The sequence below is a fragment of the Pseudomaricurvus alkylphenolicus genome (assembly GCF_011683955.1).
GTDB lineage: Bacteria > Pseudomonadota > Gammaproteobacteria > Pseudomonadales > Cellvibrionaceae > Pseudomaricurvus > Pseudomaricurvus alkylphenolicus.
Window position 1 is genome coordinate 1 of record NZ_JAAQPI010000005.1, and the last position, 115,343, is coordinate 115,343.

Sequence of the window (115,343 nt, forward strand, 5' to 3'; positions counted from 1 at the left end):
GCTTGCAATATGATGTCCTTCTTAAAGTGTCGTCCTGTAAACTTCATCCTGGTTCGCTCGGTATCTAATCAGCTTAGGCAATTGGGTAACGTATTCTGTCTGAATTCACCGGAATTGCAACAGAGCCGGTATCAGGCCGCCAAAGAAGCCTTAACATCAAAGCAGCGACCGGAAGTGCTTTTGTGCATGAGTGATCGCATCGCGTTGGCAGCGTTACAGGCGGCTCGGCATCTGAATCTCAGAGTTCCGGAAGATGTGAAGATTACCGGCTTTGATGATATTCCGGAATCCCATACCCAACATCCCACCCTGACAACAGTTCACCAGCAAAGCAAAGATAAAGGTACGGTGGCTGCCGAAATCTTTTTGGGCATGCGGGAGGAAAAAAGTATCGTGATTCCCACCGAATTAATGATTCGGGAAAGTTGCCCTTAATCGTAAAGCAATCAACTTATCGCGGTACCCGATAAAGCGGGGCAGGCCCTCAGAGCCCGCTGCTACAGATTGGAGCGGTTTTTGTAGCAGCCCGCTCCGAGGGCGACTGGTTCTGGTGCCTTTACTACAGTTTTCTCACCATGCTGAACAAAGCGAGGCAGCTCCAAAAAATTCTGTTACTGGAATTTTACTTAATATTTGGGTTTGTATTTCGTTGGGTTTTTTAGCGTGGTTGGTCTATTTCCATTCGGTTATTAAAACGAAATTAAGAAAAAATTAAGACCCTTCGACGCTTGAGATAGAACGCCAATTCGGCAAAGATTAACTCAGGGTTCTTAATCGGTTAAGAAGAAAGTCGGGATGAGCTCCCCGACGGCCTCTAGCAGTCATCTTGATCACAACAGTGCCCACCTTCAAGCGCTTGAAACCATCTCTGACAAACTGCCCGATTGCAGTTTTTGAAAACAACATAATTAGTGAGAGAAAAGCATGAACATAAGAGCGAACAAACTCTACGAGCACATCAGAATCGTGACCCTGGGCGGCGTTCTCTTGCCCTTGGGTGGTTACCTGATTCCGCTGAATGCCCAGGCCCAGGGTGAACTCGACGGCAAGTCCGAAGCGGAAATGATGGCGGAGCTTGAGGAGATTCAGGTGACCGGCATTCGCGGCAGCCTGCAGAACGCAGCCAGCATCAAAGAAGACGCCGCCGGCGTGATGGACGCCATTACTTCTGAGGATCTGGGTAAATTCCCGGATACCAACATTGCCGAATCACTGCAGCGTGTACCCGGTCTGGCAATTGCACGCAGCCGTGGCGGTGAAGGCCGCTTTGTGACCATTCGCGGTTTGGGTGAAGAGTTTAATGCAGTCACCTATAACGGACGCCTGCTGGCCACCGAGAACCCCGGCCGTGAATTCAGCTTCGATAATGTGGCCTCTGAGCTGGTTTCTCGCGCGGATGTTTATAAAACCTCTCAGGCCTCCTTGGGGGATGGCAGTATCGGCGGACTGGTTGACATTATTACGGCACGCCCGCTTGATAAACCGGAGTTTCATGGCGCCTGGTCTCTGGGCGGCAGCTATGATGACCTGATTGAAGATGAAGGTGAGCGCTTCTCCGGTGTTATCAGTAACTCGTTCCTGGATGATACTGTTGGTGTGATCGCATCGGTTGCCTTTCAGCGTCGAGATTTCCGTGTCGACAGCGTCGAGAGTATCGATACCTTTACCATGGATGTCGCCACAGACGGAACCCGCTTTGGTTCCCAGCCCGGGCAGACATTGGCCCACGAAAACGCCCGCTGGACCTCACTTGCCTTCAGTTCCACCGAGGAAGAGCGTGAGCGCATCAGCGGCACCCTGGCGCTTCAGTTCCAGCCCAACGACCAGATCGACATGGTTGTGGATATGCTCTACACCCAGCTGGAAAGTCCTGGCTTTGGAGTTGTGCAAACCAACTATACCTGTGATCCGGGTTGTGCCAGCCTCAGCAATATCGAGGTGGCGGAAAACGGTGTCATCACCGCATTCGATGCAGACTACACGGCGGAATTTCTGGCCCGCGAGCAGTCGGCGGACTCCGAAACCTTTCAGATCGGTTGGAACCTGGATTGGCAGGTCAATGACAGCCTCAATCTGCAGGCGGACTTGTCTTACTCCAAGGCCGAGGCAAAGCGTGACAACATTGGCTCCGACAGCGGCAGTGGATCTTTTTACGTGGTGGGTATTCCCGCTTCTCGCGCTGAATATCGCTATCGCGGTGGAGAAGTCCCCAACTGGAATGTCTTTGTTCCCAACTATGATCCTGTGATTGCTTCAGGTGTTGGTCCCGCTGTGGTGCCTATTGCCAATGCAGACCCCCGCTTGCTCGGTGCGCACTTTACCCGCGAGTCTAACAACACCGTGGAAGACGAAGTGCTGACGTTCCATTTTGATGGCGAATGGGTATTTGATAATGAGACCTCCATTCAGTTTGGTGGGGACTACACGGACCGTAACAAAAAGAACGAACTAAGGGATAACCGCGATAACTGGTGTAACTACTTCTGTGGTTACGGCTTCTCGGTTCGCGGCCTGAATCCACAATTGTTCGATAGCGCCTTTGTTCAATCCATTCCCGTCAGTAACCTTCTGGATGGCTCCAGTCAGCAGTTGCCCCGCGACTTCCTGGCCTTCTCAACCGATGCCTTGCGTGACATTTACGCCAGCGTTAACCAGGGTGACCCGGTACTGGATGCTGAAGGTAACCCCACCGGTGCGATTCATGACTTTACAGGAAATCCCGCCTTGAGCGATGGTAGCGAGATCCTGGCACCGGTACTTAACCTCACTGGCTCCACCGACATTACCGAAAAGGTTCTCGGCGTCTACGGCCAATTGAACCTGTCGGGTGATCTTGGCGATATGCACTGGACCGGTAACATAGGCCTGCGTATTGCTCACACCAAATTGGAATCCCGTGGTCACTCCAACGAGATCACATCGATTACCGATGCCGGTGCAGGTAACCAGGTTTTTACCTTCTCCAGTGATACGCCACGCAATATCGATAACAGCTATACCGATGTGCTGCCGTCCCTGAATCTCACCCTGGAGTTGGATGATGGACTGCTGCTGCGTACGGCCTTTTCCAAGACCATTACCCGGCCAACCCTGACGGACCTGTCCACCGCCCGCGACGTAACCGGCACCAACGTGGGTACCGAGGCAATTACTGCCGGTAACCCCGAGTTGGAGCCCACCCGTGCCAATAATGTGGATCTGTCTCTGGAGTGGTATGGCGAGAACAACAACGCTGCCGTAGCCTTGTTCTACAAGGATATCAAGGGCTTTGTCGCCAACCAGGTGGGTCCCGAGTTTGTGTTTGATCGCACATTCGAAGTCACCAAGCCGGTTAACGGTGAAAACGCCGAAGTCACGGGCGTTGAGCTGGCATATACCCATTACTTTGAAAACGGTTTTGGTTTCCAGGCTAACTACACCTTTGTCGACAGTGATGCAGAGCAGGAAGGCCAGACCTCCACGCTTGAAAATGTCTCCGAAAGTTCTTACAACCTGTCCGGGTTCTATGAGAACGACAACTTCAGCGCTCGTCTCTCCTTTAACAATCGGGGCGACTACATCCGAACCACCAACGGCAAGCAGGGGCTGGCCGAGCGGGTTGACGATTACAACCAACTCGACTTTACCACCAGCTATACTTTCAATGACTTCCTGACGGTGTACTTTGAAGGGGTAAACCTGCTGGACGAAACAGAGTTTGTGCACTTTGACGCAGCCTCAAATCTGATTCGTTACTACGAAGAGCGTGGCCGTCGTTTTAACCTGGGCCTTAGAGGATCGTTCTAAGTTGCAGGTGGCAGTGTCGAACGGCACTCCTCAACTTTAACGTCAATGATTGAACTCACTGCAGCGGCGGGCTCTGAGAGCCTGCCCCGCTTTAACGGGTACCGCGACAAATACAAAAGTCAGGGTCGCCCTCGGAGCGGACTGCTACAGAGAATTGGGCAAATTGGGTTAAACTATGGAAATGCAGACCATACAATTAACGGTCTTTGTCTTCATCTCAGTCGCTATCGGCGTGGCGACGTTTCTCAAATGTCACGCGGCCAAAAAGTCTGAAGATCATTCCGTCAGCGGTGAAAACAAAGAGGTCTTTCTGGCGGGCGGTGGCCTCTCCTGGATCTTCGTTGCCGGCTCCATCACCTTAACCAACCTCAGTGCCGACCAGCTGGTAGGCATGAACGGCAACCAGATGGCGCTGTTGGTCTGGTGGGAATTTGCCGCGGTTGCCGGGCTGATTGTTTTGGCTAAGGTATTCCTGCCGGTTTACTACCGTTACCGCTGTACCACCACCACGGAACTGCTGGAAAAACGCTACCATGACCACCGCATTCGCACATTGGTCAGCGTGTTATTTTTATTTACCTGCCGGTCATGCTCTATGGCGGTTCCCTGTTTATGAAAACCATGTTTAACGTGGAGCTGCCAATTATGGTGCTGGCCGCGGGATTCGCGCTGGTGGGTGCGGCCTATGCGGTATTGGGAGGTTTGCGAGCTGTCGCCATATCGGACACCTACAGTGGCGTATTGTTGCTGGGGTTAGGGCTTCTTGTTGTCTATCTTGCGCTGGACAGCATCAGTTTCGATTTTACGGGTATTCCCGCAGAGCGCCTGACGTTGATTGGGGGCAGTGATTCCCCCATACCCTGGACTACCCTGTTTACAGGTATGATTTTTATCCAAACCTACTATTGGAGCACCAACCAGACCATCACCCAAAGGGCCATGGCCTCGCCAACATTGGAAGAAGGGCAGAAGGGGGTTTATGTAGCCGCGATTATTCGTTTGATGATCGTGCCGCCGATGATTGTGATTCCGGGTATTGTCTCTTACAAACTCTATGGCGATATCGGCGATGCCGCCTATGGTCGAATAGTCGGTGATGTATTACCTTTCTGGTTATCGGGAGCCTTTGCAGCCGCCATAGCTGCAGCGGTGCTTACCAGCTTTAACAGTGTACTCAACTCCTCAACAGCATTGTATGTATGTGTGCGATATTCACGAAAAATACATTGGTAAGGCCCCCAATGTCGCTCGCCTGAACGGCATTATCACTCTGGTATTTGTGGTGTTGGCACTGTCTTTGGTTCCGATCTACAGCGGCGCTGTCAGCATTATCAATCTGTTGCAACAACTCAATGGGCTCCTGAGTATGCCAATCTTGTCAGCGTTTATCGTGGGCTTACTGTTCAGAAACGTGGACGCACGGGCGGCAATAGCGGCGGTGGTTATCGGCGTGTCTCTGTACGGGATATTTACCTTTGTCTGGACTCCTGCTCACTATATCCACTTGATGTTTGTGACTCTGGTCGTGTGCATAGCTTCAGCGTTGTTGATTAACCGCTGGGTTTATGGCGAGCGGGAGCAATGGGAGTGGGGCATGTTGTCGGCGAAACCCGCCAGTGGGGACTGTTAGTTTGCGGAGGATGTTCACTTTTTATGGGAAGCATAGGGGGTCATAAAACTGCTTGACCCCTTGTTTATGACCCCCTATGCTTCCCATATGAGGCACTTAACCCTTCAAACCTACCGCAACGGACAATGGACGGACGCGGCCCAAATTGGCTTCTCAAATGCAGAGGAAGGCCATCGTTCACCCTCCAGGCTTGATTATGATTACGCCTATGTTGTACAGGAGTTGGGCAGTGACTGCGTTGGGGGTGCCGTGGTCAGTTGTCGATATCCAGTTGATTTCAGTTCCCACAGCAGTGACCACTGGCCCGCATTCTTGTTGGATATTCTTCCTGGCGGAGAAGGTCGACGCCGGTGGGCCGAAAGACTCAACGTTGAAACCGGACTGTCCGGCGAATTTGCTTTGCTGCAACATGCCACGGCCAATCCACCGGGAAACCTGAGAATCAAGGAAGCCGTGGATTCTCCCTTTAGGGAGGCCGGCTCACTGCCGAATGCCGAAGGGCAATTGGTCCCTCGCGCGGATCACCCTGGGTTTTCTCAGCAAGATATTGTCAGCAAACAAGAAAACTTTATCGAATATGCCTACCAGCAGGGTGCGGCAGTTGCCGGTGCTACGGATGTGCAAGGCGAGGCCCCCAAATTCTTGCTGGTCCAAGACCTTGAGGGTCGATGGCATGCTGAAGGGGCATTGTCCGATGAGCAGGTCAGCAAGCATTGGATCGTAAAATTTCCGCGGGGATCGACTGCGGCGGATAGGGAGGTTTTGATTAACGAGGCCTCCTATCTAGAGGTGGCGCGTCGCTGTAACCTCTATGTTGGTGAACCTCTGTGTCGGAAAGGCAATGCCTTGTTTATTCCACGTTTTGATCGCCTGGTACAAGGAGGGACGGTAACCCGGCAGGGAATGGAATCTCTATATTCAATTGCCGGCGTGAGTGAATTTGGTGCAGCCAAAACACATGAGTTTCTCTGCACTGAGCTGCTGAATTATCTGCCCAGACGGACTTGCTTTAAAAATATTGTTGAGTACTTGAAGCGTGATGTATTGAACGTAGCCTTGGGGAATACCGATAATCACGGTCGCAACACTGCGGTTCTTCGTAACGAAACAGGCGAGATCGCGCTTAGCCCGCTATTCGATTTCGCGCCTATGTATCTCGACCCGGAGGGGATTGCCCGGGTTACTCGCTGGGAGCCATCGCGAGAACAAGCCGGTCGCCCGATCTGGGCAAAGGTTTGTGAATTTTTCGAACCTTGGTTAGAGGCAAAATCCTTGAAAGATGAGATGCGGGCGTTTGGTGAAGAGCTAAGCCAGCTGCCTGACTACATGTCGGCGGCGGGTGTCGATGCATCTATTATTGAACGGCGCCGGACGGCCATCGAAAATAACATCCTATCATTGAGCGAGTGTTGAGATGCCCAGAGTAAAAATAGAAAAGGTCGATCCAGCGACTTTTAACACCCGTAAACATGAACTGCTGGAAAAGATTCCAATCGGCGAACTCACCATCGGGCAGGCGACGCGGGCCATGCGGCTGTTGCTCGGGATGACGCAGGAGGAATACGGCGAGAAGATCGTTGGGCTCAGCCGAAAAGTCGTCAGTGCCATTGAAAATGATCAGCATAACCCGGAGCTGGAAACACTCAAAAAGATAGGCAAACCGTTCGGGTTTTCTATTGGGTTTGTGCAGCGTTAGTTTGCAGCGCCGCTCAAACCAAATGATGACAATACAGCAAATCCTGAATAAACGTCTCCACTGCAAACGGCTGTAACACGCCGCGCTTGGTAATGGTATGAAACGCCACGCTGCCACTGCTCTGTTCGGAGAGCAGTGCGCGCATTTCTCCCCGTTCCACCCAGGTTCTGGCGAAATGCTCCGGCAGATAACCCAGGTAATGCCCGGATAACAACAGCAACGCCATAGCGTCCATGTTTTCTGCCAGGGCGTGCGCCTGGGGATTAAAATCGCGGTCTTGTTGTACGGTTTTTTGCAGCAGCCCGGTGCTGGCGAATCGATGCTTGGTCAATTCCTCCAGAGTAATGTTGCGGTTATCGTCGGCAAATAGCGGATGACCCTTCGCGCAGTATAAAACCACTCGCTCATCGAACAGTTTGTGATAGGTCAGCCCCGGCAAACGTTGGTGGAAAATACCGATGGCCAAGTTGTAACGCCCCTCAAGGGTTCTCGACTCCTGCTCGCTGGAGGCGGCTTCTTCCAACCGGAACAACACGCTGTTGCTGCGCTGATGAAAGCGATCCAGTGTTTTCGCCAACTTGAAATCCGGATTGGTGGAAACGTTATCCTGCAGGCCAATACGAATCTCGCCGCTGAGCTCGCTGCGGATATTGGCGATCTCCAGATTAAAGTTGTCCATGGAGGCGAACAGGCCTCTGGTGGCCTCGTAGACTGCGAGGCCCCTTTCGGTCACCTTAAACCCCGTACGACCCCTCTCGCACAGAATCATCCCCAGCTGTTCCTCCAGCTCCTTCATCTGCACGCTGATGGAGGCAGCGCTGATGTTCAGCTCCGCCTGAGCCGACGAAAAGCCCTGGTTCTCGACCACAGACTTAAAAATCTTCAATTGCCGCAGGGAGGCATCTAACGGGCGTATGGGCACGGTGCTGTCTCAATACGTAATAAAAGCTAAAGTAGACTTTATAAACATTTGGTTTAATAAAGTAAAGCGCATCAGTAGTCTAACTCGTGGAGTCTCCGTGAACTTATCAGCCAACACAATAACCGGCCAGAACCCATGCGGCGACTGGCGAAGAGGAAGAGATAATGACACAGAAAACCGGCAGATCATTTACCGGCCATCCACTTGCGGTGGGCCTGATGATGGCGTCTCTGGCATGGAATGCCACGGCTTTTCAACTGGAAGAGGTAGTGGTTACTGCCCAAAAGCGTGCGCAAAACCTCAACGATGTGGGTATTGCGGTGACGGCATTTACCGGCTCGGATATTACCGCGTTCGGCATGGAGCAGCCTTCAGACCTGGCCGCACAGACCCCCAGCCTGACGGTCAAAAATGCCTCGGGCAATACCGCACCGGTATTTACCGTGCGTGGGGTGGGGCTTAATGCATTTGTCTCGAATGTGAATCCCTCTGTCGCGGTATACCTGGATGAGGTTTACCAGGTCAATACCTCGATGATGAGCTTCGGCCTGTTTGATCTGGAACGAGTGGAGGTGTTGAAAGGCCCTCAGGGTACCTTGTTTGGCCGCAATACCACCGGTGGGGCGGTCAGCTTTGTCACCAATAAGCCCAGTGACGAGTTCGAAGCCTATGTGGCAGCAGGTATTGGCGACTACCAGCTGACGACTCTGGAAGGGGCCGTGGGTGGTGCGATTACCGAAACCCTCAATGGTCGCCTGTCTGCTACCAGCACTCGTCAAAAGGAAGGGTTTTTTACCAATCGCACCACCGGCAAAGACCACGGTCAGGTTGAACGACAATCCTGGCGCGCGCAGCTGGCGTGGGAGCCCACGGATTCCTTCAGTGGTTTGCTGAATGTACACGGCGGCAAAGACCGCAGCGACCAGTGGATGCTGGTGCATCGAGGTCTGAGAGACGAACAAGGCAATCCCTGTCCAACGGTAGTGGGGCCGTCCTGTTACGATGCTCTGGGCTATCGCGACAATGACGGAGATTTTTATCGGGGTGACTACAATCGCGAACCCTCCATTGATAATCAAGGGCTGGGTGCCACTCTGACCATGGAGTGGGATCTGGGGGATCTGACCTTTACGGCGGTCACCAATCACGAAGACTTTGAATATTATCGGGAAGAAGAGTTCGATGCCTCACCCAATACTCTTGTGCATACCAGTTTTGACGGGGAGGTGGAACAGTTCTCACAGGAACTCCGCGTGAGCACCGACCGCTGGGATCACGTCACCCTGATTGCAGGGCTGTTTTACAGCCAGGACACTCTGCATGAGCACGACTTTTATAACCTTAACAACAATCCCCTGTTTGCCACTTCCTACGATGTGGACTTTGAGCAGGAGACCACCACCACTGCTGCGTTTATACACACCGAGTGGCAAATCAATGATGAATACAAGCTGACGCTGGGGGCTCGGGTAACCGATGAGGAAGTCACCTTTGACGGAGGCACGGTAGATCTGTTCCCGCAAACCAGTGGCTTGGGGCAATTCGGGTTGACCGGTGGGCAGCTGAATGACAAAACCATCAGCGTCACCGAACCCACCGGAAAAATCGCGCTGGACTGGACGCCCAACAATGATTGGCTTTTTTACGCCAGTTACAGTCGCGGATTTAAATCCGGCGGTTTTAACGGCTCTTTTACTTTAAGCGTGGAAGAGGCGGGCCCCTTCGACAAAGAAACCATTGATGCCTATGAACTCGGCTTCAAGGCAACCCTGGCTGATAACCGTTTGCAGTTCAATGGTGCCTTCTACCACTACGATTATCAGGATCTGCAGATCTTTGATACTGACGTAATCACCAGCGCCTTTCTGCTGGACAACGCCGGCAACGCGGAGGTCAGGGGATTTGAACTGGAAGTCCGCTGGCTGGCAACCGAAGCCCTGGACATTCGTTTGGGCCTGGGTTTTTCTGACACGGAAATCGTGGAATACAAAACCAATCTGGGCACCGACGCTGAAGGCAATCGACTGGCCAATACTCCTGAGCTGACGGTGAACAGTGTGATCAGCTACCGCTGGCAGTTGCCGCAAAATTACTTGCTTAAAGCGGCATTGGATATGTCCTGGCAGGACGATATCTACTTCAGCATTGCCAATGATCCCAGAGCCAGCGAAGACAGTTATCTGATTACCAATGCCAGTCTTACGCTCAGCCCGGAGGATGAGCAATGGCAGGCGCGGGCCTGGGTCAAAAACCTCAATGAAGAAGAGTACTTTACCGAGCAGTTTATCGGCGGCCCGGCGGGGCTGGCCTCCGGCACTATTGGGGCTCCAAGAACCTTCGGTGTTGAACTCACTTACCACTGGAACTAACGATGAATTCGCAACAGCTAGAACAACTGCGCAAACTTGCCGAACGCCTGGACTTTCGCGATCAGCGACTGAATGACTATTACGCTGCAAAGGAGCAGGACGGCTCCAGCGTTAAACCTTTTGTGGGGCATTCCAGCCTGTTGCGGGCGCCCATCGAATCCGCGTTTGATGACATCGACATAGGGCTCATTGGTGTGCCCTTCGATCTCGGTGTGACCAATCGCCCGGGGGCCCGTTTCGGGCCTCAGCAAATTCGCCAGCTTTCGGCGATGACGGATGGGCCGATGCACCATGAAAGCAGAATTATCCCGGCTCAACTGTGCCGCTATGCTGACCTGGGTGATATCGATTTGGAGCACTGCTATCACCTGGACCAGGGAATCGAGGAAATCGAAGCCTACTACCATCGCGTGGTGAACGCAGGGGTGGTGCCGATCACGGCCGGTGGCGATCACTCCATCAGCTATCCTATTCTTAAGGCGGTGGGTGCTGAGCAGCCGGTGGCATTGATACATATTGATGCCCACGCCGATACCGGTGGCCCCTTTAACGGTTCCAAGTTTCACCACGGCGGCCCGTTTCGCAATGCGGCACTGGCCGGTGTGATCGAGCCGGAAAAGACGATACAGATCGGTATACGGGGCCGCGCAGAGCCGCACTGGGATTTTTCCTATGACAGCGGTATGCGTGTGGTGCATATCGAGGAGTTTTATCGATTGGGTGTTGAGGCAGTGATTAACGAGGTCAGAAGGATTGTGGGGGACCATCCCGTCTATCTCTCCTTTGACGTGGACGCTATTGATCCCGCCTTTACGCCGGGTACCGGAACGCCGGAAGTCGGTGGACTTAACCCAAGGGAGGTACAACAATTGATTCGCGGATGTCGTGGACTCAATCTGGTGGGGGCGGACGTTGTGGAAGTTGCGCCTCCGTTTGATCCGAGCGGCAATACAGCCCTGGTGGCGGCCACCATGATGTGGGAGATGTTGTGCGTTGTGGCAGAAGCTGTTTACCGTCGTAAGGGTTAGGGAGCAAGCCTATGACTGCCTCCAGATCGCTTCAAGCGACAGTTAAAGCGAACCAGGGTCACAACCGACTCAACATTATCGCGTTGGTGTTATTGGGTGTATTGAGTGTTGCCGTGCTTTTTGTCTCGCCGGTGCTGGTGGGTGCCATGGTTACCCAACTGGGATTTACCGAGGCACAAGCCGGTGGGGTGATCTCAGCGGAACTGTTGGGCATGTCGGTGGCCACCTTCGCCGCGATCGTCCTGGCGGCAAGATGGCCCTGGCAGCGACTGGTGGCAACTTCCTTGATACTTATGCTGATGGGCAATCTGCTGAGCTCTCAAGTCAGCCATTATGGCACCTTGCTGGTATTGCGTTTTGCCATTGGTTTGGCCGCAGGTGTGTCCATGTCCACCTGCATCGCGATGATCGCAGGCAACGCCAATCCGGACCGGGTTTATGGGCTTTGGGTTAGCGGGCAATTGATATTTGGAGCCCTTGGCCTGTATCTGTTGCCCAAGCTCCTGATTCAATTTGGGTTCGGGTTTTTCTATTTGCTGGTGGCGATTTTTATCGGCCTGTTTCTCACCATGGTTCGCCATCTGCCCGAGGGCGCACAAACGGGTGTCGATCACAGGGTTGCAGCACTCTCCTGGCGGCAGCCCGGGCAACGATTGGCACTCTTGGGCATAGTGGCAATATTCGTTTTTTATATCGGGCAATACAGCGTCTGGGTGTACCTTGAGCGTATAGGCGTTGCGGCCGGACTGCCGTCGACCACAATCGCCGAAGGTCTGTCTGTGGCCGCCTTGATCGGTATAGCCGGCGCTTTGGGGGCAGCCGTTCTGCATATTCGCTACGGTCGCCTTGGGCCGGTACTGCTGGCGCTGATAGTATCGCTAATGGCAATGGGGTGGTTATCACAGACGGGCGCTGCCGGTGTTTACGTTTTGTCTGTGTCTGCTTTCAGTTTCAGTTTCAATTTTATTCTGCCTTACCTGATGGCGGGTGTCGCCCAGGCGGACTCTTCAGGGCGCCTGATTATGTTGACCAATCTGGCCAGTGGCGGCGGTCTGGCGGTGGGGCCTCTGATCGGAGGCAATTTGTTGCAGTCAAGCGGCGTATTGTCGTTAGTGACTCTGGCAGTGGTCTTAACCCTGATCAGTATTGTAATGGCCGCTCCGGTATTGAATGCCAAGACTGAGAGGCCTGCGCATTAATCCCTCTCTCCTGATGCCGGGGCACACTGGAAACTATTGGCCCCGGCTCTTTTTCCCATTGTTCATCTATTCTGAGGATGCTGGAGCGGAAATTCAGCTGATAAACTCAGTTGCAAATAACCAAGAGGAATATCCAGGATGCCAAAGCTCCTGCTGTCGTTATTGTTTGTGACCTTTTCCAATCTGGCCTTGGCCATGGCATCGACTTCAGCGGTCAAACCACCCAATATCCTGCTGGTGGTGCTCGACGACCTGGGCTATACCGACCTTGGCAGTTACGGCAGCGAGATCGCGACCCCCAATCTCGATAAGCTCGCCATGGGGGGCACCCGTTATACCAACTTCTATACCGCACCCACCTGCTCGCCAACCCGCGCCATGCTGCTGACCGGGGCCGATAGTCATCTGGTGGGCCTGGGCAATATGCACGAAGAATTGTCCCCTAACCAAAAGGGCAAACCCGGCTATGAAGGCCATCTCAACACCCGCGCCGCCAACCTTGCCGAGGTACTCAAGCGGTCCGGTTACAACACTTACATGACCGGCAAATGGCACCTGGGTTTAAAGGAAGAACACAGCCCCAAGGCCAGAGGCTTTGAAAAATCCTACGCCCTGCTGCAGGGGGGGGCAGGCCACTTTGACGACCTGGGGTTGTTTGGGGGGCCGGCCAAGTACCGCGAAGACGGCAAATCGGTCACACTGCCCGAGGATTTCTATTCCACCCGCTTCTTTACCGAAAAAATGATGAACTATATCGAAGCGGACCGCGCCCAAGACAAACCCTTTTTCGCCTACCTGGCCTATACCGCCGTGCACTGGCCCATTCAGGCACCAAAGGCTTCCATCGACAAATACCGGGGTCGCTATGATAAGGGCTATGACCAGCTTCTGACTGACCGTATCCATGGTGCGATTGCCAAGGGCGTTCTGCCCGAGGGCAGCGAACCTGTGCCGGGCGCACCGGAGAGCCGCCCCTGGTCACAACTGACCGCGCAGGAGCGTAAGGTCGAAGCCCGCAAGATGGAGATCTACTCGGCCATGATGGACGATGTCGATATCTACATGGGCAAGCTGGTGGACTACCTCAAATCCATCGGCGAATACGACAATACCATCATCTTTTTTATGAGTGATAACGGTGCGGAAGGCCATGATCTGGACCACGGTCTCACGGAAGTCAAACCCTGGGTCGAGGAGTGCTGTAATAACAGTTATGACAATATGGGCAAGGCGGACTCCTACCTGCTGGTAGGTGCCAACTGGGCCCGTGCCAGCGCCGGAGCGGTCAAACACTACAAGGGGTTTACCACCGAAGGCGGTATCAAGGCTCCAGCGTTTCTGGCTTATCCGGGCCTAAAGGCAAAGTCCAAGGTGGATTCACGCTTTATTCAAGCGATTGACGTGATGCCGACGTTGCTGGAGCTGGCCGGTATTCCCGTGCCGGGCCCCCGTTTTGCCGGCAGAGAGGTACTGCCGATGACGGGCCAATCGTTCCTGTCCGAATCATCGAGTCAGACCATAGACGCCGGCTGGGAGTTGATGGGGAAGCGTGGTTACCGCTACGGCGACTGGAAGCTTGTGCATCTGCCCAAACCTTACGGCAACGGCAAATGGCAGCTGTATAACCTCGCCCAGGACCCCGGTGAGCAAACCGATCTCGCCGCCTCCAACCCCAGTATTCTGAGCGACATGATTGGCCGTTGGCAGGCCTATGCCGATAAAAACGGTGTGATTTTGCCCGATTGGGTCAGTGGCTACTAGAATCTGTAACGCATTCTTGTCTGTTCTGGTGTTCTTCGTCGAGGTTTAACCGGGACTTCTCCTTTATCCCCGCTTATGAACAGTTCATAAGCGGGGATTTTTTTATGTGTTTCGGTGAAATTTCATCAATAAAAATAACATGTTAACTACTTTCATCAGTTTAGATGATACCCACTCAGGGGTAGTCAGGGTACCTTGAGTCAGGCTTGAGGAAACCAATAATTCCACAAGCTAGGGTAGGGCGGTTATTCCAGTGGCCGGACCTGCCAGACCGTTCATTTCAGGAGAGAGAAATGTCTAAAGAGAATAAGACTGTACTTAGCCGTGCCATTCGCGGCGTGATCGCTGCGTCACTGTTTACTCCCTTATTGCCATTGCAGGCAAACGTGCTCGAGGAGGTAGTGGTAACCGCTCAGAAGCGTGAGCAGAGCATGCAGGATGTGGGTATTTCCGTATCCGCATTTTCCGGCGATCAAATGAAAGCCTTAGGTGTGACCAATACTGTAGAAATTACTCAGCAAGTCCCCGGTTTGCAGGTGAATAGCTGGTCCCCGACCCTGACTACCTTCAATCTGCGGGGTATTTCCCAGAACAACTTCACCGATAATCTGGAAGCGCCGGTCGCAGTCTATAGTGACGACGTCTACGTTGCCAGTATGAACGCCATCAGCGGCCAGCTGTTTGACGTTGAGCGTGTGGAAGTCTTGCGTGGCCCCCAGGGCACCCTGTTTGGCCGTAACGCCACCGGTGGTCTGATTCACTATGTGAGCCGCGATGCTTCCGAAGAGGAGCTCAATGGTTATATCGAAGGTTCCTACTCTGACTTTAACAAGCGTACGGTGGAAGGTGCCGTGGGTGGTTCGCTGAGCGAAACCGCGCGTTTCCGTTTGTCCGCCCGTTGGGAAAAGGCGGACGGCTATATCGAGTCTCAGGATGGCCCCAGCCCTCTGTACGAATTGACTGAGGGCGCGATCGGTAACCCCGGCAAGGCAGCACGTGATCTGCAGGGGGCTGACGGCTACGCGCTGCGCGCAGCGTTCCAGTTTGACCTCAGTCCGGTGGCGCAATTGGATCTGACCTTCAAATATACTGAAGACACCGATGTGGCCACCGGTGGTTATATTTTCCTGGACACCGGCGGTGATCCGGATACTGGTTTGGGTACCGACATTATCGGTGGTTCGCCCCTGACCGGTGAATCCGACGAGCACTACAACAACACTGAGGGTTACTTTGACCGCGAGGTGTTCAGTGGTACCGCCAAACTCACCTGGGAGCTGGAGAACGGCATCGAGTTTGTCTCCATCACCAACTACACCAAGATGGAAAAGGATTACCTGGAAGACGGCGATGGCCTGGGTATTCCCGCCATTGATTTCCAGAATACCGTAGACCCTTTCACTCAGTGGTCTCAGGAGATCCGCTTCTCCGGCTCCGGTGACAATTCCCGTTGGCAGGTGGGCGCCTATTACCTGGACATGGATCTGGACCTGCTGCAAACCGTTTCCGGCGAACTGTTCTTTGGATCCGCCACGGCCAGCCGCGAGGTCTCCGTGGATCTGGAGGCCACCAACTGGTCCATCTTCGGTCAGTACGAGTACGATCTGACCGAAGACCTGACGGTGATTGCCGGTTATCGCTGGTCTCAGGACGACAAGGAAATCGACTTCACCAACGACTTTAAAGACCCGGCAGATCCCGGTCGCGTAGAGCCAGAGTTGTTCGATTTCAAACAGGCCCTGATTGACGACGGTCTGGGCGCGGACATGGCGGAGATCGATTACGGTGATTATGCTCTGCGTCTGCAGTTGGATTATCGCCTCAACGAAGACACGCTGGTGTTTGCTTCCTATAACCGTGGTATCAAGGGCGGCAACTGGTCACCCAACCAGAACGTCTATGCCGGTCAGCTGGAGCTGGCGAATATTCGTCACGACGAAGAAACGCTGCATTCTTACGAGCTTGGTATCAAAACCGAGTTTGGCGATGGTCTGGCCCGCTTTAATGCAACGGCTTTCTACTACGACTACGAGGATTATCAATCCTTCTCGTTTACCGGATTTACGCCTTCTGTCGCCAACAAAGATGCCACCGCTCAAGGGGCGGAGTTTGAGCTGTTCCTGACGCCCGGCGACTCCTGGGACTTTATCTTTGGTCTGTCGGTGATGGATTCGGACGTCGAGGATGTGGACACGGCAATTGATGGTGTGACCATCGATGCCGAGTTGCCCAGCGCACCGGGTTACAGCTTTAACTTCCTGGGCCGCAAAGCCTGGGATTTATCCGTCGGTGAGTTGGCGCTGCAGGTGGATGGTGTGGCCTACGATGAACAGTATCTCGAAGGTCACAATTCTGCAGCGTCTACCGAGGATTCCTATTCAGTCTGGAACTCGAGTCTGACGTTTACCACCGAGAACTGGCGTCTCAGCGGTTGGGTCAAGAACCTGACGGACGAGGAGTATCGGGTTTACAATCTGGACTTCGGTTCCGGTGGTTCCACCGCGATGTACGCACCGCCTCGCTGGTACGGCGTGACGGCTGAATACAGCTTCTGATCTGATAGTAAAGCGGTAGGGCGGGTTAGGCGAAGGCGTAACCCGCCAACATTTGCCGACGACGGCAGCAGATACTTTCAAAGAAACTGCCACAAGGTATCAAACGAAATCTTCATCGCCAGGGCAATACTCTCAGACTCGATAACCACTGCCGTCGGGTATTGCTCAGACGTCAATGAAATCATGGCGCACTTGGGCGGGTATATGGCCACATAACTCGCTCCTGCCTGGCTGTCATCTGCGCTTATCCATTTTCTTTCCGCCAGTGGTGCTTCTTCACCACCTTCGCCAATGGCAATCACCCGAACACCAATTCCCCGTTGCACCCGTTGGCGGGTATACGTTGGGAAAGGGCGGTACAGATGTTTTCGAATCAGCCGCGATGAATAGACGCAGTAGGTTTTCTGTTCCGAGGCTCCGACGGTATTCAAAATATCTTTGAGGACATGTTCAATGCCGTCATCCCCTTCGTAATAGCGTACGTGGGTGGCATCTTTGTCGGTGCGGATCATGCGCAGATCCGGCACGATATCCTGCTTCAGGTGTTCTACCGCGGTGGACATCTGTTGCTGCTGATCCGTTGCCAGCCGAATCAATTGCTCCGGGGGCTCGGCGCAAAAGAAGCGACGCTTGCCTTTGGGGTGATAGCTCACCAAGCCCTTTTTTTGCAAACCTTTTAGCAGCTCGTAGGTGGTTCCGCGATTAATTCCCGCCGCTTCGGCAATATCTCGAATGGAGGCCGGGCCCAGTTTGGTCAGGGCAAGAAAGAGGTCAGTCTCCCGGCTCTCAAGCCCGAAGCGTTGTAAGGTTTGATGGATGGTCATTGCCTATTTGTCAATTATTTGGTGACAAGTTCTATTGTGACAGATAAATACCTTTATATACAGTTTACAGGGTAACCAAAATGTCAAACTGGGGATGACAAATGTGTGGAATAGTTGCCTGTTGGGGTGCCAGTAATGCGACCAAGCGAGTTGTACAAGGGTTAAAGCGACTGGAGTACCGGGGATATGATTCTTGGGGGGTTGCCGTACCCATGGAGGCACAGATCGGCGTGTATAAGAATCTGGGACCCGTTTCTGAGGTCGACGATGAGAGCTTGTTGCCCACGGCCCAGGACGCCCTCGGTCATACACGCTGGGCCACACATGGGGCTGTCGACCTGAGCAACTGTCATCCCCATGTGGCCCGAGACGGTTCATTCGCTTTGGTACACAATGGCATCATTGAAAATTACCAGGCCTTAAAATCAAAACTGGAAGCGCAGGGAGTGAACTTTCGAACAGACACCGATACGGAAGTCGTACTCAGGCTGATTGAGCGTATTTATGATTCCGGCGACTCCGGCTCAGAGGCTTTCGAAGAGTCTGTGCGAATGGCTTTTTTAGCGTTGCAAGGGCGCAATACGCTGGCGGTCTACCATGTTCTCAACCGGCGGCTTGTGGCGATAAAAAACGGTTCTCCACTGGTGGTTGGGTGTCCATTGGAGAGCGGCGCAGACGCGCCTGACTACATGCTGGCATCAGACCCCCTTGCTTTTGCGGACCATGCAGACCAGATATTGGCTCTTCAGAATGGCGAATTAATCAGCTGTGGGGGTGGCCAGCCGTTGTCTCTGCGGGACGTCGCAAGCGGAGGCATTAAACCTCTGTCCTGGGAGCCCTTTAAACCGATAGATTCACCCGTCGACAAGGGTGATTACCCGCACCATATGCTCAAGGAAATTGGCGAGCAGTGGCGCACGATTGCCAGAGCTGCTCGAATTCCCGAGCAACAATTGAAACGCCTGGCGCAGCGTCTGGAGAGTACAGATTGTGTGTATTTGACGGGAGCCGGGGGCGCTTTCTTTACGGCGGAGCAGATTGCCTTTTTGCTGCGGTCGCAAGCGAATATCAAAGCCGCTGCCGTTCCCGCTTACGAATTTTCCAGTTACCTGCCGCTGATGACCCCTGATGATCTGGTGATCGCGGTAAGCCAAAGTGGGGAAACCGCAGACACCTTGGAGGCGGTGGAAGCCTGTCAGGCGAAGCATATTTTCTGCGTCGCCCTGGTCAATGCCGAGGCAACAAGTCTCGCCCGTTTGAGCGATATGACGCTAACCAACCGGTCTGGTCCGGAGATCTGTGTACTATCGACCAAGAGCGCAACGGCCCAAATTACCTTTGGATATGTCTTGTCCAGATACCTGGTCGATGGCGCAGATGCCAGTCGTCAGATCGATCGCTTGTGTCAGGAACTCTGCAAGGCCCTGGAGTCCTCCTACATCAATACACTGCGGAGTGTCGCCACCAGTCTGAAAGCAGCCCGTCAACTGTTTATTCTGGGGCGGGATTGTTTCTACAACACAGCCCGTATTGCGGCACTGAATATCAAGGAGGCGAGTTATGTTCACGCCGAGGCCTTCTCCGGTGGAGAGCTAAAACACGGTGTGATCGCGTTGATTGAGCCGGGTACGCCGGTTTTATTGTATGTTGATGATTGCGATGCTGAATCAGTTGCAGCGGCCGCGGAGCTGAAAGCCAGAGGCGCCAGAATTCTCGCTGTCGGATACCGGAATAACGAGCTATTTGATGAGTTTATTCCTTTCCCCACCGGGTCCAGAGAGATGGAGAAAACCATAGCAAGTCTGATACCGGGTCAATTGTTGGCGTACTTTCTGGCCGTAGGCAGGGGGCATAATCCAGATCGCCCGCGCAATTTGGCAAAAAGTGTCACCGTCAAATAGTCTACTGGCGAAACTGAATCATGCGATGAGAGTATCTGTGCAATTAATAGGCAGGTTTCTTCAGGCCCTGGCAACACGTGGGCCTGAACACTTGTCCGGAGTTAATCCAAGGTGTTATCCACAGGATCTGTGGGTAACTCGATACCCAGCGTTGTTGTTTACCTTTCGGCCGTGTGGGTGGATCGCACCAGTGGCCTGGCGCGATCCAGAAACTGCCTTCACCGATCAAACCGATCCAACGTCATCACCTTGACCCAGGCGTCGACAAAGTCATTAACAAACTTTTGCCCGGCATCGCGGGAGGCATACACCTCCGCCACAGCGCGCAATTCAGAGTTGGAGCCGAAAATCAGATCTACCGGTGTCGCTGTGTATTTCACCTTGCCGGTGGTACGGTCCTTCCCTTGGTATAGGCCCTTGGAGGCCTTGGACCATTTGTTTGACATATCCAGCAAGTTGACAAAAAAGTCGTTACTCAGGGTACCCGGCTTGTCCGTAAACACACCATGGCTGCTGCCGCCTGCATTGGCACCCAGAGCACGCATACCGCCGATCAGTACGGTCATTTCCGGAACCGTAAGGGTCAGCAGATCCGCTTTTTCCACCAGCATCTCGGTGGGTGAGCCATAGGCGCCCTGAGCGTAGTAATTACGAAATGCATCGGCTCTGGGTTCCAGTCTGGAAAATGACTTCACGTCGGTCATCTCCTGAATGGCATCGCCCCGGCCGGAAGAGAAGGGCACCTTCACTTTGTAGCCGGCAGCTTTTGCCGCTTTTTCGATAGCGGCGGCGCCACCCAATACGATCAGATCAGCCAGGGAGACGTCCTTGCGACTCTTCTTTTGAATCTCGCGGAGGCTATCCAGTACCTTTGCCAACTCGGCGGGGTCATTCGCCGCCCAGTTATTTTGTGGCACCAGCTGGATGCGTGCGCCGTTAGCGCCGCCACGCATATCCGAACCGCGATAGGTCGATGCTGAGGCCCAGGCAGTACGCACCAACTCCGACACAGTTAAACCCGATTTCAAAATGGCTTTTTTCAGTTTCTCTGCATCCCTGTCGCTGATGACGTTGCCTTTGGGGACCGGGTCCTGCCAGATATAGGTCTCTTCGGGTACCTCGGTGGCCACATAGCGGGCGCGCGGGCCAAGGTCTCGATGGGTCAGCTTAAACCAGGCGCGGGCGAAAGCTTCGTCGAAGGCTTTGGGATTCTTCCAGAACTTCTCCGCAACCTGGCGAAAGCCGGGATCTTCTTTCAGCGCGATATCGGTGGTAAACATTACCGGCGGATTGCGTTTGCCTTGCACATGCGCATCCGGCACCAACTGATGCAGGGATTTATCCGCCGGGCGCCATTGGTGGGCACCGGCGGGACTCTGGTGTTGCTCCCACTCCATACGGAAAAGATTGTCGAGATAAAGAATGGACCAAGCGGTGGGTGTCTGTGTCCAGGCGCCCTCCAGGCCGCTGGTGGTGGTATCCTCAGAGTGACCTTTGCCGCACTTGTTGTTCCAGCCCAGCCCCTGGTTTTCAATGGGAGCCGCGCCGGGTTCCACGCCTATGCACTTTGCTTTGCGGGCACCGTGAGCTTTGCCGAGAGTGTGTCCGCCGGCTACCAGAGCGACAATCTCTTCATCGTTCATGGCCATACGGCCAAAGGACTCTCGCATATCCGCAGCCGCGGCCAGCGGGTCCATATTGCCATTGGGGCCTTCGGGATTTACATAGATCAAACCCATCTGCACGGCCGCCAGAGGCTTTTCCAGCTCACCGTCTTTATAGCGATCTTCATTACCCAGCCAGCGGGTTTCCTTACCCCAGTAGACTTCGTCGGCCTCCCAGTCATCGGCGCGACCGCCGGCAAATCCCAGCGTCTCAAACCCCATGGATTCAAGTGCAACATTACCGGCAAGGATCATCAGGTCCGCCCAAGACACCGCGCGCCCATACTTTTGCTTTACCGGCCACAGCAGGCGGCGGGCTTTATCGAGGCTGACGTTGTCGGGCCAGCTGTTCAGCGGGTCAAAACGCTGTTGCCCGCCATCGGCACCACCGCGACCATCGTGCACACGGTAGGTGCCGGCGCTGTGCCACGCCATGCGAATCATCAGGCCGCCATAGTGACCCCAGTCAGCGGGCCACCAATCCTGGGAGTCCGTCAGGGTTTTCTCGATATCGGACTTCAACTGGTCATAGTCCACCTTGGCGAATTCAGCCGCGTAGTCGAAGTCGGCCCCGTACGGATTGGAACGGGTGTCGTGGGCGCGCAGGGCATCCAGATCCAACTGTTGCGGCCACCAGAACTTATTGGTGGGAGCGGTTTTTGCCGGCATTCCAATGGGCGTTGCAAGGGCAGAACCGGTGGTAAGAACAGTGGTAAATACAGCAGCCGTAATCGCTGAGGCGATATTGGACTTTTTAAACATGGCGGAGTCCTCTCTTGAGTCTTATTTATCTTGTTCAGCTTAAGGCCTCAAAAACAAGATCAACAATTCAAAAAATCGAACGTTACCTTTACCTTTTCTGAATCAATCTATGTTGCCAGTGCAGATCTGAATAACGCCATCAAAAGCTCAATGCTCTTAACGTCAACAAAGTTCGGGCGAGTGACAAAAGCCACTCGGCGATGGGGGCCCGGTTCATCGAGATGCACCGCCTGAATCGGTATATCCACACCGAGCAACTGATCCAACGCCATTTGCGGCACCAGCGTACTACCCATCTTGCCGGCCACCATCTGGATCAAGGTGGTTAAACTGGTGGAGTTAAAAGTGATGGATGAGGACTGGTCCGACAGTTGGCACGCGGAAAGCGTGTGGTCTTTTAAGCAGTGGCCGTCTTTCAGCAGCATCAATTTGCGTTGCTGAATTTCATCGTTACTGATCTGTTGCCGCCTTCCCAAGGGATCATCGATATCCGTCACCCAGTAGAAATCCTCATGCCAGAATTCAAATGTCAGCAGGCCGTCACAGTCAAAGGGTAATGCCAGGATGGCGGTATCCAGCTCACCCTTTCTGACCATATCCACTAATACATGAGACTGCTCCTCCACCAGCGTCAGCTCCAGCTTGGGGTATTCACGGTTAAGCGAGGGCAAGACTCTTGGCAGCAGATAGGGGCCAATGGTGGGAATAACGCCAATGCTCAGCGGGTAGGATAGGGGCTCCTTATTGGCATTGGCCATCTGGTAGAGGTCATCGATATCCAACCGGATCTTAAGTGCTTTCTCTAAAAGCTTCTTTCCCAGAGGCGTGACGAGCACCTTCTTGTTGTCGCGTTCAAAGATCTGAAACCCCAGCTGTTTCTCCAGCTCAGACAACGCTGTACTGAGGGCGGATTGTGATACCGCACAAGCCTCGGCGGCTTTCTTAAAGTGCAGGGTTTTCTCTACGGCGAGGGCGTAGGTGAGTTGTTTTAAGGAGATCATAGAGTCGGCCGTCATTGGACTGGTTGGCAAGGGGTAAGCCGGATGATAAATAGCTTAGATCCATTGATGGGTGTTATCCAATTGATGTGAGCTATCGTAGCTATTGCCAGCTCTAATCAGAACCCATTGCTGTTACCATAGCTCCCCTAATAAGCCAAAGTTCGGAGTGCTTTACCTCTCGTATGATTCACGCAAACCCATCCCAGTACATCGCTACTCTGGATCCGGATGACGACTATGAAGAAATCGTGCGACTGCTGCAGACTGTTGTCTTCCCCTGGGACACTGAACGGGCGTTGGAGTTCGCCCTGTTTCGCACCTACGCCGTGCCTTCCATATCCGGCTTACTGGCCGCCACCGGCCAGTTTACTCAGTACACTCGAAAGCGTTATGACGATACGGAATTGCTGCTGGCCGAGGCGGTGGAACACGGGCTCGACAGTGAGCGGGGCGGTGCGGCGATTGCTCGCATGAACGACATGCACGGGCGTTACAAAATATCCAATGACAACTACCTCTATGTTCTCTCCAGCTTTGTTTTCCAGCCAATCCGCTGGATGGAGCAATATGCCTGGCGCCCGATGACGGATTTGGAAAAACGGGCATGGTTCAACTACTACCGTGCGCTGGGTCAGAGAATGAAAATTCAGGAGCTGCCGGACTCTTTTGAGGCGTTTGAGCAGTTCAACCTGCGCTATGAGCGAAAAGTGTTTCGGTATTCTCGGAGCAATGGTGACATCGCGCATGCTACCAAAATGCTGTTTTTGAGCTTCTACCTTCCGAAGCGATTGTATGGACTGGCGTCGCCGTTTTTTGATGCATTACTCGACCCGCCGCTGTTGGCGGCGCTGGGATTTAAACAACCCTCGAGCATTTTTCGGTGCATTGTGCATGCAGGACTGAAGTTTCGAGCTTTGTGTTTAAAGTGCTTACCCAAGAACCGGACGCCGGTTTCCTTTACTGGCAGGCAGCGGCCTACGTATCCGATGGGGTATGCGATTGATAGGTTGGGGACGTTTGAGGGGGGAATTACTGCAACACCAACCAATAAAAGTTAATCGGGTGTAGTTGATAATATCTGGTTTGAAATGCAATTAGTAAATGGCTGATATCATCTGCCAGCTATTAATAACTACAGCTAATTTAGAAATTGTCCTTCAAAGTGATGGCCCTGGACGAGTCCAGGGCTTCAGGTGCAAAATGGAACTACAGTACCCATTCACCCGGGCTAATCTCGCTCAGTCCGCTTAGTTGAATTTCGGTGTTAATCTTGTTTTCCAGCGATTCTGAGAATGACACCATTACGTCATAACGTTCCATTCCGTTTTCCAGGTCATTAACCCAATAATCTAATCCGGCCTGTTGGGGCTCGCGATCGAGCACGTTCTCGTACAGAAGCTCGACAAACTGCGCATCAGTTAGCTCGGTACCATATGTCTCAACGAACTCCGCTGACTCAGTGAAAGATTGCGCGATGTTTCTAAATGAGAAGGTACCGCTTTCCCACCTGTCAATCCAGTAGTTAAGTCCCTCGAGTTCCGGCATGCGATCAAAAGCTGTCTGGTAAAGCCGAGCAATGGAGAGAGCTGTTTCGTGGCCAGCCTCTCTAAATAGCTCAATGACGGTTGAGAGCCTGGCTGCTTCAGACATTTCCTGTGTAAGGTCATTCATGGTCGGGCGACTGACTCCCAACTGTTCAGCACTGAAGCTGCCTAACCAGAAGTCACCCGTCTTCACATGTGAAATAAATTCGTTAAATTCATAGTGTTCATTGAGGCCATCAGAATTGAAGTCGAACCAGAAGTTCTCAATCTTAGCATCGGAAGAATTGTAGCTCCAAAAAACGACCATCTCGGAGTGTGTGCTATTTGTGAGAACGAGATGCTGCCCATCTAGTTCAAACGCACAGGCCCAATCATTCTGATAGCTGATGACTGTATCATTATCGTCGCCACCGTGTTCGAAGATCTGAACGAACATCGCATTTCCATCGATTTGCTCATCTTCGAGTATGTAGGTGTCGTCACCCGTACCGCCCATCAGCATAGGATTATTTATATTCTCAGAGTACAGAACGTCATCCCCGGAGAATCCCATAAATGCACCGGTGATGTTTCTTTCACCACTGTCTAAGGTAAACGTGTAATCTCTGTTTCGAAGGTGGTCGCTGTCATTACTCCCGCCGATCGCGAGAAACAAATCAGCTTCAACATCTACAATACGAATCCTGTTTCCGGCCTCGTCTGTAGCGTATATAGGTTCGCCGTTTTCATCTTCTGCGGGTTCGCCAGTCTGAGGGTCAATCAGTTGATAGAATTCGGGATCATCTGTCGCAGCTCTTGGCACAAACACAGATATGATCCCAAGGTCTTCATTGTAGGCGGCCGGGTAATGGTTTGGGTTCACCGCGTATAGGCCGCTACTGGGACGATAACTAGCCAATGTTGTCCAGCTAATGTTCTGCCAGTTTATTTGATTTGTGTTGATACCTTCTTGAAAATTTGAAGCCAGTACAGCAAGAGAAATTTGGGGCGTTTCTGGTGCTGGCTCGTTCTTCTCATCATCGACTACACCTTCATCGTCAACAACGTCTACGTCTTGGTCATTATTTGAATCAGGCGTTACGGGTGTGTTGTCGCCGGAGGATGAGGTAGGAAAAGATATTGTTCCCATATTGAGTTCCCTTCAATGTCTTCTGTGATCTATTTCTGTCCTAAATGCTTTCCAACTCACCGCCGCCATCGCCAGAGATAGTTGTGACTGTAAAAATTCAAACTTGGCTACTGTTGGCAAATTAGTTACCAACCTTCAGTCTGAAAATATCGGTTATTGGCAGTGAGTGGCAATCGTAACAGAAAAGAAAGGCTCTTCCGATACATTGGTGGGTGAATAATGTGCCAATTAGAGTTGAATTTTGGGCGTGGTTCAGACTAAGACACTAGCGTTTGCTTGTTTGGCGGCCAATACGGTCGGTATTTGATCTTTTGGTCTGGTTTCATCGCAAGTATCTCGAGCGAACACCAAACCGCCAGAAGTGTATCTAGGTTAATTTGCTAGACCATAGAAAATCTCAGCGGGAGATATAGAGCCTCCCGCTTTGGATTGTAACCTGAATTTCCTCCTGATCACATTTCACACTTCGGAGTGGCCGCTTTGGAGAACCAGTCAATTGCCAAAAAAAGAACAGGTATTCAGCTATCCACGTGCGATGATATGTATTTCCCTAGAGCCAGATCTTGTCCCAAACCGCTTCAATCCTTGAACAACCAATACCATCGCAATGACAGCCCCAAAAATCCAACTGCCCGCAAAAACTGGATCATTCAAAAAACTCCCAATCTGATAAATCACACTGGCGCACCAGTAGGCCAAAAAGCTGGACCACCCAATCACCAGGCTGGCCCAAAACGGGCCGGATTCCCGATTCATCGCACCCATGACCGCCACACAGGGCGTATAGAGCAAAATCAACACCAGATAGCAAAACGCGGCAAAAGGGCTGCCAAACAAATCCTGCATCGCCTTGAGCCCGGTATTGGAAACCCCCTGATCATCCAGCGAATCCTTAACCGCGCTTAACCCCAGGGGATCTGTCAGGTTGCGGCTGAGATCGACAAGGTTATTACCGATAGAGGCGAACGCCTCCTGAATATTCTCTGCAATATTCAGTTCGCTGCCATTTTTGGAATCGTCACCGGCAACGTCTTGATAGAGTGCATCCAGCGTGCCCACTACGGCCTCTTTGGCGAATATGCCGGTAAACACGCCGACAGTCGCCGGCCAGTTGTCTTCTTGTACACCGATGGGCGCGAGCGCCGGGGTCAAGCTTTTGCCGATGGCGCTGAGCAATGAGTCTTTGCTGTCCTGATTGCCGAAGCTGCCGTCCACACCTATTGAGTTGATCAGGGTGAGCAGAGTGACCACTTTAATGATGGTCACCCCGGCGCGACGGATAAATCCGTACAGACGGTGCCAGGTGGTGATCAATGTGTTACGCAGCAGAGGCAAGTGATAGGTGGGCATCTCCTGGAAGGAGGGGGAGGCCTGGCCTTTAAACAGGGTTTTGCGAAACAGCCAGCCAGTGAGTACGGCGACGGTGATGCCGAAAAGGTAGAGCGCGAAGACGATAAGAGAGCTGTACTCGGTAAAGAAGGCGGTGGTGAACAAGGCGTACACCGTCAGGCGGGCGCCGCAGGACATAAACGGGGCCATGGCAATGGTGAGCAGCCGATCTTGTTCGCGGGTGAGTGAGCGGGAGGCCATCACGGCTGGTACGTTACAGCCAAAGCCGACAATCAGCGGCACAAAAGCGTTGCCGGGTAAACCGATGCGGGCCATGAGGCGATCGACGACGAAGGCGGCTCGGGCCATGTAGCCAGAGTCTTCCAGCAGGCTCAGGCACAGATACAGAAAACCAATTACGGGTATAAAGGTGCCTACCAGTTGTATGCCGCCGCCCAAGCCATCAGCCAGTATTGTGACCACCCATGCCGGTGCGCCGATGGAGTTCAGTGCGTGACCCAGCCCGTCGATCAACAGGGTGCCGAGCAGGATATCAAAGAAGTCGATAAAAACGGCACCAAGGTTAATGGCGAGCATAAACATCAGGTACATCATGCCCAAAAAGATGGGGATGCCGAACCAGCGGTTGAGAACGATATTGTCGATACTTTGGGTCAGGGAGCGCTTGTCGGGTTGCATCACCATCACACCCTGGGTCTGTTGCCGCACCCATTGGTAGCGGTGGGTGATGGCTTCTTCCTCGCACAGCAGGTCTTGTTTGGGTTTGGGGGCGTGTTCCGGGTGTCGGTTGAGGTGTTGCAGGGTCTGTGTCAGTTGTTCGAGGCCGTCGCCTTTGCTGGCCACTATCGGGATGACTGGTACTCCGAGGTTGCGCTGCAGGGCATCCACGTCGATGTGGGTGCCCTGTTTTTCTGCCACGTCGAGCATGTTAAGTGCAATCAGGGTCGGACAGCCCAATTCCAACAGTTCGTGGGTGAGCAGCAGGTTACGGTTAAGGTTGGACGCATCAACAAGGTTGACGATCAGATCTGGCTTTTGTTCCGTGATAAAGCGCCGGGCGATTTGTTCATCAACGCCTTGATCGGTCTGGTTGAGGGAGTAGACGCCGGGTAGGTCTACCACTTGGATGTCAGCGCCGTCGAGCCGCAGTTGGCCGGTTTTTTTTTCAACGGTAACACCCGCCCAATTACCCACCTTTTGGCGCGAGCCGGTAAGGGCGTTAAAGAGGGTGGTTTTGCCACAGTTGGGGTTGCCCGCGAGGGCTATGGTAAAGGGGTCTGCAGGCGTAGCGGGTTTCACAGGAGTTCTATTCGAATTTGTTGGGCGTCGTGTTTACGGATGCTGAGCAGGGTGCCTTCGATGCGGATTTGCATAGGGTCGCCCAGGGGGGCGGTGCGCAGTAGGGTGGCCTCGGCGCCGGGGATCACGCCCATCGCATGCAGGCGGCTGAGGCTCTCGCCCTGTTCGGTAAAGCCGGTGATGCGGCTGGTGTGTTCCTGGGTCAGGTCGGCTAATGTCATGGTTATGGTAAATGAAAATAATTCGCGTTAATGGTATGGGCGTGGGCGCGCAAATGCCAGTGAAAAGTGGCTGTTGCGGCAAAACGACGCAGTAAAGTTGATCTGGCTCAACAATGCCGTTAGCGTAATGACGTCATTTTTGAAGAGAGCGGATGCTGGGGCGACTATGAATCCGGATGTAATTACTGGTTTGGTTGCCAACCTGGGTAGTGAATCATTTACCGAATGCTTCTTCGATTTTTGGGATGAGCTGGTGGGCGTTGACCAATGCACTGCCTGGCGCCTGCACCCGGACACGCCACCGGTAACACTGGTGTCGGAGCGACCGGGTGAGGATCAAAAGATTCGTACCCTTTGCCAGATCTATTCTGAGGGGCTTTTCCACCAGGACCCGCAGATCGAGCAGGACGAGGGTGATGCCGGTTATCAGCAGGGGGTTATGAAGGTCTCTGCACAGAACATGGCCGCCGATGATTATCGGCGGGTGTTTTTTGAGGAAGCCGACCTGCAAGAGAAGCTGTTGGTTTTTTGTCCGGTGGGAGAATCTGTTTATTATCTGAATTTATATCGTCGCAATGGTCGGGCAGCCTTCTCAGACCAGGAACAGGTGGTTACGGAGCGCTATTCTCAGTTAGCGGCGACGCTGCTGGATAAGCAGTTTCAGTGGTTGCCACCGCAGCTTGCCAGTGCGTCTCAGGCCGGTCGCTTAAGTCAGCAATTGGAACCGTTTTTTGCAACGCATCCTGCGGGGCTGTCTGCTCGGGAGGCATCCACCTGCGCCCATATAGTGGCGGGGCACAGTAATGAGTCGATTGCTCTGAATCTGGATGTGAGTGTGAATACCGTGCGGACGTTTCGACGTCGGGCTTATGCCAAGTTGAATATCGCTACACAGAATGAGTTGTTTGCGCTGTGTTTGGAGGGGGTGGAGCGGTAGGTCGCCTCTCAAACCAGGTTGTTTGAGTCTGAGTTTCTGTTATTCCCGGAGATAAACTTTCGTTGCATGGTGGCCGGAGAGATACCGAGAATTTCCGCCGCTTTGGTTTTATCGCCATCTGCCTGCTGCATTGCCTGGTAGACCATAATCTTTTCGGTCATCAACTTGGCCTGCTCCAGTGTGACGTCCGGAGACCAGAGTCTCCGCATTCCCTTTAAGTACTGATGCTCGTTGGTCAGGGGTATTCTGGAGACCAGGTTAAACAACCCCTGCTCGGTTTCGGCGTAGATCAACACCGCCAATATTATAGTGATCGCCAGCGGTACAGTGACGGCTGCATTTATCTTCACGCCATAGTGCATGGCGGCGACGGTGATCAATATCGCAATAACGAACGGCAGGGTGGCAACCAGCAGTACCAGTGCTCGCTTCTGTTCGATGCGGTTTTTGGCAAACAGAGTGGCACTGAACAAAACCCCCACCGAGCCAACCAGGGTGACGAGCATAGTCGCCTGTATGATCCAATAGCGCGGGCCTGCGATTCTTGTTACGGCATAACCGATAGATTCGGCGCCGAGCAGGGCGGCGTTGGGAATAAATATCGCAGCGGTGCAGGCCAGGCAGACCGCCAGCAGCAGGGTGTCAATGAAAGGACTGTCTACCCCGTGAATATTCAGAGACAGCCCAAGCATGGAGGCGCAGGCGCAGATCGCCGCGACGTAATAGGCTTGCAGCAGTGTTAGACCTTGCTCGGGTTTGTCGACGTAGGCAAACCCCATCAGTTCAACAAGGTTTGCCGCAAACAGGGCTGCCAGGAACGCCAGCAGCCAATGGTTCATGGATAAAAGAGATTTGCGCGCGCTGATGATCAGAACGATTTTAATCAATAACGCCAGCGCGCTGGGGATGGCATAGGGGGTTAGTATTGTCAGTACGTCATTCCAGTTTGACATATGGATATTCCCGATCCAGAGCCCAAAAACAGGACCTTATCGCCCCTGCATGGGCGATTAATATACATATTGACCGGGATTGTGGCGGACGTCAAATTACCCATGTGGCTATAGGTGATTGGGGCCTTTTCTTCCTGGGTGTGGGCTGCCAGCGCCAGCTTCTTGTGCGGGTCCCGCCCCACCTGGTGACAAACAAAACTGTTTATGTTGGCCGGATTCCACCCTATGTCCCGGTAGGTTTGGTCGATGTGTTCTCCGTGAAGTTTGATCACTTCCTCACTGATGGCGCCCATCATCATTTGCCCCACCATGCCCTGCGAGGTTTGCTTGAGGTAGCACAGCTGATTCTTTTCGCCTTGTGACCAGAACCTGAACTGCCCAAATCCCGAGCGTCCGTCAGAGCGCTGAATCACCATGGCACCGCCGGCATCGCCAACGGTTAAGGCTCCGACGTGGGTTTTGAAGAACGCCTTTTCGTTCGAGCGTTGAATATGGCCCATCATTTCGAGAACCATTTCGCTTTGTTTTTCCCCAGTGCAGACCAGAACATTATCGGCCATGCCACTGGTGATATAAGCGTCTGCCAGAGCCAGGCCATTCATAAAACCCAGGCAGGCGTTGGAGATATCCAGGCAGGCAGCATTGGAGGCGCCCAACAGTTGCTGAACCCGGCAGGCCGTTGCCGGTTCTTTCCAGTCTCTGTCGATACCACAAAAGATGATCCAGTCGATGTGTGTCGGATCTATGCCAGATTCTTCAATGGCGCCGATGGAGGCCCGGTACGCCATGTCGGAAGGTTGTAAGGCGTCTTCGGAAAAGCGTCGTTCGATGATGCCGATGTATCTCGAGATAAAGTTTTCCGGCACACCAAACCGTCGCGATTTGATCTCTGTCATCAGATCAATGCTACTGACTTTCTGGGAGGGGAGGTAGGCGCCGATGCCGGCTATGCGTGAGTGAGTACGAAAGTCCATGATATGTCATCCTTTTTCGGTTTTGGGGTTGCGTGGTTAAACGCAATTTTCAGCATAACCAAAACTGGATGGGGGACTAGGGTACCGACCGATACTGACACGTGGATGGTTGTGTCGTAACTTTTTGTTTTTATTTGGTTTTTATTTGGTTTCTGTTGAAGTGAAGAGGTGCTGAATGATAAGCCTGCAACTCTTGTAGCACGCTGGGGTGACAGACAACCACCGCTCTGAAAACTATCCTTATTCATACAACTTAAAGAGAACTGAGTGAAGAGGACAGCGCTCCATGCATCAACCTGAAACCCAACCTCGATTCAGTACCTGGTACCCGTACCGGGTCTATCCCTATCAGCGCCAATCATTCACCGGCGACGAACCCGCCCGAGTGGTGATCGTGGGCGCCGGTCCCATTGGTATGGCCACGGCGCTGGATCTGGCGCGCTTTGGGGTACCCTCACTGATTATTGAATCCGAGCGCCAGGTCAGCCATGGCAGCCGGGCGATTTGCCTGACACGTCGATCAATGGAGATTCTGCAGATGATCGGTTGTCACCAGCCATTTATGGATAAGGGCCTGGGTTGGAATCTGGGGCGTTCGTTTTATCGCGGCAAGGAAGTGTTCCAAATGCAGTTGCCGGACAGCGACGAGAATCGTTTTCCGCCGATTTTGAATATTCAGCAGCAGTATATTGAGCAGTACCTGATTGAGGCGATAGAGGCGAACCCGCTGACTCGAATTCAATGGGGCAGCAGTGTAACAGGTATTCGGCAGGATCAGGAGGTGGCGACCCTATCCATCGATACCGCAGAAGGCGATTATGATCTGGCGGCGGATTGGGTAATCGCCGCCGACGGAGGCCGTTCAACCATTCGCAAATTGATGAAGCTGCGCATGGAGGGCAAGGCATACAGCGGTAACTTTGTGATTGCCGATATTCAGGCAGATATCGATTTGCCTACCGAGCGTCGTTGTTACTTCGATCCCGAGTGGAACCCCGGTAATAATGTTCTTGTGCATCGCGAACCCGATGGCATTTGGCGGTTGGATTTCCGCCTGCCCGATGGCGAAACACCGGAGCAGGCATTGGAAAAACAAGTGCTGACCCAGCGCATCAATTCGATTTTGCAAATGATCGGACAACGGGTGAAGTGGTCGTTGGATTGGGCCACGGTGTATAGTGCCAGTACCAAAACCTTGCCGGATTTTGTTCACGATCGCGTCCTGTTTGTGGGCGATGCGGCGCACTTATTACCGATCTTTGGTGTACGTGGGGCCAACACCGGTTTTCAGGACAGCAACAATCTGGCCTGGAAGCTGGCTGCGGTTATTCATGGTGGTTCCGACAAAAAACTGTTGTATTCCTATTCCAGCGAACGTGTTCAAGCCGCCCGTGAAATCTGCGATGAGGGCGGAAAGTCGACCCGCTTTATGACGCCGCCGACGGCCGGTTATCGACGCTTGCGTGATGCGGTTTTATCGCTGTCGCTAAGCCAGGATTTTGTTAAGAACCTGATGCACTGGCGCACCTCGAGGCCACATACCTATGCAAACAGCAGCCTTAACGCAACCGATGACGGCGGCGAAGCTTTCACAGCCGGTCCGGCTATTGGCGAAGTCGCCCATAGCCATCGTCTCGCGGATAACGACTTTCTGTTGGATTACTTGCAAGGTGCGCTAACCTTGTTGGTGTTTGCAACCGAGGCCAACGGCCCTGTTTTTGAGATGCAGTCTTCCTTTCCGTTGCGACGTATTGTTGTAAATCGAAACGGCAGTCCCGTGCCTGGGGCGGACTTGGTGATTCGCGACAGAAACGATGAACTGTCGCAAGCTTATGGTGCCGAGGTGGGCACGGTGTATTTGATCCGCCCGGATCAGCACGTGTGTGGTCGTTGGAAACACGTCGCCGCGGAGTCGTTGCAGGCAGCGATTAACCGGGCAGTTTGTGCGGAGGAGTTTTAAGATGAGTCAATTGGGATTATCGCAGCAGGATATTGAGTCTATCTACGATGCATTGGCTGAAGCCATTGATGAGGTGGGTGAAAAGAAGGAACCGCTGTTGCTGGCCAAGCTGGTGTTACTCCTGGCTAACCGGCTGGGAGATCAACGGGCAGTCATGGAAGCGCTGGCGATTGCGGGGAAAGATCTGTAACCTTTAGGCGATGATGCACTCGAAGCCAATCGCAGCAACCACCACTGAAGACGCCACCCTACTCGCCAACTGGGTGGAGCTGGCTTACCGTTGCCTGGTCAGCCGGGGGCTGGACGCGGCGGATATATTTGCGGGCCTGGACATCGATCCGGTGCGGGCCCAGCAGTCGGACAGCCGCATAGATTCCTTCAAGATCAAACAGATCTGGGATATGGCGGCTGCTCGTACGGGTGACTTGGCATTTGGTCTGACGGCCGCAGAAGTGGCCTTCCCGGCGATGTTTAATTCGCTCAGCGTCAGTATGAGTGCCAGCGAGTCGCTGCTGGATGCCTTGCAGCGGTTTATGCGCTTTCGGCGCATCATCGACAGCACCTGTGTGAATACGCTGGAGGAGACCGAAGAGGGCTATAAGTTCACCTGGGCACCGGTGCAGGGGTGTGAATCCAACGTGGGGGCCGAGGCTTTTGTGGCGGCGTTGATGACCCTGTGTCGTTGGGGCAGCGGTCCGGATTTTGGGCCGACTCGGGTGACACTCAGTCATGATCTTCCTGATGAACTGGAGCGCTATCAACAGTTTTTCAATGCGCCGGTTCAGTTGCAAACCGCTGAGAATGCTCTGTATTTCAGTCGTGAATCCCTCGAAAGTCCTATCGTAACCGCAAACCAGCAATTGGCGTTGGTCAGTGATCAGATTACCGCCGACTATCTGGCCCGCACCAGTCACGCGGATATTGTCGACCAGGTTCACAGCAAGTTGCTGGACTTCCTGCCCCAGCGAATTGTGTCGGAGGAATTGATTGCCGAGGAGCTGAACCTGAGCCTGCGATCCCTGCAGCGCAAGCTGCAGGAGAAGGGCACCTCATACGACTCGCTGTTCCAGAATGTGCGCAGGGAGTTGGCCGTGCAGTTGCTGAATGATCAGCAACTTTCAATCGAAGAAATCAGCCGGTTTTTGGGCTTCTCCAGTCGCAGTAACTTTGGCCGGGCGTTTAAACGCTGGACCGGCGCCACGCCGCGGGAGTTTCGCCAGCGGTGCAGTGAATAACCTGCTCAAGGGTTTGGCACTTCGGACCGGTCGCGCTCAGAGCGCGCTGCTACAGTGCGTTCAAGCATCACCTCTGCACCATGCAAGCAATGTTGGCGTGAACTGAATATTCCCCTGACGTCCTTTGAATACCCCCACTGGGTAATATCACTCTCACCCATTCCAGATGTGAGAGGAAAACCCAATGGTATTGGAAGTCGGCAGTTTACCCCTGCTACAGGACGCCCTGGCGGTTCTGGAGGAATCGTTCCAGGTGATGCCCGAATACACTCCCGAGGCGGTTAAACCCGAAGTCAGCCAGGTGTTGCTGGAGGCGGCAACCCGTATGCAGGACAACTACCCATACGCGCATCCTCTGTACGCCGGGCAAATGCTTAAACCTCCCCACCCGGTGGCGCGGCTGGCCTACATGATGTCTCTCTGGATCAACCCCAATAACCACGCGCTGGATGGTGGCCGTGCCAGCTCGGCACTGGAGAAAGAGGCCGTGACCGAAATCGCCGCCATGTTTGGTTGGAGTGAGTTTTTGGGGCACCTGTGTGGTGGTGGCACCATGGCCAATATGGAGGCGCTGTGGGTTGCCGGACGCCTGCATCCGGGCAAGAAAATTGTCGCCTCGAAGATGGCCCATTACACCCACGGTCGTATTTCTGAAGTTCTACAGCTGGAATTTGAAGCCATCGCTACAGATGCCCGGGCGAGAATGGACATGGAGGCGTTGGAAGCGGTGCTTAAACGAGGTGAGGTGGGCACTGTGGTGGTGACTCTGGGAACCACCGGTGTGGGTTCTGTGGATCCTTTGCCTCGCGTTCTGGAGCTGCAAAAGCAATATGGCTTCCGCATCCATGTGGATTCCGCCTACGGTGGTTATTTTGGTTTGGTGGACAACCTGGCGGACGAGGCTCGTGCCGCTTACGACCTGCTCGATCAGGTGGATTCCATTGTGATCGATCCACACAAACATGGTTTGCAGCCCTATGGCTGTGGCTGTGTGCTGTTCCGCGATGCCGGTGTGGGCCGCTTCTACCAACATGATTCACCTTATACCTATTTCAGCTCCGATGAACTGCATCTGGGTGAGATTACCTTGGAATGCTCGCGTGCGGGTGCATCCGCCGTTGCGCTCTGGGCTACTCAGCGTTTGTTGCCATTGCAAAAGGGCGGTGAGTTTGCTCAGGGTCTGGGCCAAGGTCGCGAGGCGGCATTGCGTCTGTATCAGCAACTCAAACACGACCAGCAATACCTGACGGTGATGGCGCCGGAGCTGGATATTGTTATCTGGGCTCCGAAGGGTGAAAGCGCCTCTGAAATCAGCCGGCTGTCTCAGCAGTGTTTTGATGAAGCGGAAAAACGGCATCTGCATTTGGCGTTGTTCGAACTTTCCGCCGATGTGGCCGCCGAGTATTGGGACGAACAAGTGGAATTTGATCAGCCCACGGTTACCTGCCTGCGTTCCACCCTGATGAAACCGGAGCATTTACAGTGGTTGCCGCAGATCAAAGGCATTTTGGATCAATCCATGGGTTGATGAGAAATCATTAACCGGGAATTTAACAATCAATTTGAATGGCATTTATTTTGGGGCGCGGTACCCAATAAAGCGGGGCTCGAGGTCGGAGCTGTCGCGGTCGGAGCCCGCTGCTACAGGTGTGTGTGTATCAGCCCGCTGAGGGTGACTGGCCGGGTAAGTGCGATTCAGACCAAATACCTAAATCCGTATACCTATAACAACAGCAGTGAGAGGAACTATGAATCATTATACAACCGCCAATAAACAAGTCTGGAAGAAAACCATATTGAGCAGCGTCATCGGCATGCTGGCGATGAGCACACAGGCAGAGCAAAAGAAGGAGGTGCCGTCCTTCGAACTGGAAGAGATTGTCACCATCGGTACCCGTGTTGCCGGCCGCACGGCCGCCGATGCTGCAGTGCCTATTGATGTTATCGATAGCGAGGCGTTGACCAAAAATGGTTTTACCGAGCTGGGGCAGTCTCTGCAGTCTTCAGCACCATCCTTTAACTTTTCCCGCACTCAGGTGTCAGACGGTTCAGACCTGTTCCGTCCGGCCACCCTGCGCGGCTTGCAGCCGGACCAAACACTGGTATTGGTAAACGGCAAACGTCGTCATACCCAATCCATCTTTGGCAACCAGGGCACCGTTGGTGGCGGTTCAGCCGGTACTGATATGAACGCCATTCCGCTCACCGCGCTGGAGGCGGTTGAAGTCTTGCGAGACGGTGCAGCGGCGCAATATGGCTCCGATGCGATTGCCGGCGTGATCAACCTGAAGCTTAAAGACAGTGTGGACGAAACCACCGGTTTTCTGCAGTGGGGTTCCACCGGTGAGGGGGATGGAGACACTGCTACGCTGGGCCTAAACACCGGTTTTGAATTGGGCGGTGACGGCGGTTTTATTAACCTCTCGGGCGAATTCCGCGACTTCGATCGCACCAATCGAGCGGACAATCCGCTCTGGCATCAGGGCGATGCCGAGGGCGAATTTACCTCGCTGTTTTACAACGCCATGCTGCCGCTGGCCGGCGGTGAGTTGTATTCGTTTGGGGGCTATTCCAAGCGTACGGCGTTGGGTTCCGGCTTCCGTCGTCGCGCTACCTCGGCTGCACAGAATATACCCCAGGTCTACCCGGACGGCTTTACCCCGAATATTGACAACGAGGCGGAGGATACCTCTTTTGCCATCGGCTACCGCCGCGAGCTGAGCTCTGGCTGGCAGTTGGATTCTTCGGTGGCTTACGGCATCAACGAGTATTCCTTTGCATCGGCCAACACCATTAACCCGTCGATTGCTGCGGAGTACCTATTCAACAACCCGGATGCCACGGATGACGAGATTGCTGCAAATGCGGGTCCTCGCTCCGGGCATTCTGCCGATTTTGAGTTTGAGCAGACCACCTTTAATCTGGATCTGAATGGCGAAGTTGCCATGGGTGACAATCCTCTCTATGTGGCCTTTGGTCTGGAGTACCGCGACGAAGCCTATGGGATTGGCCAGGGCGTTCCCGCGTCCTATAGCTGTGGCAGCAGCAACGCGGACAACTCCTTCCCGTCGGTGATTGATCCTTCGGTATTTGCCTCCTGCGGCTTTGAAGCCTATCCCGGTATCAGCCCGGAAGCGGAAACCGATATCAGTCGCGACAGCTACGCGTTGTATGTGGACTTCGAGCGCAATATGACCGAAGACTGGCTGTTGGGTGCGGCGCTGCGTTACGAGGACTACCAGGGCATTGGTGATGAGACGGTGGGCAAGTTGTCTTCCCGTTACCAGCTGAGTGAAAATCTGGCCATTCGCGGCGCCCTGGCCACCGGCTTTCGGGCACCGTCTCTGCCTCAAAGTGGTTATCAGGCCTTTGCCACTAACCTCAACAACGATGGTACCTTGGCTCGTTCCTATACAGCCGCTGCTGGCAGTGCACTGCCGGTGGCGCTGGGTATCGACAACCTGGAGATCGAAACCTCGCAAAGTGTCAGCCTCGGTTTTGTGCTCGACCTGGATGCTGTGACCATCACTGTTGATGCCTACAGCGTGGAGATCGATGATCGCATTGGCCTGGGTTCCAATATCAGTGCCACTGATCTGCAAGGCAACCAGGAAGCGCTGGATGCTCTGGAAGCCACCGGCGTGGCTGAAGCGCGGTTCTTTTCCAATGCCATTAATACCACCACCCAGGGTGTAGACCTGATTGTGAGCTACGATACGGAGCTTGCCGGTGGTGATCTCAATATGGTGTTGGCGGCCAACTATAACGAGACTGAAATCGACAGTCTCAATATCCCAGAGGGTACGACAGAAAATCAGATTTTTTCTTCTATCAGTCAGTCCTTTGTTACCGGCGGTCAGCCTAACGAGCGGGGCACCTTAACACTCAATTGGAGCCGTGACCGCCTGACCGGATTGCTGCGAGTGAACTACTTTGGTGAAACCGAGGTGGATTTCTTCGCGGGTAATCATATTGGTATTCCCAACACTCAGCCTACCAGTGTGGTGGAGTCGGCAGTGCTGGTGGATATCGATTTCTCCTATGACCTGACGGAGAATGTGACGCTGTCGGTAGGTGGTAACAACATTTTTGATGAACGCCCCGATGAGCTGGATAACGATGAGGTGCTGGATATCATCAGTGGTGGTGCCTTCCGTTATCCATTGCGGGCGGTGCCCTATGGCTTTAATGGGGCTTCGTATTATTTGAAAGCGTCGTTTGCTTTCTAACTCCGTTTTGTCGCGGTACCCGATAAAGCGGGGCATCGCGGTCGGAGCCCGCTGCTACAGGTAAGGTGGGTTTGTAGCAGCCCGCTCTGAGAGCGACATTTGCGTTCCACACGGACCCCTCAAAGTGAGGCAGGCTCTCAGAGTTTGCTGCTAAGGATTGAGCCGATACGTGATTGTGAAAAATACAAAAGGTAAACCATTTTGATGAAACCTATCGCCAGAACGCCGTTTTTGTCATTGCTGCTGACGATTATGACGTCGATGCTTGTTTCGCTCCCTGCTCAAGGCAGCGAAACGGTGTCTAAACCCAATATTATCCTGATACTCGCAGACGATCTGGGGTACGGGGATATTGGCGCCTTTGGTGGCGAGATCGATACTCCTAATTTGGATGCTTTGGCAGATAACGGAATCCGCCTGACCAACTTTCATACCCAGGCCAGTTGTTCTCCGGCACGCTCCATGATTCTGAGCGGCGTGGATAACCACCTGAATGGCATGGGCACCATGGCGGAAGATCTTCTGCCTCATCATGAAGGCTTGCCGGGCTATGTGGGTTACCTGAACCACCGTGTCAAAACTATTGCTACGGTGTTAAAGCAATCGGGCTACCATACCTATTTGTCCGGTAAGTGGCACTTGGGTTATGAGCAGGATCAGCGTCCGTTTGCGAGGGGGTTCGAAAAAACCTTTGCCTTGCTCAACGGCACAGCTGCCCATTTTGACAGCACCGGCGCCAATGCACTTCAGCCGAAGGGCACTTACACTCGCAACGGTAAAATTACCGAGCGGCCGCAGGGCTATTCCAGCGATCTGTTTACCGATGAACTTATCAAACAGATTGACGGCGAACGAGAGGACGGAAAACCATTCTTCGCTTATCTTTCGTTTACCGCCCCCCACTGGCCGTTGCAGGCACCGGCCCCATTGATTGAGAAATATCGCGATACTTATCAATCAGGTTGGGACAGGCTACGTCGCACACGCTTTGAACGGATGCAAAGCAAAAAGCTGATAGGGCCGGATGTGACTTATCCGCAACGTCTGCAAGAGGTACCCGCCTGGAACAGTCTGTCCGCCAGCGAACAGCAGGTGGAAGCTCGCAAAATGGCGGTGTATGCGGCTATGGTGGATAACCTGGACGCCAATATCGGTCGCCTGGTGACTTATCTCAAAAAATATAACCTTTACGATAACAGCGTGATAGTGTTCTTTTCCGATAATGGCACAGATCCCTATGACCGAAGCGAACGAGCCATCTACAAAGATTGGATTGCTGCCAACTTTGACAACCGTTTGGAAAATATTGGCCACCAGAACTCCTACACCTTCTACGGCCCGGGCTGGGCACAGGCGGGCGGCGTACACCTGCGCCACCATAAATTTCTACCAGGCGAGGGGGGCACTCGTACTCCAACCATTGTGCGATTACCATCCACAACGGGGGGACAGGTCAAACGCGAGTTTGCTTCCATACTGGACCTGGTGCCGACATTTCTGTCGATGGCGAAAGTGACTTTGCCTGACGACTCTTATGCACAACACCACGCTCCCCAGGGCCGCTCACTGTTGCCATGGTTACAGGGAAAACACACTCGGGTTTATGGCGAGGATGAATCGGTAAGCTTTGAACTGTTTGGCCACGGTGCGGTGTACCGGGGGCCCTGGAAGGCCGTTAAGGTGCGTGCGCCCTGGGGGGATTCCCGCTGGTCACTGTATCACCTTGAAAATGACCCGACCGAGAGTCAGCCGCTTAACCAAACGCATCCTGATGTTCTCAAGCAGCTGATCTCGGATCATCGCGCCTATCGCAAGCGCAACCAGGTGATTACTGAGCCGGACAACGCCACCGCTTATCCAAACAAACCCACTTACATTAAGTTTCAGCCGCGAGAGGGACTGGTCCGTGAGTCCCGCTGAGTCGCCGGCCTCCGTCGCTACGACGGAGCAGCCGCAAACCGCTCACAAGGCAAAAGGTTCGCTGGCGGGAGGGACGGTCATTGTCACCGGCACGGCGGTCGGGGCGGGCATGTTCAGCCTGCCGTTTGTCTCTTCCGGCATGTGGTTCGGCTGGTCTTTGCCAGTGGCATTGTTGACCTGGTTTTGCATGCTGCAGGTGTCCCTGTTTATTCTGCGGGTTAACCTTCATTACCGGGCCGGGGCCAGCTTCTCGACCTTCGTAAACGACATTCTGGGAGTGCGCTGGAATCTGGTGAACACCGCGTTGTTAGGGTTCGTGTTCTACATACTGCTTTACGCCTACATCAGCGGCGGCAGTTCAATAGTGACCCTGACGCTGAATCAATCCTTCGGTTGGTCGAGCGAACCTTGGATGTCCGGCCTGCTGTTTACGCTGGTGTTGGGCGCAGTGGTCTGGTTAAGCACCTCGGCGGTGGACCGGGTGACCAGCGTGTTGCTGCTGGCTATGCTGCTGACGTTTATCCTGTCGATGGCAGAGTTGGCACCTGCAGCGCGTGTGGAGCAGATACTGCTGAGCGCAGATAAGCAGTGGATACTCTATCCGTTTGCCTTTGCAGCCTTGCCGTTCTACCTGACCTCTTTTGGATTTCAGACCAGCGTGCCGAGTCTGGTCAAATACTATGGCCACCACCCGATCAAAATCCGCCGCAGCTTGTGGGTCGGGTCTCTGTTGGTGTTGGGGGTTTATCTGGTCTGGCTGCTGTTGGTGTTTGGCCAGATTCCACGCCCGGGCTTTCGCGCCCTAATGGAGGACGGCGGCAATGTGGGTGCGTTGGTGGCGGCGCTGTCGGGGGCGGTGGAGTCGGATCAGCTATCGCGCTGGCTCGGAGGTTTCGCCAACTTTGCCCTGGCCACATCTTTCCTGGGAGTGAGCCTGGCGCTGTTCGATTTTATTGCTGACCGCTTTAAGTGGACGGATGACAGAAGCGGACGATTAAAAACCGCGAGCCTGACGTATATACCTCCGCTGGTGATGGCGACGGCTTTTCCCAATGGGTTTATTCACGCCATCGGCTACGCCGGACTGGCGTTATCGGTGGCGGCGATCATTATCCCGGCGCTGATGATTCTGCGCTGCCGTCGAGTTAAAGACTTTAATATCCCGGTGGGCAGAGGGTCGGCGGCGGTGGCGGCTTTGGTGCTGCTGCTCGGCATTTTCTACATCCTTGCCGATCTGCTCACCATGCTGGAATTCCTGCCGGTTTACGGCAGGTAATTGAATTCCCCAAGGCAATCGGTCTCTCCTGAAACCGGTGCCGTCCCTAACGGGGCGCATCGGTTTTTTTTGGATACGCACATGGCGCGCGATGAATAGCCCTTGTCGCAGTGAGATCAGGTCATTCTGGTAGCCTGTGGCCGGGCTCATTGTTTTAGATGATATCCCGTTGTCAGTCCCGCCAGTAAGGTAAGACTCATAGTTCCGCAGGCGGCGGAACCGACTCAGAGAGTGAACAGGTGAACACATGATCAACTACGAAGCCATTATCGGTGGTAGAAAAGCAACCTCAGAACAGCGTATCGATGTCATAAACCCAGCCACGGAAGCGGTCGTGGGCACGGTACCCCAGTGCACCGCCGAGCAAGTCGACAATGCGGTAGCCTCGGCTCGCGAGGCGTTTAAGAGCTGGTCCAAAACCTCGGACGAAACCCGTGTCAATGCCCTCAATGCCATGGCGGACTTTGTGGAAGCCAATGCCGCAGAGCTGGCAAGGCTGCTGACGCAGGAGCAGGGTAAGCCCCTCAAGGGCCTGGGTTCGGAGTTTGAGATCGAAGGATGCATCGGTTGGTTACGTGCCACGGCCGGCATGAGCCTGGAGACCAAAACACTGGAAGACAGCGACGAGCGCGAAGCGCTGCTGTTGCGTAAGCCTGTTGGTGTGGTTGCCTCCATCACTCCATGGAACTGGCCTCTGATGATTGCCATCTGGCACCTGGCACCCGCCGTGCGTACCGGTTGTACGGTGGTGATCAAGCCCGCTTCAAACACACCGCTGAGTACAGTGCGGATGGTGGAGATTCTCAATGAGGCGCTGCCGCCGGGCGTTTTAAACATAGTAACGGGCGACGCCGGCCACGGGCTGCCGGATCACCCGGGTATTGATAAAGTGGTGTTTACCGGATCAACGCCGGTTGGCAAACATGTGATGGCGGCTGCCTCTCAGACACTGAAGCGACTGACCCTTGAGCTGGGTGGCAATGATGCCGGTATTGTGCTGCCGGACGCCAATATCGCCGATATGGCCGAGGGCATTTTCTGGGGCGGCTTTATCAACAACGGTCAGACCTGCGCAGCTCTGAAGCGTCTCTATGTCCACGAGTCACAGTACGATGAGCTGTGCGAGGCGCTGACCGCCATCGCCAGTAACATGCCAATGGGCAATGGCCTGGATGAGAACAATATTTTTGGTCCGGTGCAGAATCGCAAGCAGTACAACTATGTCTGCGAACTGGTGGACGATGCCAGGGAGCAGGGTGGCCGTGTGCTCTGTGGCGGCCAACCCCTGGAGGGCGATGGCTTCTTCTACCCACTGACGCTGGTGGCGGATGTGAGCGCTGGTACGCGTCTGGTGGATGAAGAGCAGTTCGGTCCTGTGCTGCCGATCATCAAATACACTGACGTCGACGATGTGATTGAACGGGCCAACGCCTCTGAGTTTGGTCTGGGCGGTTCTGTCTGGTCTACCGATATCGACAAAGCGAAGCAAGTGGCCGCGCAGATCGACAGCGGCAGCGTCTGGATCAACGGCCATGGCCAGGTCTTGCCCCACATTCCGTTTGGCGGGGTCAAGAACTCCGGTATCGGCGTCGAGTTCGGTATTGAAGGTCTGGAGGAATACACCACCACCCAGTCCATGCATATTCCCAAATAAAAGGGGCCGATCTTTGGTATGATGCCTCGGTTTTTTCGCGGTAAGCAGTCGAGGCACCATTCATGTCCAACACCTCCCGGGGGCATATTCCGTTCGCTGAATTCGTAACGCTGATGGCGATCATGACATCGCTGGTGGCGTTGACGATCGATGCCATGCTGCCGGCACTGCCGGATATGGGGAGGGAACTGGGTGCCCGGGACCCCAACGATGTTCAGCTGATTGTCTCGGTGATTTTTATCGGTCTGGCGGTGGGGCAGCTGTTCTATGGCCCTCTGTCTGACAGCATCGGTCGCAAACCGGCCGCCAACATCGGAATCATATTATTTATGTTGGGCTGTGTCTGCAGTCTGTTGGCGACAGACTTCGACACCATGTTGCTGGGACGCCTGCTGCAGGGACTGGGACTAGGCGCTCCCCGAGTCATCACCATCGCCCTCATTCGCGACGAATATCAAGGCCGGGAAATGGCCAGGGTCATGTCATTTATCATGAGCGTTTTTATTCTGGTGCCCATGGTGGCTCCTGCTTTGGGGCAGGGAATTCTGCTGATTGCCGACTGGCGTGCCATTTTCACCGTATTCCTGGCCGTCGGTCTGTTGGTCTTGGTCTGGTTTAATTGGCGTCAGCCGGAAACCCTGAGCTCTTCCAAGCGGCGCCCGTTTTCCGTGGGGCTGATATTCAGAGCAGCCCATGAAGTCTTGACCAACCCGATTTCTGTTGCCTACACCTTGATGGCCGGACTTTGCTCCGGTGCATTTATCGCTTACCTGAGTACGTCGCAGCAGATATTGGCCGGGCAGTACGGATTGGCTGAGTTGTTTCCCCTGATCTTTGCCCTGCTTGCGCTGGCCATCGGCAGTGCCTCCTACGTGAATGCGCGACTGGTGATGAAGTGCGGTATGCAAACGCTCATGCGCCGGTCGTCTCGGGTGATGATTGTGGTAGGGGGCTGCTACGGTCTCTACGCGCTATATACCGCCGGTCATCCGCCACTATGGACGCTGCTGGTGTACTTCACCATTACGCTGTTCTGCACGGGGTTAATGTTTGGCAATATGAACGCGGCAGCGATGGAGCCCCTGGGGCACATTGCGGGTGTGGGAGCGTCTATCGTGGGCTCGGTGTCCACCATTATTTCCGTGCCCGTGGCTATTGGTATCGGGCGTGTCTACGACAACAGTGTGACGCCGCTGGTCATGGGTTTTCTGTTAACGTCGCTATTGGCAATGTTGTTATTGGCCTGGGCCGAATCGCGTAGGGTGGAATAGCGAAGCGTAATCCACCAATAAGCTTGGATATTGCACGTCCTGGATTCCAAAAGTAGGCGCTCGCCTAGTCCACCCTACAGGTTAACCACCCAGACTGAGTCAGTGATTCAGCTCGCGCAAAATTTTTGCGATCAACTCACTGGTGGAGTGCACGCCGACCTTCTGATAAATATGTTGCAGGTGAGTTCTTAACGTCGGCAGACTCATGTCCAGATGTTTGATCATGGTTTTGTTGTCGGCACCGGTCAGTGCATACTCCAATACATCCAGCTCGCGGTTGGTGAGGTCGTAGGTTTCCCGCACATATTCCCGCTCTGAAATTCGCGCCGGCATGTAAATGCTGTTGAGCGAATACTCCAGAAACGGCTGCACCTTGCGCAACATATTGAGATCTTCGCTTGAAAATTCCGGCATGGATTCGTCCCTCAGGACGGTCAGGATCGCAATAATTTTGCCGTGGTTACGGAAGAAGGTGTCGGCCACATGTACATAGCCGTAGGGCTTGAGAAAATCCTGGTAAAAAATAGTCTTCAGCCAGTTTTTGTGAGGCATAACGGTGTTGCTGCTGATCACCGTTTCGTCTGTGTTTTCAAAATTTGACTGATGCATCGGGTCAAGATGCTCCAGCTCCTTGTGGTATTGCTCCTCCATTTTCTTTTCCACATTGAATCCCACAAACCCCTTTTTGTGCATATGGGGGTCAATAATCAGAAAACGCGCCGCCTTGATGTCGATCAGCTTCTTCACCATGGCTATGCATTGGTTTTGAAATTCGTTGGGAAATTCCATTAGGGCTCCGCAGGAGTTCGCAATTTGACTAGTTTTATCACGATATCCCCTTGAAATAAAGGCGCTTTCCCATCAGTTGGTATGGCAACAGACTGCTGTCCCATCCTCATCTTTTTGAATGATACCCGGCTATCGGCAAACCCCTTAGTCTGTACCTCGAACTGGATAGAACATCCGATAACAACACCTGATACATACCCCTACTGAAACAGCGGAGACACCCTATGGCGGAGTACTCAAAGGACTTCTGGCACCCCATGCTGCACCCCAATGAGATGAAGCAGCGTGAGCCCATCCACATTGTAAGCGGCGACGGCGTCTACATTAAAGACGACAATGGCAAGCAGCTGCTGGACGGCGTGGCCGGGCTCTGGTGCGTCAATGTAGGCCACAATCGTCCGGAGATGAAGCAGGCCATTATGAACCAGCTGGACGAGCTGGAGTACTTCCAACTGTTCGACGGCATCTCTCATCCACGTGCGACCGAGATGGCCGCCAAGCTGGTGGGCATGACGGTTCAGGAGAACATGAAGCGCGCCTTCTTTACTTCCGGTGGCTCCGATTCTGTTGAAACCGCGATGAAACTGGCGCGCCAGTACCACATCCTTAATGGCGAGGCCGACCGCAAGAAATTTATCTCTCTCAAGAACGCTTACCACGGTGTTCACTTTGGTGGCGCCTCCGTCAACGGCCTCAATGTTTTCCGTCGTAACTACGAGCCATTGCTCAATGGTGCGATTCATGTTGACGCTCCTTGGCTGTACCGCAATCCGTGGAACTGCGAAGACCCCGATCAGTTGGCTCAGCTCTGTGCCGATCAGTTGATCCGGGAAATTGAACACCAGATGCCGGATACCATCGCCGCCTTTATTGCCGAGCCCATTATGGGCGCTGGTGGTGTGATTGTTCCGCCCGAAAAATACTGGCCACTGGTCCGCGAAATCTGTGACCAATACGGTATTCTGCTGATTGCTGACGAAGTGGTAACCGGGTTTGGTCGCTCCGGCAATATGTTCGGCAGCCGTGGCTGGGGTGTGGCACCGGACATGATGTGTCTGGCGAAGGGTATCTCTTCCGGTTATATCCCACTGGGCGCTGTTATGATCAATGAGCGTATGGAACAAGCCTGGGACGCCAATGCGGATTTTAACGGCGTGATCATGACTGGCTATACTTATTCTGGCCACCCGGTTGCCTGTGCGGCCGGTTTGGCGGCACTGGATATTGTCGAGAAAGAGAACCTGCCTGAAAACGCCAAGGTACAGGGTGCTTATCTGCAGGATAAACTCCAGCCTTTCGCCGAGAGGTTTAAATCTGTAGGTGAAGTACGCGGCAAGGGTTTGATGATCGCCATTGATCTGGTCACTGACAAGCAGACCCGCCAGCCCATTGACCCCACGGACGGCTTTGCCAACCAGGTGGCTGCTGTGGCACGCAGTGAAGGTGTTCTGGTTCGCCCGGTGGGAACCAAAATCATCCTGTCGCCACCGCTGGTTTATACGCAGGAGCACTGTGATGAACTGGTGTCTGCATTGGATAAAGCCTTTACCGAAGTCGACGTTTAAAAGGCGGATATTGGGCCAATTATCAATTGGCCTTTTTCTGTAGCAGCCCGCTCCGAGGGCGATGTTAGCCTAAGTCGCGGTACCCGCTAATGCGGGCCAGGCTCTCAGAGCCTGCTGCTACAGGGAAGCGTGCCAAATTGACTTAAGTAAGTGTCACAACAATTTTAATAATTATTTTAAAAAATGGGGCAAAGACAATGTCAGAGCATTCCGAGGGTTTTTTAAAGGGGTATTTGGGTGATCGATCCACCCGCACGGACGTTAACAGCACCGGTTCCATCATCGCCATCGTGTTTCTGGCCGTCATTGGACCTTGCATGTTTATCCTCCAACCTGCTTATGTGCAGGGTCTGGTGGAATATATGAAATTCAGCGAAGAACAGGCCGGTTTGATCGCTTCGGCTGAAATGTTTGGACTTGCTACGACCGCCATCGGCCTCAACTTTGTACTGAACCGCTTTAACTGGCGTACCATGGCGGCGCTGTTTCTCATCATCTCCGCAGTGGGTAACTTTCTCTCCCTGACGTTGGTCGACGCCACACAACTGTCGGCCATGCGTTACCTGACCGGCCTTGGTTCCGGTGGCCTGATCGGCATTACCTTTGTAATGATGGGGTTGACCCAACGTGCCGAACGCAATATGGGTTATATCATTGCCGGTGTGCTGACTTATGGCGCCATTGGCCTGCTTGTCATGCCGTCTGCATTTCACTGGGTGGGTGTTGCCGGTGTGCTTTTCTTCTTCGGGGTATTCTGCGCGTCGGGGCTGCTCTTTGTTTCTCAGTTGCCCTGCTCTGACCAAACCCACCACGAAGATGCCGTTGTTGATGAAGTCACTATCTCCCCATTCAATAAATGGACGGCGCTGGGTGGCGTGCTTGCCTATAACCTCGCCATTGGCATTGTCTGGGTTTATATGTTCCTCGTCGGTGTGGAAGCCGGAATCTCCGAACAAACCGTTGCCAATGCCCTTACTGTGTCACAATTCCTTGGTATTGCCGGAGCGATGCTGGCTGTGTTTCTTGAAGTTCGTTTTGGCAGGCTTCTGCCACTGTTGTTTGGCATTATCGGAGGCGCTTTTGGTATCGCGCTGATACTCGGCACTCCCACCGTGTTCCTGTACGCCGCAGGCGTCTGTGTATTTAACTTCCTGTGGAACTTCACCATGCCGTATCTGATGGCCACGCTCGCCAGTTATGATGTTCGCGGACGGGTAGTGGCGATAGGCGTCGCACTGCAGATGTTGGGCTATGCCGTCGGGCCTGCAGTGGCGGCATCACTGCTGGGTGCGGGTGGTTACGACCTGATCAATAGCATAGCCATTGCCTTGTTTATGGTCGCGGCAGTTATGTTGGTACCGGGGTTGCGCGCTTACGCCCGCAGCCACCCGACCGGCACAGCAAGTTCACTGGCATAAAACAGCAAACATTGTAGAGCACCGCCACATAGGGGCATAATGACCAGCTCGCCGGTTAGAAACCCCTAAACAGGCTTGCTCACAATATGAACGATAATAAACCAAGCAAAACCAAAACCAGCTTTTACCGCAGACTCTATCTGGCCTATTTGATTGAGCGAGGGATCAACACGGTGCCCAAGATCATCGCCGTGACGGATATGCCACGGCGTACCGCCCAGGACACGATCAGCGCCCTGCACGAATTGGATATCCAGTGCCGATTCGAGGGAGCAAACAAAGATGGTTGTTATCGCATACTCGACTGGGGGGCGGTGAACCCCCAGTGGATTCAAGACAACATCAGGCGTATCTGCGAATTGTTGGACTACCCTCTGGACTCAATCACCTGATCCATCAATGGTAATGCAGCTCCGTGGTTTTACCCCGGAAGACCCAGTAGGAAAAGGCGGTATAGAGCAGGATCGCCGGTATTACCACCAAAGCGCCTATCAAAATAAATTGCAGGGACTCCGCCGCACTGGCCGCTTCCCAAATGGTCATTTGTCCTGGTACCACCTCAGGAAAGAAACTGAAGGCGAGGCCACTGAAGCAACACACGAACACCAAAATAACCAGCGCAAAAGGCACACCACAGTGTCGGTCGCCGGCCTTGGGCAGTCGCTTGAGCAGCATGTCATTTCCAAGAAGAGCCAAAAAGCAGAGCATTGGTATCAACAATACGAACATGGCCAAGGGCATTTGCAACCAGCGATCAAAGACATGAGGATTAACCCAAAGATTGGTCAGGCAGACACTGACCACGCCCAGAAAGGTGATGCGTCCGGCGCTGCGTGCCCACTGCACGGCTCGTCTTTGCAGATCGGCTTCTGTTTTTAATACCAGCCAGGTGGCACCGATATAGCTGTAAGCGACGCTCACTCCCAGTGCAGCTATGAGGGCAAACAATTGGTTGGCCCAGTTCCATTGAAAGCCGGTGACGTAGATGCCCAGCATATAACCCTGACTCAAGGTGGTGATGAGGGACCCGGCTTTGAACGTGCGGTCCCAGGCGAGCTTGTGGTCCAGGGCGGCCTTGGCCCGAAAATCAAAGGCGACACCACGGAGGATCAAACCCGCCAGCATGACCGCGACCGGGAGGTACAGCTGAGTCAGGATTAAACTGTGGGCACTGGGAAAGGCGATCAGCAGTATGCCCACGGCCAGCACCAGCCAGGTTTCGTTGGCGTCCCAGAAGGGACCGATCGAGGCGATCATGGTGTCTCGATCAGCTTCCTGATCAGCACGGACAGGCAACAATATACCCACCCCCAAATCGTAGCCATCCAGGATGGCGTAAACCAGAATCGCCAGGCCCATCAGGCCCACAAAAACAGTCGCCAGGACATCGGCATCGAGATTCATGCTTTGGCTCCTTCGGTAAAGTGCACAATTTCAGCGGTCTCAAATTCTTCCACCTGTACGGCCTTGCGCGCCATCAGGCGAATGGTGTGCAGATAGGCGAGAAGCAGAAAGGCGTAGAGCGCCAGGTACATCAGCAATGACAATCCAACGTTGGCCGGTGCCACGGGAGTAACGGCGTCGGCGGTGGTCAGTACACCGGTAACCAGCCACGGCTGACGGCCCACTTCGCTCACGTACCAACCAGCCAATGTGGCTATCCATCCAGAAAAAGTCATGGCAACCACGGTTTTTAACATCCAGGGGCTTGATACCCGGTTGCGCCAGAGGTGCCAACTGCCCACCCAGGCACAGGCCAACATCAATAGGCCGATGCCAACCATCACTCTGAAGGCAAAGAACACCGGCGCGACCGGAGGGTGGTTGCCCTCGAATTCATTGAGACCGCGAATCTCACCATCCGGGTTGTGAGTGAGAATCAGGCTGGCCAGTTTGGGCACCGGGATTTCCAGGTGGTTACGGCGCTGTGCTTCGTCGGGCAGCGCAAACAGCAATAGCGGCGCGCCGTTTTCAGTTTCCCATACGCCCTCCATGGCAGCCACTTTCTGAGGCTGGTGCTCGAAGGTATTGAGACCGTGAAGATCTCCAACAAATACCTGCAGCGGCGTCAGCACGGCGGCTATTGCCAGCCCAGTGCGCAGCGCCACTCTGGGTGCCTGTTTGGGATCGCCTTTTAGGATTCGATAGGCAGAAATTCCCGCCATCAGAAAACTGGCAGTCAAACCGGAGGCGATTAGCATGTGCGCCAATCGGTAGGGAAAGGACGGATTAAAAACTATCGCCCACCAATCAGTGGGATAGGCAACACCATCGCGCATCTCAAAACCGGTGGGGGTCTGCATCCAGGAGTTCAGTGACAGAATCCAAAAGGCAGAGAGGCTGGTGCCAATGGCGACCATAAGTGCGGCAAAGGTATGCACCCGGTTGGGTACCCGCTTGATGCCAAACAGCATAATGCCGAGGAAGGTGGCTTCGAGAAAAAATGCGGTCAGCACTTCGTAGCCGAGTAGGGGGCCGGCAATATTGCCCACGGTTTCCATATAACCCGGCCAATTGGTGCCAAACTGAAACGACATGGTAATACCACTGACGACGCCGAGCGCGAACGTCAGGGCGAACACCTTGACCCAAAAGCGGTAGGCGCGCATCCATACCGGGTTGCCGCTGAGGTCAAATCGCACTTTGAAGTACAGCAGTATCCAGCAGAGTGCGATGGTGATGGTGGGAAAGAGAATATGAAAGCTGATGTTGGCCGCAAATTGAATGCGGGACAGCATCAATGTGTCAGACAGTAAATTGCTGAACAGCAGTGTTTCGAGCATGGCTACCTCTCATTGGTGTTACTCCTCCCCGTTTTTCTTGTCGTCGCTTTTTTTAAGTGGATTCTTAAAGTCCAGTAGTTTTGTTATGCCCGCACCCAACGACATCAAGACCTTGAGTTGTTGCGGCGGGAGGTTATTAAGGCTGTTGGCGAAGGCGTTCATCTGCTCCAGCAGTTCATAGATCTCCTGCATTTTTTCCTGGGCGTAGGCTTCCTGCTTGTCCTGGGGGGCTTCAAGCAGCTGGGAGCGCAGCAAGGTCAAGGTAGGGTCCAGTTCGCGTTTACGCCGTTCTTCAAACACCACCCGGGCCAGGTCCCAGATATCGCCAGAGGTGGTGAAATATTCCTTACGGTCACCGGGAATATGCTGCCGCTCCACCAGGCGCCAGGCCTGCAGTTCCTTAAGGCCCATGCTAACGTTGCCCCGGCTGATGGTCAGGGCTTCGGCCAGTTGATCGGCGTTCAGGGGCTCAGGATGGATGGTTAGCAGGGCGAACATCTGGCCAACGGTACGGTTAAAGCCCCAGCGGCTGCCCATTTCACCAAAGTGCAGGACAAAGGCCTGGCTCTTGGGGGATATATTCATTCAGTGTTAATTTAATTTTGAATTTTCAGAAATTTCTGAAAATAATAAAGATTATTTGAGGTATGTCAATGATTTTAAGAGTTAAGCCCGAGATTACGGGCTTTTTCATCAGCTTTGGCAGGGCGTATGAACGGTTTGTACGCCTCAGGGGTGATAAACGGGCTTCACCTCTGTCACCGGGGCCCAATCTTCGCCGTAGAGTGCCTGGAAGGTCTCCGGTCGTGCCACCGAACCCTTGGCGACACCACCGCGCCACAGATCGTATTGTTCGTCACTGTAACGCTGGAAGAATTCCACCAGCTGTTGATCGAGCTGACGGACCTGTCTGGCAAACTGCGGATCGCCAATGACATTGCGTTGTTGCTGGGGGTCATTGGCAAGGTGATAGAGTTCGGGTTGTCCGGTTCCGTCCAGACGCTTCCAGTAGGAGAAACGTTGAGTACGGATTCCGCGGGTTTCTTCCTGCTCGAAGAAGACGGCTTCACGCCCGCGGTGTTGCTGTCCCCGCAACGTCTCAACAAAGCTTTGGCCCGGGCTGTTCTGAAGCGGTACCTTTCCAAGGCCAACATAGTCCAGCAGAGTGCGGGGAATATCGTATTGGCCGATCATGGCGGCCTCTTCGATACCGGCCGCCAGTTCGCCCTTATGCCAGAAAATCAGCGGCACTCGCATGGCGGTGTCGTACAGGTTTGACGGCGTGGTGATCACGGTGTGAGTCCAGAGCCCGTGCTGGCCATAGAAATTGCCCTGGTCGGTAGAGAACACCACCAGCGTGTTTTCATCCAGTCCATTGCGTCTCAGGGCTTCCATGACGCGGCCAACACCATCGTCCACCAGAGTGTTTTGCGAAGCGATGTTGGCGCGGGTGGTCTGGTCGCCGTGCATTTGACGAGACATCTTAATAATTTTATTCAGAAACGCGGATTCCTGGCCCTGCGCTTTAAAGTCCTTTTCTTGCTGCTCAAGGTTGGGGTGAAAGTCCGATTCAGGAAAGGACTTAAAATCCTGCTCAAGGTATTGGGAGTAAAAACGATTGCGCGCCGGACCCATATTGGTAGGGGGATTCACGTAGGGGCCATCGTAGTTAAGCTGGAGATAGAAGGGTTGGTCACCCTGATAATCGTCCAGATATTCAACCGCCTTGTCGGTGAAGTAGTCAACGATGTGGCGGTCTCTTACGCGGTATTGGCGTTGGTTGTCGATCACCTGGTTGTCCCAGAAGTCGGTGGTGTGACCGTCGGCAAAGGTAACCCAGTGCTGGTAGCCAATGGAGGGCTTCCAGGGCTGACCCAGATGCCATTTACCAATCATAGCCGTCTGATAGCCGCTTTCCTGCAACGTCCAGGGCAGCGTGCGGTACTCGGCCACGGCCGACCAGTCTCGCGGCCATTGTTTCAGCATGGCGTCGTCGAGCCAGTTATGCACGCCGTGTTGCGAGGGCATCAGCCCGGTCATCAAAGTGGCGCGGGTGGCCGAGCACATGCCGTTCACGGCAAAGGCATTGGTAAATTTCACCCCCTCGGCTGCCAGACGATCAATATTTGGGGTGTTGATATCGCGGTTGCCATAGGCGCCAATCAGGGAGGCCGCCTGGTTATCAGTGAGAATAAACAGGATGTTGGGGCGGCGTTTTGCCTCGCCACCTGCGGCCGCGCTGAACGCGGCAAACAGGCAGACAAATAGAGGCAGAAACACAACCGAAGAAAAAGTTGCTGGCTTCTTGAGCCGGGCCAAAACCATCATAACCGGGACACCCATTACCGAATTATAGTTTGAAAAAAAGGCTCCGGGGTATTCCCGGAGCCAAACGAGGTTCACTCGTTGTCAAGAATGCAAAGACGTTAACAACCGTCTAAAAGGACAAACTGCCCTGGATACCCAAAGTACGAGGCGGATCAATAAAGCCAAAGAAGGCTCCCCGGGCGACGGGAACGTCATTGATCCAGGTGGAGGTGCGTCGGTCCGTCAGGTTCTTACCCACCAGTGCCAGACTCCAGTTGCCGTCTTCTGCCAGGGCAATACGCGCATTGACTTTGGCGTAGCCGCCTTGTTCGGCAATGGGGTCCAGATCCAGTGCTGTGTGGAAGCCGCTGGTAAAGTTAATGTCCAGATTGGCGCTCAGCTCCAGGCTATTACCCACACTGCGAACGTACTCCAGATTCAGGTTGCCGGCCACATCGGGGCTGTATTGCAGGGGTTCACCGGAGAGGTCCTGAATACAGCCTCCACCCAGTCCGCTTGAGGTCTGCAAGGCCGCGGTGCAGGAGGCGTTATCGAAGCTGTCATACTCGGCATCGAGCCAGGCGATAGCGCCGCCCAGAGTCAGGCTTTCGCTCAAGCGCCACTGGCCATCGAGTTCGAGACCCCGCGTTACGGATTCAGCGGCGTTGCCCACAGTAAATGTCAGGCCGTTAAATGCGGCGACCTGAAGATCGGAAAACGTGGACTGGAATAACGCCATATTAAGTGTGGCGGCACCACCGGCCAGTGTGGTTTTGGCGCCGAGCTCAAACGAGGTAACGGTTTCTTCCTCGAATTCGGCGCTGGCCAGCGAACCTGAGGCGTTTTCGAAATCAAAGCCGCCTGCTTTAAAACCTTCGGCGTAGGAGGCGTAGACCATGACATCTTCGTTAACGTGATACTGAATGTTCAACGTTGGCGAGACATCACTGTCTGTGCGATCAATGTTGTAGGCATGGGGTGACCAGGGCAGGGCGGCATTGGGATTGCGGTCCATGGTGCCAAAGTCCACCAGATACTGCTCCTTGTCCAGATCTTTTTGGTCGGAGGTATAACGCAGACCAAGCGTGGCTTGCAGGTTTTCAGTCAGGTGCCAGGTGCCCTGGGCAAACAAAGCGATGCTGTCGGTGTCTTGAGTCAAGTCGGTGACACGGCCGCCGGAAAAGGGCGGCAGGGGCATACCCAGCGCACGGGCGCCTGCGGTTTCAAAATCAAAGTTCTGTAGTACCTGTAACTCTTCGGTTTGATAATAGAGCCCGACGATATAGTCAAAGTCGCCGCCGATGGGAGACTGCAGACGAATTTCCTGCGACCACTGGCTGTGCTCCTGTTCATTTCGTTGGGTCACGTAATCAAATGCAGCAAAGTCGCCGGAGATATTGTTGTCGTACTCAAAACCCACGTAGGAGGTGATTGCTGTTAGCTCATATTCCCCAAGGCTGTAATTCAGCGTGAGGGTGAAATTGCTGGTGTCGGTATTGTCGTAATCGTCGCCAAAGGCGCCCGAACCGCCCGCCGATTTGGTGTAATCCAGCTCATCTTCAAATGCGGGGTCCACGGAACGGTAGATATCCTCGTAGGGGCCAGCTTCGACAATCTGGGATTGGCGGCCTTCTACGTCAAAAGAGGCGGTCTCGGCTTTGAAGGTTACTTGGAGGTCTTCGCTGGCATCCCATACCAGGGTAGCGCGAACAACGCTTTCTTCGGTTTCAGGCTCATCGTTACCGGTAAAGGTGTTCTCCATATAACCGTCCATGCCAGCGACTCTGCCGACCACGCGACCATAGAGGTTGTCCCCCAGTGCACCGGACATCAAGGCGGTTACGCCATACTCGCCGGCTTCGTCGAAATATTCGCCGGCAATGGAGGCTTCAAATTCGTCGGTGGGTTTGCGGCTGGTAATATTCAGGGCTCCGGCAATGGTGTTCTTGCCAAACAATACGCCCTGCGGCCCCTTGAGCACCTCAACACGTTCGATATCCAAAAAAGGAGAACGGGTGGAGCGACCCCGGCCAAAGTAGACGCCGTCAATAAACGTGCCCACGGACTGCTCAAAGCCATGGTTGGCACCGGAGCCAATACCGCGGATAAAGACAGTCTGTTGCGTGGCAGCCTCATTGATCTGAACATTGGGTGCAAAAGCGGACAGTTCCTCCAGATTGGCAACACCCATTTTATCAATCTTGTCGCCGCCCATAACCGAGACGGCGATAGGGACTTCTTGCAGACTCTGCGCACGCTTCTGTGCGGTAACCACAACCTCTTCCAGGGCGAACTCGGCAGCGCCGGCGGCCCCGGTAAGGCAGGCTACAGCCAGTGCCAACAGGGTACGGTGATGGTTGTGCTTCATGATTCAACTCTCCAGTGGATATTGTTATGGGGTATCTCGATCGGAGGATTGAGTATGAACAGACCTGCCGGTCGTGACTTTGCCCCAGACGACAGCCCTGATGCCCTATGCGACAAAGTGTCGTCTAAAGCAAAGCAGGCTCTAAACAGAACCGGTTAAAATACGAAAAACGAATAAAAACAGATGGGCTAAGCTGGAAGTATGGCAACTACCTCTTCGAACAACACCTTGTCTTCGGAAGACTCGGCCTATGGCTCGTCCATATCCGGTTGGGCGCTGGCGGTCGCCAGGGCTTTGGATACCTACGGTATAGACAGCAAGAGCGTGTTTCGGGAAGCGGGCATTGAATTGGAGCGAGTGTTCAGTTCTCAATCCAGGGTGCCCGTCGCCAGAATGCAAAACGTCTGGAAGCACGCGGCCGAGCGATTGGAACAGGACGACTTCGGCTACAGTGTTGCCGCCAATCTTACTCCCGCCTCCTTTCATGGTCTCAGCTTTGGGCTCTATGCCAGTCAGACGCTGCTGGAACTGCTGGAACGTTTGATCCGCTACCGGCGTGTGATCAGCTGTTCTTACAATCTCCGCCTGGATGATAGAAACGATTCCATTATCCTGACCTTTGACGATCAGCGGCAGGTGAAATCCGCCGGTCCTTCGGTGACCGTGATTCTCTATTTGCTGCGTATCTGCCGGGAGATCTACGGCCCCGGTTTTGCCCCGCTCAAGGTATTTTTTCAGCTGCCCGCCAGCGCGGCTTCCCAGCAATTACAGGATTTTGTCAATGCTCCGATTGACTATGATGCGCCCTGTAATGGCCTGGTGCTGAGCAAAGAGGTGGCGCTGAGACCGCTGCCGGGAGCCAACGCTGAACTGGGTCAGCATCAGGACAGGCTGGTGGAGCAGTACCTGGCTCGCAGCGGTCTTGAGGATACCTTGCGGGCCAGGGTCAAGCTCAAAGTGTTGGATGCGCTGGCCAACGGCGGTGCGCGTCTGGAGGATCTGGCAGAGGCCTTCCATATGACCCCTCGCACCCTGCAGCGAAAACTGAAAAAGGAGGAATGTTCCTACCATGACTTGCTGGATGAAAGTCGAAAACAGCTGGCGCTGGAGTTTGCTGAAGATCCTCACATGAGCGCGACGCAGATCGCTCTGTCGCTGGGGTTCGCCGATACGGCGACTTTTGCCCGCGCCTTTAAGCGCTGGACCGGGGAGTCTCTGACGGCTTACAGGCAGCAAAGCGAACCATCTGGTTAATAATTATACATATCGGCGGAGCGCCCATAGCTATGGGCACTGACGGTGTTTTCCGAGGCTCTTCCAAAGACTTATCCACAGATATTGTGGATCACCAGCGTCTATAATACAGAGACCTATTGGCGTATCATTGTCCACTAGTCCAAGGTCGAGGTATCCCCAGTTAACATGGACCGTCTTCAGCGTTGTTCGGCTGCTTTTATCTTCCTCTTTTGTTGTTCCCTTCCGGTCAATAGCGCCGAAAAGGTTGTGTTGCAACTGAAGTGGTTGCATCAGTTCCAGTTCGCAGGTTTCTACGCGGCTAAAGAAAAGGGCTTCTACAGCGAGGCCGGCTTTGATGTGGAAATTCGCGAACGGGACCCGGCCTTGGCACCTATGGACGAAGTTCTGAGTGGCAAGGCCGATTTTGGTGTGTCGGACTCCAGCCTGATTCTGCATCGTATGCGTGGTAAACCGGTGGTGGTACTGGGGGCGATCTTCCAACATAGCCCGTTGGTGCTGTTGACCCGGGCGCAGGATAATTTGTTGGGCCCCTTTGAGCTCAAAGGCAAACGGATTATGTTTCAGAAAGGCATCGACGATGCCACTCTGACGGCGATGTTTCACCAGTTGGGTATTGCTGATGATGACTTTGTCCATGTTCCCCATAACTTTGATGATAACGCGCTCTTAAATGGCGAGGTGGATGCAATGTCTGCCTATCTCACCGATCAGCCCTATTTCTACCAGCAGCAGGGCATGGCGGTACACGTAATCAATCCGCTCAATTACGGCATTGATTTTTACGGCGATATGCTGTTCACCAGCGAGGAAGTGGTACGCAGCGATCCCCATCGTGCCGAGCGCTTTCTTCAGGCCAGCGTGCGCGGCTGGCAGTATGCACTGGAGCATCCGCAGGAAGTCATTGAATGGATCCAGAGCAAATACAGTGAGCGCAGGACCCGTGAACGTCTGCAATTCGAAGCGGAGCAAACCAAAAAGATGATCCTGCCGGGTCTGGTGGAGGTGGGGCATACCCATGAAGGTCGTTTTCGACGTATTGCGGACATCTATCAACAGCAGAATCTGGTTCCCCTAAACGCCAGTTATGACGGTGTTATCCTCGATGATTACCTCAATCAGGAGTACCGTCTGCCGCTTTGGTTCAAGGTGATGACCTGGGCGGCGGGAATCTTACTGTTGGCGGCGTTGATGCTGCTGGGCAGCGCCCATCGGCTCAAGACTCTGGTGCGCAATCGCACCAGAGAGCTGGATCAGGCCAATGCCCAGTTGGCCCGTCACGTGGGAATAGTCGATCAGCATGTGATTTCCACGCAATCTGATCTGGACTATAAGTTTACGGCCGTATCCAGCGCTTTCTGTCGCCTGTCAGGGTATACCGAGGAGGAACTGATCGGCACGCACAGCAGCCTGCACCATCATCCTCAGTTGGGCACAGAAACCTTGGAGGCGATGAAAAACGAGCTCAAAAAGGGGCGCTCCTGGTCCGGGATACTACAGTGTCAGGCGAAGGACAAAAGTACCTACTGGCTGGATTCTCATGTTGATCCGGTTTTGGATGAATGGGGTGAGGTCTGTGGCTTTGTGTCGGTGAGCCAGGATATTACCGACAAAAAACGCATTGAATTGCTGTCTAAGACCGATAAGCTCACCGGACTGTTTAACCGGCTGCATTTGGATGATGTTCTGGATCATGAATTCAGACGGGCAAAGCGTTACGGTGTGGAATTTTCCGTGGTGCTGTGTGATCTGGACAATTTCAAGTCGGTAAATGACTCCTATGGCCATTTGGTTGGTGACCAGGTGCTGACCAGTATCGCCCATTTACTGCGTCACAATAGCCGTGAAATCGACGCGGTGGGCCGTTGGGGAGGTGAGGAATTTCTGCTTATCTGCCCGAATACGGCTGCCGAAGGAGCAGGGCAGATGGCTGACAAACTGCGTCAGGCCATCGAGGTACTGGAATTGGGAGAAGTCGGCCACACCACCGCGAGTTTTGGGGTTGCAGGCTCGCAGGGCAAAGCATCAGTGACCGATCTGGTTCGGGCGGCGGATGAAGCCCTCTACCGCGCCAAAAAAACCGGAAAAAACAAAGTCGAGGGCGAAGAGCCATTAAAGATGGCTTAAATCCACAAAGATTCTCACGCTCGAAATTTTTTCCCTGTGTAATTCCACCACGCTGAAAGCGGGAACCGAAAGCACCGTCCCATTGCCACGGGTATAGGTAACCCGGGATTCCAGCAGCGTTGTACCGCTCGTTTCCCATTCGCTGACGAAGTCGTGCTTCATCGATTTGATGGTGCCATAGAATTGAGAGAATACCTCCCGGACCTGTTGTCGACCTTTAATTAAAGGTGAATTGGAGAACTGAAGCTCTACGTCTTCATCCAGACAGAGGCAGACACCCTCAGTGTCGAGAGCGTCTGCATGCCCATAGAATTCGGCTATGGTTCTGTGCATCCGGGCTGCCCTTTACAGGTCAATCGAAAATTCGATACCCCAGCTGCGCAGGGCACCGGGATGGGCAAATCCGTAGGGGCCATCTCGTTCGGCGTTATATTGGGTATCATTCAGGTTCTTACCCCAAGCCGACAACACCCATGAGCCGTCTTCACTTTCGATGGCCAGCCGGCCGTTAAGGAGATTGACGGGATCACGACTGGAGAGTTCCTCAGGCTCCCAATAGGTCTTGCCTATACGTTGATAATCCAGGCGGGCTACCAGATTCACGCCTTCGATAAAGGTCGGCACCGTGTATTGGGCTCCCAGGTTGCCGGTGTAAACAGGAACATAGGGGGCGTGGCTGCCATCGGTTAAGTGGGCCGCGTCGGCATTGGCAGTATATTCGTCGATCTCGCTCTTAATGTGACCGTAAGCGCCAAAGACATCCAGTCCCTCAATGGGGGTTCTGTAGTAAAAATCCATCTCCAGACCGGTCAGTGTGACTTCATCAATGTTGAGCAGCGTCTGGGCGGACAAACCACTATCGGTCAGGGCGAAGATAAAAAATTGCTTGTCCTGGACTTCCGTATTAAAGATTGAAGCATTCAGGCGCATGCTGCCGTCGAGCAATTTCGCTTTAAACCCGATTTCAATATCTTCAGTTTCCTCCTGTTCGTATTGGTCACTGAGGTTTTCGGGCAGTTGTATTTTACGGGCGTCGCTGATGCTGTCGTAGCCATCGAGCATGGCGGTGGCGATACCGGTTTGGTTAAAGCCACCCGCCCTAAATCCAACTCCCCATGAGGTATAGAACGTCCAGTCGCCGTTTGGTTGCCAACGGGCGCTGATTTTGGGCTGCAGTTTGTCGAAGACCTGGGTCGAATCTTTGCCTTCAAACTGACCTTCCGCCGCGGCAATTGGATGAATGAACTGCGCCGGTGTCAGCGTGGTAATGGTTCTCTCGTCCTCGTCATAGCGCATTGCCACGGCCAGTTCAATTTCATCGCTGACGTCGTAAGCCAGCTGCCCGAATACCGCCCAGGCTTCGATTTGTTGTTTGTCTTTGGCGAATCCCAGTGTTGGGTTTACTTTGGTAAAGTCGAACCCTCCGGGGATTGGATAAAAACCGTTGTCCACCACATAGCCGTGAGTATCGAGTCCAAAAGTGGATGCCACCGCACGGTCGTTATTCACATAGTAGGCCCCAACGATCCAGCGTAGCGACTCTTCATCGGCACCGGTCAGGCGTAATTCCTGGGAATACGCTTGGCTGGTGGACCACTGGGAGTTGGTAAACTGGCGCTCGGGTCCATAGGGGGTATCGGCCCCAGGGAAGAATACGGCAGGGGTATCGCCGGCCCAATAAACATCCACTTCGTCCCAGGCTGAGGTACTGGTCAGCGTCGCCCAGCCCAGATCCCAGTCCAGTTTAACGGAGGCACCCTGGAGGTCTTTGGTGCTGAGCCCAAGAATATTACTGTCCAGTTTGTTGTCATCTACCGTCAGATTGGCATCGCCCACGATATCACAGGGCCTGGGATCGGCTGTGGAGGGTGAACAATTGGCGGGTATACCATCGTGAAAGCGTGACGTGACTTTGAAGTTAATGGCGCCTGACTTCATTCTGCTTTTGTTGTAGCGCACGTCCATAGCAAAGGTGTCACTGGGTTGCCACATTAACTGAACCCTGCCTGACTCGTCTTTGAAGAAATCCACCTCTTCATTCAGGGTGACGTTAGTGTGATAACCATTGTGATCAAGAAAAGACCCCGCTACACGATAAAACAATTCATCTTCTATGATCGCGCCGGAATAGGCCCCCTGGACCTTGATTCTGTCGGCATTACCGGCGCCGATGGTAAATTTACCCTCGCCCTCATTAGTGGGTTGCTTGGTGGTAATCAATATGGCACCGCCTATCGCATTGCGACCATAGAGCGCACCTTGAGGGCCCTTGAGCACTTCAATCTGCTGCACGTCAAAAAGTTCCTGCGTGAGCGCATTGGGGCTAGTGGTAAGTACACCATCGTAAACCACGGCAACCGATTGTTCCGTATTGCGATTGGATGTCATTCCCCGTATGGTCAGGAAGGCCGAGCCGGCGTCTTGAATGTCTAAAAACATGACGTTAGGCGTCAGGCTCAGGAAGTCTGACGCTCGTTCAACATGAGCATCCTGCAGCATGGTTTCACTGAAGGCCTGCACGGCGGCGGGAACATCGGTTAGGGACTCCTCCCGTTTACGTGATGTGACAACTATTTCCTCCAAAACCAGATTGCTGGCATGAACCGTCGTTGTTGGCATGGTTGCCGCAGCAGCCAAAGCGCAGGCGATTGCGAGTGTTTTTTTGATAGGCATTGATTGAACCATGAATTTCTCCGCTAGTGGGTCTGTTATTATTTTTGAGTCAAAGGGCACTTATTTTTATAAAAATATATAACAACAAATAATCGATTTAATTGTTGTATATCCATCATACTATTCCTGTGAAGCAGCCGTCGGTAGGGCGATTCCTGAGACTTTGTGTTCTATATTTACAACAAGCGGTTGGGCGATGACGGATACGCAGCAAAGTGCGAGGAGCTGCCCTTCGAATCGGCAGGAATTTACTCCCGCGTAGGTTGGATTAGCTCCGCTTCGCGGAGCGTAATCCGACGGTTCCACACGTGTTGTTCGTTGGCTGCGGCCCGATTTTTAACACCCTGGGATGTTGCTGTAACAGGCGGTTTATAGGCGGCCGCCGCCAACTTAATCCTTCGGCGGATCGCCGGATTCCAACTGTAGGCGCTTTAGGCGACGAAGCGCAAAGCGCTTCTAATCCGGCCTACATTCGTGCGGTCGTTGCAGGCATTTTCGAACACCCATGGTGCCCTGAACCCAGAATATGAAAGGCCGGTTATGGCACTTTACCTCCATAGCTTAAACCAAAACAGCCCACAAACTCTCCTGAAGATCCAAAAAAGAACCCCGAAACGCCGAGGCGTCGGGGTTGCCAAACGAGAGAGATCAGAAATATGTGGCGGCAATAAACGATTCAGAGTTTACCCAGAGCGGGAATGATCAGGTCTTCTTCATCGTGAAAATGGCGTGGAAACACGGCCGCCAATTGAGAGACTTCGGCATGCAAACGCGCCAACTGTTCGTATCGATTGGAAGGTTTAAGTCTTGTCAGATCGAAGCTCTCGATCCTATCCAGCAACAGCAGCAATTCTTTGTGGTCGTTGTCGAGTAGATCAATGCCCCTTTTAATCTGGGGAAATTGACGTTTGAGTCGTGGAAAATAGAGCTGGTCTTCTATGTTGTGATGATGGTGTGTGTGGTGGAGAAGGTTCTTGAGATTTTGGTCCAGATTCAGGCAGGTCTGCTCATTAACAAAGAACAGGTTGCCGTAATCCAACAAAGATATCAGCTCTTGAGTCAATCGTTGTGATTCCTCAGAGAGTAACCGATGGTAATCAAAAAAGATCTGGCTCCTCGCTAACATTGACTGGTGTCGGCCCCACTGTTCTCGCCGCGGGGACAGCAGCGTCGAAACGATTTCCGGTGGTAGCGCTTCGCGACTGTACAGCGAAAGACTATCGCAGTTGACATTGGTTTTCATCACTGGGAACACACAATGATTTTACTGTCGGAAAGCGCTTCCATCACCAGGTTCTTACCTTTGATCAGGTCTCCATCGGTGGCCTCTGAACCGTGAATTTTGACGGTGCCATTGGTAACGTATGCCATGTACTCTCCGGTTACTTCAACCGTCTGGCCTGCGTTCATCAAAGCGATGTCGACTTTGGTTGAGCTGGCAAAGGTGTCGTCGTTGCGGCCACCGTACACGCGAGTGAGTTCACCCTGTTTTGGAGAGTAGTGCCTGTAGCCGGCGGATTCACCTTTCTTTTGCGGCATAAACCAGAGTTGGATCATGCGGTTTTCCTCGCCATCGGGGTTCACTTCATTGTGTTCAAAACCTTCACCGCCAGCTCGCTGTACCTGCACATCGTTTCCTTCGAGCCCTTTGCCATGCTCAAGTGAGCCTTCGTGGGATATTCGCCCCTCCACCATCACGGATAACACATCGACTTCCCGGTGGCCGTGCATTTTTGTTTCACCGTGGGGGAGGAACCTGGCGTCGGCAAGGTAGACAAAGTTATCCAGGCCATTCCAGGTGCCGGGGTTGGCGCGTTTCCCAAACACTCTTGAGTCCATAACCACTCGGGTTTCCCGGAGTCCGGCAAAACCACCACGTTTCAGTGTGTCCCTTTTTAAAATCTTCATGCTATCGCCACTCCGACGGCGGTGGGGCGCAATCCCCACCGCAGGTTGATTAGTTTTGATTGGCATTCTGTGCGAGATAGCTCGCGTAAACCCAACCGTAGGAAGTGATGTGGCCCCCGAGGACGCCGCCGAGTTCCATGCCTTTTTCGCTGCGCCAGTCGTCCATAATTTCTGCCAGCACGCCTGACCAGTTAGCCACCTTGACTCCGGCCTGACTCAGTCTGTGCAGGGTGATTTCCTGAATATTTTTGTTCCAGGTTCCGGAGGCGTCAATCACGGCGTATACGTCATAGCCTTCCGCGACTGCCGAAAGAGCCGGGAATGCCAGGCAAACATCAGTGACAATACCGGCCATGATGATTTTTTTGCGTCCGGTTTTCTCAATAAACCCTTTGAAGTCGGCGTTTTTCCAGGCATTGATTTCGCCTGGACGTTCTATGACGGGAGCATCGGGCAGAATCTGTTGAATCTCGGGCATTACGGGGCCGTTGGGACCCTCTGGCATACTGGAAGTTACAACCGTCGGCAGCTCCAATACCTTGGCCATGTTCAACAGACCATTAAGATTGTTCTGCAATTCTTTGGGAGAGTGGTCGCGTACGCCGCTAAGCAGTCCAGTCTGGTGATCTATCAGTGCCAGGACGGCATTGTCAGGGGTCAGTGTTTCACCAAAATGGTTGCCGGTGGGGTGGCTCATCGTTGAGTCCTCTTTCGTGTTGAGTTCTGAAAAAATCCAATAGGTCCTGAGACCTGCGCTTGAGTGATCAATATAGTCTTGCGCCCAATCGAAGATAAGTGGTAAAAATGTCTAACTCTGTTCTAATTCAGGAACAATCACATGCAGGACTTGAATGACATGGCACTGTTTGCCAAAGTGGTTGAGCATGGCGGCTTTTCCGCGGCGGCCACAGCACTGGGGTTGCAGAAGTCTTTCGTTAGCCGTCGCATAGGCAAGCTGGAAGAGAGTTTGGGGCTACGGCTGGTGGAACGCACAACCCGCCACTTTCGACTCACCGAGATTGGCGAACTCTATACACCGCACTGCAACCGGTTACTGGAGGAGGCCGCGAGTGCTGAAATAACGGTCGCGCAGATGCAGGACCACCCGCAAGGGGTACTGAAGGTCAGTGCCTCGGTTGCGGTGGGGCAAATGTTGATATCGCCGTTGCTGCCGACATTCCTGCAGGAAAACCCGGATGTTGATATCGATCTCGAACTCACCAATCGTCGGGTGGAGATCATCGACGAAGCCTGTGACCTGGTTATTCGAGTGGGTAAACTTCAGGATTCCACATTGGTCGCCAGAAAAATATGGCATGCAGAATTACACTTGTATGCCAGCCCGGGCTATGTCAAGGCAAAGGGAGCACCAAGCAATCCTGAAGAACTGGTTCATTATGATTGCATCCAAATGGGGGATCTCGTTAACCCCGGCCGGTGGGAATTCAATTCAGGCGGTGATTTGAGTATCGTCAAAATCAAACCCAGGGTAATGCTTAATGATTTTGTGGCTATCAAACGCATTGCTATGAATGGGTTTGGAATTGCCATCCTTCCAAACTATATCGGTGCAGTGGAGGAACGTGCGGGGACCTTGGTGAGAGTGTTGCCCGAGTGGCATCTGCCCTCACCGGATATCTATGCGCTTTATACCAATCGAACCGGATTGACAAAAAAGGTTAAGGCGTTTCTCGATTATCTTATCCAAACCTGTAACCTGTAACTGGATAGCACTTGCTAGGCTGAGGCGCTGGGGCGACTACGCATTTTGGTGAGCCATTCAGAAAGTGAGCTACACTCGGAGGGTTGTTCAATGCCGTTGGAAAGTGCCAGGTCGATGGCCACGAAGGCGGTAATGTCCGCAACCGAGAATTCCGTTCCCGCCAAGAATTTCTCCTCTGATAAGCGATGGTTTATGTCAAGCATAAAGGTCCTCATTCTCTGTTGGCCTCGTTCTGCCAACGCCGGAATCTGATCAAAACTGTGTGCGCCCAATAGGGCGCGCCCTTCAAACACAGGCATGCTGTTTCGGGCGACTTCCGCAATGGCCTGCATCCCATTGATAAAAGCGATGTGGTTCCACATCTCTACTTGTGCCTGCTCCTGTGCGGTAGTGCCGAAGAGAGGAGGTGTCGGATAAAGCGTCTCAAGGTAGCGGCAAATGGCATTAACTTGGGTGATGCATTGCCCGTTATCCAGCTCCAATAACGGAATATCCCACAGGGGGCTTTTGTTTTTAAATTCGGGGGAAAACTGTCCACCAGAGAAGATGTCAATATCGATGGTATCCAGAGTCAGTTCCTTCTCTGCCAGGAACATTCGTACTCTGCGTGGATTGGACTGAATGTCGCTGTTGTACAGTTTCATTGTGCAATGACTCCTTCGGTATCGTCAAATCACCCATACTAGCGCGAAGTACTGTTCTATTTTTGGGACTGTGTTTTGTTGCAGATGGGTCCGCAATGAGAAGGAATCGCTCGTTATACTGCTCGTCCCTTTCATAATTAGCGACAGAAAGATGGCCAAGAAAGAAGTGTTCGATGTCTGTGTTGTCGGAACGGGCGCAGGTGGTGGCGTCATGATCGATGAATTGACCTCCGCCGGATTCAAAGTGGTGGCGCTAGAGCGCGGAAAAATGTGGAACAACGCCGAATTTATGGAGCATGACGAACTGTCCAGCATGGTGCGCAAACATCAGGTGTGGGCACCGGATCTTCTGGAAACGTTACGGGAAACCGATGGGGAAAAGGCGATACCCGGTCAATACAGCATGCTGGCGCACGGTGTTGGTGGCAGCTCGGTACATTGGCACGGTGCGGCTTGGCGTTTTCGTCCGGACGAAATGAAAGTCCTGTCCACAGAGGGCTCGTTAAAAGGGGCTAATCTGGCCGATTGGCCTATCAGCTATGAAGAGCTTGAGCCTTTTTACGACAAGGCTGAGCAGGCCTACGGGGTGGCTGGAAACTCGGGTAGTAACCCGTGGGGGGCTCCCAGGAGTGTCGATTATCCGAATCCCCCGCATCCTTATCGCAGTGGCTCACTGGCGATCATAGACGCTGCCAAGAAGTTGGGGTTGGACCCGTTTTCGACGCCAACTGCCATTAATTCCCGTCACTTTGGCGGGCGTCCCGCCTGCATGAATGGTGGTATGTGTGGTTATTTCGGCTGCCCAATCAATGCCAAAGCGTCGTCTTTTTCCGTGTCCATTCCCAGGGCGCAGGCAACCGGCAACCTGGATCTGCGAACCCACTGTTATGCCTATGAGATCGGTGTGGACAGTCGGGGGCGGGCGCGGAGTGTGGTTTACTTTGACCAAAATGGCGATAGCCAGGAGGTGCACGCACGGCAGATTATCGTGGCCTGTCATGCCATTGGCTCGGCTCATCTTCTGCAACTGTCCCAATCCGGCAAGTACCCCGGTGGTATTGCCAACAGCAACGGTCAGGTGGGGCGTAACATCATGTTTCATATGGATTCGCTGGTGCAGTTTGAAATGGACTCCCCCCAACGCGGGACACTCGGCCCGGCGGGTATGATCTCCATCGACAATTTTCACCCCAGTGATTCCAGCCGCGGCTTTATTCGAGGAGCGTCGATTCTGGAGTTGCCAGCCAATTCGCCTATCGTCAGCGCCTTCAGTGCAACGGCCTACTATGGTTCGGATCACGGTGTTTGGGGAAAACCGCTAAAGGACTACATCGAGCGCTTTCCTTACATGAATGGACTCATTGCGTTCTGTGAAGACTTGCCGGTTTATAGTAATCGGGTTGATCTGGATCCGGACGTCAAAGATCGGTTCGGTATTCCGGCTCCCAGAATTACTCATAAGAATCATGAAAATGACATCAAACAGAGAGATTACTTTGATGACAAACTGATGATGATCGCCGAGGCCGCCGGCGCCAAACACGCCTGGAAACTGGATTTGAGTCAGCACAAAAGCGGATCTGCTCATATTATGGGTACCTGCCGGATGGGGGATGACCCGGATACATCGGTATTAAACCGTTGGTGTCAGACACACGAAGTGGACAATCTCTGGGTGGTGGACTCCAGCTTTTTTCCCACCTCGGGTGGCTATAATCCGACGTTGACGATTGTCGCTAACGCCTATCGGATTGCGGATCATTTTATTCGTCAGGCCAAGAACAACAATCTTTCTTAAAGGGGATATTGATGGAACTTTCTCGCAGAAAGCTGTTAGCCGGGGTTGGTGCCGGTGTTATTGGAGGCTCACCGGTGATCTTGGCTTCAGATGCCATGTTTTCCGGTGACGACAAAGATACGCCTAAAGTCCTCAGCTATTCGCAATGGCAAACGGTTCAAGCGATCACCGCTCGGCTGATCCCTTCCGACGAAAAGCCCGGGGCGCTGGAAGCCCATTGTGTGAACTTTATTGACAAAGCCTTGGCTGCAGAGGAAAAGCCATTGGCGGGAATGTACCGACAGTCGCTGGAGGAAATTGATCGAATCGTTGCCCTTCGTTACCGGGTTTCCTTATGGAAATTGCCTGATCAGCAGCAAGACGAGTTTCTGCTTGAGCTGCAAACCGGAAAATTGGTGGAGTGGCAATTGGACAATGTCAGCCAGAACGCCTTCTTTGAAACGCTGTTAGCGCATACCGTTATGGGCTTTCTGAGTGATCCCAAATACGGTGGCAATCGTGATCACGTGGGCTGGAAGCTGGCGGGCTTCCCGGGTCATGTGCACATGCTGGGAGGGGCCTCCCATGAACATATGCAGGGTCGCAAGCCATTTCGAACGCAGTGGGGTCAGAAGTTGTAATATACACAGCTCCTGTCTGTCGTTTCATGGAAACCCGCCTATTCAATCCGTTTGCTTACTTTAATTCAGGTGCCTGAAAGGGATGTATCCAGCACGGATCGCTGCCAGCGGGTCTTTGAAAACAGGTAGTCCCGAGAGTTTCGCGCCAGGTCGGTTACTCTTTCAATATCGATATCGAGCATTTTACCATCCCACTTTCTGGCTTTGCCAGCCACAAATACGGCGTCTACGTTGCTGCTATCCATGGTGCTGACAATAGAGCCATAGGCATTGTTCATGGGCATCACATTCAGTGCGTCCGTTGTCAGCATGATGATGTCCGCCTCTTTCCCGGGAGTGAGGGTTCCTATTTTGTTTTCCAGTCCATTAGCCTTCGAGCCGTTCACGGTTGCAAGCTCTATTGTTTCACGGGTGGTCAGAAGTTCGGGCAGTTTCTCTTCACCTTGCAGGGAACGCTGGTTAATTAGCATGCGCTGTAACGTAAAGATACTGCGCATCATCGCAAATGGACTTTGAGTCATGGTTCCGTCTACATCGCTGCTCAAACTCGGTCGAATTCCCAAATCCAGTGCTTTCTGGATGGGAGGCATGCCGTGTCTCATCACCATTTCAATCGGGCTGGCAATAGAGACGTGAACGCCGTGATCAGCAATGGTTTTCCAGGCCGCATCGGTGAGTTCGGTGCAATGAATGAAAGTAATGTCCGGGCCCAGCAGTCCCTTCTTACCAAGAGAAACGACAATATTCGAGAATTCCGGATTGAACCAAGGAACAACGTGCGAGACGATCGGCACTCCCGCTTCACGGGCGAAATGAATGTCACTTTCCGTCAAGTAGGTATTGAATCCCAGGGACAGAAGCCCATCATTATTGCTGAAATGCGTTTTGTTCAAACGCTCAAAGTCTTGACGACCGTGACAAAAGACCGCGCGAACCCCCGATTCGTGTAAACCCTTTATGCTCGCATCGTTGTTTTCAATGGTGGGCTCTACGGAGGATAAATCCACTACGGTAGTGATGCCGTGATTCAACGCGCTTAATCCGGATAATAATTGTCCAATATAAGCGTCCTCCGCTCGAAAAAACTGGTTGACACCTATATCTGTGTAGATATCCCGAACATAGTCAGAAAGGAGTGCATTGCTCATTTGGTTAATGAGTACGCGTTGATAGTTATGGTGGTGGGTATCAATGAAACCGGGCATGATGATGTGATTGGACGCATCAATCATTTCTACGCCGTCCGATGCGGGCAGATTCTTTCCAACAGCGGCAATCTTGGATCCCCGAATCAGAACATCCGCTTTGTCAAAGTCGCCGAGTTTGGAGTCCATGGTTAGCACGACGCCGTCTTTCAATAGTATATGACGCCCTTGAGGGAAGTGGCTGGCGGTTGCGCTCGTGTTGGTTGAGGAGCCAACCGCAGCGCCGGACAGAGATGCCCCTGCAATAGTCCCAACCATTGCACCCCTAGTCGTTGATCGGATGAAGTTTCGGCGGGACATGTCTTTACTTTCCAGGCGTTCTCCACCAGGTTGATTTGTCTGTGAATTATCACAGTTGAGTTCTTTTTTACGCATATCATTCTCTTTTTCGGTTTACAGCTGGTCATCTGTCAGCGACAAAGTCATCGGTTATTCAAAAAAGGGGTGGCCATTGGACCACCCTAAGAGGAGAAACTGCAACCAAATCCAAAGTTGCAGTTTTTAGACAACCGTAACAACTCCCTAGAAACGATAGGTCAAGTCGATACCGGATGTGCGATGGCTTCCCGGGTGAACAAAACCACCAGGGCCATCGTACTCGGCGTTGTATATTTCGTTGGTTAGATTTTTAACCCATGCTGCCAGCCTCCAGGTTCCGTCTTCGGTTTCCAGTGCCAGGCTGGCGTTGACCAGGTTGACAGGGTCGCGGCTGGAGAATTCCTCCGGAGACCAATAGGTGCGCCCCAGACGTTGGTAATCCAGGCGTGTGATGGCATTGACGCCCTCGATGTAGATTGGAGTCGTGTACTGAAAGCCAAAATTTGATGTGTATACGGGCACGTATGGAGCGTGGTTCCCCTTGGTGGGGAAATCCTCATTGGCGGTGTATTTATCGATTTCGCTTTTTATGCGACCGTAGGCACCAAAAACGTCCAAACCTTCCAGGGGCGTGCGCCAGAGGAAGTCAAGCTCAACGCCCGACATGGTGACTTCGTCAATATTAAGCAGCGTCTGCGCATTGATCGACTGGGTAGAAACAAAGATAAAAAACTGCTTGTTCTTTACTTCAGTATTGAATATGGCACCATTCAGGCGCAGACTGCCATCGAGTAAAACTGACTTGAAACCTAGCTCAATATCCTTGGTTTCCTCTTGTTTAAACACATCAGTGATATTTTCAGGAATCTGAATCTGGCGCTGGTAATCAAAGCTGGCATGGTCCGCCGCTACGGCCGAGGCAATGCCCGTTTGGTTAAAACCTCCCGCGCGAAAGCCGGTTCCCCAGGAACCGTAAACCGTCAGCTCCTCTGAGGGTTGCCAGCGCAGGTTCAGTTTTGGCTGCAATTTATCAAAGGTTTCCTCTTGTTTTTGCCCAAAAAACTGACCCGTGGCTTGAGCGGGAATGAATGCAGTCGGTGTTAACGATGTGATTTCGCGGACATCTTCGTCGTAGCGGAGGGCAAACGAGAGCTCCAGAGTGTCGCTCAAATCGTAGGCGAGCTGCCCGAAGAGCGCCCAGGCTTCGATGTCTGTTTTGTCTCGAACATAACCGCTCGAGGGGTTTACCTCGCGCCCTCCAAATGGAAAAGCGGAGGGTGCTCTAATAACGATATCATCAGTGTCTATACCATTGATAATGGATTTATCGCGCTGATTGCTGACATAGTAGGCGCCGGCGATCCAGCGCAGACTGTCTTCAGCGGGAGAGGTCAGTTTGATCTCCTGGGAAATGGCTTGGCTGCTCTCAATGGCGGCTTGGGTAAAGCCACGGCCAGGGCCGTAAGGCGTATCCAGCTGGCCGTCGGGCAGGCCATTGAACGCAGTGAGACCAAGAACAGCGCTATCTCCGTAGCTGTTGACATCGACTTCGTCCCATGCGGTAACAGCGGTTAACTCGGCCCAACCCAGATCCCAATCCAGTTTGAAGGACGCAACGGCCAGGTCTTTGACACTTTTCCCTTTAACATTGTTATCGGCTTTCAGATCTTCGACCGTGATGTTGGCATCTCCGATCAAATCACATGTACGTGGAGCGGCGCCACAGTCCGGTCCAAGTCCGGCTTCATTGCCGATATTAAAGTTTGGACGAAAGAAACTTGAAGATACGTCAAAGTTAAAGGCGCCGCCCTCGGTACGTGCTTGGTTATAACGAAGGTCCATGCTCATTGCGTCGCTGACATCCCAACGTAGCTTGATCCGACCGGAGGAATCCTTATAAGGGTCGACGTAGCCATTAAGGACTCTGTTTTTGATACGACCATCCGAGTCAGTGAAATTTCCGGCGATACGGAAAAATAGCTTGTCTTCAATAAGAGAGCCGGAATAGGCAGCCGATATTTTAGAGCGGTCACCGCTACCGCTACCAATACTGACCTTACCTTCCGCTTCATTGCTGGCTTCTTTTGAGGTTACCAAAATTGCGCCACCGATGGCATTTCGACCGTAGAGTGCACCTTGTGGGCCCTTTAGCACTTCAATTTGCTGAATATCAAATAGTTCCTGGGTCAGGGCAGTGGGGCTGGTCGTCAGGACACCGTCGTAAACAACAGCAACGGATTGTTCTGTATTTCTATTTGAGGTGATGCCCCGGATGGTTAGAAACGCTGAACCTGCATCCTGAATGTCCAGCATCATTACGTTGGGTGTCAAGTTGAGGAAATCGGATGCGCGTTCAATCGCTGCGTCTTCAATCATACTTTCCGAAAAAGCCTGCACGGTCGCTGGTACATCCTGTAAGCTCTCAGCACGTTTTCGAGACGTAACAACAATTTCTTCCAGCACAAAGTCATTTGCAGATTCCTCTGTCGCTGAAACCATTTGGTTCAACACCCCTCCAAGAAGGAATGAAGTTATCGCTATTGACAACGGGTTCTTTGATGCTCTCGTTTTTTTCACTTTCTCTCTCCTCGTAGTGTTATTGGCTCAGTAGGCTGACTTTGTGAAGCCATTCTCCTTAGCCGTCACTTGCTGTAACTGTCCGCACCCCTGAAGGTAAATCGAATAAAAATCGAATAATATTCAATAATGGTCAAAAAAAAGCCTACGCGGCGTTCTCTGATTCTCCCAAATTAACAATATCGCTGTTCGCGAGACTGGCTTCTATCCGCTTGACGACCGCAGGCGTATCCTCGTGTGACCAGCCCCATCCTTTCAAAAGCCGAACAATGTTGCAGATGTACGCCTGCTTCCATTCATGCACAAATGATTCGGTTTGTTGGTCGAAGTCAGAATAAGCCAAAGTGTCGGCTCCAATCGCCAGCGACCAAACCCCTAGGCCCATGGTTGTGGCGGAGGCCTCTGGTTCAGGCTCCTCTTGCTCATTCAGCTCAGATCGCGTCTGTTTGTAAAGTTGGAGGAAAAATTCCCACACTTCATTTAGCAAAGCCTGGTGTCGCTGGCAGAGTGCTGGCGTTGCACGCTTCCAAATTGAGGGAGACATGGCCAAATTTGAAATCTCCGCCAACGATGGATTCTTGTCTGCGTAATTTGCTCCAACAAGACAAGTTGCGATTAATTTCTCAGCGCCGGTTTCTCCAACTTTTACACCTTCTTGAAAGTCTTTATAGCGACGCTCCATACTCTGGATGCCCAAAGCGATGAGAAGATCCTCTTTACAGGGATAATGGCTATAGAGTGTGCCAGTGGAAATTCCACAACGTTTTCCGAGTTCAGATATTTTCATATCAAAGTAACCGGATTCCTCAATTAACAGCTTTGCCTGCTTGAGGATTTCCAATTCTCGTTGTTGCCGTTTCCTTTGCATCAAATCTGTCTCTGGCGCTCATACATGGCAATGAACATTAATCGAATATAGTTCATTCTCAGCTGAGGTGCAACGTTTATGAACGTTATTTCACTTTGATAGCTTAGATTTAAACGGACTATCGCTTCGGCGATGTGTTCTTGTGTAGCCAAGGGGCCATCACGCGATTGGCCCAGGGCAAGATCGGGTGAGTCAGTGAGGAGGCCAGCAGCACCACAATCACGAATATGGCGAGTGCCTGCGGAAGATCTCCGATCAGTGGATCCAGTGACAATGTCAGCAACATGATCATGGGATACACGCAGCTAATGGTCAGCAGAGCACGTTTCCAATAGGGCGGCAGCGGTACGGCCTGGGGCGAAGGCTGCACAAACCAGCCGTGATTGTCGCACTTTTCCAGCGGCGTTGATTGGTCCCAAAGCAGATCATTGATCTGTTCAAACCATGCGTCGTGGGTCTCTGAGTGAGTTGTCTTAATAACGATAAGATACCGATTCATTGCCGTTTCCTTCAGCTCAATCACGTCAATCGAGGCGCAACTGCCTGTATCGAGCAGTTGGTGAATAACTTCCCGCATACAACGTTCATAGGCTTCTTTGTTGCCCGGCCTGATTCGATGGGTCGCTAGATAGGTGGTCGTGTTTGGAGCTGTTTGGTCAATTTGGGTCATCTTGAGTCCGGATATCGTTACATTTGACGATTATTTCAAAAATCCAATGAAGTCGTGGTTTTGAAATCCACCGTTGCAATTATCGATAAACTATATAAAATCGATATTAATAAAACAAATATATATTGTGACTGGAATGGCAAAGATTACACGCCGGGATTTTCTAAAGTTTAAGGCCGCAGGTATTGCGGTCAGTGTGGTGCCTTATGGCAGTCGTGCATTTGCGGCGTTGTTTGAGGACAAGCCACTGTCGCCCATTGAGTGGAGGCAGGACAATGGTGAGGCTCGCTTTCGAATTGACGGCATCGCCAAGGTCACGGGAAGTAAAGTCTTTGCTCGGGACATTCGGGCTAAGGACATGCCTCAATGGCCTGATAACCAGTCTCACGCCATGGTGTTAAGGGTGACACGCGCGGACCGTATTTTCGAAGGAATCAACTTGAGCAGACTGGCAAATGGGTTGATGCCGGATCGCCTGGTGACCGCCGAGGATCTGACCCGCGATGGTTTGATGCAGCTGCCCCGGTTCTTCGATGACACCCTGATGGCGAGAGCAGGAGAGACCGCGGCTCACCTTGGTGCCGCGGTTGCCGTTTTGATCTTTCACGACTTTGCCCGCTTCCGCCTGGCCAAGCAGGCGCTGCAATTCAGGCAAGACGTGATTCAATACGGGGCGGAGACTGGTCCCATCGAACGGCCTCCCTGGGGCAGCTACCGTTATGTGCGGGTAGGGGGCGATAGTCCCTACGATGAAGATGTTTTTTCCAGTCTCAAGGACAGCCCAATTTTTCCGGGCTACAAGAAGCAGGAGCTCGAATGGCCGGAGGCGGATCTCCGTGGAGACGTCGGTGAGCGCGGTATGTACTACGCAGAGGAAATCGGTCGCGAGATCGAACGTCCCGGGCGGGATGTGATGGTCCTGAGCCGGGATTATTTTTCCCAATCCACCGATATGGCGGCATTGGAGCCCGACAGCGTCAACACCTGGTATAACGAGCAGGAACACAGCCTCCACATGGTCATTCCGACGCAATCGCCACAGGATGCCGCCAGGCACGTCGCGGAAATCTGTGCCCGGGGAAAAGCGCCGGTAAAACAGCTCTATATCCATCCTTGCCACACTGTGGGTTATGGCACCAAAGACCGCCAGACGCTTCCATACCTTGGATTGGCGGCGGCCTTCTATGCCGGCGGCCGACCTCTCAGGATATCTCATGACCGCTTCGAGCACTTTCAGACATCCCACAAGCGCCATAGCTTTAAGATGCATTACAACATTGCGGTCAACAAGAATAACCATCGATTCGAAGCGCTGCAGGCCGACATGCAAGTCAATGGAGGAGGGCGTCGAACCTATTCTCCGTCAGTTGCCAGAGCGGGTATTGTCCAGGCCCAATCCATCTACTATTTTCCCAAATCAGATCTCCAGGCCACGTCCATTGCCTCGCGAGCCGTCGACGCCGGTTCAGCGAGAGGCTACGGTGCGCTGCAAACCTTGTCTGCAACCGAAATGCTGGTTGATGAAGTTGCGCAAGAATTAGGTACCGATGCGATCGATCTTCGTCTCAAGAATGTGCTCAAGTCGGGAATGAAAGCCTCTCATGGCGCGGTGCCGACCTGGGCGCTTCGCGCTGAAGAAATTCTGCAAAAAGCGCGTAAACACCCACTTTGGGAAAACAGATCTGAGCGCAAGAGCCGCTACGAGCAGAAGCATCCCGGGTATCGATATGGGGTGGGTTTTGCCTGCATTCACAAAGACTTTGGTATGGGCGTCGATGCCGCCTTTGCTGGTGTGGAGCTCAGTGCCGACGGGCGTATACATCTGCGTCATACCGGGGCGGAAATCGGTACCGGTACAGCCACCAGTCAGGCAATTGTATGTTCTGAGTGGCTGGGACGGGCAGCGGACAAAGTGACCATGGCGGTGATCGACTGGGCAGACCTGCCAATGGTCAGCGGCGGCAACCCCTTTGTACCGCGTCAGGACGAGCAGGATCGAAACGCAGAGAACCCATTTTGGACTCCGCATTTGGCCTCTCCCTCCAGCGCAACCAACTCGGCCTACTTTTTCTCTCACGCCACTCGTGAAGCGGCTCGAATTATTTTTGATTTTGGACTTTGGCCAGCGGCTTTAGCCATTTGGATGCGGGGTATTGGCGGAGGGCAGGTGACGGGCTCTACATTAAAGCGTGAACACGCACAGTGGATCGACGGACACCTGACGGTAGGAGGCATGCAACCTCTGTCACTGCCAACCCTGGCAGCCAAAGCCCACAAACTTGGGTTGGTGACTGGCGCGGTTACTCATGTGTTTGATCGATGGCAGTGGGCAGAAGCTGAGTTTTCGATTGATGGTCAAACGGATCGTCGGCCCATTGATGGATTGTCTGTGCGTTATGGTGAGGGTGCGCCTGAACGCAAGAAATCACAGCAGACAACGCCCGGGGGATTTCACCCGTTGCCGCGCCTGAAAGCCTATTTTCCCCCTGCCGCCAGGGCAAAGGCTTACAAAACCTATTACAGCGGACTGGGAATGCTGGTGGAGCTGGCGGTGAATACCGGCACGGGCAAAGTCTCCGTTCTCTCCCATCACTCGATCATGGAATGTGGAAAAATGCTGGTGCCGGAATTGGTATCGGGGCAATTACAGGGCGGTATTGCCATGGGTATCGGCCATGCCTTGCACGAATACTTACCGCTCTACGAAGACGGTCCCGGCAATGGCACCTGGAACTTCAATCGCTATCATGTTCCAAGAGCCAGGGATGTTGCTGTCTGGCATCAAAGCGCTGACGTTCTGCCGCCGCTTTCCGACTCCGACCCCAATAAGGGGGTTGCCGAAGGTGTCACCATTCCGGTGATTCCCGCTATTGCCAACGCCTTGGCTCATGCTACCGGACATCGATTCCGGGAGTTGCCCGTCACGCCAGAAAAGATTCGCGAGGTGCTGTTGTGAGCAAATCCGCTGTTGCTACCCGACCCCTGACCATCATGATCAATGGCAAACTTCAAGGTCCTTTCGAGGTGCCTGAAGGACTGATGTTGATTGACTTTTTGCACGAGTATATGAACCTGACCGGCACTCACTTTGGATGTGGACAGGGAATGTGTCGTGCCTGCACAGTGATTTACGATAAAGACGACGGTACTTCAGAAGAACGGAGGGCCTGTATTACCGGCGTGCATTACTTTAATGGCAAACGTATTCGAACCATTGAAGGTCATGCCAGCCACAATGATGCCGGCGAGGTCGTATCGCTTTCACCCGTACAACAGGCCTTTTTGGATCATTACTCTTTTCAATGTGGTTACTGTACCCCCGGTTTTGTCAATGCGGCGACGCTTTTGGTGGAAAAGCTCAGCACCAATCCGATATCCCGAGATCAACTGGAGACGGTCATTGAAGAGGCGCTGGGGGAGCATATCTGCCGCTGCACGGGTTATGTGCGCTACTACCAAGCGGTGAAGGCAACACTGCTGGACATACCCGGGTTAGTGGTCTGAGAGAAGCAAGCAACGATGAAAACAGGAAATAAAATACTGGCCATATTCAGTCTGCTGGCCGTGGGCATCGTCGGCCTGGTGCTAGCCTATGATGACGTCCGAAGCCGAGTGATGGACAGAGCAGATGCGGCGGTTAGCCAGGACGCTGACACCATTCGCAGGGGCGCCTATCTTGCGGCGGCGGCCGATTGTGTGGCCTGCCATACCAGTGACGACGGTCTGGCTTTTGCCGGAGGAACGCCCCTGCACACGCCGTTTGGTACCATCTATGGGACCAACATAACGCCCGACAAGCGCCACGGTATCGGGTTCTACGATGCCGATGAGTTCTTTCGGGCCGTAGTCCACGGCCGGGCCCGAGACGGACGTCACCTGTACCCGGCCATGCCCTATACCAGTTATCGGGATCTGACTCGGGAGGACGTCGATGCTATTTATGCCTATCTGATGGATCTGGCTCCGATTAACTTGCCCAATAAGCCCCACGAATTGAGTTGGCCGTTCAGCATGACGTGGACACTGGCATTCTGGAACTCGTTGTTTGTGCCCAATCAGTCGTTGTTTATGAAGTCGGAGGAATTTCAGGCGCCGTCCTCCCAGTGGCGCAGAGGAGAATATCTATCCACGGCACTGGGTCATTGCGGAGAGTGTCACACACCGAGGAATCTTATGGGAGCCGTGGACCCGGGAAATGCTTTAAATGGCGCGTTCCTGGAGGGATTTGAGGCGCCGGATATCAGCACGGCCGGCCTGATCGAACGGGGCTGGAGTTCTCCGGATTTGTTGCAGTTTCTCAAAACCGGAATTTCCCGCCAGGGAACCATGACCGATGAGATGTTCCCGGTTCTGAAGCACAGCACGCAGTATCTGAAGGACGTTGACGCGCAGGCGATGGTCGCCTACCTGATTGGGGATCAACCAAGGAGAATTGAACAGGAGTTGGGATTTGACCCGAGTCTTGAGAACGGTAGACAAACCTATCTTGACCTTTGCTCCGGTTGTCACGCACCGGATGGAGAGGGAATTCCCCACGTTGCCGTGGCAATGACGACCAATACCTCCCTGAGGTTTGAAAATCCAAGAAACCTGATTCTCGTGATTCTGAAGGGGATAGAAGAACAGGACTTTCCTGGCCTGGAACATATGCAGGCGATGCCCGGTTATCAATCTTCGCTCAATGATCAAGAGGTTGCTGAACTGGGCAACTACCTTCGTGTCACTTGGGGAGGAAAGTCCGCCTCCATTACCGCATCCGATATTCGTGAGCTGCGATAAATCAACGTCTTTTGAACTGCCAACACTGTTGACTGCACTTTGGCCCCGGCTCCAGTCCCAGTTACTGGTTCCGGGGCCTCTTTTTTGGGGCGTGGCAAGCCCTTTTAGATTTCAGGGTCTTCAGGAAAATTGTGGGCTAGCTGGGACCAGGCTTTAGTGGAGATGTGCCAAAAGCTGAACTTCGGCGTGGCACAAATTATCTTCGTGTGTAGCAGCGCGCTCCGAGCGCGACCGGGTTGGCACCGTCTCTTTGCACCATAACCGACCATTGGAATTAGGTGTTTTTCCCAGACATTTTCCTTGCTGGAAGGACGAAAGGGGCTAGTGATTTTGTGCCACAACGAACACCCAGCCACCCTTTAGACCGAGGTACCCGATCTTTATCGTTCTGAACGTCGCAACTTCAAACCGTTGATATGGAGAAAACCCATCGCGCTCAGAGCGCGCTCCTACAGGTGGTTGGAGAATCCTGTAGGAGCCGGCTCTGAGAGCCTGCCCCGCCTTATCGGGTACGGCGATTGCGCTCGAAGAGCGCACACATCTATTTCAGGTTATGGCACATTGCTGCCTATCGGATCCCCTCTGAGGCTTGTTACAAATAGAGCTCAAATAGAAAGACTCGATCCGCAACATAATCCTTTCGAATTTCAACAAGCTAGTCATCTTTCCGGGCATTTTTTTCCCACGAATTCTTAGGAGGAATCATATTCCCAAACGTTCTGAGCAGCTCATGGCGTCATAACCTCAGTTTCATAGCATGGTATCAATATATGGATATTAAAAATTATAATCGGTATATTGGTTGAAAATCGATTTTAATACCCTATACTGATTTGTAGATCCTGCAGCCAGGTTGCGCTTGCCGACTGTGGATCTTCTACCCGATTGAGGAGAGACAAACGTGAATCTGACAAAAATCCAAAAAGCAATTATCAATTACAACGCCCTGTTGGCAATTGGGGCAACCAGTCTACTGGCTTCGCCCGGTGTAACCCTTGCCGAAAGCCTCGCCCTGGAAGAGGTGGTCGTTACAGCGCGAAAGCGGGAAGAGAATCTTCAAGAGGTACCGGACTCGATTACGGTACTGAACAACGAAAGCCTGGAAAACGCCGGGGTGGGCAATCTCGAAGACGTGGGTGCCATTGTGCCCAATATGAGCGTTCGTCGAGCCAATAACGCCGCCTCGATGCTGATTGCGATGCGTGGTATCAACCCCTCCCGTAACACTGAACCTTCGGTGGCAGTGGTTGTCGACGGTGTACAGCAAAGTAACTTTCTGCAGTTTTCTCAGGCGTTGTCCGACGTGGCACAAATAGAAGTGCTCAAAGGGCCACAGGGTTCACTGTATGGCCGCAATGCATTGGGTGGAGCGATCAACATCGTGACTCAGCAACCGGGTGATGAGTTTGAAGCCAAGCTTGCAATGGGGCTGGGTAATGGTGAGAAAAGTGAAATCAGTGCCATACTTAGTGGTCCCCTGGTTCAAGACAAACTCTATTACCGATTGAGCACTCGGTATAGCAATTTCGATGGCGTGATCCATAATCCCACCGTCAACGATGAAGTGGATTTTGAAGAATCCCGTTCAGGTAAACTGCAGTTGAGTTATCGGGGTATTGACGCACTGGAACTTGAGGTCTATTTGTCTTATCAGGATGTCGATGCGTCGGTGTTTAACTGGATTCGTTTTGATGAACCGAATTCCCATCGCAAAACGGATGCTGAACCTAGAGGTAACCGCGTAGGCGTGGATAACTACAGTTTTGCAGACGCCACGCTCAAGGCTTCCTACGATTTTGGAGAGGTAACACTATCTTCGGTAACCAGCTATTCGGAGACGCGGGACTCCTGGCGGGGAGACGACGGTGGCCCCACAGATTTGGATTTTGGACCGTTTGACTTCGCAGGCTGTGTTTGTCGTATTCAGGACTACGATGGCTTCACCCAGGAGTTGCGCCTTGAAAACAGTAATCCGGAGAACCTTTCCTGGCTGGCTGGCGTCTATTACCTTAAACAGGAAGCTCATTTCGAACAACAGATAGTCTTTGGAGTTAACCCCTTTGACCCCAACAATAGTGAGTTTAATGCAGGTGGCAAGAGCAGTTCGGATTTTGACAATGAGACCCTGGCTGTTTTCGGACAGTTGAACTACGATTTGAGCGATGATCTGGCGCTTACTCTTGGATTGCGCTATGACCGCGATGAACGGGAACAGCATGATCTGATTTCCGGTCGCAAGGACGACGAAACCTTTTCTCTGCTGCAACCCAAAGTATCACTGTCCTACCAATTAACCGATGACGTTATGGTGTACGGAACGGCTTCTCGGGGGTTCCGCTCCGGTGGCTTTAACCCAGGTGCGGAAAATGGGTTGTTTGGTGCCTTATTCGAATCCGAAGAGATCTGGAACTACGAACTGGGCGCCAAAACCACGCTTGCTGATGGGCGGGTTACCTTGAACGGTGCCTTGTTTTATCAGCAGCTGGATGATCACCACGAATTTGTTTTTGACAGAACAGTCGGTTCTTCCGTGGTCTATAACGTTCCCGAGTCTACCATTTCAGGTATCGAACTTGAGCTTACCGCAAGACCTATCGAAAATCTGGATATCGTCGCCGGTTTAGGGCTGATGGATTCGGAGATCGAAGAGTTTGATGCCGCCGCGATTGGTTTCGACCCGGATCTGTTGCCGGGGGTTCCAGAGAACCTTCAAGGTGAGGGCAACAAACTGCCGCTGATCGCCCATCAGACCTTTAATTTGTCGGCTCAATACACGATTACCACCGAAGACTGGGAAATTATTCCCCGGGTGGATTATTCCTGGGAGGATCGCAAGTGGTGGTTCCTCGACAATACACAAGAAGCAGGCAAGCTCAGTCTGGTTAACGCCTCTGTCACCGTGCGCTACCAGGATAATCTGACCTTCCGCTTGTGGAGTGACAACCTGATGGATGAAGACTATTTCTATGAATATCTTCGTAACTTTCAGGTGGGAGCGCCATTTCCGGCTGAAGCTTATCCCGCGGCGGGACGTACCTACGGTCTTAACGTCACTTATGATTTTTAGCAAAGGAACGCAGGTGTTTATCTGAAACCAGGGGACCCCAGGGTCCCCCGCAGGTATAGAGTTTAGTAAAGAATTCGACAACAAAAATTGGAGCGAAGAATTATGTTTGATGTCGGCGGAGTGAGTCTTCCGCGCCCTTTTAAAGTCAGGAGATTGGGACATTTCGGTTTCAATGTCAGCGATGTGGATAAATCCCTGGATTTCTACTGCGGGTTACTGGGATTTATGATCTCCGACGATATTGATTTCGCCGAGCCAGGTCGCTATCCAAACCCTGAGGTTTTTGAGGGAGTCGGCAGCACCATTGGAGCATTCTTGCGTCACGGAACGGATCATCACTCCTTCGCTATTTTTCCGAGAAAAGCGTTGGATGCGATGAGTGGCGGAGAAGTGGAAGCGGACAATTCCATTAATCAAGTGACCTGGCAACTCAACAGCATGGATGAAGTTTTTCGTGGTAACCAATGGCTGGCGGAACAGGGTTACTTTATTCCCAGAATTGGCAGGGATACTCCGGGTTCCAATTGGCATACCTATCCTGTGGGTCCGGAGGGTGTGCTCAATGAGCTCTATTGCGGCATGGAGCAAATTGGATGGCAAGGTAAAAGCAAACCCGCCGACATGTATCACAGTTTTACCAGTCCGCCCGAGTTACCCCACATTCCTGAATACCAGGAGGTTCAAGGCGATGAAGAGAAGGGCAGGGATTCCAGTGAAGGTTATCGACATCGGGAACGCAGAGAAACTGCTTTTGATGTCGACGGCATTTTGCTGCCCCAGCCATTCAAGATCGTCAGGGTGGGGCCGGTACGTCTGTTTGTTCACAATATGGCGGAGACACTGGACTACTATCAAAACACTCTGGGCTTGACCTTGACCGAGTCGATTGATTTCGAGGGACATAGCTGTCATTTCCTTCGTGCAAATACCGAGCATCACTCCATTGCACTTTATCCCATCGAACTGCGAGAGCGCTTGGGGCTTAACCCACTATCGAGAACGCTGTCGTTTGGAGTGCAGCTGGCTAATTACCGACAGTTGCGCGATGCCGTAGACTTCCTCGAAAGCGAGGGCGCAACCGTTATATACCTGCCGGCGGAGTTGTCAGCGGGTATTGATTATTCCGCTTTTGTTTTAGACCCCGATGGTCATGCCATTGAGCTTTATTGCTATATGGAGCAGATCGGTTGGAACGGGGAGCCCCGTCCACAAGAGCAGCGGCGACTGATCTCCGGGGTGGTTCCAAAAAACCAATGGCCGCAAACGCTTGAGCCTGTGTCCGATGAATTTCACGGGGAACCCTTTTTGGGGCCCTGGCGCTGAACGCGCGACAAACCGAACTAACTATACTCACAATGCTTGGAGGAATCATGTCCTACAAACTCGTCAACTATTCGACAAAACAGGTGTCAGCTCCACGGTCGGGTCTGGTACTGGACGGCCGGGTGTTCGACACCGCGACTCTATTACAAAATCTGGGTGCAGAGGTCGAACCAAATCTTTCCAATATGGATATGCTTTCTGAGTGGGATCGGTTCCGTTCGATTCTGGAGGAGGCTTCTCCTGCTGCCGATGTATCCGTCGACAGCTATTCCCTCGATGAAGTTCGGTTGCATGCACCGCTGCTATACCCAAAGGCGATCTTCTGTACTGCTGCCAACTATATTGATCACGTTCGCGAGATGGCCCACGAAGACGTCAATATCGACAAAAGCGTATATCGCCCTTACTTCTTCCTGAAGGCGCCTCCAGAGCGAGCCATCGTTGGTCCGGATGTGGCGGTTAAGATGCCCGATCATTCGGAAAAATTGGATTGGGAAGCTGAGTTCGCTGTGGTCATCGGTAAAACCGCGAAGAACATCCGCAAGGAGGAGGCCATGGACTATGTGGCGGGTTATACAATCATTAACGATCTATCCGCGCGTGACCATCTTTTCCGGGAAGATTGGAAACAATTCAAGACAGACTGGTTTGGCCAGAAGTGTTTCGACCAAAGTGTGCCTATGGGGCCATGGATAATTCCAGCCAGTTCCGTAGAGAATCCCAACGATCTCAAAATTCAACTCTGGTTAAACGATACATTGACACAGGACACGGGCACGGAATATATGATTTTTGATGTGGCAGAACAAATTGAGGCACTGAGCCGGCAAATTACACTGAATCCTGGCGACGTTGTTGCTACGGGTACAGGTTCTGGCGTTGGTGGGGCATTGGGCAGCGCAGAGAAGGTGTACTTGAAGTCCGGAGACCACATCAAAATCACAATCGAAGATATTGGTACTCTGGAGAATACCATCGCATAAGGCCGGCAGCTATTGCAGGTCGATAACAGGCAATCGAAACAAAACATCGCAAGAAGGTTCACAATGACTAGTGCATTAGTAATTAACGAAACCGGTGGCCCTGAAGTTCTGCAGTGGCAGGACATCGAACTGGAATCACCGAAAGCGGGTGAAGTACGCATTAAGCATACCGCAGCCGGGCTCAACTATATTGATACCTATTTCCGCCAGGGAATATTCCCGCTCCCGAATATGCCAGGAATCCTTGGGGCCGAAGGCGTCGGCGTGATCACCGAACTTGGTGATGGCGTATCTGACCTTAGCGTTGGTGATCGGGTGGTTTACTCGGCGGGATTTGGTTCCTATTGTCTGGAACGCAATATTCTAGCCGAGAAGTTGGTCAAAGTTCCCGATGATATCGACGATATCACCGCCGCCGGCTGTTTCAGCAAGGGCACTACAGCTGAGTTTCTCCTGCTGAGGGCCTATCCACGGGATATTCAACCGGGGGACTATATTCTTGTTCATGCGGCAGCGGGTGGAGTCGGTCAGATTCTGTGCCAGTGGGCCAACCATTTGGGTGCAAACGTCATAGGTACTGTTGGCAGCGAAGAAAAGGCCGAAGTCGCACGCAACCATGGTTGTCGTGATGTCATCAACTATTCAACTGAAGACTTCGTTGAACGGGTCAGTGACATCACCGATGGCAAGGGCGTTTGTGTCGTCTTTGATGCCGTTGGCAAGAGTACTTTTGAGGGGTCTCTTGATTGCCTGCAACCCCGTGGATTTCTGATCAATTTTGGAACGGCGTCCGGGCCTCCTCCCAAGGTTGATCCTACAGATTTGATGCATAAGGGCTCCGTCTATGTCACTCGCGCGAGTCTCTTTCATTACAACGCAACGCCAGCCGACTTGTCTGCCAGCGCAGAAAAGCTTTTTGCGGTTATCCGTGAGGGGGGTGTCAAAGTCAATGTTAACCAGACCTATCCGCTACAGGACGCCGCCCAGGCGCACCAGGATTTGGCTGATAGAAAACTGATTGGTTCTACTGTGCTGATCCCCTGATCGGCACCTTCAGAAAAACAGGAGAGAAAAATGGTTAAAGCAATGGTAGTCCGTGAAACAGGCGGACCCGAAGTTTTCAGTTGGGAAGATATTGAAATCGCAGACCCAGGTGCCGGGGAAGCGCTGATCAAGCATTCGGCAATTGGTTTGAATTATATCGATGTCTATCACCGCAATGGTGAGTTCCCCGTTCCCAGCTATCCGGCTGTTGTGGGTATCGAAGGCGCAGGGGTTGTTGAAGCCGTGGGCCCGGGCGTGAACGACGTTGCCGTGGGTGATCGTGTGGCCTACACGGCAGGTATTGGTTCCTACGCGGAAAAACGATTGATCGCCGCCGACAGGCTGGTGAAAATTCCGGAGGGCATCAGTGATGTTGATGCGGCGGGCATCATCAGTAAAGGCATGACGGCCGAATCCATGATCCGTCGTTGTTATCGTGTTAAAGAGGGTGATACTGTACTGATCCATGCCGCAGCGGGCGGTATGGGTCTGATTATGAGCCAGTGGTGTAAACATCTAGGTGCACGTGTGATTGGTACCGTTAGCACCGAAAAGAAAGCTGAAATGGCCAGGGAAGCAGGGTGCGACGATGTAATCCTGTATTCCAAAGAGGACTTCGTGGCGCGGGTTAAGGAGCTGACAAATGGTGAACTCTGCGACGTTGTGTACGATTCCGTCGGTGCTACTACCTTCCTGCCTTCTATTCAATGTGTCAAGCGCAGGGGTACCTTGGTGAACTTCGGCACCTCCTCCGGTTTGGTTCCGGACTTGGACATGAGCTTGCCTTATCGTGCGGGATCCATTTACGTCACCCGAGCCAGTGTGATCGACTACACCGTTACCCGGGAGGAGGTTGTCGAGAGCGCAAATGCGGTGTGGGATGTTATCAAGGCCGGCGGTCTTACAGTAAATGTTAACCAAACCTATTCGCTGAAGGATGCCGCCAAGGCGCATGCCGATCTGGAAGCCCGCAAAACCACGGGTTCCACCGTTCTCATTCCCTGATACTCACCACTTTCACAGGGTCAAATCGTTGAACGGTCTGGCCCTGTGCTTTTTCCTGATTTATTGGTCCCTCTGTTCAGCCTCCTTTCCAATCGGTTTTCTTGGTAAACGGGAATAGTAGGCAGCGATGTCTTCGATATCTTCATCACTCATAAAGAACGTTATGCTTCGCATCGCCGGGTCAACGAAGATCTGCTCACGATAGGCCCTGAGCGCGGATTTGATATAGCCTTCGTTTTCCCCTTCGATGAGATAGCTGTCGGGGATGCTGCGATTATGGCATGCCGCGCAGGTCTTCGACTTGGCTTTGCCTTGATCCACATTACCTTTGGCATGGATTTCGGTGGCCGTCAAGCCGGATGTCAGCAGAGCCGTTGTTAGTGTCAACAGGGTTGGTAATCTCAGTGTCTTGATAGTCATTGTTGGTTTCCGGGCAAAAAAAGAGCAGCCCTGAGGCTGCTCTGTCGAAAAGATGGTAGCGGGTTATTGTGCGGCGACTTGCTTTTGAGTGGCCATAAAGCTGTTGTAAGCCCAGCCGTAGGAGGTATGCTCGCCCAGAATGGCTCCCAGTTCCATCGCCTTGGGGCTGCGCCAATCGTCCATTAACTCGGCCAGCACGGAACCCCAAGTGGTCACTTTTACACCGGCTTGAGTCATACGCATCATGGCGGCTTCCTGTACGGTTTTGTTCCAGGTGCCGGAGGCGTCGATCACAGCGTAAACGTCGTAACCTTCTGCAGCGGCTGCGATGGCGGGGAACATCAGGCAAACGTCAGTGACAATACCCGCCATAATAATTTTCTTGCGTCCGGTTTTCTTGATGGCCTTGCGGAATTCTTCGGAGTTCCAAGCATTGATCTCTCCAGAACGATTAATGATCTCGGCATCGGGAAGGTTGTTGGAAACTTCCGGCATGATCGGGCCGTTGGGACCGGAAGGGTAGCTGGCGGTAATGACGCTGGGCAGGTCCAGTGTCTTTGCCATTTTGGTGAGGCCTTTGATGTTATTCTTCAGCAATGTGGGATTCAGGTCTCTGACACCCACCAGCAGTCCGGTTTGGTGGTCGATCATTGCAAGAACAGCGTTGTCAGGGGTCAGCGTTTCTGCAAACTGCTTGGATCCTCCCAGTGCCAGCGTGGAAGTAAACAGCAGGGAGGTGAGTCCGAGCAGTGAAATCAATTTAGTCAGTTGCTTCATAATGATTGTGTCTCTAGATGGATTGGTACTTCAGATTAAAGCCTCCGGTGTCTTCAATAGAATCTCAAGAACACCAAAAGTAGCGCTAAAATATCATGGTGATGTGTGACTGATTAGCCCCGTGTTTGCTTATATGAGTTCCAGAATTAGAACAATTCTCTGGTTATTGGTTTGAGAAATAGGCCGAAAGATCTCTAATGTCCTGATCACTGAGAGAAGCGGCCACGGGACTCATTGTCGGGCTGAACCAGAATTTGCTTCGAAAGTGCCTAAGCGCTTTCTCAAGAAACAACTGTTGTTGACCTTTCAGGTTCGGGTGTTCGTCATAGCTTGCATTGTGACAGCTCCGACAAGCTTCACTCTTCAGTCTGCCCGCTTCGATGTCGCCGGAAGCAAGGGCATGTGCGCCAATGAAAATCACGGGTATTACCAAGGCATGTCTAATCATTATAGGTTCTCCTGCGTTTTAGGGTTTGATGGCGGTAGCAGCCCCGCCTTTTTCTCGTATCGGTTCCAGAGCGAGATTAACTCGGAAGTGATTTTCGGATACTTTTGGGAGAGATCTCGCCGCTCAGATATATCCTTCGAAAGATCATAGAGTGACCAGCTTTGACGATTACCCGCTGTGCCAATGGACAATAACTTCCAATCTCCCCTGCGTATCGCTCGGTGACCAAAAAGCTCCCAGCCCATGGCATAGCCAGGGGAATGAATATCGGTGGTCCGGCCCATAAGATAGGGGAGCATGGAAGTCCCCATAGGTTCGTGTATCATTCGACCGCGATAGCGGGACCCCGGATGAGAGACTTGCGCCAGATCGAGCAAGGTCGGTGTAATATCAAGAACAGAGGCAAACTCGTGACTGACCCCGGGAGCTTTGAGAGCGCCAGGAAAGCTGATAAACGCTGGAACTCGTGTGCCTCCCTCCGTTGGATAACCTTTGTAGAGGCGAAAAGGAGTGGCCACCGCCTGGGCCCAGTCGCTGCCCTGATCGATAAATGACGTGGGTCGTCCCATATTCTCCAAACGGTTGTCAAATTGCTTCATCCACTCTCCGACGCCAGGTCTGACACTGGCATTCACGCCTTCTGGTCCGTTGTCAGAGAGAAAAATGATCAACGTATTTTCATATTGGCCGCTTAACTTCAGCTGTCGAACAAGGCGGCCGATATGATGATCCATCGAGTCCACCATTGCGGCGTAAACCGCCATGCGTTTTGCCTCTATTTGCTGCTGTCGACTGTCTAGCGCGTTCCACCTTTGCTCCATCAAATCAGCTTCGTGGATTTTTACGTCGTTCGGGATCAGCTCAAGTCGTTTCAGTTTTTTCAGTCGCCGTGTCGCGATAGGCAGATAACCTGTAATGTATCGATCTTTATATTTCTCGATCAGATCATCCGGAGCTTGCAGAGGCCAGTGCGGGGCAGTATATGCCAAGTAAGCGAAAAACGGTTGTTGATCGCGGTCATCTGACGATATGAATTCGATCATTTTGTCGGTATAAAACTCTGACGAATAGAAGTTGCCTGGAAGCTCGACAGTATGATTGCCTTCACGATAACTGGCGATTGGTTGGTATACAGAGTGACCCCGAACATCAAAGTGTGAAGCAGCTCCATGAAGCAGCGCAAACGATCGATCAAATCCTCGCTCGGCGGGAGATTGCATCGGATCTAAACCCAGGTGCCACTTGCCCGCCATATAAGTGTGATAGCCAGCGTTTCTGAGCAGTGTGGCAACGGTGACAACCTGTTGGTTCAGATATCCTTCGTAGCCGGGTTTACCTCGTCTGGAATCTTGAGTGGCCTTCATTACCTCTGCCATATTGCCAAGCCCGGCTTGATGATTGTCGGTGCCTGTCAGGAGCATGGATCGTGTTGGTGAGCAGGTGGGAGCCGCGTAAAAGTTGCTGAATTTTGTGCCTCTGTTCGCCAGAGCATCGAGATTGGGTGTGTCGATTTCCCCACCAAATGATCCAATGTCTGAGAATCCCAGATCATCTGCGAGTATCACTAATATGTTTGGCCTGCCGGTGTCGGCCATAGTGGCGACATGAACAAACAGGACAAGAATAAACAGAAGTAGCGGAGCGTGTCTGTTAACAAGCCATGCATAAGTCATCATAACAATCTGTATCTAGGGGTTAGCCGAGTGTTCATCAATGGGCCATTGATTTGAACTGAATTCGCCTCCCCTGTCTGAGGAGGCGTTTTAAGAGGACGGTCCGGAATTTATTGACCAAAGTGGTATTGAAACTTCAAATATAATTCCCGGGGTCTTGAAACGTTGGCGGTATTACTGCCGGCTACCGTGGTGATTCCACCAGCTGTGGAGTAATCCTTATCGGTTAAATTCCTAACGCCCAGTGTGAGATCCCATCGGTCCATGGGCTCCAGGTAGGTGACACTGGCGTTAAGTCTGCTATAGGCCTGCTGCATCATGTCCTCGGTGTTTTCAATGCGGAAGTACTGATCGTCCGTCCATATCCAATCCAGTCTGGAACGTAATGCACCACCTCCCGTAAACGACTTAAAGTGTGACAACCCCAGGTTGAAGTTCCACTTGGGTGTGTTAGGTAGCTCAGAGCTGGTGTCTATGAAAAAGGTCGTATTTCCACCTCCCGTGGTGAGTCTGTCGCCCACAACCGATTCAATGGTGTCGTCCAGGTAACCTCCGGCAAATTCCAACTTAAGGTTCTCCGTCACAATGGCAGTCACTTCCAGCTCCAACCCTCTAAGGGTTGCCTCCGCGAGATTGGTGATAGCCGGTGCGCCGGACAGAGCCGGACTACTGGCGGTTACCTGAATATCTTCATAGTTGGTCTGAAAAACCGCGGCATTTAGACGCAGTCTGTCGTCGAGCCAGCTACTCTTGATGCCCATTTCTATAGCCGACACATATTCCGGATCGTATGACGGTAGCGCATCTGGCATTCCACCAGGGAAGCGACCCGGAAACCCTCCGTCTCGAAATCCCTCTGTGTAGCTGGCGTAGACCATAGTATCGTGGGACAGGTTGTAGGAAAGGCTCAGCAAGGGGGTCAGTTCATGGGCGGACTGCAGGCCTGTGCTCTGCTGCAACTGGTTATTCATCATAAGGGCATAGTCGTAGTACTTATCGTCTTCTGTGTAACGGAGCCCAAGCGTGAACTGGAGGGCCTCGGTGGCTTGCCAGGTCAGCTGGCCGAAAACCGCTTTTGACGTATTCTCGATATTCCGAAAATCCGTTTGCGCCAGAGGAAGAGTGTCAAAATTGAAAGCGGGAGGGAGCAGAGGCGCGACCAGGGATACCGATTGCAGGCCTGTTTCCCTGAAGTAGTAGATTCCAGCTATATAGGTAACAGAGTCCGATAGCGAGCCCAGCAATTGAACCTCCTGGGAAAACTGCTCTTGCTCGAAAGTATCATTGATGTTGTGGAAGATAACGTAGGGCGTGTAGTCGAGATCGTTGTAGAAGTTTGCATCGAACTTTCTGAATCCGCTGATTGACGTTACCGTGCCCAAATTGGACTCCCAGGAAATCGCCAGACTGCCTCCAAGGCTGTTCAGTCGGTTAACCGGCTCGATAGGCATACCCTGCGAATCGGTCCAGACAGAGTTTACAGCGTGGCGGTCGCTTGGAATCCAGATGTTCCCATAACAGGCGCGGTTGCTTTGCCGTCCAACGGCAGTGCTGCAACTGGTAAAGTCGCTGGAGATGTAACCCTGGGGCAACGGGGGTGGAAACGGGGTGCCTGAGTTAAAGCGAGAGGCAATAGGTGCGCCAGAGGCATTCAGGCTGTTGTCTGCAACATTACCCAGATTGGTGGGCACGGTAGGCGATGGCGATTCGGCAACTTCTGAGTAGTCCAATGCGAAGTCAATGGTCAGGTCCGATGTCGGTTCATAGCGAAATGTTGCACTGACGCCCCAGACGTCGTCTTCTCCCAGGTAGAGGTCATCGTACTGTAACGCTTTGACATAACCGTCTCGTTGGCGGCTGAAGGTGGCGAATCGAGCGGCAAGATCTTCGCTTAATGGCAAGTTTGCTTTGGCTTTGGCCTCAATGTACCCGTCGTTGCCGATGCTGACGGAAATGTCTGCGGAAGTATTCTCCGTTTCCGGTTTGGTAGTGACCAGATTAATCGCACCACCAATCGAGTTCCTACCAAACAGCGTTCCCTGGGGGCCTCTGAGAACCTCAGCGCGCTCAATGTCCAGGAGATCCACCAGACTGCCCAGTGATCTACCCATATAAATGCCGTCCACATAAACACCAACGGCGGGATCGCTGTTGATGGTGAAGTCCGCCTGACCAATGCCTCTGATAAATACCGTGGGCGCACTTTTCATTCCTCCCACCGCTGCCGACCCTTCGAAGCTGACATTAGGGGCTGCCGCGCCGATATCTGTCAGGTCGGTGGTGCCGCGATTCTCCAGATCGGCAGCGCTGAAGGCGCTAACGGCAATGGGTGTATCCTGGAGAGATTCTTCCATCTTTCTGGCGGTAACGACGAGCTCTTCGATAGCAAGTGTATTTTGTGGAAGAGCCAGCGTCACTGGACTCCCCAGCATTCCGATGGCCAATGCCAGAGTATTTAATCTCGCGAAATTTGAGTACATAAAGCTCTCCTGTTTATTTTAATAGGTCGTTTGGAATTCTTGCGTCTACGCCAGGAAATCCTATCAGTGGAGCTTTCTGTTTGTTTAACACATATGCGCAGCGGCTAGCGTTCCAGTGCACAATTTGTTCATCTATTAGTAGCAGTGTGTGGTTCTGTCGCCAAGAGGAAGGGCCATTCAAAATTAGAACACTCTGTTCCAATTGGGGAACATCAGTCGACTTGTGTGGTTTGATGGCATTCCATACTATCTATTAACGATAAGATGACATATTCACCAGATGCTTTCATGGAACTAAAGATGAACCTCTTGGCACTCCTGGACGTACACAGTGGGCTTCCGTTTGAGAACAATATCATTGTCAATACAAACTCTTTTGATGAGTTTCAGGATAGGTTGAACCAGAGAGTCGCGCTGGAAAGTCGATACTTTGACTCCATGGATTCCAGTCGGGGGGAGAGCTTTAAGGTGACAGCGCAAAGGGTCAACACGACTCGGATCAGTGCCTGTTATCATAGTGCTTCCTTTCATGTAACGTCGCCACCGCTGGAGACTTACCACGTGATTATCCCTATTAATGGGGTAGTTACATCAAATCACCATCACCGGGAAGTGGTAGCAGGGCAAAGTCTGTTTTTCACGCCCAATGACACGGTTGATGTGGTTTGGGGCAGAGACTCTATGGCTCTGGTGCTTACTGTGGAGATGGAGTCTTTTCTGAGTTATGTCAAGCAACAGTACTCCGTGATCGGGGAGATTACCGAACCGTCTCTGAGTGGTGTCGTGGATCTGAGTCAAGGGGGCGGCAGTCTGGTTAATATCCTGGCGACCATCAGTCGGGAAAGTCAGGTACCATCTTCCAGTTTAAATCGCAGTAACGTTTCCAGACATCTTGAACACTTACTGTTTGAGGGATTGATTTTTAGCCACCAAGGCATGAAGAAAATGATCGACCTTGATGACCGGATTAAGCCAGCTTGTGTGAAAAGGGCCATCGATTATATCGTCGATAATATCCATCGGGACATTTCACTAGCGGATTTAGTGAAAGAGACCCATGTGAGTAAAAGAACCCTTGAGAAGGGGTTCTCGAGCTCTTGCCAAACGAGTCCGATGGCGTATATTAGGCGATTAAAGCTCTCAAGAATTCGTCAGGAGCTTATGGGGTCTTCACCAGAAAAGACAACCGTCAGCGCAATCGCAGAGAATTACGGATTTTATCATGCCAGTAATTTTACTGCTCGTTACTATCAACTTTTTGCAGAGAACCCTTCCGAAACTCTGAAGAAGTAATTTCTAAAAAACTCTGAATCCGTACAGCTAATCAATATCGCTCTATTGCATAGAAAAAATAATGAGATCGCAGTTGGTAATGGATTCGATCACGATTTCCTCCCCTGTCAATGTTGACCCAGCGCCAAAGTACTTTCCATTAATACGGATAGAGCCATTGACCAGATATAGAAGACACTTTCCCGAAACCTGGTGATGGCTGTTTCGAGTCATCAAAGCACTATCCATGTTGATACGCGTGGATTGCAATGATGCCTTTTTGTAGATAATACGCTTGAATAACACGGGGGGCGAAAACACACCATTCATAAACTACCTTTTGTCTACTATTATTGAAAGCATGCAGAGAGTAAGTTGATTCAAGTCAATCTTAAAATCGATATTATATTGTAATATGCATTTAGTGTCATTTTTAAGTGACTCATTAATTCCCATTCTCTAGATCAAAAAAAGGAACAATACTATGAAAAGACTTGGCCACGTTGCTGTTTATGTGTCCGATATTGAGAAATCTCGACGCTTTTACGAAGAGGTTGTCGGACTCAAGCATTCGGAGACCCGAGGCGGTGAAGATCATAATGCGCTTAAGGATCTAAATATCACACTGTGTTTCTTGAGCTGTGGCCATTTACACCACGATTTCGTTCTTGTGGAGAAAAAAGATGGCAGAGGTGATCCTGTGGAAGTGGGTGGTTATTCACTGATGCACTTGGCATTTGAATTGGAAGCGGAAAAAACGATTGAAGAATTTTCAGAATACGTCAGGAAACAGGGTATCGAAATCGCAATGGGGCCTGTGATGCATGATCGTGAACCTGTCGGAGATGGTACATGGGGTGGTAACCATTCCGTCTATTTTCGCGATCCGGATGGACATGATATTGAAGTCTACCAGGGCATGGATGACTTCGTTGAAAACATTATTCGGTAGAGCCGGAAAAAAGACCCCCTCACCCAAGAGGATAGTGAGGGGGATGGAACTATTCCGATGCCTGCACGATTTGCATGTGCATACCCCATGGCGTCCGAAAATAGAAAAAGCCGTATTCACTGATGGCGTATACTTCCACGCCTGGCTGCTTTGCCAGATAGCGAGCGGCTTTATTCAGGTCTGGCACAGAAAAAGCAATGTGACGGGCATGGATGTGACTCAGATCGATGTTCTCGCATCGCTGATCAGGCCCTGACCACTCTGTCAGCTCTACTTTTTGCCCATTGTTGGCGATTAAAAAGGCGCCACAGTAGCCCGCTCGGGGGTGTACGCCGAAAACGTCTGACATAGTATTTCCGGTTTCGTCCGAAACCGGATTAAACATCTGTAGCAACTCAAATCCGAGAACCTCTTTGAAAAACTGTATAGCGGCATCCAGGTCAGGGACAACAAAACCCACGTGATCGATGGTAACCGTTTCAGCCAATGCGTTGAAATTGGTCAAGATACAGGACTCCTATGCTTGCAGTTGTTCGATATTCTCAAACAACGCCAAAGATCCCGGATTTGCCAGTGAGTCTCGGTTCTTCACCTCCACACCGTGGATAACATTGCGTACCGCAACTTCCACAATCTTGCCGGTAGTCGTTCTCGGAATATCCTGAACCTGAACCACAACCGCCGGAACATGGCGAGGCGTCGCGTTCTGTCGAATCTGCAATTTGATGCTGGCTTCCAGCTGTTCATCCAGCTCCAGTCCGTCTTTTAATATGACGAACAATACCACTCGGGTGTCGTCATCCCATTCCTGGCCTATCACACATGAATCAGTGATTTCCTCCATCTGTTCCACCTGGCGGTAGATCTCGGCCGTGCCGATGCGAACACCTCCGGGATTGAGTACGGTGTCGGAGCGGCCATAGATGATCAAGCCACCCTGCGCACTGATCTCTGCAAAGTCGCCATGGCACCATACGCCCGGGAACTTTTCGAAATACGCTGAGTGATATTTTTCGTCGTTAACATCGCCCCAAAAGGCTACTGGCATGGACGGAAAAGTCGCGGTGCAGACCAGTTCACCTTTCTCTTGCGTCACAGGGTAACCGTTGTCGTTGTATACCTCTACCTTCATCCCTAATGCGATACAGGCGGATTCGCCACGATAGACCGGCAAATTCGAGCTCCCCATCGCAAAACAGCCACAGATGTCGGTACCACCGGTGACCGATGACAGCCTGAAATCCGATTTGATCTCCTCATAAACATAGTCATAACACTCCGGAGCCAGAACCGAACCGGTACTGTGCAATGCTTTCAGGGACGACAAATCGTGTGTCACTCTGGGTTTTAGTCCTTCCTTTTTAACGGCGTCAATAAATTTGGCTCCCGTCTGCCAGACGTTGATCTTCGTTTCATCCACCAGGTCAAACATCGCACTGTTGGTGGGATAAAAGGGTGAGCCGTCGTATTGGACCACACTGATACCGCTGGCCAGGGCGGATATCATCCAGTTCCACATCATCCACCCGGTGGTTGTGAATCCAAACACACGTTCGCCGCTACTGAGATCGCCATGGAGAACATGCTCTCGTATGTGCGTAAGCAGTGTTCCACCGGCTCCATGAACGATGCATTTCGGTTTTCCGGTGGTGCCGGAGGAAAATAGAATAAACAGCGGGTGATCAAATGGAAAACGTTCGAACTGAATGTCCGTAGGGCTGTAATCTCGGAGAAAATCGTCCCAGACAAGCGTCCGTTCATCCAGGCTCGTGGAGTGGGGGCCGAGGCTCAGGTATTGGACCACAACGATTTTTTCAACGGAGTCCAATGAGTCTACGATGTCTTTGGCCTTTGTTCGTACATCGAAGCTCTTACCGTTGTAGTGATAGCCGTCGACAACAAACAACACCTTCGGATTCACCTGACCAAAACGATCCACAACCCCTTGGGTTCCAAAATCCGGTGAACAGGACGACCAGATGGCGCCCAGACTGGTGGTGGCGATCATGGCGATTGTCGCCTCGGGCATATTGGGCAGGTAGCCGGCCACTCGATCGCCCGCTCCAACGCCAGCATCTCGCAGGGCCTGCATCACCCGCGAAACCTGGTCGTATAATTGGTTATAGCTGATTTCGACCTTGACTTTGTCTTCTCCTCTGAAAATCAGAGCCGCAGTATCGTCGCGGCGCTTTAAGAGGTTCTCGCCGTAATTGATTTGAGCGTTTGGAAACCACTTGGCCCCGAACATTTCTTCAGCGCCGACGAGGTAGGGTTGGCACCCAAGATCACCGACACACTGATTGTAGTTCCAGAGCGCTGCCCAGAAGTCTGCAGACTGTTCCACCGACCAGCGGTAGAGTTGATGATAATCTTGCAGCGCCAGTCCGAATGACTCATTGACGTAGTGAGTGAACCGGGTCATGTTGCAGTTTGCCGCGAGTGCGGGAGAAGGGGTCCATAGGGGGGCGTCGCTCATAGAATGCTCTCAGTGCTTTTCTATAAAATTGAAGTTATGGAGTTGTGGCAGTTACGCTGATGCGGCCGAGCGCCGCTCAACGCCAGGGATCAAAATTGGGCTTACGTTTTTCGAGAAACGCGCTGGCTCCTTCGTGCTGTTCACCAGTTTCGAAATAACCCGGAGCCACACGATTAACCACGGTTGCCATGTCCTGATCCATAATGTTATCGATCTTGTGGCGGAAGGAGGCTTTGATGATTTTCAGGCAAGTGGGGCTGAGAGAGAGCATTTCGTCCGCCCACCGACGAACTTCGGCATCCAGGTATTGCTTGGGAACCACGGTGTTCACCAAGCCCCAGTCCAGCATTTGGTGAGCCGTATACTGGCGACACATTAACCACAACTCCATGGCTCGTTTGTGGCCAAGGATATTGGCGGAATGGGAAACCATATAACCTGCGGCGGGTGAACCAACGCGAGGGCCGGCCTGGCCAAAGCGTGAATTGTCCGATGCGATGGTAACATCACAGAAGTAAGCCAGGTGGTGACCTCCGCCAATACACCAGCCATTGACTCTCGCAATGACGGGTTTGGGACACTCGCTGATGGCATGCGCGAGATTATAGGTGTATTCCTTGTCTGCCAGGCCACCTTCTCTTTCCCAGTTAACATCCCCGCCGACGCAAAAGGCTTTATCCCCGGTTCCCGTTAATACAACAACGCCGACTTTACTGTCGCTGCCAGCGGTTTTCAGGGCATCTTCTATTTCGTGAAGTGTCAATTGCGTCCAGGCGTTGAGGACTTCGGGGCGGTTTATCGTGATGGTTGCTACAAGGTTATCTACAGAATAGAGCAGGTGTTGATAGTTTTGCATAACGGGCCTCTTTAACAGAAATGTTTCAGTCCACAATATCGACAAGATTAGAATAAATCGATTTTCAAGTCAAATATGTGTTTTGAGGTGTTGGGCGAACGAATTCACACACTCGAATAAAGGGTGTTTTTGAAAGAATCTATGCGAATAAGGGATGTCAAGCCGCCTGACTGCTAGTGACAGTCAGGCGACGGGGAAGAAAGAGGAGGGGGATCGGGTATTTAGGAAAGGGCTTCTTCGGCGAACGCTGATTTTTCTGCCAGCACGATTTCCACGGTTTTACTAAAGTGCTTTTCGATTAATTTACACGCTTTTTCCGAATCCCTTGCCAGGGCCGCGTCCAATATTTTTTTGTGATCCAATTCAAATGGATCCGCGTCTTTTTTACTATGGGCCTTTGCATAGCTTCGTTTTCGAGCAGTGAAACCATAGGAGAGGTTGCGGAACCTTTCCATCTCATCGGAAAGCGTCTCCCGAAAACGCAGTATCCAAAAGGACTGGCAGGCGGCAACGAGACTGTCATGAAACTCTTTATGGTAAGTCGTCCATAAGGTTGAGGTGGAACTCGGGTCTTCGGGGTCGAGATAAGATGTTGATGCGAGTCGGTGAAAGGCTGCGATCATGTTGGCTTCCCAGTCGGTATCGCCGTTCTCAATTGACTCTGTGACAGCCATGCATTCCAGCGTGGTGCGTATGCGGTTGGTATCAATCAGGTGTTCTTCAGACATGGGCGCCACGGTAAATCCACGTTGACCTTCCGCAATCACAAATCCAACGGCTGCGAGACGGGACAGGGCTTCTCGCAAGGGACTGAGAGAGACATCATACACATCGCGAAGATCACCGATCGGCAATTTGGTGCCGGGCATCCAGACACCTGAAACAATATCGCGTTTCAGGTTTTCATAGACATCTGCCGTTTTTGTCTTGCCTTGCTCTTTCTTTGCCGCTGTGGATGCTCTGGCCACGTTCCCCCCTGGTTCAACCTACGAACGGTTATCTGCTTCTGAGTGTCATTGTAGCCGATGGTATGGAGCAAAAAAACTATTAATGACTGAATGAAGATATTCAGACCTTCAAATAGGTTTTGGGCCTTATTATCGATATTGGTTTAAAAATCAACGAATTGGATGGTTATATCGTCATTTGAATTCAGGTCGATCTGACCAAAACTGACCTTAAAAATCATTTATTTATAAAAAATATATTGTTGTCTATAAAATCGATTATATGTTAGTTTGAAAATGTCAGCGAAACCTGTTCGGGAGAAACCTGCCTATGGGCGATGTACAAAGCGTCAATGTGACAAAAGTAATCGATGAGCGACCCTTAAGTCGCTTTCAGAAGACTGTCATTGCACTGTGTGGAATTGTTGCGATGCTGGATGGTTTCGACACTTTGTCGATCAGTTTCGTGGCCCCGGTGATTGCAGAGCAATGGGGTGTGGAGCGTTCCCAGTTTGGCCCCATTTTTTCGTCAGCATTGGTCGGTTTGTTGGTGGGTGCATTAACGCTGGGGGCGTTGGCGGATCGGGTGGGGCGTCGCTGGGTGATTATCCTCTCGACGGGCGGCTTCGGATTCTTCGCGTTTCTGACCGCCTACGCCGAAACTCTGAATGAGTTGATGATTCTAAGGTTCCTTACGGGGCTTGGCCTTGGTGGTGCCATGCCCAATATCATTGCGATGACGTCGGAATACTCCCCCAAACGTGTCAAAACCCTGGCCGTTGTGGTCATGTTTTCAGGCTTTCCTCTGGGGGCCATGTTAGGTGGACTGGTAAGTGCGCAGCTCATCGGCGCTTTTGGATGGGAGAGCGTGTTTATTTTTGGTGGCATGTTGCCTATTGTTATGGTGCCTGTACTCTACTTTTGGCTCCCTGAGTCAATTCCCTATCTGGTACTCAAGAATGCCCAGACCAGTCACGGTGGCCGTATTGCTGCCTATCTCGCCAGGATTGACTCGAAACAGGTTTTCAATGCAGACGATAACTTCTATATGCCGGAACCTCCGGCTGCAGACTCATCGGTAAAAAGTCTGTTTGATCAAAACCGCGCGCAAGTGACAGTCATGCTGTGGGCGGTTTTCTTTACCAATTTGTTGATGTTCTATTTCTTATCGCAATGGTTGCCGATTGTTCTCTCCGGCGCCGGACTGCCTGTACACCTGGCCATTGTGGCATCGGTGCTGCTGAGTTTCGGCAATATCTTCGGTGGTATCTTTCTCGGTCGTATGGCGGACAAGTTCGGTCCATTCCGTGTCCTGGGCTTTAATTACATTGCCGCTGGCGTTTTCGCCGCTCTGATCGGTGTAGCCAGTTCAAATTTGTATCTGGTCTCGGCCATGGTCTTTTTGGCTGGCTTTTCGGTCGGGGGAGGGCAGCTCGTCGCCAACAGTCTGGCGGCGATTCTTTATCCGGTTGCGATTCGATCCACGGGTATCGGCTGGGCCGTCGGCTGGGGGCGTATAGGGGCAATTTGTGGTCCTCTGTTAGCCGGTGGGCTCATTGCTCTGGGCTTGTCTATTGAGATGCTGTTTGTTGCTTGCGGTGTTCCGGCGCTGCTGGCCTCTTATGCGGTATTTTCTATGGGAAACATGAAAACTGAGTCGTTGGGCGTGCAACGGGAGAGCTGCAGTTTATGACGGATGCCATTCCCACGGAAACAGTCTATGTCAATTCCGAAGGGTTTCTGCGCATGAAGCTCTATGTTATTCAGACTGCGCCTGCTGAGGACATAGAGTCGCTTGCCGTACACCTGAAGGCCCACTTGGAGTACCAGGTCATGTTGGAAAAGAGGGGCATTCTGTTTGCCGCCGGCCCAATTTGGGGCGATGATGAAGACAATTGGCACGGTGAGGGGTTAGTGATTATCAGAGCGGAGTCGCTGTTGCAGGCCCAAGCCATTGCCGCCGAGGACCCGATGCATAGCAGTGGCGCACGCCACTTTCAGGTTAAGCCGTGGCTGCTCAACGAGGGCAGCCTGGAGGTGAATCTTAGCTTTTCTGACTGTAGTATGCGTCTCAGGTAACGCCAGGGGGATGAACATGGAAATCGCCTTTCGAAGCGCCAGCGAGCTGGCCAACCTGATCAGGCAAAAAGAACTTGGTTGTGAAGAGTTATTGGAGATATATCTGCAGCGGGTTAGCCGCCACAACCCGAAGTTAAACGCCGTCGTTGTTCTTGACCAAAAGAGGGCGCGTAAACGAGCCAGGGAAGCGGATGCAGCCCTGGCGCGCGGAGAAATCTGGGGGCCGTTGCACGGCGTTCCCATGACCTGCAAGGAATCCTTTGATGTCAGGGAGTTGCCCACCACCCGTGGAAACCCTGATCTGAGAGCCAATATTCCCGCCATTGACGCACTGGCAATCCAGCGGTTGCAGAACGCGGGAGCCATTATTTTTGGCAAAACCAATGTGCCTCTCAATTTGGTCGATATCCAGAGCTACAATGACATCTATGGCACTACGAATAACCCCTGGGATGTCGACAGGGGAGCAGGCGGATCTTCCGGCGGATCAGCCGCTGCGCTGGCGGCGGGGCTCACCGGGTTTGAGATTGGATCTGACATCGGTGGATCCATTCGCAATCCGGCTCACTATTGTGGTGTCTTTGGTCACAAATCGACCTGGGGCATAATCCCTCCCCGCGGACACGCGGCTCCCGGATTGTTGGCGCAATCGGATCTTGGCGTGCTTGGCCCGATGGGCCGAAGTGCCAATGATTTGCAGCTTGGTATTGAGGTGCTTGCCGGGCCGGATGAAATCCAGTCACAAGGGTATCAGCTCCAATTATCAAAACCGGGCAAAAGCTCCCTGGCTGACTTGAAGGTGGCGGTCTGGAATTATGATTCCCGGGCGCCAGTGACGCGCTCGGTCAGATCAGCGGTGGACAGGGTGGCTCACGCTATTTCAAGCGCCGGAGGTCAGGTTGAACCCGATGCCCGGCCTGATTTCGATCCCCAAGAGCAACACGATGTGTTCCAGACGCTAATGCAAGCGGTATCCAATGCGGGATTGAACGATAGCCAATATGAAAAGTTGACAGACACTGTTGCCGGGCTTGAAGCCGGAGACCACAGCGCCAGGGCCAAGACTCTCCGAAACCAGGCGGCCAGCTTCAGGGATTATGCCCGTGCCAATGAGCGACGCACGCATTTTCGTTGGGCCTGGCATGAATTCTTCAAATCATTTGATGTACTGATTTGTCCGGTAGTGGCGACCAGTGCCTTTTTGCATGATCATCGACGGTTCGGTGAGCGTAGTATTGAAGTGGATGGGGTGAAGCAACCCTATTTTCAACAGTTATTCTGGCCAGGCATGGCGGTTTGCTCACTCTTGCCTGCTACCGCCATGCCGGTCTGTCAGGACGAAAATGGCTTGCCCATCGGCGTGCAGATAATTGGTCCCGAGTTTGGTGACCTCAAGACCATTCAGGTGGCAAGGCTGTTGGAAGAGAGCGGTTTCGCATTCCGTCAGCCACCCGGTTATGAATAACCCGACTCAGGCTCCGGAAAAGTACCAGAAGGTTGCCAGTAACGCACAGAGGGCGGCGGCGAGTTTCCAGATTATCGTCAGGGAGGCTGAGCGTTCTTTAGCGGATGCCGGTTTAAGATCTTCTCCGACAATATTGGCGGAGAAGGTTTCAAAAAAGTCGTTGGCGAGTTTGCGGGCAGAGCTTTCGACCAGGCGACTGCCAATCTGTGCCAATTTCCCGGACACCTCCGCAGTGAACTCATAGGTGAGTAATGTCTCGTCGCCGTCAGCCTTCAGATTCACGGCGGCTTTACACCTGCCCATGCTGGCGGCCCCTTTGCCCTCACCGGTCAGCAGGTAACTCTGCGGGGGAATGACGTTGGAAAGTGTACAGCTGCCGCTGAAAGGGGCCTTGACCGGACCGACTCTGGCAATGACGGTGGCCTCCATCTCTGTGTCGGATACTTTGACCAGGCGCTCACAACCAGGAATGGCGTGTTTTAAGGCGTCGGGACTGTTGAGCGCGGAGAATACCACCTCTCTGGCGGCGGCGATACGGTGTTCACCTTCAAATTTCATGACCATACCTCTTTGTTACTACTGGTGAGTTTGCTTTAACGCATCCAGAATGACTTCCGGTGTAAAGGGTTGTTCTTTAACCTGTGCTCCGAGTGGACGCAGTGCATCGTTGATGGCACACCACATAACCCCAATAGCGCCAATGGTTCCTGCTTCTCCTACGCCTTTGGCGCCAAGTTGTGTATAGCGGGTCGGGGTTTCGACGTGTTCGACATGGATATCCGGCATCTCGCTGGCCATGGGCACCAGATAGTCCGCCATACTGGCATTGAGCATTTGCCCCTGTAGATCGTAGTGGCATTTTTCCAGCAGTGCCCCGCCGATACCCTGTACAATCCCGCCTCGCACCTGTTCATCAACAATCATGGGATTGAGAATGCGTCCACAATCGTCCACCGCCCAGTGCCTTAACAGACGAATGATGCCGGTATGGGTATCGACTTCCAGATAAGATGCCTGTACGCCATTGGCGACGTAGTAGGGGGGAACATCGTTGCGCGGTACGTGGCTGCGGGTTACCGCGAATTCCGGTTGCAGGTCGGCGGGTAATTGGTCCTGTCTGAAATGGCCGATCTTAGCCACCTCCTCCAGCTCCATACAGCTTTGACCATTGTGTTTCAGGCAGATCCGGGAGCGGCTAAGGGTAAGCTCCTGAGGCGCAAGGTCGAGCAGCGCAGCGGCCACTTCCAGAATATTGCTTTGCAGCTGACGAGCTGCTTTTAACGCGGCTTCGCCAGCCATGGCAGCGCCTCGTGACGCCCAGGAGCCGCCTCCATAGGGTGTGGTACCGCTGTCCCCATGAATCACGCTGATGTCGTCGACACCAATGCCAAGTTCCTCCGCTACGATTTGCGCAATGCCTGCGGTGGTGCCCTGGCCTTGTTCCGTTGCGCTGGTCAGGCAGCGAACCTTTCCGGTGGGCTCAAGTTTGAGTGTGCAGCCTTCCTGAACCGACACTCTCGCTTCTGTAGGACCATAATAACGGGAACCGTAGGCGGTCTGCTCGATAAAGGTGGCAATACCAATACCGCGATAAATACCGCGTTCTCTCTGTTGTTGCTGTTCCTGCCTGAGTTCGTCGTAGTTCATCAACGCCTTGAGCTGCGTCAGACACTGGTGCAAAGAAAGCTGTTCAAAGTGAATGCCCGTTGCGGTGGTGTGGGGGTACATATCATCGTCAATATAGTTCTGTCGACGAAACTCCAGAGGATCCATATGCACGGCAGCGGCGGCCAGGTCTACCATCTGTTCGCCAACGGCACAGGCAATAGGAAGACCCACTCCGCGATACATGCCGATCATATTTTTATTCTGGTAGACAATTCGTGTGCGTCCGCGATAGTGCTTGAACTTATAGGGCGCGGCCGCGCTGGTGATGGTTTGCAAGCCTTCGACAATACTGAAACGTCTGGCGTGGCCATAAGGTCCAACGGCGGACAGATCGTCAACCTCGAAGGCCTGAATCCGGCCATTGGCGGAGACTGCCATTCTCGCTTTGACTCGGTGATCCCGGGCATGGGTATCAGAGACAAAGGACTCCATCCGATCGGCGACAAATTTTACTGGCCTGCCTGTCAGAACACTGGAGGCCACTGCGGCGACCTCGTCCCCGTAGATGTGCAGCTTGACCCCAAAAGCCCCTCCCACATCAGGGCAAATCACTCTGACGTTATTTTCATCGATGGCCAGATTCTGTGCATAGAGGTCTTGCATCTGGAATGGGGACTGGTGAGATTGGTATACGGTCAATGATCGGCTGCCTGAGTTGTAATCAGCGATAACCGACCGGGGTTCCAGCGTGACACCGGTTTGGCGCCCAAAAGTGAAATCCGCCTCCACGACATGGAGGGCTTTATTGAATGCCTCGTCGGGTGAACCGGCCTCAATCAATTGTTCGTCTGCCAGATTGGTACCCAGATCCGGGTGAATCAGCGGTGCGGAAGCTTCCAGGGCTCCGTGAGGATCGACGACAGCCGGCAGCTCTTCAAAATCGATAAAAACATGGTCAATGGCATCTTCCGCCTGCGCGCGGGTCTCAGCGAGAATGGCAACAATGGGCTCCCCCTGCCAGGTTACCTGTTCCATCGCCAATGGGTACTGAGGCGCAGATTTAAGATTGGGACGATGCGCGGCTTCTCCGTTCCAGGGCTTGCAAATTTCCGCGATGTCAGCACCGGTAAAAATATGTGCTATGCCCGGCTGCCGAAGTGCGTCGTCAATATTTATGTTAACGATTTTGGCGTGGGCGAGTGGGCTGCGAACAAACACCAGCTCCAACATCCTCGGCAATTGGATATCGTCGGTATAACGTCCCCGGCCGTGTACCAGTTGTCGCAAGGCGCTGCGGGGAACGCTTTTGCCAATAATACTCTCTCGATCACTCGGACGCTGATTATCCATGATGCGGGTTGCTCTTGTCGGATGCCAAACGTTTATTCAGTGTCGACTCGATGGCGTCGACGATGGCGTGATAGCCCGTGCAGCGGCAGTAGTTACCGGATATATGATCACGGATCGCGTCCCGGCTGACGGGTTCTTTACCGCCGATCAGATCCGCCGCGGTCATTAACATGCCTGGTGTGCAGAAGGCGCATTGGGCGGCGTTGCGTTGAATAAATTCGTGTTGCAGATCTGCGATTTCCCCACTTTGAGAAATGCCCTCAATAGTTTCGACAACACATCCGTCGGCTTGAACTGCCAGCATCAGACAGCTTCGCGCCGAGCGCCCATTCACCCTGATTGTGCAGGCGCCACATACGCCTTGTTCGCAGCCAATATGGGTGCCGGTCAAGCCCAGTTCATGTCTCAGGAAATCGGCTAGGTGTTGACGAACGGGAACCCGGTGAGACACCTCTTCGCCGTTAAGTGTAAAAGCTATTTCTCGCGTGTTTTGCATATCAATCTCTGGTTTTGTCAATCGATTGTTCCGATATCACGTGCCAGAGAGAGAAGGGCTCTCTCCAGCAGAACCGTCGCCAGATGTAACTTGGTATCCGCCCGTCCCTCCAGATTGGCAGTCGGGTTCAGTTCCTGCTCAAGTTTCTGCTTGGCGGCGGTGATCGTATTTTTGTCGATAGATGTGCCGATCAAGTGCAGGCAGGTTTGAGCAAGTCTGGTGGGTTTATCTTCACAGCCAAAAATAACCACATCCAGCGCTTTCAAGCTGCGTTTGGAAGACATAAGACCTTTCTTGACAGCAGCCGTACAAGCCAGGCCGACAATGGCAAAGTCGCCTTGACGCCGGTTGATTTCTTCAAAATAGTGGAGTTGCTGAGGAGCGCATTTGGGAATAGTAATCTGTGTCAGAATTTCATTATCCTGACGCTCCGTGGTGTAGAGCCCGGAAAAAAAGTCTCTCGCTTTCACCACGCGTTGCCCTGAACGGCTGCTGAGTTCAAAGGTCGCGTCAAGGGCAACGCAGCAGGCCGGTAATTCTGCAGCGGGGTCTGCCATCGACAGACTGCCACCAATGGTGCCTCTATTACGAATGGCGACATGCGCGACATGGGGCATGGCGCTGGCGATCAACGGCAGGTGTTCCTTTACTATGTCGGACTCAAGCAGTTCCATATGGCGAGTCAAGGCGCCGATACGAATGTCTTTGCGGGTCTCGCGAACTCCGCTCAGCCCCTGGATGCTATTGATATCGATCAGGACCTGCGGCTGGGACAAGCGCATGTTTAACGTCGCCATCAGGCTTTGACCTCCGGCGATAATCCGAGCCTCTTCTCCATATTGATCCAGGAGCCCCAGTGCTTGATCCAAACTGGTGGCGTTTACATAGTCGAAAAGTGGAGCTTTCATTGGGGGCGTCTCTGTACACCATGTTATAAAATACGATTATAGGTTATAAAATCGATAAAAATACAAAAAATAGATTAGTGAGGTGTCAGAGAAAAGGTTGGCGGCTGTTGATGTCCAGCAATCCTTGAGATGACGCGGGTGTTCTATCTGGGGAAATTTGTGTTCCCATTGTGTGGCTTTTTCTACAGTCCTGGTTTACTTAAGCTGGTCATTCTTTTTCAACACTTCGGATTCAGGGCACTCGATGTGACCCAGGAGAAAACTATGATTAGAGTCAGCCGGAATATTCCCATCAATTCACCGGATGAAGCTATAGTGCTAAGCCGTTCCCAGGTGTGGCAGGGGTTACAGATGAAGGCCTCCAATGCGGTGCCCTTCGTGCCGTCCATTACGGAGTGTCGAGTTGTCGAGCAGTGGGACGGTGGTATTCTTCGCGAAGTGGTTCACGCGGGTGAGCGTTTGCAGGAAGCGATCACACAGATCCCTGAGCGAGTGATTCATTTTCGGCGTATCAGTGACAAAACGCCGGGCGATATCTTTAACGAGCTTTACTATAATGACGACGGCGAGTTGACGATGACTTTTACATTTGCTTTGGACATTGCGGATGTAGAGCCCGGCAGTCCGGAGGCACAAAAGCTGTCGCAGGAGCTGGAACAATCCTATCTTCAGTCTGTTCAGGCGACTCTAAAACACCTGCGTGTCCTGGCGAAACAGGGAGAAATATGAGCCCCCGCCATACCAAGGGGGGGCAAAAGCTGTCTTTACAGGGCTGCTGCCAGCCGACACCCCTGATCAATCGCCCGTTTAGCATCGATCTCCATCGCCAGTTCCGCACCACCGATCAGATGCAAATTGGACACTGAATCTTTAAGCCTGTTATACAGCACGTTATCGGATTCCTGACCCGCACAAATAATCACAGTGTCAACATCGAGCGTTTTGGGCTCACCATGAATGGTGGTATGCAATCCTTCATCATCAATGCGCTCATACTGTACCCCGTTCAGCATTTTGACGTCCTTGCGTTGCAAGCTGAGCTTGTGGGTCCAGCCGGTGGTGCGCCCCAAACCTTTACCCACAGCCGTTGCCTTGCGTTGTAACAGATAGATTTCACGATCCGATTTTTCCACCCGGGGGACAACACCGGCAACACCGCCACGAGGATGGTTTTCAAAATCAATGCCCCATTCTCTGGCAAACACATCGATATCCAAACTGGCGGATTTGCCCTTGTGGCTGATCAACTCCGCGACGTCAAACCCAATGCCACCGGCGCCAACAATCGCCACCTTGTGGCCAATGGGTTTGTTGCCCAGAATGGCGTCGGTATAGCTGACCACCTTCGAATGCTCAATACCGTCTATGGCGGGTATACGGGGAGTAATACCGGTGGCGATAACCACTTCATCCCAGTCTGCGCCGCTGAGTTCTTCAGCACTCACACGGTGATTGAGTTTGAGCTCGACCTTGTGCAGATCCAGCTGTTTACGGTAGTAGCGCAGGGTTTCGTAAAATTCCTCTTTGCCCGGAATCACCTTGGCCAGATTAAAGTGGCCGCCAATGTCACCGTCCGCTTCGAACAGGGTGACCTGATGCCCGCGTTCGGCAGCGGTAACCGCAAAAGCCAAGCCCGCGGGGCCGGCGCCGACAACGGCAATTTTCTTGGTCTGTGTGGCTGGCAGGTAGTTGAGATTGGTTTCGTTACAGGCGCGGGGATTCACCAGACAGCTGACCTCTTTGCCGTTAAACGCATGATCCAAACAGGCCTGATTGCAACCGATACAGGTGTTGATCTCGTCTTCCCGACCATCGTTGGCTTTGTTGACCAGCTCCGGGTCCGCCAGCATGGGGCGACCCATGGATACAATATCGGCGTGGCCCGCTTCCAGCACGCTTTCGGCGACGTCGGGCATGTTGATGCGGTTACTGGTGATCAGAGGGATGTTCAGCTCTTTACGCAGCTTGCCGGTCACCCGGGTAAAGGCGGCGCGTGGCACGCGGGTGGAGATGGTGGGCACCTGAGCCTCGTGCCAGACAAAGTGGGTACTGATAATACTGGCGCCGGCCGCTTCAATGCGCTTTGCCAGGGTGACAACTTCTTCCCAGCTGCTGCCGTCTTCCATCATCTCCATGGCGGCGATTCGATAGATCAGAATAAAGTCCTCACCGACAGCCTCGCGAACCCGTCGAATTACCTCCAGGGCAAAGCGCATACGGTTTTCGTAGCTGCCACCCCATTCGTCGGTGCGTTTGTTGGTTTTCTCCAGCAGGAAGGAGCTGAGCAGATAGCCGGCGGAGCCAATGATCTCTACACCGGAGTAGCCTGCTTCTTTGGCCAATTGAGCACAATTGACAAAGTCCTGAAGGGTTCGCTCGATATCTTCGGCGTTCATTTCCCGTGGGGTAAATGGATTTATGTACGACTTGACCGGTGAAGGCGCCACTTGATTCGGAGTCATGGCGTAGCGGCCGGCGTGGAGGATCTGCAGGCAGATTTTACAGTCCGGTGCTGCGGCGTAAACGGCGTCAGTCACGGTTTTATGCCAGGGCAGGCGGTCTGCGGAATTAAACACCTCATGGGTATCGTCGCCAACCGTACTGTCGGCGTTGGGGGCGGTGCCGCCGGTGATGATCATCCCCACGCCGCCTTTGGCGCGTTCGGCGAAATAGGCCGCCTGGCGCTCAGCGTCGTCGTCATTCTCCAGCCCGGTGTGCATGGAACCCATCAGAACACGGTTTTTGACGGTGGTAAAACCCAGGTCCAGGGGCTCAAACAGAAGGGGATACTTGGGGTGGGCGCTCATGCCATGGTCTCCAGTGAATTGATTCTGGAGACAGCTTAAGCCAGGGGCTGCACTGACGTCGTTAAACTAGTTTAACCGAGGTTAACTCTCCTCCAGCCACTGTTTTTTGTACTTGGACAAGGCAACGGGGGTAATCCCCAAATAGGAAGCGATATGATACTGGGGAATCCGCTCCAGATAATCCGGGAAATTACGCACCAGTTGCCTGAATCGCTGTTGTGCCGTCATGGTTAACAGCTCCGCCTCGCGGCGCTCATTGCGGATCAGCATCATTTCCACGCTGTGTTGGTACAGGCGCTGCCAGGCGGGGCTTTGTTCGGTAAAGCCCCGCAATCCCGCCAGGTTAATCTCCACCAGAACACTGGGCTCAAGAGTCTCTACCGCAAAGCGGCAGGGTTCATCCAGGATGCTGGCGCTGAGGCTGCCAACGATATGATTCTTGCCGTAAAACCCCTTGTTGAGTTCCTTGCCATCGGGAGTGATGTAATAAAACCGGACCAGCCCATCAGCCACAAAGTAATTATGTGTGGATTTTTCACCAATGGCCTGTAGCAGATGTTTGCTGCCCACCTGGCAAACCTTGAGATTGGGCAGCATCCGCTCCCATTCGTCCCGGGGGAATCCCACCAGCTGGTCATAGTGTTGATGCATTGTCTCCAGGGGAGAGCCATGGATGGGAGAGGAGGACATAGGTAGTTGTCAGCTTACGGGTTATTTCGGGTAGTTCAGAATCAATGGCAATAAGCTTTATTGCAGCTAATTTTCAGCGGTATAAACAAGCTACATGAAAGTTCAATCATTTTGCAAGGGTACCAGTTTCAGGTTGTGACGTTTCAATCAGATAAGATTCTACTGGACAAGCCCGTTTTCAGTCGCCCAATATGGACAACCTGAAACCCATTGCGTGGCAACAGCATCATGAAGAAATACGGAATTTTCGAAACCGGCAACGTTAAGTCCCATCTGCGGCAAAAGTATGGTTCTTACCCGGAAATGGTAAAGGACCTGATCGGTGATCAACTGCCCGGCTCCCGGTTCGATACCATAAGCGTTGTGAACGGGGATGACCTGCCCGTTATGACTGATTATGACGGCTTTATTTATATGGGGTCACGATTCAGTGTTTACGACGATCTCACCTGGATTGCGCCCGTGAAACAATTTATCCGCGACGCTGCCGAGCGCTCTATTCCCCAGGTGGGGATCTGCTTTGGTCATCAGCTGATGGCGGAGGCTCTGGGGGGCAAGGTCGAGCCCAAGGGATGGATCGTTGGTGCTCAGCTGTATTCGAGGGATGATTGTTCGGAGGATTCCGTCACCGCGTATGCCTACCACCGCGATCAGGTGACCCGATTGCCAGACAATGTCGAGGTGATTCTGACTCATCAGCACTGCCCTTATGCGGGTTTGAGGTATCGGGATATTCCGGCTTATTCTGTGCAGTTTCACCCGGAATTCGGGCCGGGGTTTATGGGCGAGCTGATCGAAATGACGGCTGGAAATCCCGTGGATGAGGATGTGGCCGCAAGCGCTTTGGCATCTTTGGAGCGGCCACTTGATCGGGGTGTCATCGCCGAGAAAATTGCCCGGGCGTTGCTTCCGCTAGCTGACCAGTGAGCGGCCAATAATCAGTTTCATGATTTCATTGGTGCCACCAAAGATGCGCTGAACGCGGGCGTCGGCGTAGGCGCGGGTCACCGGGTATTCCCACATAAAGCCGTAGCCGCCGTGCAGTTGCAGGCATTCGTCGATAACTTTGCCTTGCAGGTCGGTGGTCAGCATCTTGGCCTTGGCCGCAGTGACGGCATCGAGTTTGCCCTCAATATGCAGTTCCAGGCAGCGATCCAGAAAGACACGCTGGGCGGTGACTTCACTGTCCAGCTCGGCCAACTTAAATTGGGTATTCTGAAAGCTGGCGATGTTTTTGCCGAACGCCTTGCGCTCTTTCACGTAGTCAATGGTGTAGCTGAGCACGGACTCCATGCTGGCAACCGCGACCAGGGCAATTTGCAAGCGCTCCTGAGGCAGTTCCTGCATCAGGTAAACAAATCCCTGTCCTTCCTCGCCCAGCAGGTTTTCTGCGGGGATGCGGGCGTCGTTAAAGAAAAGCTCTGAGGTATCCTGGGCTTTCATGCCCAGTTTTTCCAGATTGGTGCCTTTTTCAAAACCGGGGGTTCCAGCCTCTAGCAGAAACAGACTGATGCCAGCCGCACCCTGTTGCGGGTCGGTCTTGGCGACCAGAATAACGACGTCAGCGTGCTGGCCATTGGTGATAAAGGTCTTGGAGCCATTTATCACGTAGTGGTCCCCATCGCGAACCGCAGTGGTTTTGATGCCCTGCAGATCAGAACCCGCGCCGGGCTCAGTCATGGCAATAGCGGTTACAATCTCACCGGAAATACAGCCCGGTACATACTTCTGCTTTTGTTCTTCTGTGCCGAAATTCAAGATATAGGGTACGGCGATATCACTGTGCAGCGGCCAACCGATCCCACTGAGTCCCAGGGCGGCGCACTCTTCACTGATGATCGCATTGTAGCGAAAGTCCACACCCACGCCGCTGTATTCTTCAGGAGCGGTGGGTACCAGGAATCCCTGCTCACCGGCTTTGTTCCACAGGGCGCGGTCCACCTGGCCATCTTTCTCCCACTGTAAGTGGTGGGGCACAGCCTCGGCCTGAAGGAATTTGCGCACGCTTTCGCGAAACATATCGTGTTCGGGTTCAAAAACCGTTCTTGGGATCATCCTGTACTCCTGAATATCGAAATCGTTGGTATTATTACTGGCTCAGCGACAATATGTAGCCGGCACTCGGACTTTGGTCGCCGGCCAATACGGTTTGATAAATATTGGCGACGGCTTTTGGATCGCTGATATTCTCCACTTCAATCCAGCCCTGGGCGAAAGCGGTAAAGGCCAGCCAGAGGTCTGCGAGTCGTTGCTGAAAAACTGAACCGCCCCATTCGTTCAATCGTTTTTCTGCCTGAGTGGGGGCAAAAAACATAATGGGATGGGGGCCATCAAGATCTTTCTTGGTTTTACCGCGCTGGTCCCAGTGGGAGGCTCCCACCAGACAGCTGTACTGAAGCTGCGGCGCCAACTGAGCGTGCAGTCGTTTCAGTACATCGCCGTTGCCGGCAAAGTCTACTATGGCGCTGGGTTGCGTGGCGTCGAGCTGTTCGATCTGGTCATAGGTGATGACCTCATCGTAACAGCCGAGCTTTTCGACAAACACCTTGTTGCTCGCGGAGGTCAGACCGATGATCTTGTAATCATGATCGCGTTTGCTGCGATTGCGGTGCAGGGCATAGGCCATACCGGCGGCCGTTTTACTGGAGGCGCTGGTCAGTATCAGATTGCTGGCACCGAAGAATTGATTGTCGTCGAAGAAATCGTCCAGCAGGAATGAGGTGGTGAACAAAGGGCGCAGCAACATCTGCATTTCTTCAGTGTCAGCCTGATACAGCGGGTCCTTGCTGCAATTAACATATTGATTATAAATCACTGACAGGGGCTGGCGGTGGGCAGCCTGGTCGATAAAACCCGTGGGTTTAATGTTGCCTGGCTCTGCCAGTAAATGGCTGCCCATTGGGTAGTAGCCATAGAATCGCTCACCGACTTCAACGCCTTCGCATTGTGAAGCAGTGACTTCGGCGAAGCCCCATACCGGCGTGATGCCGAAACCTTCTTCGGCAGGGAAAAATTCCCAATAGCGCAGAACGTCTCCCGTGGCGGCGTAGCTGATGTTATTGGCCGTGTAGGAAAAGCGCTCAACTTTCATCAGAATCTGCCCGGGACCGGGTTCCGGCAGGGCATCTGTGGTTTGGTACTTGGTCTGGGAAAAGTCTTTACGATGCACAAGAAATGAACGGGTGGCGGCCATGGCTAACTCCTCTGGTTTGCGCAATAATATAGCGAGCGCTCGCTCGTTATTCAACGAAAATGTGACTGAAGTGCGACCGTTTAGTCACGCGTGCTGGCCGGCTATAATGCGCAGCCCTGGATCCAGGGGAATATTGATTCAATCAGGTGACAATCGAAAGCACAACCACTATGGAAAACACAGCAAACTGGCCTCAAGACGTATCCCTCACTGCCTTCTGTCGTTCTCTGCCAATTTGTCGGGAGTCGGTGTATGGGCACTTCTTTGATGCTTTTTCTGATCGGATCAAGGTTCGCAAACGTGAGATTGCCGAGTCCAAACTGAGCATTATTCTTCCGGCCACCTTCCGTATTTCTGCCCGTAAGGGTTTTCATGCGATGTCATTGCGGGATCTCTGCCAGGAGACCGGACTGAGCATGGGAGGAATTTACAACTACTTTGGCAGCAAGGAAGAACTGTCGGAGATGATCAACCGCTTTGTGGGTGAGGCGTTTGCCGAAGCAGGTTTTCGGATGTTACCGGATGAAGCGGACTGTCGCGCGCGGATGGACGCTATGATTCGCAGCCATATTTATATGGCTGAGCAATTTCAGCCCTGGTACTACTTTATGTTTATGGAAGCCAAGAGTCTGCCAGAAAAGCAGCGCAAGCGGGCGATTGAAAACGAGCAGCGCAGCGTGGATGAGTTTGCCAGCTTGATTGAGACCGGCATTACCCGTGGCCTCTTTCGGGATAACAACCCCAGCCTGACCGCGTCTTCTATCTTGGCACTGACCCAGGAGTGGTATCTGAAGCGCGGCTACTTCAGGCATCAGGGTATTGAGACTGAGGCCTATGCTGACTATGTGGTTGAGGCGGCCGCCCGGCTGATGTCGGCCTAACGTCCGTTCAAGGTCCATTTTCGTCGTCGCCCAGGGGGCACGGCGCAATCCCGCTTGTGTGGCGTTCAGTCCCGTTCTCGGTCGATGTGCATCTCTTCAAAATGGCGTTAAATGTCCCTTTATTATAACTCGACTACAGTTGAGTTTTTGGACTGCTTGAATTAGTATTGTTTCAATTGTTCGACAAGAGTCGAGTTTTAGTGGTCGTTTCAAGCCATGACCGATGGTGCGGCCGTGCGCGGGTTATAGAGAGATCGGAGGCTGGAAAGATGAGTGATAAGGCTTTAGGTGGTTTTGGGGGCCTGGCCCACGTCAACCTGGACGGGGAATATGCCGCAGCTACTGCCCGGCAACTTGATCTGATCGAACGCCGCAAGCGCCATTTTGCCGGCAGCTTCCTGTTTTATCAGGACCCGGTTGAACTGGTTCGAGGCGAAGGCGCGCACCTGTATGATTCTGACTACCGCCGCTACATCGATTTTTACAATAATGTTCCCGTGGTAGGCCACGCCAATCCGCGAGTGGTTCGGGCAATGACTGAGCAGGCCGCCAAGTTAAATACTCATACCCGATATTTGCATGAAAATGTGATCAGACTGGCCGAAACGGTAGCGTCGACATTACCGGGAAAACTCGACGTCTGTCTGTTTACCTGTACGGGCACGGAGGCGGCCGAGTTGGCCATGCGCATCGCGAGGG

Annotated in this window: 89 protein-coding genes and 1 pseudogene (1 of these 90 running past the window's edge); 48 read left to right on the forward strand and 42 right to left on the reverse strand. The window is 52.8% G+C overall.

Annotated features, from left to right (window positions below; translation table 11 throughout):
* From HBA55_RS14310 to HBA55_RS14330, 6 genes and pseudogenes are all read left to right on the forward strand, one after another.
* Positions 1–435 (forward strand): substrate-binding domain-containing protein (locus HBA55_RS14310; protein ID WP_166992531.1); only part of this gene is annotated, 435 nt, incomplete at its 5' end.
* A 489-nt stretch (positions 436–924) separates the two neighbouring features.
* A complete protein-coding gene (locus HBA55_RS14315) occupies positions 925–3,786 on the forward strand; it encodes a TonB-dependent receptor (RefSeq protein WP_166992538.1) in 2,862 nt (953 codons plus the stop codon).
* Between the two features lie 181 nt (positions 3,787–3,967).
* Positions 3,968–5,019 (forward strand): annotated as a pseudogene (locus HBA55_RS14320) (sodium:solute symporter family transporter).
* The gene (locus tag HBA55_RS37440) at positions 4,982–5,416 is read left to right on the forward strand and encodes an SLC5/6 family protein (RefSeq protein ID WP_240946093.1); all 435 of its coding nucleotides are present in this window, start codon (positions 4,982–4,984) and stop codon (positions 5,414–5,416) included. The pseudogene HBA55_RS14320 and the gene HBA55_RS37440 overlap by 38 nt, the downstream one beginning before the upstream one ends.
* A gap of 87 nt (positions 5,417–5,503) precedes the next feature.
* Entirely contained in the window at positions 5,504–6,829 is a 1,326-nt protein-coding gene (locus HBA55_RS14325; protein ID WP_166992544.1) for a type II toxin-antitoxin system HipA family toxin, read from the forward strand.
* A gap of 1 nt (position 6,830) precedes the next feature.
* Positions 6,831–7,112: a helix-turn-helix transcriptional regulator gene (locus tag HBA55_RS14330; protein ID WP_166992551.1), complete on the forward strand. Its 282-nt coding sequence runs from the start codon at positions 6,831–6,833 to the stop codon at positions 7,110–7,112.
* 13 nt (positions 7,113–7,125) lie between these two features.
* Here HBA55_RS14330 and HBA55_RS14335 read toward each other — a convergent pair whose 3' ends face one another.
* Entirely contained in the window at positions 7,126–8,034 is a 909-nt protein-coding gene (locus HBA55_RS14335) for a LysR substrate-binding domain-containing protein (protein WP_166992556.1), read from the reverse strand.
* Positions 8,035–8,198: 164 nt separating this feature from the next.
* On the opposite strand from HBA55_RS14335, the gene HBA55_RS14340 reads away from it, so the two are divergent.
* The 5 genes from HBA55_RS14340 to HBA55_RS14360 all read left to right on the forward strand — a co-directional run bounded on the left by HBA55_RS14340 (position 8,199) and on the right by HBA55_RS14360 (position 16,946).
* Complete coding sequence (locus HBA55_RS14340) at positions 8,199–10,403, forward strand: TonB-dependent receptor (protein WP_166992561.1); 2,205 nt, start codon at positions 8,199–8,201, stop codon at positions 10,401–10,403.
* A gap of 2 nt (positions 10,404–10,405) precedes the next feature.
* The gene (gene speB, locus HBA55_RS14345) at positions 10,406–11,431 is read left to right on the forward strand and encodes an agmatinase (protein ID WP_166992567.1); all 1,026 of its coding nucleotides are present in this window, start codon (positions 10,406–10,408) and stop codon (positions 11,429–11,431) included.
* A gap of 11 nt (positions 11,432–11,442) precedes the next feature.
* The gene (locus HBA55_RS14350) at positions 11,443–12,630 is read left to right on the forward strand and encodes an MFS transporter (RefSeq protein WP_166992574.1); all 1,188 of its coding nucleotides are present in this window, start codon (positions 11,443–11,445) and stop codon (positions 12,628–12,630) included.
* Positions 12,631–12,768: 138 nt separating this feature from the next.
* Positions 12,769–14,391: an arylsulfatase gene (locus HBA55_RS14355; protein ID WP_166992579.1), complete on the forward strand. Its 1,623-nt coding sequence runs from the start codon at positions 12,769–12,771 to the stop codon at positions 14,389–14,391.
* A 293-nt stretch (positions 14,392–14,684) separates the two neighbouring features.
* On the forward strand, positions 14,685–16,946 hold the full coding sequence (locus HBA55_RS14360; protein WP_166992583.1) for a TonB-dependent receptor: 2,262 nt from the start codon (positions 14,685–14,687) through the stop codon (positions 16,944–16,946).
* Positions 16,947–17,023: 77 nt separating this feature from the next.
* Here the strand turns inward: HBA55_RS14360 and HBA55_RS14365 are convergent, their stop codons facing one another.
* On the reverse strand, positions 17,024–17,770 hold the full coding sequence (locus tag HBA55_RS14365; protein WP_166992586.1) for a TrmB family transcriptional regulator: 747 nt from the start codon (positions 17,768–17,770) through the stop codon (positions 17,024–17,026).
* 101 nt (positions 17,771–17,871) lie between these two features.
* Between HBA55_RS14365 and glmS the strand changes: the two genes are divergently transcribed.
* Positions 17,872–19,671 carry a glutamine--fructose-6-phosphate transaminase (isomerizing) gene (gene glmS / locus HBA55_RS14370; protein WP_166992589.1) on the forward strand — a complete coding sequence of 600 codons (1,800 nt, stop codon included), beginning with the start codon at positions 17,872–17,874 and terminating at the stop codon, positions 19,669–19,671.
* A gap of 218 nt (positions 19,672–19,889) precedes the next feature.
* On the opposite strand, the gene katG is transcribed toward glmS, so the two are convergent.
* Together katG and HBA55_RS14380 are read right to left on the reverse strand one after the other, a co-directional pair.
* Entirely contained in the window at positions 19,890–22,097 is a 2,208-nt protein-coding gene (gene katG / locus HBA55_RS14375) for a catalase/peroxidase HPI (RefSeq protein ID WP_166992592.1), read from the reverse strand.
* Positions 22,098–22,204: 107 nt separating this feature from the next.
* Entirely contained in the window at positions 22,205–23,098 is an 894-nt protein-coding gene (locus HBA55_RS14380) for a hydrogen peroxide-inducible genes activator (protein ID WP_166992595.1), read from the reverse strand.
* 182 nt (positions 23,099–23,280) lie between these two features.
* On the opposite strand from HBA55_RS14380, the gene HBA55_RS14385 reads away from it, so the two are divergent.
* The gene (locus tag HBA55_RS14385) at positions 23,281–24,156 is read left to right on the forward strand and encodes an oxygenase MpaB family protein (protein ID WP_166992598.1); all 876 of its coding nucleotides are present in this window, start codon (positions 23,281–23,283) and stop codon (positions 24,154–24,156) included.
* Between the two features lie 148 nt (positions 24,157–24,304).
* On the opposite strand, the gene HBA55_RS14390 is transcribed toward HBA55_RS14385, so the two are convergent.
* The 3 genes from HBA55_RS14390 to HBA55_RS14400 all read right to left on the reverse strand — a co-directional run bounded on the left by HBA55_RS14390 (position 24,305) and on the right by HBA55_RS14400 (position 28,641).
* Entirely contained in the window at positions 24,305–25,771 is a 1,467-nt protein-coding gene (locus tag HBA55_RS14390; RefSeq protein ID WP_166992601.1) for a DUF4214 domain-containing protein, read from the reverse strand.
* A 522-nt stretch (positions 25,772–26,293) separates the two neighbouring features.
* On the reverse strand, positions 26,294–28,420 hold the full coding sequence (gene feoB / locus HBA55_RS14395) for a ferrous iron transport protein B (protein WP_166992604.1): 2,127 nt from the start codon (positions 28,418–28,420) through the stop codon (positions 26,294–26,296).
* Complete coding sequence (locus HBA55_RS14400; protein ID WP_166992606.1) at positions 28,417–28,641, reverse strand: FeoA family protein; 225 nt, start codon at positions 28,639–28,641, stop codon at positions 28,417–28,419. Before HBA55_RS14400 ends, feoB begins: the two co-directional genes overlap by 4 nt.
* Before the next feature lie 166 nt (positions 28,642–28,807).
* On the opposite strand from HBA55_RS14400, the gene HBA55_RS14405 reads away from it, so the two are divergent.
* The gene (locus HBA55_RS14405; protein WP_166992608.1) at positions 28,808–29,578 is read left to right on the forward strand and encodes a helix-turn-helix transcriptional regulator; all 771 of its coding nucleotides are present in this window, start codon (positions 28,808–28,810) and stop codon (positions 29,576–29,578) included.
* Positions 29,579–29,586: 8 nt separating this feature from the next.
* Here HBA55_RS14405 and HBA55_RS14410 read toward each other — a convergent pair whose 3' ends face one another.
* Positions 29,587–30,531: a helix-turn-helix domain-containing protein gene (locus tag HBA55_RS14410; protein WP_166992610.1), complete on the reverse strand. Its 945-nt coding sequence runs from the start codon at positions 30,529–30,531 to the stop codon at positions 29,587–29,589.
* Positions 30,507–31,505: a ketoacyl-ACP synthase III gene (locus HBA55_RS14415; RefSeq protein ID WP_166992612.1), complete on the reverse strand. Its 999-nt coding sequence runs from the start codon at positions 31,503–31,505 to the stop codon at positions 30,507–30,509. The genes HBA55_RS14410 and HBA55_RS14415 overlap by 25 nt, the downstream gene beginning before the upstream one ends.
* A gap of 286 nt (positions 31,506–31,791) precedes the next feature.
* Between HBA55_RS14415 and HBA55_RS14420 the strand changes: the two genes are divergently transcribed.
* The 9 genes from HBA55_RS14420 (at position 31,792) to HBA55_RS14460 (ending at position 45,050) form a co-directional block, all read left to right on the forward strand.
* Positions 31,792–33,465 (forward strand): FAD-dependent monooxygenase, encoded by a 1,674-nt coding sequence (locus HBA55_RS14420; protein WP_166992613.1) that lies wholly within the window; start codon positions 31,792–31,794, stop codon positions 33,463–33,465.
* 1 nt (position 33,466) lies between these two features.
* Positions 33,467–33,655, forward strand: coding sequence for a DUF2783 domain-containing protein (locus HBA55_RS14425; RefSeq protein ID WP_166992615.1), 189 nt, complete (start codon positions 33,467–33,469; stop codon positions 33,653–33,655).
* Between the two features lie 10 nt (positions 33,656–33,665).
* A complete protein-coding gene (locus HBA55_RS14430; protein ID WP_166992617.1) occupies positions 33,666–34,700 on the forward strand; it encodes an AraC family transcriptional regulator in 1,035 nt (344 codons plus the stop codon).
* A 184-nt stretch (positions 34,701–34,884) separates the two neighbouring features.
* Positions 34,885–36,228 (forward strand): pyridoxal phosphate-dependent decarboxylase family protein, encoded by a 1,344-nt coding sequence (locus HBA55_RS14435; RefSeq protein ID WP_166992619.1) that lies wholly within the window; start codon positions 34,885–34,887, stop codon positions 36,226–36,228.
* Between the two features lie 220 nt (positions 36,229–36,448).
* Positions 36,449–38,929, forward strand: coding sequence for a TonB-dependent receptor plug domain-containing protein (locus HBA55_RS14440; RefSeq protein WP_206019806.1), 2,481 nt, complete (start codon positions 36,449–36,451; stop codon positions 38,927–38,929).
* A gap of 204 nt (positions 38,930–39,133) precedes the next feature.
* Positions 39,134–40,849 (forward strand): sulfatase family protein, encoded by a 1,716-nt coding sequence (locus HBA55_RS14445; protein WP_240946104.1) that lies wholly within the window; start codon positions 39,134–39,136, stop codon positions 40,847–40,849.
* A complete protein-coding gene (locus HBA55_RS14450) occupies positions 40,836–42,125 on the forward strand; it encodes an aromatic amino acid transporter (protein WP_166992625.1) in 1,290 nt (429 codons plus the stop codon). Before HBA55_RS14445 ends, HBA55_RS14450 begins: the two co-directional genes overlap by 14 nt.
* Positions 42,126–42,372: 247 nt before the next feature.
* The gene (locus tag HBA55_RS14455) at positions 42,373–43,779 is read left to right on the forward strand and encodes an aldehyde dehydrogenase family protein (protein ID WP_166992628.1); all 1,407 of its coding nucleotides are present in this window, start codon (positions 42,373–42,375) and stop codon (positions 43,777–43,779) included.
* Positions 43,780–43,841: 62 nt separating this feature from the next.
* The gene (locus HBA55_RS14460; protein ID WP_166992631.1) at positions 43,842–45,050 is read left to right on the forward strand and encodes a multidrug effflux MFS transporter; all 1,209 of its coding nucleotides are present in this window, start codon (positions 43,842–43,844) and stop codon (positions 45,048–45,050) included.
* A gap of 99 nt (positions 45,051–45,149) precedes the next feature.
* Here the strand turns inward: HBA55_RS14460 and HBA55_RS14465 are convergent, their stop codons facing one another.
* The gene (locus tag HBA55_RS14465) at positions 45,150–45,839 is read right to left on the reverse strand and encodes a helix-turn-helix transcriptional regulator (protein WP_166992634.1); all 690 of its coding nucleotides are present in this window, start codon (positions 45,837–45,839) and stop codon (positions 45,150–45,152) included.
* Positions 45,840–46,063: 224 nt separating this feature from the next.
* Between HBA55_RS14465 and HBA55_RS14470 the strand changes: the two genes are divergently transcribed.
* From HBA55_RS14470 to HBA55_RS14480, 3 genes are all read left to right on the forward strand, one after another.
* Positions 46,064–47,404: an aspartate aminotransferase family protein gene (locus tag HBA55_RS14470; RefSeq protein WP_166992637.1), complete on the forward strand. Its 1,341-nt coding sequence runs from the start codon at positions 46,064–46,066 to the stop codon at positions 47,402–47,404.
* 197 nt (positions 47,405–47,601) lie between these two features.
* Positions 47,602–48,822: an MFS transporter gene (locus HBA55_RS14475; protein ID WP_166992640.1), complete on the forward strand. Its 1,221-nt coding sequence runs from the start codon at positions 47,602–47,604 to the stop codon at positions 48,820–48,822.
* A gap of 86 nt (positions 48,823–48,908) precedes the next feature.
* Positions 48,909–49,214 (forward strand): helix-turn-helix domain-containing protein, encoded by a 306-nt coding sequence (locus tag HBA55_RS14480; RefSeq protein ID WP_166992643.1) that lies wholly within the window; start codon positions 48,909–48,911, stop codon positions 49,212–49,214.
* A 4-nt stretch (positions 49,215–49,218) separates the two neighbouring features.
* On the opposite strand, the gene cydB is transcribed toward HBA55_RS14480, so the two are convergent.
* The 5 genes from cydB to HBA55_RS14505 form a co-directional block, all read right to left on the reverse strand.
* Positions 49,219–50,226 carry a cytochrome d ubiquinol oxidase subunit II gene (gene cydB, locus HBA55_RS14485; RefSeq protein WP_166992646.1) on the reverse strand — a complete coding sequence of 336 codons (1,008 nt, stop codon included), beginning with the start codon at positions 50,224–50,226 and terminating at the stop codon, positions 49,219–49,221.
* Entirely contained in the window at positions 50,223–51,605 is a 1,383-nt protein-coding gene (locus HBA55_RS14490) for a cytochrome ubiquinol oxidase subunit I (RefSeq protein WP_420821501.1), read from the reverse strand. The genes cydB and HBA55_RS14490 overlap by 4 nt, the downstream gene beginning before the upstream one ends.
* Before the next feature lie 18 nt (positions 51,606–51,623).
* Entirely contained in the window at positions 51,624–52,190 is a 567-nt protein-coding gene (locus HBA55_RS14495) for a GbsR/MarR family transcriptional regulator (protein WP_166992649.1), read from the reverse strand.
* Positions 52,191–52,334: 144 nt separating this feature from the next.
* Positions 52,335–53,933 carry a sulfatase family protein gene (locus HBA55_RS14500; RefSeq protein WP_166992653.1) on the reverse strand — a complete coding sequence of 533 codons (1,599 nt, stop codon included), beginning with the start codon at positions 53,931–53,933 and terminating at the stop codon, positions 52,335–52,337.
* A gap of 109 nt (positions 53,934–54,042) precedes the next feature.
* The gene (locus HBA55_RS14505; RefSeq protein WP_166992656.1) at positions 54,043–56,280 is read right to left on the reverse strand and encodes a TonB-dependent receptor; all 2,238 of its coding nucleotides are present in this window, start codon (positions 56,278–56,280) and stop codon (positions 54,043–54,045) included.
* 201 nt (positions 56,281–56,481) lie between these two features.
* Between HBA55_RS14505 and HBA55_RS14510 the strand changes: the two genes are divergently transcribed.
* Positions 56,482–57,534, forward strand: a complete 1,053-nt coding sequence (locus HBA55_RS14510; protein WP_166992659.1) for an AraC family transcriptional regulator — start codon at positions 56,482–56,484, stop codon at positions 57,532–57,534.
* A gap of 249 nt (positions 57,535–57,783) precedes the next feature.
* Positions 57,784–59,661 carry an ABC transporter substrate-binding protein gene (locus HBA55_RS14515; protein ID WP_166992662.1) on the forward strand — a complete coding sequence of 626 codons (1,878 nt, stop codon included), beginning with the start codon at positions 57,784–57,786 and terminating at the stop codon, positions 59,659–59,661.
* Here HBA55_RS14515 and HBA55_RS14520 read toward each other — a convergent pair.
* The 5 genes from HBA55_RS14520 to HBA55_RS14540 form a co-directional block, all read right to left on the reverse strand.
* A complete protein-coding gene (locus HBA55_RS14520; protein WP_166992665.1) occupies positions 59,647–59,994 on the reverse strand; it encodes a nuclear transport factor 2 family protein in 348 nt (115 codons plus the stop codon). The genes HBA55_RS14515 and HBA55_RS14520 overlap by 15 nt on opposite strands.
* 12 nt (positions 59,995–60,006) lie before the next feature.
* The gene (locus tag HBA55_RS14525) at positions 60,007–62,346 is read right to left on the reverse strand and encodes a TonB-dependent receptor (RefSeq protein ID WP_166992668.1); all 2,340 of its coding nucleotides are present in this window, start codon (positions 62,344–62,346) and stop codon (positions 60,007–60,009) included.
* Between the two features lie 664 nt (positions 62,347–63,010).
* Entirely contained in the window at positions 63,011–63,577 is a 567-nt protein-coding gene (locus tag HBA55_RS14530; protein WP_166992671.1) for a hemerythrin domain-containing protein, read from the reverse strand.
* A complete protein-coding gene (locus HBA55_RS14535) occupies positions 63,577–64,242 on the reverse strand; it encodes a pirin family protein (protein WP_166992674.1) in 666 nt (221 codons plus the stop codon). The genes HBA55_RS14530 and HBA55_RS14535 overlap by 1 nt, the downstream gene beginning before the upstream one ends.
* Before the next feature lie 49 nt (positions 64,243–64,291).
* Positions 64,292–64,939 carry an isochorismatase family protein gene (locus HBA55_RS14540; RefSeq protein ID WP_166992677.1) on the reverse strand — a complete coding sequence of 216 codons (648 nt, stop codon included), beginning with the start codon at positions 64,937–64,939 and terminating at the stop codon, positions 64,292–64,294.
* Between the two features lie 141 nt (positions 64,940–65,080).
* Between HBA55_RS14540 and HBA55_RS14545 the strand changes: the two genes are divergently transcribed.
* Positions 65,081–65,965, forward strand: a complete 885-nt coding sequence (locus tag HBA55_RS14545) for a LysR family transcriptional regulator (protein ID WP_166992680.1) — start codon at positions 65,081–65,083, stop codon at positions 65,963–65,965.
* 14 nt (positions 65,966–65,979) lie between these two features.
* Here HBA55_RS14545 and HBA55_RS14550 read toward each other — a convergent pair whose 3' ends face one another.
* Entirely contained in the window at positions 65,980–66,609 is a 630-nt protein-coding gene (locus HBA55_RS14550; protein WP_166992683.1) for a glutathione S-transferase family protein, read from the reverse strand.
* A 151-nt stretch (positions 66,610–66,760) separates the two neighbouring features.
* Between HBA55_RS14550 and HBA55_RS14555 the strand changes: the two genes are divergently transcribed.
* Together HBA55_RS14555 and HBA55_RS14560 are read left to right on the forward strand one after the other, a co-directional pair.
* Complete coding sequence (locus HBA55_RS14555) at positions 66,761–68,407, forward strand: GMC family oxidoreductase (RefSeq protein WP_166992686.1); 1,647 nt, start codon at positions 66,761–66,763, stop codon at positions 68,405–68,407.
* Positions 68,408–68,418: 11 nt separating this feature from the next.
* Complete coding sequence (locus tag HBA55_RS14560; RefSeq protein ID WP_166992689.1) at positions 68,419–69,027, forward strand: gluconate 2-dehydrogenase subunit 3 family protein; 609 nt, start codon at positions 68,419–68,421, stop codon at positions 69,025–69,027.
* A gap of 65 nt (positions 69,028–69,092) precedes the next feature.
* On the opposite strand, the gene HBA55_RS14565 is transcribed toward HBA55_RS14560, so the two are convergent.
* The 4 genes from HBA55_RS14565 to HBA55_RS14580 form a co-directional block, all read right to left on the reverse strand.
* Positions 69,093–70,607 (reverse strand): amidohydrolase family protein, encoded by a 1,515-nt coding sequence (locus tag HBA55_RS14565; RefSeq protein WP_166992691.1) that lies wholly within the window; start codon positions 70,605–70,607, stop codon positions 69,093–69,095.
* 147 nt (positions 70,608–70,754) lie between these two features.
* Positions 70,755–73,049, reverse strand: coding sequence for a TonB-dependent receptor (locus HBA55_RS14570; RefSeq protein WP_166992694.1), 2,295 nt, complete (start codon positions 73,047–73,049; stop codon positions 70,755–70,757).
* Positions 73,050–73,272: 223 nt separating this feature from the next.
* Positions 73,273–73,995, reverse strand: coding sequence for a TetR/AcrR family transcriptional regulator (locus HBA55_RS14575; RefSeq protein WP_240946107.1), 723 nt, complete (start codon positions 73,993–73,995; stop codon positions 73,273–73,275).
* A gap of 118 nt (positions 73,996–74,113) precedes the next feature.
* Positions 74,114–74,665 carry a putative antibiotic biosynthesis monooxygenase gene (locus tag HBA55_RS14580; protein WP_166992700.1) on the reverse strand — a complete coding sequence of 184 codons (552 nt, stop codon included), beginning with the start codon at positions 74,663–74,665 and terminating at the stop codon, positions 74,114–74,116.
* Positions 74,666–74,801: 136 nt separating this feature from the next.
* Here HBA55_RS14580 and HBA55_RS14585 point away from each other — a divergent pair, with 136 nt between their 5' ends.
* The 8 genes from HBA55_RS14585 to HBA55_RS14620 all read left to right on the forward strand — a co-directional run bounded on the left by HBA55_RS14585 (position 74,802) and on the right by HBA55_RS14620 (position 86,866).
* The gene (locus HBA55_RS14585) at positions 74,802–77,621 is read left to right on the forward strand and encodes a xanthine dehydrogenase family protein molybdopterin-binding subunit (protein WP_166992703.1); all 2,820 of its coding nucleotides are present in this window, start codon (positions 74,802–74,804) and stop codon (positions 77,619–77,621) included.
* Complete coding sequence (locus HBA55_RS14590; protein WP_206019807.1) at positions 77,618–78,169, forward strand: 2Fe-2S iron-sulfur cluster-binding protein; 552 nt, start codon at positions 77,618–77,620, stop codon at positions 78,167–78,169. The genes HBA55_RS14585 and HBA55_RS14590 overlap by 4 nt, the downstream gene beginning before the upstream one ends.
* A gap of 15 nt (positions 78,170–78,184) precedes the next feature.
* Positions 78,185–79,444 (forward strand): c-type cytochrome, encoded by a 1,260-nt coding sequence (locus tag HBA55_RS14595; RefSeq protein ID WP_206019808.1) that lies wholly within the window; start codon positions 78,185–78,187, stop codon positions 79,442–79,444.
* Positions 79,445–80,345: 901 nt separating this feature from the next.
* The gene (locus HBA55_RS14600) at positions 80,346–82,511 is read left to right on the forward strand and encodes a TonB-dependent receptor domain-containing protein (protein WP_166992706.1); all 2,166 of its coding nucleotides are present in this window, start codon (positions 80,346–80,348) and stop codon (positions 82,509–82,511) included.
* Positions 82,512–82,613: 102 nt separating this feature from the next.
* Positions 82,614–83,834 (forward strand): VOC family protein, encoded by a 1,221-nt coding sequence (locus HBA55_RS14605; protein WP_166992709.1) that lies wholly within the window; start codon positions 82,614–82,616, stop codon positions 83,832–83,834.
* A gap of 47 nt (positions 83,835–83,881) precedes the next feature.
* Entirely contained in the window at positions 83,882–84,817 is a 936-nt protein-coding gene (locus HBA55_RS14610; RefSeq protein WP_166992712.1) for a fumarylacetoacetate hydrolase family protein, read from the forward strand.
* Between the two features lie 63 nt (positions 84,818–84,880).
* The gene (locus HBA55_RS14615; protein WP_166992715.1) at positions 84,881–85,861 is read left to right on the forward strand and encodes a quinone oxidoreductase family protein; all 981 of its coding nucleotides are present in this window, start codon (positions 84,881–84,883) and stop codon (positions 85,859–85,861) included.
* 30 nt (positions 85,862–85,891) lie between these two features.
* Positions 85,892–86,866, forward strand: a complete 975-nt coding sequence (locus HBA55_RS14620; protein WP_166992718.1) for a quinone oxidoreductase family protein — start codon at positions 85,892–85,894, stop codon at positions 86,864–86,866.
* A 60-nt stretch (positions 86,867–86,926) separates the two neighbouring features.
* Here HBA55_RS14620 and HBA55_RS14625 read toward each other — a convergent pair whose 3' ends face one another.
* The 5 genes from HBA55_RS14625 to HBA55_RS14645 form a co-directional block, all read right to left on the reverse strand.
* Entirely contained in the window at positions 86,927–87,286 is a 360-nt protein-coding gene (locus HBA55_RS14625) for a c-type cytochrome (RefSeq protein ID WP_166992721.1), read from the reverse strand.
* 63 nt (positions 87,287–87,349) lie between these two features.
* A complete protein-coding gene (locus HBA55_RS14630) occupies positions 87,350–88,063 on the reverse strand; it encodes a hydrolase (RefSeq protein ID WP_166992724.1) in 714 nt (237 codons plus the stop codon).
* A 163-nt stretch (positions 88,064–88,226) separates the two neighbouring features.
* A complete protein-coding gene (locus HBA55_RS14635; RefSeq protein ID WP_166992727.1) occupies positions 88,227–88,511 on the reverse strand; it encodes a c-type cytochrome in 285 nt (94 codons plus the stop codon).
* The gene (locus HBA55_RS14640) at positions 88,511–90,187 is read right to left on the reverse strand and encodes an arylsulfatase (RefSeq protein WP_206019809.1); all 1,677 of its coding nucleotides are present in this window, start codon (positions 90,185–90,187) and stop codon (positions 88,511–88,513) included. The genes HBA55_RS14635 and HBA55_RS14640 overlap by 1 nt, the downstream gene beginning before the upstream one ends.
* A gap of 107 nt (positions 90,188–90,294) precedes the next feature.
* On the reverse strand, positions 90,295–92,664 hold the full coding sequence (locus tag HBA55_RS14645; RefSeq protein ID WP_166992730.1) for a TonB-dependent receptor: 2,370 nt from the start codon (positions 92,662–92,664) through the stop codon (positions 90,295–90,297).
* Positions 92,665–92,952: 288 nt separating this feature from the next.
* On the opposite strand from HBA55_RS14645, the gene HBA55_RS14650 reads away from it, so the two are divergent.
* The gene (locus tag HBA55_RS14650; protein WP_166992733.1) at positions 92,953–93,957 is read left to right on the forward strand and encodes a helix-turn-helix domain-containing protein; all 1,005 of its coding nucleotides are present in this window, start codon (positions 92,953–92,955) and stop codon (positions 93,955–93,957) included.
* A gap of 463 nt (positions 93,958–94,420) precedes the next feature.
* Positions 94,421–94,888: a VOC family protein gene (locus tag HBA55_RS14655; RefSeq protein WP_166992736.1), complete on the forward strand. Its 468-nt coding sequence runs from the start codon at positions 94,421–94,423 to the stop codon at positions 94,886–94,888.
* 49 nt (positions 94,889–94,937) lie between these two features.
* Here HBA55_RS14655 and HBA55_RS14660 read toward each other — a convergent pair whose 3' ends face one another.
* The 4 genes from HBA55_RS14660 to HBA55_RS14675 all read right to left on the reverse strand — a co-directional run bounded on the left by HBA55_RS14660 (position 94,938) and on the right by HBA55_RS14675 (position 99,188).
* A complete protein-coding gene (locus HBA55_RS14660) occupies positions 94,938–95,393 on the reverse strand; it encodes a VOC family protein (RefSeq protein WP_166992739.1) in 456 nt (151 codons plus the stop codon).
* A gap of 12 nt (positions 95,394–95,405) precedes the next feature.
* A complete protein-coding gene (locus tag HBA55_RS14665) occupies positions 95,406–97,364 on the reverse strand; it encodes an acetoacetate--CoA ligase (protein WP_166992742.1) in 1,959 nt (652 codons plus the stop codon).
* A gap of 76 nt (positions 97,365–97,440) precedes the next feature.
* Positions 97,441–98,220, reverse strand: coding sequence for an enoyl-CoA hydratase-related protein (locus tag HBA55_RS14670; protein ID WP_166992745.1), 780 nt, complete (start codon positions 98,218–98,220; stop codon positions 97,441–97,443).
* A gap of 221 nt (positions 98,221–98,441) precedes the next feature.
* Entirely contained in the window at positions 98,442–99,188 is a 747-nt protein-coding gene (locus HBA55_RS14675) for an FCD domain-containing protein (RefSeq protein ID WP_166992748.1), read from the reverse strand.
* 310 nt (positions 99,189–99,498) lie between these two features.
* Between HBA55_RS14675 and HBA55_RS14680 the strand changes: the two genes are divergently transcribed.
* Genes HBA55_RS14680 through HBA55_RS14690 form a run of 3 tightly spaced genes read left to right on the forward strand, consistent with a single transcriptional unit; the run spans position 99,499 to position 102,711 of the window.
* A complete protein-coding gene (locus tag HBA55_RS14680) occupies positions 99,499–100,860 on the forward strand; it encodes an MFS transporter (RefSeq protein ID WP_166992751.1) in 1,362 nt (453 codons plus the stop codon).
* On the forward strand, positions 100,857–101,246 hold the full coding sequence (locus tag HBA55_RS14685) for a YciI family protein (RefSeq protein ID WP_166992754.1): 390 nt from the start codon (positions 100,857–100,859) through the stop codon (positions 101,244–101,246). Before HBA55_RS14680 ends, HBA55_RS14685 begins: the two co-directional genes overlap by 4 nt.
* A gap of 16 nt (positions 101,247–101,262) precedes the next feature.
* Complete coding sequence (locus HBA55_RS14690; RefSeq protein WP_206019810.1) at positions 101,263–102,711, forward strand: amidase; 1,449 nt, start codon at positions 101,263–101,265, stop codon at positions 102,709–102,711.
* Between the two features lie 6 nt (positions 102,712–102,717).
* Here the strand turns inward: HBA55_RS14690 and HBA55_RS14695 are convergent, their stop codons facing one another.
* Genes HBA55_RS14695 through HBA55_RS14710 form a run of 4 tightly spaced genes read right to left on the reverse strand, consistent with a single transcriptional unit; the run spans position 102,718 to position 107,073 of the window.
* A complete protein-coding gene (locus HBA55_RS14695) occupies positions 102,718–103,269 on the reverse strand; it encodes an SRPBCC family protein (RefSeq protein WP_166992760.1) in 552 nt (183 codons plus the stop codon).
* Between the two features lie 18 nt (positions 103,270–103,287).
* A complete protein-coding gene (locus HBA55_RS14700) occupies positions 103,288–105,669 on the reverse strand; it encodes a xanthine dehydrogenase family protein molybdopterin-binding subunit (protein ID WP_166992764.1) in 2,382 nt (793 codons plus the stop codon).
* Positions 105,662–106,165 (reverse strand): (2Fe-2S)-binding protein, encoded by a 504-nt coding sequence (locus HBA55_RS14705; protein WP_166992767.1) that lies wholly within the window; start codon positions 106,163–106,165, stop codon positions 105,662–105,664. The genes HBA55_RS14700 and HBA55_RS14705 overlap by 8 nt, the downstream gene beginning before the upstream one ends.
* A gap of 17 nt (positions 106,166–106,182) precedes the next feature.
* Positions 106,183–107,073 carry an FAD binding domain-containing protein gene (locus tag HBA55_RS14710; protein ID WP_166992770.1) on the reverse strand — a complete coding sequence of 297 codons (891 nt, stop codon included), beginning with the start codon at positions 107,071–107,073 and terminating at the stop codon, positions 106,183–106,185.
* Between the two features lie 264 nt (positions 107,074–107,337).
* On the opposite strand from HBA55_RS14710, the gene HBA55_RS14715 reads away from it, so the two are divergent.
* Complete coding sequence (locus tag HBA55_RS14715; protein ID WP_166992773.1) at positions 107,338–107,802, forward strand: SRPBCC family protein; 465 nt, start codon at positions 107,338–107,340, stop codon at positions 107,800–107,802.
* 35 nt (positions 107,803–107,837) lie between these two features.
* Here HBA55_RS14715 and HBA55_RS14720 read toward each other — a convergent pair whose 3' ends face one another.
* Positions 107,838–109,880: an NADPH-dependent 2,4-dienoyl-CoA reductase gene (locus HBA55_RS14720; protein ID WP_166992776.1), complete on the reverse strand. Its 2,043-nt coding sequence runs from the start codon at positions 109,878–109,880 to the stop codon at positions 107,838–107,840.
* 81 nt (positions 109,881–109,961) lie between these two features.
* Positions 109,962–110,570, reverse strand: a complete 609-nt coding sequence (locus HBA55_RS14725; RefSeq protein WP_166992779.1) for a Crp/Fnr family transcriptional regulator — start codon at positions 110,568–110,570, stop codon at positions 109,962–109,964.
* A gap of 228 nt (positions 110,571–110,798) precedes the next feature.
* On the opposite strand from HBA55_RS14725, the gene HBA55_RS14730 reads away from it, so the two are divergent.
* Positions 110,799–111,497, forward strand: coding sequence for a type 1 glutamine amidotransferase (locus tag HBA55_RS14730; protein WP_166992782.1), 699 nt, complete (start codon positions 110,799–110,801; stop codon positions 111,495–111,497).
* Here HBA55_RS14730 and HBA55_RS14735 read toward each other — a convergent pair.
* Entirely contained in the window at positions 111,483–112,625 is a 1,143-nt protein-coding gene (locus HBA55_RS14735; protein WP_166992785.1) for an acyl-CoA dehydrogenase family protein, read from the reverse strand. The genes HBA55_RS14730 and HBA55_RS14735 overlap by 15 nt on opposite strands.
* A gap of 34 nt (positions 112,626–112,659) precedes the next feature.
* Positions 112,660–113,763: a DUF2855 family protein gene (locus HBA55_RS14740; RefSeq protein ID WP_166992789.1), complete on the reverse strand. Its 1,104-nt coding sequence runs from the start codon at positions 113,761–113,763 to the stop codon at positions 112,660–112,662.
* Between the two features lie 170 nt (positions 113,764–113,933).
* Here HBA55_RS14740 and HBA55_RS14745 point away from each other — a divergent pair, with 170 nt between their 5' ends.
* Together HBA55_RS14745 and HBA55_RS14750 are read left to right on the forward strand one after the other, a co-directional pair.
* Positions 113,934–114,644, forward strand: a complete 711-nt coding sequence (locus HBA55_RS14745; RefSeq protein ID WP_166992792.1) for a TetR/AcrR family transcriptional regulator — start codon at positions 113,934–113,936, stop codon at positions 114,642–114,644.
* Between the two features lie 269 nt (positions 114,645–114,913).
* Positions 114,914–115,343, forward strand: partial view of an aspartate aminotransferase family protein gene (locus HBA55_RS14750; protein WP_166992795.1) — the start only. It continues 932 nt past the right edge of the window; only the first 430 of its 1,362 coding nucleotides appear in the window; the start codon lies at positions 114,914–114,916; its stop codon lies beyond the right edge, outside the window.

What these genes read in the sequence shown, in the direction of transcription:
- HBA55_RS14420 (WP_166992613.1), top strand. Translation starts at nt 31,792, where the DNA reads ATGCATCAACCTGAAACCCAACCTCGATTCAGTACCTGGTACCCGTAC.
- HBA55_RS14530 (WP_166992671.1), bottom strand. Translation starts at nt 63,577, where the DNA reads ATGAAAACCAATGTCAACTGCGATAGTCTTTCGCTGTACAGTCGCGAA.
- HBA55_RS14720 (WP_166992776.1), bottom strand. Translation starts at nt 109,880, where the DNA reads ATGAGCGCCCACCCCAAGTATCCCCTTCTGTTTGAGCCCCTGGACCTG.
- HBA55_RS14620 (WP_166992718.1), top strand. Translation starts at nt 85,892, where the DNA reads ATGGTTAAAGCAATGGTAGTCCGTGAAACAGGCGGACCCGAAGTTTTC.
- HBA55_RS14440 (WP_206019806.1), top strand. Translation starts at nt 36,449, where the DNA reads ATGAATCATTATACAACCGCCAATAAACAAGTCTGGAAGAAAACCATA.
- HBA55_RS14745 (WP_166992792.1), top strand. Translation starts at nt 113,934, where the DNA reads ATGGAAAACACAGCAAACTGGCCTCAAGACGTATCCCTCACTGCCTTC.
- HBA55_RS14435 (WP_166992619.1), top strand. Translation starts at nt 34,885, where the DNA reads ATGGTATTGGAAGTCGGCAGTTTACCCCTGCTACAGGACGCCCTGGCG.
- HBA55_RS14390 (WP_166992601.1), bottom strand. Translation starts at nt 25,771, where the DNA reads ATGGGAACAATATCTTTTCCTACCTCATCCTCCGGCGACAACACACCC.
- HBA55_RS14400 (WP_166992606.1), bottom strand. Translation starts at nt 28,641, where the DNA reads ATGACATTAGCCGACCTGACCCAGGAACACACCAGCCGCATCACCGGC.
- HBA55_RS14510 (WP_166992659.1), top strand. Translation starts at nt 56,482, where the DNA reads ATGGCAACTACCTCTTCGAACAACACCTTGTCTTCGGAAGACTCGGCC.
- HBA55_RS14415 (WP_166992612.1), bottom strand. Translation starts at nt 31,505, where the DNA reads ATGGACTTTCGTACTCACTCACGCATAGCCGGCATCGGCGCCTACCTC.
- HBA55_RS14640 (WP_206019809.1), bottom strand. Translation starts at nt 90,187, where the DNA reads ATGATGACTTATGCATGGCTTGTTAACAGACACGCTCCGCTACTTCTG.
- katG (WP_166992592.1), bottom strand. Translation starts at nt 22,097, where the DNA reads ATGTTTAAAAAGTCCAATATCGCCTCAGCGATTACGGCTGCTGTATTT.
- HBA55_RS14580 (WP_166992700.1), bottom strand. Translation starts at nt 74,665, where the DNA reads ATGACCCAAATTGACCAAACAGCTCCAAACACGACCACCTATCTAGCG.
- HBA55_RS14740 (WP_166992789.1), bottom strand. Translation starts at nt 113,763, where the DNA reads ATGGCCGCCACCCGTTCATTTCTTGTGCATCGTAAAGACTTTTCCCAG.
- HBA55_RS14315 (WP_166992538.1), top strand. Translation starts at nt 925, where the DNA reads ATGAACATAAGAGCGAACAAACTCTACGAGCACATCAGAATCGTGACC.
- HBA55_RS14695 (WP_166992760.1), bottom strand. Translation starts at nt 103,269, where the DNA reads ATGAAATTTGAAGGTGAACACCGTATCGCCGCCGCCAGAGAGGTGGTA.
- HBA55_RS14500 (WP_166992653.1), bottom strand. Translation starts at nt 53,933, where the DNA reads ATGATGGTTTTGGCCCGGCTCAAGAAGCCAGCAACTTTTTCTTCGGTT.
- HBA55_RS14710 (WP_166992770.1), bottom strand. Translation starts at nt 107,073, where the DNA reads ATGAAAGCTCCACTTTTCGACTATGTAAACGCCACCAGTTTGGATCAA.
- HBA55_RS14665 (WP_166992742.1), bottom strand. Translation starts at nt 97,364, where the DNA reads ATGAGCGACGCCCCCCTATGGACCCCTTCTCCCGCACTCGCGGCAAAC.
- HBA55_RS14655 (WP_166992736.1), top strand. Translation starts at nt 94,421, where the DNA reads ATGAAAAGACTTGGCCACGTTGCTGTTTATGTGTCCGATATTGAGAAA.
- HBA55_RS14535 (WP_166992674.1), bottom strand. Translation starts at nt 64,242, where the DNA reads ATGAAGATTTTAAAAAGGGACACACTGAAACGTGGTGGTTTTGCCGGA.
- HBA55_RS14330 (WP_166992551.1), top strand. Translation starts at nt 6,831, where the DNA reads ATGCCCAGAGTAAAAATAGAAAAGGTCGATCCAGCGACTTTTAACACC.
- HBA55_RS14705 (WP_166992767.1), bottom strand. Translation starts at nt 106,165, where the DNA reads ATGCAAAACACGCGAGAAATAGCTTTTACACTTAACGGCGAAGAGGTG.
- HBA55_RS14470 (WP_166992637.1), top strand. Translation starts at nt 46,064, where the DNA reads ATGGCGGAGTACTCAAAGGACTTCTGGCACCCCATGCTGCACCCCAAT.
- HBA55_RS14540 (WP_166992677.1), bottom strand. Translation starts at nt 64,939, where the DNA reads ATGAGCCACCCCACCGGCAACCATTTTGGTGAAACACTGACCCCTGAC.
- HBA55_RS14630 (WP_166992724.1), bottom strand. Translation starts at nt 88,063, where the DNA reads ATGAAGCAACTGACTAAATTGATTTCACTGCTCGGACTCACCTCCCTG.
- HBA55_RS14455 (WP_166992628.1), top strand. Translation starts at nt 42,373, where the DNA reads ATGATCAACTACGAAGCCATTATCGGTGGTAGAAAAGCAACCTCAGAA.
- HBA55_RS14325 (WP_166992544.1), top strand. Translation starts at nt 5,504, where the DNA reads ATGAGGCACTTAACCCTTCAAACCTACCGCAACGGACAATGGACGGAC.
- HBA55_RS14645 (WP_166992730.1), bottom strand. Translation starts at nt 92,664, where the DNA reads ATGTACTCAAATTTCGCGAGATTAAATACTCTGGCATTGGCCATCGGA.
- cydB (WP_166992646.1), bottom strand. Translation starts at nt 50,226, where the DNA reads ATGAATCTCGATGCCGATGTCCTGGCGACTGTTTTTGTGGGCCTGATG.
- HBA55_RS14615 (WP_166992715.1), top strand. Translation starts at nt 84,881, where the DNA reads ATGACTAGTGCATTAGTAATTAACGAAACCGGTGGCCCTGAAGTTCTG.
- HBA55_RS14340 (WP_166992561.1), top strand. Translation starts at nt 8,199, where the DNA reads ATGACACAGAAAACCGGCAGATCATTTACCGGCCATCCACTTGCGGTG.
- HBA55_RS14560 (WP_166992689.1), top strand. Translation starts at nt 68,419, where the DNA reads ATGGAACTTTCTCGCAGAAAGCTGTTAGCCGGGGTTGGTGCCGGTGTT.
- glmS (WP_166992589.1), top strand. Translation starts at nt 17,872, where the DNA reads ATGTGTGGAATAGTTGCCTGTTGGGGTGCCAGTAATGCGACCAAGCGA.
- HBA55_RS14480 (WP_166992643.1), top strand. Translation starts at nt 48,909, where the DNA reads ATGAACGATAATAAACCAAGCAAAACCAAAACCAGCTTTTACCGCAGA.
- HBA55_RS14520 (WP_166992665.1), bottom strand. Translation starts at nt 59,994, where the DNA reads ATGCACAGAACCATAGCCGAATTCTATGGGCATGCAGACGCTCTCGAC.
- HBA55_RS14350 (WP_166992574.1), top strand. Translation starts at nt 11,443, where the DNA reads ATGACTGCCTCCAGATCGCTTCAAGCGACAGTTAAAGCGAACCAGGGT.
- HBA55_RS14550 (WP_166992683.1), bottom strand. Translation starts at nt 66,609, where the DNA reads ATGAAACTGTACAACAGCGACATTCAGTCCAATCCACGCAGAGTACGA.
- HBA55_RS14605 (WP_166992709.1), top strand. Translation starts at nt 82,614, where the DNA reads ATGTTTGATGTCGGCGGAGTGAGTCTTCCGCGCCCTTTTAAAGTCAGG.
- HBA55_RS14505 (WP_166992656.1), bottom strand. Translation starts at nt 56,280, where the DNA reads ATGAAGCACAACCATCACCGTACCCTGTTGGCACTGGCTGTAGCCTGC.
- HBA55_RS14410 (WP_166992610.1), bottom strand. Translation starts at nt 30,531, where the DNA reads ATGTCAAACTGGAATGACGTACTGACAATACTAACCCCCTATGCCATC.
- speB (WP_166992567.1), top strand. Translation starts at nt 10,406, where the DNA reads ATGAATTCGCAACAGCTAGAACAACTGCGCAAACTTGCCGAACGCCTG.
- HBA55_RS14545 (WP_166992680.1), top strand. Translation starts at nt 65,081, where the DNA reads ATGCAGGACTTGAATGACATGGCACTGTTTGCCAAAGTGGTTGAGCAT.
- HBA55_RS14525 (WP_166992668.1), bottom strand. Translation starts at nt 62,346, where the DNA reads ATGGTTCAATCAATGCCTATCAAAAAAACACTCGCAATCGCCTGCGCT.
- HBA55_RS14475 (WP_166992640.1), top strand. Translation starts at nt 47,602, where the DNA reads ATGTCAGAGCATTCCGAGGGTTTTTTAAAGGGGTATTTGGGTGATCGA.
- HBA55_RS14460 (WP_166992631.1), top strand. Translation starts at nt 43,842, where the DNA reads ATGTCCAACACCTCCCGGGGGCATATTCCGTTCGCTGAATTCGTAACG.
- HBA55_RS14610 (WP_166992712.1), top strand. Translation starts at nt 83,882, where the DNA reads ATGTCCTACAAACTCGTCAACTATTCGACAAAACAGGTGTCAGCTCCA.
- HBA55_RS14650 (WP_166992733.1), top strand. Translation starts at nt 92,953, where the DNA reads ATGGAACTAAAGATGAACCTCTTGGCACTCCTGGACGTACACAGTGGG.
- HBA55_RS14685 (WP_166992754.1), top strand. Translation starts at nt 100,857, where the DNA reads ATGACGGATGCCATTCCCACGGAAACAGTCTATGTCAATTCCGAAGGG.
- HBA55_RS14700 (WP_166992764.1), bottom strand. Translation starts at nt 105,669, where the DNA reads ATGGATAATCAGCGTCCGAGTGATCGAGAGAGTATTATTGGCAAAAGC.
- HBA55_RS14445 (WP_240946104.1), top strand. Translation starts at nt 39,134, where the DNA reads ATGAAACCTATCGCCAGAACGCCGTTTTTGTCATTGCTGCTGACGATT.
- HBA55_RS14495 (WP_166992649.1), bottom strand. Translation starts at nt 52,190, where the DNA reads ATGAATATATCCCCCAAGAGCCAGGCCTTTGTCCTGCACTTTGGTGAA.
- HBA55_RS14585 (WP_166992703.1), top strand. Translation starts at nt 74,802, where the DNA reads ATGGCAAAGATTACACGCCGGGATTTTCTAAAGTTTAAGGCCGCAGGT.
- HBA55_RS14625 (WP_166992721.1), bottom strand. Translation starts at nt 87,286, where the DNA reads ATGACTATCAAGACACTGAGATTACCAACCCTGTTGACACTAACAACG.
- HBA55_RS14430 (WP_166992617.1), top strand. Translation starts at nt 33,666, where the DNA reads ATGATGCACTCGAAGCCAATCGCAGCAACCACCACTGAAGACGCCACC.
- HBA55_RS14565 (WP_166992691.1), bottom strand. Translation starts at nt 70,607, where the DNA reads ATGCGTAAAAAAGAACTCAACTGTGATAATTCACAGACAAATCAACCT.
- HBA55_RS14365 (WP_166992586.1), bottom strand. Translation starts at nt 17,770, where the DNA reads ATGACCATCCATCAAACCTTACAACGCTTCGGGCTTGAGAGCCGGGAG.
- HBA55_RS14405 (WP_166992608.1), top strand. Translation starts at nt 28,808, where the DNA reads ATGAATCCGGATGTAATTACTGGTTTGGTTGCCAACCTGGGTAGTGAA.
- HBA55_RS14490 (WP_420821501.1), bottom strand. Translation starts at nt 51,605, where the DNA reads ATGCTCGAAACACTGCTGTTCAGCAATTTACTGTCTGACACATTGATG.
- HBA55_RS14680 (WP_166992751.1), top strand. Translation starts at nt 99,499, where the DNA reads ATGGGCGATGTACAAAGCGTCAATGTGACAAAAGTAATCGATGAGCGA.
- HBA55_RS14715 (WP_166992773.1), top strand. Translation starts at nt 107,338, where the DNA reads ATGATTAGAGTCAGCCGGAATATTCCCATCAATTCACCGGATGAAGCT.
- HBA55_RS37440 (WP_240946093.1), top strand. Translation starts at nt 4,982, where the DNA reads ATGTATGTGTGCGATATTCACGAAAAATACATTGGTAAGGCCCCCAAT.
- HBA55_RS14385 (WP_166992598.1), top strand. Translation starts at nt 23,281, where the DNA reads ATGATTCACGCAAACCCATCCCAGTACATCGCTACTCTGGATCCGGAT.
- HBA55_RS14635 (WP_166992727.1), bottom strand. Translation starts at nt 88,511, where the DNA reads ATGATTAGACATGCCTTGGTAATACCCGTGATTTTCATTGGCGCACAT.
- HBA55_RS14670 (WP_166992745.1), bottom strand. Translation starts at nt 98,220, where the DNA reads ATGCAAAACTATCAACACCTGCTCTATTCTGTAGATAACCTTGTAGCA.
- HBA55_RS14595 (WP_206019808.1), top strand. Translation starts at nt 78,185, where the DNA reads ATGAAAACAGGAAATAAAATACTGGCCATATTCAGTCTGCTGGCCGTG.
- HBA55_RS14575 (WP_240946107.1), bottom strand. Translation starts at nt 73,995, where the DNA reads ATGCAAAGGAAACGGCAACAACGAGAATTGGAAATCCTCAAGCAGGCA.
- HBA55_RS14570 (WP_166992694.1), bottom strand. Translation starts at nt 73,049, where the DNA reads ATGGTTTCAGCGACAGAGGAATCTGCAAATGACTTTGTGCTGGAAGAA.
- HBA55_RS14735 (WP_166992785.1), bottom strand. Translation starts at nt 112,625, where the DNA reads ATGATCCCAAGAACGGTTTTTGAACCCGAACACGATATGTTTCGCGAA.
- HBA55_RS14355 (WP_166992579.1), top strand. Translation starts at nt 12,769, where the DNA reads ATGCCAAAGCTCCTGCTGTCGTTATTGTTTGTGACCTTTTCCAATCTG.
- HBA55_RS14690 (WP_206019810.1), top strand. Translation starts at nt 101,263, where the DNA reads ATGGAAATCGCCTTTCGAAGCGCCAGCGAGCTGGCCAACCTGATCAGG.
- HBA55_RS14730 (WP_166992782.1), top strand. Translation starts at nt 110,799, where the DNA reads ATGAAGAAATACGGAATTTTCGAAACCGGCAACGTTAAGTCCCATCTG.
- HBA55_RS14425 (WP_166992615.1), top strand. Translation starts at nt 33,467, where the DNA reads ATGAGTCAATTGGGATTATCGCAGCAGGATATTGAGTCTATCTACGAT.
- HBA55_RS14380 (WP_166992595.1), bottom strand. Translation starts at nt 23,098, where the DNA reads ATGATCTCCTTAAAACAACTCACCTACGCCCTCGCCGTAGAGAAAACC.
- HBA55_RS14465 (WP_166992634.1), bottom strand. Translation starts at nt 45,839, where the DNA reads ATGGAATTTCCCAACGAATTTCAAAACCAATGCATAGCCATGGTGAAG.
- HBA55_RS14555 (WP_166992686.1), top strand. Translation starts at nt 66,761, where the DNA reads ATGGCCAAGAAAGAAGTGTTCGATGTCTGTGTTGTCGGAACGGGCGCA.
- HBA55_RS14360 (WP_166992583.1), top strand. Translation starts at nt 14,685, where the DNA reads ATGTCTAAAGAGAATAAGACTGTACTTAGCCGTGCCATTCGCGGCGTG.
- HBA55_RS14725 (WP_166992779.1), bottom strand. Translation starts at nt 110,570, where the DNA reads ATGTCCTCCTCTCCCATCCATGGCTCTCCCCTGGAGACAATGCATCAA.